Below are 115,343 nucleotides of genomic sequence, written 5' to 3'. Positions count from 1 at the left end.
GTCTGGCAGGCCGACGGCGGCACCAGCAGCGAACAGGCCTACAAGAACGTCCCCTTCTACCTCTCCTCACGCGGCTACGGCGTCTTCGTGAACCACCCCGGCCGGGTCTCCTTCGAGATCGGCTCCGAGGCCGTCGGCCAGGTCCAGTTCAGCGTCGAGGACCAGACCCTGGAGTACTACGTCGTCGCCGGCCCCACCCCCAAGGACGTCCTGCGCCGCTACACCGCCCTCACCGGCCGCCCCGCCCTCCCTCCGCCGTGGTCCTTCGGCCTCTGGCTCACCACCTCCTTCACCACCCCCTACGACGAGGCCACCGTCACCTCCTTCGTGGACGGCATGGCCGCCCGAGGCATCCCGCTCTCCGTCTTCCACTTCGACTGCTTCTGGATGCGCGAGTACCAGTGGTCCGACCTCGCCTGGGACCCGGAGACCTTCCCCGACCCGGACGGCATGCTCGCCCGCCTCAAGGCCCGGGGCCTGCGCGTCGGCCTCTGGATCAACCCCTACATCGCCCAGAAGTCCGCCCTCTTCGACGAGGCCGCGCACGCCGGGTATCTCGTGCGCAGGCCGAACGGCGACCTCTGGCAGTGGGACCTCTGGCAGCCCGGCATGGCCCTCGTCGACTTCACGAACCCCGACGCCCGCGCCTGGTTCCAGGAGAAGCTGCGCCCCCTCCTCGCCCAGGGCGTCGACTGCTTCAAGACCGACTTCGGCGAGCGGATCCCCACCGACGTCGTCTGGCACGACGGCTCGGACCCCGAGCGGATGCACAACTACTACACCCACCTCTACAACCGCACCGTCTTCGAACTCCTGGAGAAGGAGCGCGGCCCCGGCGAGGCCGTCCTCTTCGCCCGCTCCGCCACCGCCGGCGGACAGCAGTACCCCGTCCACTGGGGCGGCGACTGCTGGGCCTCCTTCGAGGCCATGGCCGAGTCGCTGCGCGGCGGACTCTCCCTCTCCCTGAGCGGCTTCGGCTTCTGGAGCCACGACATCGGCGGCTTCGAGGGCACCCCCGAACCGGAGGTCTTCACCCGCTGGCTCGCCTTCGGCCTGCTCTCCTCCCACAGCCGCCTCCACGGCAGCGACTCCTACCGGGTGCCGTGGGAGTTCGGCGAGGAGGCGGTGGCCGTCGCCCGCCGCTTCACCCACCTCAAGCACCGCCTCATGCCCTACCTGTACGCGACCGCCGTCGAGGCCCGCGCGACCGGCGTCCCCGTCATGCGCCCCATGGTCCTGGAATTCCCCGGCGACCCCGCCTGCCGCACCCTGGACCGCCAGTACATGCTCGGCCCCGACCTGCTCGTCGCCCCCGTCATGGACCCCGGCGGCGAGGTCGAGGTGTACGTCCCCGAAGGCACCTGGACCCACCTCCTCACCGGCGAGGAGGTCACGGGCCCCCGCTGGCGCCGCGAGACCCACCCTCTCGACAGCCTCCCCCTCTACGTCCGCCCCGGCGCCGTCCTCCCCCTCGCCGCCCCCTCCGACCGCCCCGACGGCCCCTGGCTCGACGGCCTGACCCTCCTCGTCGCCCCCGGCGGCGCGCCGGGCACGACGACCACCGTCACGGTGCCGGACCACCGGGGCGACCCGGCGGCCGAGTACCGCGTCACCCACGGAGGGACGGGCCCCACGGCCGACGCCACGGGGACACGCCGGCCCTTCACGGTGGAGACGCTGGGCCCCGGCGGAGTGGGGGACCGCCGCACTGGATGAGAGCGTGGTGGTGCGGAGGCCACAGCTCGCTCGGGCAGGCGTGGATCAGGAGGTGGTCGTTCCGCGAGCTCCGGATCCCGGTGGGATGCTGTGACGCGGGGGCGACGCCCCGGTCGGGGTCCCGGTCCTCGACGGGGACCCCGCTCTCCTGGTCGGCGGGCCATGTGCCGACCATGCCGGCCGCCTACGTCAAAGGGGTCCTCGCGCCCCCGACAACGGGTTCTCGCGCCTGGAAGTGCCTACGCCGACGCGGCCGATCCCCTCCGTCCACGGGGTCCTCGCACCTCGAAGTGCCTACGCCGACGCGGCCGGCCGCCTCCGACAGGAGGGGTCACTCCTCGCCCGAGAACCGCTCCCACGCCGACTGACGGGTGATGCCGAGCGTCTGGCCGATGCGGCTCCAGGTCACCCCGCGCCGCCTGAGCTCCCGCACCCACAGCCGCAGGTCCGCCTCGGCCCGGTCGATGTGGTGGGCGACGCGCGGGAGGTGGCCCAAGAGGTCCTCGTCCGTCATGGCGGCCCAGATCCGCGCGCGCTCCCCGTCGGGCGCCCCCAGCGTCTCGTCGACGATCCGCCGCGCCAGGGCCGCGCACTGGTCGCAGACGCGGAGACCCGGCTCCCCGCCCGGTTCGGCCGCCTCGGGGGCGGGCTTCCCGCAGAAGGTGCAGAGCGCGGGGCCGGGGGGTCGAGCGGCGCTGTCCATGGCGTTCCTTTCCGTCGGCCGGGCTGTCAGGGTTCTCCTGACACGGTAGGTCGTCAGGGGTGCCCTGACAATCCTCGCGACCCGCCGCCGGCAGGAAGAACGGAGCCGACAGGGAGGGCGCACCGGCGTCGGCCCGGAGAGTCCCCGCCGCCGCGCCGCAGCGGTGGCCGACCGCCGTGGGGTGGCGCGAGCACCTGTCACCCCTCCGGTGACCTCGACGTCCGCGACCGCGACGGACGCCGCAGGCGCCGGGATCCACTCGCGGAGTGCCCTGCGGCAGGGCTCGCGGGGTCCCTCAGGAGCCCAGGACTCGTCGATGGGGTCCGCCGTGAGGCGGAGGCGTGGAGTGGTGATCGTCGCCCTGCGGGCGGTGGCCCTGGCCGCAGGGTGTCCCTCGACCGATGACGGACACGGGGGAGCGGCTGACCGCTCTGCGCCGTGACCACTGCCTGGGGCCGGGGGAGTGGCGGGAGGAGCGCGTCGCCGGGGGAGCGAGGGCGCCCGGGTCTCCGGCATGCGAACGGGTCGAGCCCGCCACCCCGGGCGCCTACGCGGCGGCACGGCTCCGGGAGGGCGAGCGTGTCGGCGCGGTGCTCTCACCCTGAGGGAGGAGACCGGTTCGGCCATCAGATCGGTGACGCCGAGGCGGAGACCCGCGTCGTGAGGTACCGCGAGGACGCCGGCTTCGAGACGCCGGCCCAGGCCGGGCGGGCGTCCGTGGTCACGGTCGTTCGCCGGGGAGCGTCAACTTCGGTTCGGTGTGCGGGTGGTTGCGCATCTCGACACGGAAGTCCGCCGCCTTGGAGTAGTCGTGCCGGAGGAGGGAGCTGCGCTCCCAGACGGCCACGAGCTCGCACGTCGCGCAGCCCGGCGTGGGTACGGCCGGCGGGGTGGGGCGGTCGGGCAGCACCACGGGAGGTTCCGGGTACGTCTGCCGGGCCCCCCGCGCCGCCCCCGGGACGGGCGTCGTGAGGACGCGGATCAGCGACCGCTCCTCGTGCGTCGGTCGGCGCAGCTCCGCCGGCGGGGCGGTCCAGGCGGTGCCGCCGCCGGGCTGTTGCAGATGGACCAGCTCGCCGTCCCAGGCGGTCACCTTCCCGAGGCGGGGCCGGCCCTCGGGTGTGTCTGCCGCCATGTACGTCCCCAGGTCGGGGACGGGGGTGGGGTGGTCGCTTTCGGGCATGAGGGTTCCTCTCTGTAGCGGATTCACTACCGGGAGCCATCAGCGTGACCTACAGTCGAGAGACCTTCAACGCGCGAATCCCGGAGGGAGAGTTGTGGTCAATCGCAAAAAGCTGGAGCCGGACAACGGGCCCTTGGCCGCTTACGGAGCGCGAATGCGCAGGTTGCGCGAGGAGCGAGGCTGGACACAGGAGGTTCTGGCCGAGCGGACCAGGTACTCCAGCAAGCACATCTCCGCTGTAGAAACTGGCAACCGATCCTCAACTCTCAGATTCTCGGGAGCGCTCGACGAAGCGTTCGGGCTGACGGGCACGGATCAGTCGTTCGATCGTGAATGTCAGCAGTTGCGTCACGGGGTGCTTCTGGAGGGCTTCCCGGAGTACGTCCATCAGGAGCGCAAGGCCGTAGAGATCCGCTTGTTCGAGATCGGGATCATTCCAGGACTTCTTCAAACGCCCGAGTACGCTCAGGCGGTGGCGGCCGGATCGGTCGCGCGCGGAGCAACCGCCGCGAAGCCGGCCGCGGAGCGCGTGAAAGTCCTGGCCGAGCGCCAGCAGATCTTGGAACGAGATCAACCGCCGATGCTCTTCGTCGTGATGGACGAGAGTTGCATCCGTCAGCTGGTGGGCGGTTCTGGAGTCATGGCCGCGCAGCTGGACCGCCTCGTGGAGTTGGCGGCGCGCCCGTTCGTGGTGCTCCAGGTGGCGCCCTTCGCCATGGGCGAGAGAAGGTCGTTCAACCGGCCGGTGACCCTGGCGACCCTGCCGGACCGCTCTGTTCTGCTCTATGCGGAGTCGCAGTCCCAGGGCCACTTGGAGCGGGAGAGCGGAACGGTGACGTCCATGCTCACGGGCTACCATCAGCTTGCGGTGGAGTCGCTCTCTCAGGCAGACACCGTGGCCATGATCCAGGAAGCGCGAAAGGGCATGCTGTGACGACCGAGTTCCCCCTCTGGTTCAAGTCCTCCTACAGCGCCGACGGAGGCCAGTGTGTGGAGGTCGCCCGCAACCTGATCCCCGCTCTCGGCCTTGTCCCGGTCCGAGACTCGAAGCTCTCCGCGGGCCCGGTCCTCGCCGTCTCCGCCACCGCCTTCGCGACCTTTGTCGAATCCGTCAAGCAGTGACAGACGCCAAGCCGCCCCGCGACAGCGCCCAGCGCATCACGGACGTACGAGACCGACTCGCGCGCGAGACGGACCTCTGGGTCGCCTCCGCCGGCCCCGACGGCATGCCCTACCTCGTGCCGCTCTCCTTCTTCTGGGACGGCGCCGACGTCTGGCTCGTCACGCGGCTGTCCAACCCCACCGGGCGCAACCTCGCGGCCAACCCCCGTAGCCGCCTCGCCCTCGGGGACACCCGGGACGTCGTCCTCCTCGACGGCGAGGTCACGACGTACACCCACGACGAGGTCCCGGCCGAGGCCGCCGACGGCTTCCACGCCAAGACCGGGTGGAACGCCCGCCGGGCCGGTCCGGCCTACCGCTGGTTCCGGGTCCGGCCGACGGAGCTCCAGGCGTGGCACGAGGAGCCCGAGCTGCCGGGACGGCAGCTGATGACCGGCGGCGAGTGGGCCAGGAAGTAGCGCCGACGGGGGAGCGGGACGGGCCGTGAACCCGGTGCGGGCAGGCGACCGGGCCGCTGGAGCCTGCCTCCCAGACGGACCGGCACACCCCGAACGTAGCCATGGCCCCATCGTGAGAAGAGCTCAAGCCGAAGCTGATCTCCGCTATGCATGTGCGGAGATCAACATCCCATCAGGAGGAGAGCGCGAGGGCCGAGCCCGTCACCACAGGTCGGCCCACGCGGGCGGGGTGGGCATCGGCCCGTCCTCCCAGCGGCGTACCCCCCGGTGCGGTGCGGTGCGGTGCGGTGCGGTGCGGTGCGGTCCGGGCTGGTCCGGTCCGGGAGGCTGATGGGGCACCGCGGGCGTGCCGGCTGCCGAGCCGGGGACCGGCATCGCAGCGGCGGCCTTGAGGCGGCCGGAGATCACCGCGCCGACCGTGCGGCACAGAGGGGCGGGCAGAGGGCGGGCGATCATCTCCCACGGCAGTGGCACCGGCCACCCTGCCGCGAGGAGCCTGGACACATCAGGCCTTGGTCCCGGAGCGCGACTCCAACCCCGTTGCTAGGGTGAACTGTTGGTTTCGATCAGGGGCGGGGGACCATGACGTTCGACGACGAGTGGGCGGCACTCAAGTCCGACGCGCGAGACAGGCAGTCGGCGCGGCTGGGCCTCAACACGGCTGGGGCCCAGCCCGGTGTTCCGGCATCCGGTACCGATTCCGACCTCGTTGTGCACCGGGACGAGCTGGGCGCGGTCGGTAACGAGGCCTTCCGGATCCACGGCGAGCTGCGGAAGCGTGCTGACGTGGCGGGTGCCGGTGCCGACAAGGCCGGCGCGGGGACCACTGCGCGGGCTGCGGCGGAGTTGCAGGGCCACAACTTCAGCGCGGGTGGCGAGCTGTACACCACGCTCGAAGTCTGGACTTCGCAGGTGAAGACAGTTCTGCAGATGTTCGCGCATATCTCCAACCACCTGGACTACTCGAAGAAGTCACACGCCAACGACGACGTGGAGATCGCCGCCACGCTCAGAGGGCGGGACGGCTCCGCGGTGCCGGTGTCGGAGTTGCAGAAGTACGTGAAGTGATCAGGGGGAGCGGGACAGCATGGGGGCGTTCTCGTACACGGATCTGGTTGAAGCCGACCTGGACAAGCTGAGCTCGGCAGCCGAGGACTGGTCCTCGACGGCGGCCGGTCTAAAAAGGTTGATAACCGAGGTCTACAGCGGTCTTCTGCAGTTGTCCGACGGGGCCGATTGGGCTGGGCTGAATGCGACCGTCACCAAGGAGTTCGTCCGCAAGTCGGTCAAGGAGGTCGCGGATCTCCAGATGGAGGCGCAGAGCATCGCGTCCGTTCTCCGGGACGGGCACACCGAGCTGAAGCACCTGCAGAAGCGTGCTCGCGAGCTTTCCGCGGAAGCCCGCAAGGGTGATCCTGACCGGTCGGCGGGCCCTGATCCGGGGCTGTTGGTGTCGGATGGTCCCAACGGGACAGTGAAGGTCATCGAGGCCTTCTGCGGTGTGGAGGGCACGTCTCAGCGGACCAAGGATCTGATGCAGTGGTACGCCGATACCCTCACGGGCCTGGTGGCGCACGCGGCCGAGATCGACGCCGCCGTGACCCGGGCGCTGAAGCGAAGCCACGGCGGTGACCCGCACAACGCGGGGCACGCAACGTACACGTCGCTCGACGAGGACCAACTCCCCCGCGCCACCAAACTCGCCTCCCTCGGGGGCGATGCGAACACGGCGCAGCGGGCCGAGCTGCGACGGCTGTGGACATCGCTGAGCCCGCAGGCTCGTGCGGAGTTGTGGACCGGGCACAGGGACGGCCTTCTCGCGGCGGGACTGCTCGCTCCGACCATCAAGAAGGCCGCCCCCGACCGGGGCTCCGGGCCCCACGGTGTCGAAACTCCGGGAGCCGAGGAGCGCAGGACCCGGGAGAAGATGAACCTGATCGCCGAGGCCGCCGACTGGAAGGGCGACAACGACGCCGCGCGGCACATGGCGCACTACCTCGGGAACAGCGGGACGGACATGGAACTGCCCGTCGACAAAATGATGTCGGACGTGCCCGGCTTCAACGCGCACATCGAGGACGGCATCAGGGAGCATCAGGCGGCTTGGCGCGACGACGCTCTCGCGGAGTTCCGGCGCAATGGCGGACAACCCGTCTCGATGCCGGTGGAGACCGGAAACCGGGACTTCTCCTTCACACAGGACGTCGACAACAACTGGTTCTACGCAGTCGGGTCCACCCGGTCGAACGTGACCGGGGTGGTCACCGTCGTACCGGACGAGAACGGGCAGCCCAAGGTCGGTCTCGACTACCAGGCCAACGCCTGGGACCGCTACAACTGGGACGAGAGCAAAGGCGTGACCATCGAGCTCCCGTGGGGCAGCGAAATGAGTATTCCAGACGGTCAGATGGCCCGCCTCCACACCACGGGCATCGCCCAGGAGTTCGACATGGCGGGCAGCAGCTCCGTCAAACACTACGATCTGGGCGGACCCGCCCCGAACCAGGGATCTCTGCCACAGCCGGACCAGCCGGGCCGCGAGGGCGACCGGACGGATCCGGGTCGTGAGCAGCAGGAAGCGCGATAGAGGATCACGAATGGATACCTCCCCCCGGACCGCTGCCGACACCCGGCCCGTGCGCCGCCGTCGCGTGCCGGTCGCAGTCGTCGTCGTTGCGGTTCTCCTTGGTTGCGTCGCCACCGCGATCGGTGTGGTGTCCTGGGTCGCCGATGACGTGTCGTCGGACCTGACGGACCAGGAAATGACGTGTTGCTGGGAAGAAGGGGCCACGCCCGCCTGGATGAGCGACCAGCTCGGTATCCGCATTCCGGAAGGAGCCTCGGACCGGCGGTCGGGCTACAAGACCGGCCTGCGTCACGACACAGGCCTGCTCGCCTTCGTCCTGCCGAGCGAGGACGCGGAACGGTACACAGGCAGACTCATCCGAAGCGGCACCGAGATGATCGGGAACTTGCACCCCGAGCAGAAGGGCTACCGGCCCGCCGCCGCCTTCGGTCACCTCGGACTGCCCGAACCCGAGACGTTCGTCCAGGGCCTCCGGAAGGCCAGCCTGTGCCCGGACGACCTGGCGTCCCCGGAGGGCCGATACCTCCAGCGCTGCGTCGACCTCTTCGCCCACGAGTTCACACCCGGCACCACGCGGATCTACGTCCGGTCGACCATCGAACCGTCCCTCACGCCTCCACCCGCGAGCAGCGCTCCGTGATCCCGTTGCGCCATCGCAGAAAGGTCGGCGGAACCCCTGCCCTGTACCGCTGTCATCACCAGGAGCACGGGCACGGCGCGCGCGCCCCGGGCAGGGCGATGGGGGCACCCCGTCGTCCCCGTGCGGCAGCGTCAGCCGGTCCTCCGCCCGGCCGGCGAGACGCGGCCAGCGGCCCTCCAGTAGCCTGCCGTGTATGGCGAGCCCCGAGGCATCCAGAGTCGGGGGCTTTCGGTCACGCGCCGTCAGCCCCTGCGCCTGAGCCCCCGAGCCGGTGACAGCACCGACCCGCCGCGCGAGCGCGCGGCCGGTCGCGCGTGCCCCGGCGGCGTACGGACGGGCCGGGCACCCTGGAGGCGGCGGCGGTGACGAGACGACGTCCACCGTTCTCGCCTCACCCCGGAGCCACCTGTGCCCCAGTCGTATTCCCAGGCCCCGCCCATCCCCGGCCGGGCCCTTCCGCTTCCGCTGTACCTGCTCGCCCTGGCCGTCTTCGCCATGGGCACCTCGGAGTTCATGCTCGCCGGGCTGCTGCCGGACCTCGCCCGTGACCTCGGGGTCGGCGTCGGCGCCGCCGGCGCGCTGACCTCGGCTTTCGCCCTCGGCATGGTGATCGGCGCGCCGCTCATGGCCGTGCTCGCCCGGGGGCGGTCCGGCCGGGCCGGGCTGCTCGTGTTCGTGGGCGTCTTCCTCGCCGCGCACGTCGTCGGCGCGGTGACCGAGAGCTTCACCGTCCTCCTCCTGAGCCGGGTCGCCGCCGCCCTAGCGAACGCGGGGTTCCTCGCGCTCGCCCTGACCACCGCCACCGCCATGGTCCCGGCGGACCGCAAGGCGCGGGCGCTCGCCGTGCTGCTCGGCGGGACGACCGTCGCGACCGTCGTCGGAGTGCCCGGGGGCGCGCTGCTCGGCGCCCTCGCCGGGTGGCGGGCCGCGTTCTGGGCGGTCGCCGCGCTCTGCGTGCCCGCCGCGCTCGGCATCCTGCGAGGGGTGCCCGGCGGGCGGACCGAACGGCGCTCGCTGCGGGCCGAGTTCGGGGTGCTCCGGGCGCCCCGGCTGCTGCGGGTCCTGGCCCTGGCCGCGCTGGTGAACGCCGCCACCTTCGGCGCCTTCACCTTCCTCGCCCCGGTGGTGACCGGCCCGGCCGGGCTCGGGCCCGCGTGGGTCCCCGTCGCCCTCGTGCTGTTCGGCGCGGGTTCCTTCGCCGGGGTCACGGCGGCGGGACGGCTGGCCGACCGGCATGCCGCCCGCGTCCTCGCCGTCGGCGGGCCGCTGCTGCTCGCCGGCTGGGTCGGTCTCGCCGCGCTCGCGGACCGCCCGGGAGCCCTTCTCGCGCTCCTCCTCGTGCAGGGCGCCCTGGCGTTCGCCCTCGGGGGCACGCTGATCGCCCGCGTCCTGTACCAGGCGGCCGGCGCGCCCGCGCTCGCCGGGGCCTACGCCACGGCCGCGCTCAACGTGGGCGCGGTGGCGGGGCCGTTGCTCGCCGCGACCGTCCTGGACCGGCCGACGGGGCCGTTCCTGCTGGCCGCGGGGCTCGTCGCCGCGGCCCTGGCACTGGCGGCGGTCAGCGATGGTCGTCCCGGTGGTCCTGCGTCCCGCACCTGTTGATGAAGTCGCGGGTCCCCACGGGGCCATGGACCGGGAGGGAGCGTCCGGCCCCCCGGCCCGGGGCCCGGCGCCGGAAGGTTCGGTGCCGGGCCCCAGGGGGCGTCCGCTTCCCCGGTCCCTCAGCCGGAGAAGCCGACGTGCGCGAGGCGCACCGGCCCGCGCAGCTCGACGCGCAGGTCCGCCACGTCCCGGAGCAGGCAGGGCGCCCCCACGGTGGTGTGGGCGTACGGGCCGTCCGTGGGGCCCACCGCGACCCGGGCGGCCTCCGTGCCGTCCGCCGCGAAGAACCTCACCTCGCCCGCGCCCGCCGCCGTCACGGCCAGCTCCGTGACGCCGTCGCCGAAGTCGCACGCCCGATAGAGGAGCGTGCCCGGCAGGTCCGGATCGGCCGGGGTCACCACGTCGCCGGCCTCCCGTGAGCGGTCGGCGATCACGGTGCCGGACTGCTCGTCGTAAGTGGCGGCTTCGAGCCCCGCCTCCAGGACCGGGCGCGGGCCGGGCGTCTCGCCCGCCAGCTCCACGCGGACGGCGCGGCGGACGTCGGCGGAGGACGGGCCGGCCAGGAACTCGTACGCGCCCGGCTCGACCGTCCACCGCCCGTGCGCCACGTCCCAGTACGCGAGCTGCGACAGCGGCACCGCGAAGGCGAGCGTCACGGTCCCGCCCGGTGCCAGGTGGATGCGCTCGTGGGCGACGAGCGCGCGGTGCGGGCGCGGCACGGACGGGGCGACCACGCGCGCGTACACCTGGACGACCTCGTCCGAGGCGACCGTCCCCGTGTTGGCGACCGTGCAGGAGATCCGTACGGCCTCCGCCTCCGCCGTCGCCGTCAGCGCCTCGTACCCGAAGCTCGTGTACGTCAGGCCGTGGCCGAAGGGGAAGAGCGGGATCCGGTCGGAGTAGAGGTAGGTCTGCCGGCCGCCGATGACGTCGTAGTCGAACAGGTCCGGCAGGTCGGCGTCGGAGCCGTACCAGGTCTGCGGCAGGCGCCCGGCGGGGGACACGTCGCCGGCGAGGGCGCGGGCGAGCGCGGTGCCCGCCGCCTGTCCGCCGTGCGCGGTCCACAGCAGCGCCGGCAGCTCGGCCGCCGCGTCCCCCACCGCGTACGGGTAGGAGGAGACGAGGACGAGGACCGTGCGCGGGTTCGCCGCCCGGGCGGCCCGCCACAGGCGGTCCTGATGCGGCGGGAGCGCCAGGTCCGTGCGGTCCTCGGTCTCGCGGCCGTTGATGTGCGGGTCGTTCCCGGCGACCACGACCACCGTGCCGGCCCCTGCGGTGGCCCTCGCCACCGCCTCCTCGCCGCGCTCGACCGTCTCCACGGTGAGGATCACGGCGGATTCGCGGTCGGCGGCAACCTTCACGCCGTCGGCGGCGACAGAGACGTAGCCCCCCGTCCCGAGGTGCCGAAGGAGGAGCCCGCCATGCCCGCCGCCGTGGGACTCGAAGCGGAAGGTCTCCTGGACGACCCAGCCGCCCGGCTCGTCCGCCGAGGCGCGCAGCAGGCCGTCCTCGGCGACCGACAGATAGCGCCCGCCGGGCGCGCGCAGGGTGAGCACCCCGTCGCCCCAGTCGATCAGGTCGAGGACCGTGCCCTCGGCGTCGACGGTGAGCGGCGGCAGGTCGGTGCGGCCGGCGAGCAGCGCCGGGTCGAGGGCGATCTCCGCGCCGCGCGCGGACTCCGCGCCCCTGGCGTCGGGGACCCGCAGGGCGCGCCCCTCGGCGGTCCGCAACAGGATCCGGTCGACGCCCTCGGCGAAGTCCACCCGGTCCGCGCCGAACCGCTCCCGGATCCCGTCCAGCGGGGTGGAGCGGCGCAGCGGCGAGCCGCTGTACCAGTCGAGCTTGGCGGCGTCGGCGAGCAGGCCGACCACCGCGATCCGGCCGCCCTCGCGCAGGGGCAACAGGGGTCGGTCTCCTGCTGGTTCGTTGCGGAGCAGGACGAGCGCCGCCTCCGCGGCCTCGCGGGCCAGCTCGCGGTGGACCTCCGTGTCGTGGGCGGTCTCCCGCGCGTACGGGTCGAGCTCCGGGTCGAACTCGCCGAGCAGGAACCGCACGGTCAGCTGCCGGCGCACCGCCCGGTCCACGTCCTCCTGGCCGATGCGGCCCTGCTCCAGGGCGCGTTCGAGCCTGCCGAGGATCACGGAGCTGTCCGTGCCGTGGTCGGTGAAGGAGTCGACGCCCGCGCGGAGCGCCGCCGCGACGGCCTCCTCGTGCGTGGCGAAGTAGGCCTGCGAGTCGGCGAGGTTGCTGGGCGCGCCCGCGTCGGAGCAGACCAGCAGCTCCTGCTCCGTCCAGCCACGCAGCTCCGAACCCAGGTACGGGGAGAGGTGGTTGGGGCGGCCGTTGACCAGGTTGTACGCGGGCATGACACCGGCCACCGCGCCCGCCTCGACGGCGCCGCGGAAGGCCCGGAGGTCGTACTCGTGGAGCACGCGCGGGCGGACGGAGGCCGAGGAGGTGTCGCGGGCCGTCTCGTTGTTGTGCGCGAGCCAGTGCTTGAGCACCGGAGCCGTGCGCCAGTACGCCGGGTGGTCGCCGCGCAGGCCGCGGGTGAAGGCGACCGCGATCGCGGAGGTGAGCACCGGGTCCTCCGAGTACCCCTCCTCGCCCCGGCCCCACAGCGGATGGCGCAGCAGGTTCACCGTGGGCGCCCACACGTTGAGACCGACCCGCTCGTCCTCGGCGCGCATCGCCCGCGCCTCGCGGGAGACGGCCTCGCCGACCCGGCGCACCAGCTCCGGGTGCCAGCTCGCGCCGAGCCCGACGGCCTGCGGGAAGACGGTCGCCGGGCCCATCCAGGCGACGCCGTGCAGCGCCTCCTGGCCGGTCCGGAAGGCGCCGAGGCCCAGCCGTTCGACGGCGGGGGCGAACTGGTGGAGCAGCGTGAGGCGTTCGGCGGGGGTGAGGCGGCCGAGGAGGTCGGCGACGCGGTCGCCGACGGGGAGGGCCGGGTCACGGAAGGGCGGCCGGTCTGCGGTCACGTACGAGTCCCTTGGACGGCGGTCGCCGGACGGCGACCGGAAGTTTCGAAGCGCTTCGATGCTCAGCCGCTCCGCAGTGGCTGTCAAGGCGCCGGACCGCGTCAGTCGGTGTCACAGCCAAAGGAGTTGAAGGCGGCCGGCCGCATCGGAAGGCGTCGGGAGAAACCGGTGAACGACTCTTGCCGCACCTGGGGGCGTCACTTAACCTCACAGCAACATCGAAGCGCTTCGACTCGTCGCGGCCGAACCGCCGCGCCCGTCACCGCGCCCCCGGGGCCCCGCCCCGCCCGCACCCCGCACCTTGCTCCATCTCCGTCACCGCAGCCGGCCGGCGCTCCCCCGGACGCCGTGTGCCCTGGCGCGTGCCATGAAGGGTTGACGCAATGACGCCGAACGCCGCCTCCACGGGCTCCCCGAGAACCGAACCGAGCCGGAGGGGCTTCCTCGCCACCGGCGCCGTCGCCGCCGTCGCGGTCGCCGGCGGGGCCCCGCTGCTCACCGCCTGCGGCGGCGGTGGCGACACCGGCAGGAAGGACGGCACCACCAGCGGCAAGGACGCCGCGAAGATCCTTCCCGCCCACGTGGGCAGCAGCGTCGTCCCCGCCGACCTCCCGGCGCGCAACGGCTCCGCCGCCGGCTACACCCGCGCCATCCCCAGCGCCGAACTCAAGGCCTCCGTCCCGGAGAAGCTCGGCAAGGGCGGCGCGCTCACCGTCATGGCCCCCTTCTGGGGCACCCCGCCCGCCTCCGGCAACCCCTACTACAAGGCCATGAACGAGGCCGTCGGCGTCCAGGCCACCTGGCAGAACCAGGACGGCAACGTCTACGACCAGAAGCTCGGCGCCGTCCTCGCCTCCAGCACCGTCCCCGACCTCGTCGTCGTCCCCGGCTGGAACCTCGGCGGCAAGATCCCCAGCGCCGTCGACGCCAAGTTCGAGGACCTGGGACCGTACCTCTCCGGCGACAAGGTCAAGGCCTACCCCAACCTCGCCGCCATCCCCACCGACGCCTGGCAGCGCGGCATCTTCGGCGGCAGGCTCCGCGGCCTGCCCATGCCAGCCTCGTACGTCACCAACATCGCGCCCTTCTACCGCAAGGACCTCTTCGACGCGAAGGGCTGGCAACTCCCCAGGAGCGCTGACGAGTTCCTGGCCCTCGCCAAGGAGATCACCAGCGCGAAGGCGAAGGTGTGGGCCTGCGCCGACATGACCTGGACCGCCTACAACATGTTCGGCGTCCTCAACGGCGGCGACAAGGCGCTCGGCTGGCACCTCGTCGACGGGAAGCTGGTCAACCGCATCGAGACCCCCGAATACCTCGAAGCCCTGGAATGGACCCGCAAGCTCTTCGACGCCGGCGTCGTCCACCCCGACGAGAAGGCCCAGAACCAGGGCGACACCAGCGTCCGCTTCACCTCGGGCCAGTGCCTGATCTACAACAACGACCTCGCCCACTGGTACGGCAAGACCGCCGAGATGGCCGCCCAGAACCCGGACTTCGCCATGGCCGCCATGGACATCCCGGGCCACGCCGGCGGCACCCCCGAACTGTGGGCCACCAACCCCGCCAACATCTGGTCCTTCGTCCGCAAGGGCGCCCCGAAGGAGGTCGTCGAGGACGCCCTCGCCATCGCCAACTTCACCGCCGCGCCCTACGGCACCGAGGAACGCATGCTCACCGACTACGGCGTCGAGGGCGTCCACCACACGATCAAGGACGGTCTGCCGGTCAAGACCGACGCCGGCAACCAGGAGGTCAGCAGCTCCTGGATGTTCATCGCCAGCCCCGCCCCCTACATCGCCCACCCCGACCTGCCGGAGATCACCGAGGCGCAGGTCGGCTGGCAGCAGCGGATGGGCGCCCTCACCCGCAAGTCCTCCTTCTACGGCCTCACCGTCGCCGAGCCGAGCCGGTGGACCGGCCTCATGAACGACTTCGAACAGCTGGAGAAGGACATCGTCCGCGGCCGGAAGAAGCTCTCCGACATGCAGCAGGCCGTCTCCGAGTGGAAGAGCAAGGGCGGCGACGAACTCCGCGACTGGTACCGCGAGCTCCTCGACACCACCGGCTCCGCGGCGAGCTGACGTGACCAAGCGCGACACCACCGACCGCCGGCCGAGGATCCCCCTCGGCCGGCGGCTCCGGCGCGACCGCACCCTCCTCCTGATGACGGTGCCCGCCCTCGCCCTCGTCCTCGTCTTCCACTACCTCCCCGTCCTCGGGAACGTCGTCGCCTTCCAGGAGTACGACCCCTACCTCTCCACCAACGGCGTCACCGCCATCCTGGAATCCCCCTGGGTCGGCCTCGCCCAGTTCGACCGGGTGCTGACCGACCCCGCCTTCTGGGACGCCGTCGAGAACACCCTGGTCTTCTTCCTCCTCCAGCTGGTGCTCTTCTTCCCCGTCCCCATCGCCCTCGCCCTGCTCGTGCACAGCCTGCTGCGGCCCCGCGTCCGCGCCCTCGTCCAGGCCGTGCTCTACCTGCCGCACTTCTTCTCCTGGGTCATCGTCATCACCGTCTTCCAGCAGATCTTCGGCGGCGCAGGCATCATCGCCCAGACCCTGCGCGAACACGGCCACGAGGGCTTCGACCTGATGACCGACCCCGGCGTCTTCAAGTTCCTCGTCACCGCCGAAGGCATCTGGAAGGACGCCGGCTGGGGCGTCATCGTCTTCCTCGCCGCGCTCGCCGCCGTCGACCCGGCCCGCTACGAGGCCGCCGCCATCGACGGCGCCGACCGGTGGCGCCGCATGTGGCACGTCACGCTGCCCGCGCTCCGGCCCGTCATCGCCCTGCTCCTCGTCCTGCGCGTCGGCGACGCCCTCACCGTCGGCTTCGAGCAGCTGCTGCTCCAGCGCGACGCCGTCGGACCCGCCGCCGCCGAGGTCCTCGACACCTTCGTCTGGTGGACCGGCCTGCGCAGCCAGGACTTCAGCTACGCCGCGGCCGCCGGACTCGTCAAGGGCCTCGTCGGCCTCGTGCTCGTCCTCTCCGCGAACAAGGTCGCCCACCTCATGGGCGAACAGGGGGTGTACCGGAAATGACCCTGCGCGTCCTCGAACGGCCCGCGGCTCCGCCCGCCCGCGCCGCCCGCCCCTCCCGGTGGGCGGCGCCGGCCCGGCCCGTCTGGGAGGAGGAGCCGACCCGGGCCGGACTCACCGCCAAGGCGGTCGTCCTCGGCGGCGCCTGTCTCGCCGTCCTCTTCCCGCTCTGGATCGTCCTCGTCACCAGCGTCTCCAGCAAGAAGACGATCACCGAGGCCGGCGGACTGGTCGTCATCCCACGGGACTTCACCCTCATCGCCTACCACGAGCTGCTGAGCGGCGGTCAGGTCACCCGCGCCGTCCTCGTCAGCCTCGGCGTCACCCTCACCGGCACCCTCTTCTCGACGACCGTCTCCGTGCTCGCCGCGTACGGACTCTCCCGGCCCGGCTCACTCGGTCACCGGGCCGTCCTCTTCACCCTGATGGGCACCATGTTCTTCGGCGCCGGCCTCATCCCCACCTACCTGCTGGTGCAGACCCTCGGTCTCACCGACACCTACCTCGCGCTGATCCTCCCCAGCGCCGTCAGCGTCTTCAACATCCTCGTCCTGCGCGCCTTCTTCATGGGCATCTCGCCCGAACTCACCGACAGCGCCCGCATCGACGGCGCCGGCGACCTGCGCATCCTGTGGACGATCGTGATGCCGCTGTCCCGCGCGGTGATCGCCGTCATCACCCTCTTCTACGCGGTCGGCTACTGGAGCGCCTGGTTCAACGCCTCCCTCTACCTCAACGACCAGGACATGATGCCGCTCCAGAACGTCCTCATCCAGCTCGCCCAGAAACAGGAGATCCCCGTCGGCCTCGGCCAGGCCGTCAAGTCCGGGGACCTGTCCGGGCTCGCCGTGCAGATGGCCGTCATGGTCCTCGCCCTGCTCCCCGTCGCCGTCCTCTCGCCCTTCGTCCAGAAGCACTTCAAGAAGGGCATGCTCACCGGCGCCGTCAAGGGCTGAGCCCGCCCCCACCTCCCCCAGGAAGGCCCCATGCCCCGCCTCGACGACCTCACCCGGCCGCCCGGCCGTCCCGCCCGCATCCTCCACGGCGGCGACTGGAACCCCGAACAGTGGCCGGAGGAGACCTGGGCCGAGGACCTGCGGCTGATGCGGCGGGCCGGCGTCACCACCGTCACCCTCGGCGTCTTCTCCTGGGCCCGGCTCGAACCCGAGCCGGGCGCGCGGGAGTTCGGCTGGCTCGACCGGCTCATGGACCTCACCTGCGCGCACGGCGTCGACGTCGTCCTCGCCACCCCCACCGCCTCCCCGCCGCCCTGGCTCGGCCACCGCCACCCCGAGACCCTGCCGCGCGACGAGGACGGCCGCACCGAATGGTGGGGCTCCCGGCAGCACTTCGCCCACTCCAGCGCCGCCTACCGCCGCCACGCCGCCGCGATCACCGAAGCCCTCGCCGCCCGCTACGCCGCCCACCCCGCGCTCGTCATGTGGCACATCAACAACGAGTACTGCACCTACGACTGGGGCGACGAGGCCGCCCGCACCTTCCGCACCTGGCTCCAGGACCGGTACGGCACCCTCGACGCCCTGAACACCGCCTGGGGCACCGACTTCTGGAGCCAGCGATACGCCTCCTGGGCCGAGGTCCTGCCCCCGCGCCGCGCCCACTACCTGCGCAACCCCGCCCACCTCCTCGACTTCCGCCGCTACACCTCCGACCAGCTCCTGGAGTGCTACCGCGCCGAACGCGACATCGTCCGCAAGCACACCCCGCACCTGCCGGTCACCACCAACTTCATGCCTTTCTGGTCCGGACAGGACGGCTGGGCCTGGGCCGCCGAGGAGGACGTCGTCTCCGTCGACGTCTACCCCGACCCGGCCGACCCCCGCGCCGGCGCCCACGAGAACGCCTTCGTCGCCGACCTCACCCGCGCCCAGGCCGGCGGCGGCCCCTGGATGGTGATGGAGCAGGCCGCCGGAGCCGTCAACTGGCGTCCCGTCAACCGGCCCAAGCAGGAAGGACTCAACCGGCTCTGGACCCTCCAGGCCGTCGCCCGCGGCGCCGACGCCGTCCACTTCTTCCAGTGGCGCGCCTCCCGCCAGGGCGCCGAGAAGTTCCACTCCGCCATGCTCGGCCACAGCGGCGCCCACGGCCGCGGCTTCCGCGAGACCGTCCGCATCGGCGCCGACCTCGCCCGCCTCGGCCCCCGCGTCGCCGGCAGCCGCGTCCCCGACGCCCCCGTCGCCCTCCTCCACGACTGGGACTCCTGGTGGGCCGGCCGCCACGAAGGCGCCCTCTCCGCCCACCTCGACCAGGGCGACCTCGTCCGCACCTGGCACCGCGCCCTGTGGGAGGCCGGACTCCCCGCCACCCTCGCCCACCCCCACCACGACCTCACCGCCCACCCCCTCGTCGTCCTCCCGCACCTCTACCTCCTCGACGACCGCTCCCTCACCGCCCTGGAGCGCTACGTCACCGGCGGCGGCCACCTCGTCTGCGGCTTCTTCACCGGCGTCGCCGACCCCGACGACCGGATCCGCCCCGGCGGCACGGACGCCCGCCTCCGCGCCCTCCTCGGCATCGACCGGATCGACGAGCGGTGGCCCCTCGCCCCCGGCGAGCACACCGACTGCGGCACCTTCCGCGCCACCCTCTGGTCCGAGGAACTGGTCCCCGGCCCCGGCACCGAGACCCTGGCCTCCTACCGGGGCGGCGAACTCGACGGCCGCCCCGCCGTCCTCCGCCACGGCCGCACCCGCTACCTCTCCACCCTCCCCGAACCCGACGCGCTGCGCGCCCTCCTCACCGAAGCCGCCCGCGAGGCCGGGATCCACCCCGTCCTCGCCGGACTCCCCGACGGCGTCGAGGCCGTCCGCCGCGGCGACCTGCTCTTCCTGCTCCACCACGGGCGCGCCCCGGTCACCGTCCGCGTACCGGGCCGCCACCGCGACCTGCTCACCGGCACCACCGTCGACGACACCCTCACCCTCGACCGCTTCGGCGCCGCCGTCCTGGAGGAGCACCCATGAGCGAACCCGTCCCCGAGCCCCCGCACACCCCCGTGCACGGCACGTGGGAACCCGCGCCCGCCGCCCGCTGGGAGGACGCCTTCCTCACCGGCAACGGCCGGCACGGGGCCCTGGTGTACGGCGACCCCGCGGACGACCGGGTGATCGTCACCCACCACACCCTCGTACGCCCCCACCACCGGCCGGGCGACACCGACCCGCCCCGCCTCGCCGACCGGCTCCCCGCCCTCCAGGACGCCCTGCTCTCCGGCGACCTCACCGCCGCCGAGACCTTCACCGACGGGCGCCCGCTGCGCTGGATCCAGCCCTTCCACCCCGGCTTCCTCACCCGCGTCCGCGCCGAGCACCCCGGGCCGCGCCCCGGCACACGGCGCGAGGCCGACTTCACCACCGGCGTCGCCACCGCCACCACCGGGAGCCGCACCAGCCGGGTCTTCGCCTCCCGCGCCGACGACCTCCTCGTCCAGTACGTGACGGAGCCCGGGCCCCGCGTCCACGTCGAACTCGACCACCGGCTCGACGGCGTGCCCCCCGGCCTCGCCGTCGGCCGGGGCATCGCCACCGCCCACGGCGAGACCCTGCTCACCCTGCGCGCCCGCTACCCCGACTCCACCCTCGGCTACACCGGCACCACCCTCGTCGTCGCCGACACCGGCCGCACCACCCTCACCGACCGGGGCATCCGCGTGACAGGGGCCTCCAAGCTCCTCCTGCTCACCCGGGTCCGCCGGCACGACGGCCCCTACGACCCCGCTCAGGAGGCCGCGGTCCTGCGCGCCCACGCCGGGGAGGACGGCCCCGCCACCGCGTACGCCCGGCTGCTCCACCGGCACACCGCGCTCCACACCGCCGCGTACCACCGGGTCGCCCTCGACCTCGGCGCCGACCCCGCCGAACGGGCCCTGCCCGGCTCCGCGCTGCTCGCCCGCCCCGCCGGACCCGCCCTCCTGGAACGCCTCTTCGCCGCCGGCCGCCACCACCTGCTCTCCTCGGCCGGCCTCCACCCGCCCCGCCTCTGCGGCCTGTGGACCGGCGACTGGGACACCGCCTGGTCGGGCGGCTTCACCACCGACGCCAACCTCGCCCTCCAGACCGCCTCCGCCGTCGCCGCCGACCTTCCCGAGGTCACCGAGGCCCACCGCACCCTGATCCGGGGCCAGACGGAGCACTGGCGGGACAACGCCCGCGCCGTCTTCGGGACCCGGGGCATCGTGGCTCCCGCCCACACCGACGGCGAGAACGGCCACACCTACCACTTCGACCGCGCCTACCCCCTCCACCTGTGGACCGCCGCCGCCGACTGGCTCCTCCTCCCCCTCCTCGAAGCGGACGAGGCCGACGGCCGGCACGACCCCTGGCTCACCGGCCTCCTCGGCGAACTCGCCGACTTCTACGAGGACTTCCTCACCCGCACCGGCCCCGACGGCCGGCTCGCCGTCGTCCCCTCCTACTCCCCGGAGAACCGCCCGCGCGGCGGCGGCTGGGGCGCCGTCAACGCCACCATGGACCTCGCCGCCGCCCGTCACGCCCTCACCGCCGCGGCCGACCGCGCCCCCGCCGACCGGGCCGCCCGGCTGCGGGCCCTCGCCGACCGGCTGCCGCCCTACCGCGTCAACAGCGACGGCGCCCTCGCCGAATGGGCCTGGCCCGGACTCGGCGACCGCTACGACCACCGGCACCTCAGCCACCTCTACCCCGTCTGGCCGCTCGACGCGATCACCCCGTACGACACCCCCGACCTCGCCCGCGCCGCCGCCCGCGCCCTCGCGCTGCGCGGCAGCGAGAACGACTCCGCCCACGGCCACCTCCACCAGGGGCTCATCGCCGCCCGGCTCGGCGACGCCGCACGCACCGGCGACGCCCTCCGACGGGTCCTCGGCGGCGACTACTTCCACGCCTCCCTGATGAGCGCCCACTACCCGAAGCGGGACGTCTACAACGCCGACGCCGCCCACGCCCTGCCCGCCCTCCTGATCGAGGCGCTGGTCCGCTCCACCCCCGACCGGCTCGTGCTGCTGCCCGCGCCGCCGCCCGGACTCTGCGCCCGGGGCCGGATCACCGGTGTCCGCACCCGCTTCGGCGCCCGGATCGACCTGACCTGGGCGCCGGGGGAGTACACGGCGGTGCTGCGCCCCGACCGCGACGCCGCCGTCGAGCTGTGCGCCCCCGAGGGCCGGCGGCGGCTGACCCTGCGGGCCGGGACGGAGCGCGTACTCCTCAGCCCGGGGGCCGGCGGGCCGGAGGCGGACCCGAACTCTCCCGGACGGTCAGCGCCGGGGTGAGCAGTTCGACCCCGGCGGCGTCCGGACCCTCCGGCGCGGTCAGCCGGACGAACAACCGCTCCACCGCCCGCCGGCCCAGCTCCTGCGCCGGGATGGCCACCGAGGTGAGCGGCACCGACGCCCGCTCGGCCACCGCCTCGGGGCAGACCGCCACCACCGACACGTCCTCCGGGACCGCCCGGCCGGTCCGCCGCAGCAGGGCGAGCAGCGGCTCCACCGCCGTCTCGTTCTGCACCACGAAGGCACTGACCGCCGGGCGTTCGTCGAGGATCCGGGCGAGCACCCCGGCGACCGCGTCGTGGCTGCCGTCGCACGGCCGGTGCAGCAGCCCGACGCCCAGCAGGGCGGCGCGCTCCCGCAGCCCGCCGAGGGTCCGCTCGGCGAAGCCGGTGTGCCGGGCGTACACCCCGGGGGAGCCGCCGACGACGGCGATCTCCCGGTGCCCGAGCCCGGCCAGGTGCTCCACGCAGAGCGCCCCGGCGGCGGCGAAGTCGAGGTCCACGCAGTTCAGTCCGGCCGGGTCGGCGGGCAGTCCGACCAGCACCGCCGGCGGGGCGGACCCCCGGAGCACCGGCAGCCGTCCGTCGTCGAGCTGCACGTCCATGAGGATCACGGCCTCCGCGAGTCCGCTGCCGGTGACCCGGCGCAGAGCGGACGGCCCCTCCTCGCCGGTCAGCAGCAGGACGTCGTAGCCGTGCGCGCGGGCCGTGGTGGCGACGGCGACCGCGATCTCCAGCATGACCGGCACGTACATGTCGGTGCGCAGCGGCACCATCAGCGCGATGATCCGCGACCGGCTGCTCGCGAGCGCCCGTGCCCCGGCGTGCGGCTGGTAGCCGAGCCGCTCGATGCTGTCCCGCACCCGCCGCCGGGTGAGGTCGGAGATGGGGCGCTTGCCGCTGAGGACATAGCTCACCGTGCTGGCCGACACCCCGGCGTGCCGGGCGACCTCGGCAAGCGTGACCATCCGATCTCCCCGCGCGGCCCTGTGGTGAATCGCTTCGACGGAGCCGCCGAACAGGTGCGTCGACGGCTCAGCGAGACGGTAACGCGGGGGAGTTGACGTGTCCAGACTGTCGGCACGCAGAGATCGAAGCGCTTCGACAGAGGGCTTCGCTCCGGACGCCGACCGGCCGGCGGGGTGCGGGGTGCGGTCAGGGCGTGCGGGTCTGCCCGGCGGGCTTCCGCAGCACCTCGGTGAGGGCGGCGATGCTGTCCTTGCCGTGCCCGGCCTCGGCGGCCCGCCGCACGAGCGCGTGCAGCGGCGCGAGCCAGGCGCTGTCGACCCCGGTCTCCTCCTCCAGTGCCGCGTCGTGCGCGCTGCCGGCGAGGAAGAGGTCGACCGAGGACTCGCCCGCGCTGTAGTCGCGCCGGTCGATCTCGTCGGCGAACACCGGCAGCAGCCCCTTGACCATGTCGAGGAGCCGGCCGGTCAGGTCCACCATGCTCGCGGCCGTCCGGCCTCGCGCCTGGAGGGCGGCGGCGCCCTGGAAGAAGCCGACGAGCGCGGGCAGCAGGGTGGCGCCCACCGCCATCTCGTAGAGCGCCGCCAGGTCGGGCTCCTCGCCGAGGTGGACCGTGTCCCCGCCCAGCGCCCGCAGGGCCGGCGCGTGCGCGTCGAAGACCGCCCGCTCGCCGCCGTAGGTGAGGAGGGTGCCGGGGGAGCCGACCGCCGACGGCACGTCCAGGACGGCCCCGGCCAGGAACCCGGCCCCGTGCCCGGCCGCCCACAGGGCGGTCTCCCGGGCCTCGGCGGGCGCCCCGCTGTTGAGGGTCACCAGGGTCCGGCCGGAGAGCGCCGACCCGGCGGCGTCGAGGGCGGCCCGGGTGGCGTCGAAGGTGGTGAGGCAGGTGACGACCAGGGGGCTCGCCCTCAGGGCCTCGGCCGGGGTCGCGGCGACCGTCGCGCCGCGTTCCGCGAGCGGCCCGGCCCGCTCCGGGGTCCGGTTCCAGACGGTCGTCGGGTGACCGGCGGCGAGGAAGGCCGACGCGAGGGCGCCGCCCATCGATCCCAGGCCGATCACGGTGACGGGTGAGCGGTGCTGCTCGTGCTGCTCGGACATGCCCAACTCCCTTGCGCGCGTGATGGATCGGGGCGCGAATCCTGCTGCTCAGGGGCCCCGCGACCATCGTGCGAGACCCCGTACATTGGATCAAGTACCGACATTTCTGTCCGGTACGCACAGGGATGTACGCGCGGCGACGGAGGGGACGGGCGGGATGGACGGACGGAAGTACACCTGCGGACTGGACGCGGCCATGGCGGTCATGGGAGGCAAGTGGAAAGGGCTCGTCCTCTTCGCGCTGGGGGAACAGCCCCTGCGCTTCGGCGCGTTACGCCGTGCCGTGCCGGGGATCAGCGAGCGGATCCTCATCCTCCAGCTCAAGGAGATGGCGGCGAGCGGGCTGGTCCACCGCGAGGCGCACGAGCAGGTGCCGCCGAAGGTCGTCTACTCGCTCACTCCGTTCGGGCACTCCCTGAACTCCGCCCTCGCCCCGCTCGGCGCGTGGGGAGAGGAACACCTGGAGCAGATCGAGCGGCTGCCCTGACGGCCCCTCGCCGGGCGGCGGGACGGCTCCGCGACGGAGCCGCTCCGCGACACGCTGGGCGCCCGGCTGCCGGGGTCAGGCGGCCGGGGCCAGGCTGTCGAGGTCGGGCGGCCGGGGTCAGGCGCCCGCCCCCCGCGCCGCCCTCGGCGCCCTTGCGCAGGCGGGCGGCCGGGCCGAAGCCTCGCGGTCGTCGAGGAGGCCCTCCGGGGCGAAGGCGGCCGGGCCCCGGGGCGCGGCGTCGTGCGGGACGGCGCCGTGCCCCGGGGGCGCGGCCCGGCGCGGCGGCGCGAGGGCGTGCCGGCCGGGTGGAGCGGTGCGTCAGCGGACGCCGAGCAGGTGCTCCAGGGCCAGCTGGTCGAGGCGCTCGAAGGCCATCGAGCGCGCGGCGACCGCGTCCGCGTCGAAGGTCTCGTACGCGGTCGGGTCGGCCAGCAGCTCCGCGAGCCCCCCGGCGGCGGTCGGCACCGCCAGTTCGGGCAGCCGGGACGCGGCCAGGGCCTCCCGGACCTCCGGATCGGCGCGGAACCCGGCCGCCCGCTCCTTGAGGACCAGGTAGTTCCGCATGCAGTTCCTCGCGGACTCCCAGACACCGTCGAAGCCGTCGGTGCGCACCGGCTTGAAGTCGAAGTGGCGCGGGCCGGTGTAGCCGGCCGTCTCCAGCAGGTCCACCAGCCAGAACGCCTGCCGCAGGTCGCCCGCGCCGAACCGGAAGTCCTGGTCGTACTTGATGCCGGACTGGCCGTTGAGGTCGATGTGGAAGAGCTTGCCCGCCCACAGCGCCTGCGCGATGCCGTGCGGGAAGTTCAGGCCGGCCATCTGCTCGTGGCCTGTCTCCGGGTTCACGCCCACCAGTTCGGGCCGCTCCAGGCGCTCGATGAAGGCGAGGGCGTGGCCGATCGTGGGGAGCAGGATGTCGCCGCGCGGCTCGTTCGGCTTCGGCTCGATCGCGAAGCGGAGCCCGTACCCCTGCTCGGTGACGTACTGCCCCAGCAGGTCGAACGCCTCCTTCATCCGGTCGAGCGCCACCCGCACGTCCTTCGCCGCGCCGGACTCGGCGCCCTCGCGCCCGCCCCAGGCGACGTACACCTCCGCGCCGAGCTCGACGGCCAGGTCGATGTTGCGGATGGTCTTGCGCAGCGCGAAGCGGCGCACGTCCCGGTCGTTGGCGGTGAAGGCGCCGTCCTTGAAGACCGGGTGGGTGAAGAGGTTGGTGGTGGCCATGGGGACCTTCAGACCGGTGCGGTCGAGGGCGTCCCGGAACCGCTTCACGATGGCCTCGCGCTCCGCCTCCGGCGCGCCGAAGGGGATCAGGTCGTCGTCGTGGAAGGTGACGCCGTACGCCCCGAGGCCGGCGAGCCGCTCGACCGACTCGACCGGGTCCAGGGCGGGCCGGGTCGCGTCGCCGAAGGGGTCGCGGCCCTGCCAGCCGACGGTCCAGAGGCCGAAGGTGAAACGGTCCTCGGGGGTGGGGGAGAAACGCTCGGGCATGGTGGGTCCCTCTCTGGCGACCGGATTTGTTTTCTGAGATAACTAATACGCCACCGGTGCCCGGCGGCGCCAGACCAGGACCGAGAGAAAGAGGTGAGGGCGTGCCCGTCAGCCGCTCCGTCGTGATCGGCGTGGACAGCTCCACGCAGTCCACCAAGGCCGTCGCCGTCGACACCGCCACCGGCGGGATCCTCGGCCTCGGCCGCGCCCCGCACACCGTCACCGGCACCGGAGGCGCCCGCGAGAGCGACCCCGAGGAGTGGTGGACGGCCCTGGCCACCGCCGTCCGCACCGCGCTCCGCGCGTCCGGCGCCGCACCCGGCACCGTCACCGGCCTCGCCGTCGCCGGCCAGCAGCACGGCCTCGTGGTGCTCGGTCCCGGCCACCGCCCGCTGCGCCCCGCCCTCCTCTGGAACGACACCCGCTCCGCTCCCCAGGCCGCCGCCCTCACCGACCGCCTCGGCGGCCCCGAGGCGTGGCTCGACCGCACCGGCTCCGTCCCCGTCGCCTCCATGACCGCCGCCAAGTGGCAGTGGCTGCGCGAGCACGAGCCCCAGCACGCCGAGGCCGCCACCGCCGTCCGCCTCCCGCACGACCTGCTCACCGAACGCCTCACCGGCGAAGCCGTCACCGACCCCGGCGACGCCTCCGGCACCTGCTGGTACGACCCCGCCGACGCCGCCTACGACCCCGCTCTCCTCGACCTCCTCGGCCTCGACCCCGCCCTCCTCCCGGCCGTCGCCCCCACCGGCGCCACCCCCGCCGGCCGGCTCACGGCCGCCGCCGCCGAGGCCCTGGGCCTGCCCCGTACGGTCACCGTCGCCGCCGGCACCGGCGACAACATGGCCGCCGCCGTCGGCCTCGGCCTCGGCGCCGCCGGACTCCTCGACCACCCCGTCGTCAGCCTCGGCACCTCCGGCACCGTCTTCGCCGCCACCCGCACCCGCCCCGCCGCCGCCTCCCTCGCCGGCTTCGCCGCCACCGACGGCACCCGCCTCCCGCTCGGCTGCACCCTCAACTGCACCCTCGCAGTCGACCGGTTCGCCGCCCTCCTCGGCCTCGACCGCGAGGACGCCCTGCCCGGCGGCGGGACCGTCGTCCTCCCGTACCTGGACGGCGAACGGACCCCCGACCTCCCCGCCGCGTCCGGACTGCTCACCGGCCTCCGCCACACCACCGACCCGCGCGCCGTCCTCGGCGCCGCCTACGAGGGCGCCGCCTTCACCGTCCTCCGCGCCCTCGACGGCCTCCTCGCCGCCTGCGGCCTCGACCCCGCCGACCCGGCCGTACGCGACCGGCCGCTGCGCCTCGTCGGTGGCGGCGCCCGGGGCCGGACCTGGACCGACACCGTCCGCCGCCTCTCCGGCCGCCCCCTGGTCGTCCCCGCCGCCGACGAACTCGTCGCCCTCGGCGCCGCCGCCCTCGCCGCGGGCGCCGCCACCGGCGAGGACCCCGTCGCCGTCGCCACCGCCTGGGGCACGGGCGCGGGCACGACCCTGCCGCCCGTCGCCCGCGACGAGGAGGCCTGGCACCGGATCGAGGACGTGCTGGCCAAGGCCGCTCCGACGCTGTTGTCGTAGGCGGCCGTTACGGTGGGCCTAACACGATCCCGGGAGCGTCGCCGGGATCCGCGAAGGGCAGGTGCCGATCCATGCGTTCGACGGAGCCGACGGAAGCCCGCATCGAGGATGCGGACCACATCCTGGTCGCGCCGGAGGCGTCGCACGGCGACGACGTGGTCCGGGACTTCTTCGGCGCCGTCGTCACACCGGAGGAGGTGGCGTCCGGCACCCTCGACCTCGCGCACAGGACCGTGTACCTGTACGGCGACGCCACCGGGACCGACCCCCGCCGACTGGCGTCGGCCGACCGGGTGTTCGCCGTCCGGGAGCCGTCAGGAGGAGCGGACGGCGACGGGCCGTGGGCCTCCGTCGGCGCCGGCCGCGTGCCCGCCCGCGTCCACGGCGCCGGCGTCCACTACCGGCGCTTCTTCGATCCCGCCGACGACCACTTCGGGCGGATCCGCGCGGAGCACGCGTTCCAGTCCCTGACGGAGTCCACCAAACCGGGGACCGCCCTTCGCAGCGGCATCTACCTCACCCCCGTCACCCGGGACGGCGACGCCCTGCACTTCCGCCTGCTCCGGTGCTCCACGAACCTCTCGGGACCGACCGAGGGCTTCGGTCCGACCGACACGCGGATCGTCGACGCCCTGAACCGCGAGGCGGCGGCCGTCTTCCGGGACCACGCGCCGCTCAACCACGTCCTCGCGCAGACCTACCACAACACGCCCGCCACGGACGGGCGCAGGCAGTCCAAGGCGAAGATCTCGCCCCACGCCGACAAGACGAAGGACATGCCGGCCAACGGCATCATGGCCTTCTGCACCTTCTACGACGGGCTCGACCGACTGGAGCCCCTGGCGGAGGACGCCTTCGACCTCGGGGTGAAGGGAGTGAGCGGACTGACCCGGCTCCACTTCCGCCTCAAGGACCCGGCCGTCGCCGAACTCCACGGAACGGCCCTCCCCGCGCAGTTCACCCTCACCCTCCACCCCGGCTCCGTGTTCTTCATGCCGCTCTCCACCAACCGCCTCTACACGCACGAGATCCGGCCCTCGGCGCTGGACGCGGCCCTGATCCCGACCCGCCTGGGCTACGTCGTGCGGTGTTCGAGCACCGAAGCCGTCCACCGGGACGGCCGCACCTTCCTCAAGAGGCCCGGAGGACCGGCGGAGCTGGGGCCGCCCACGCCGGACGGCATGGACGAACTCCGCAGGCTCTACTCCGAGGAGAACAGGACCTCGTCCTTCATCGACTACGGCGACGGGTTCCTCTTCAGCATGAACACGGGAGACTATCGTGCCCCCCGCGCCTGACCTCCGGGACCGGATCCTCACCCGCGCCCTGCCCGCCGAGGAGAACCCCTTCGCCGCGCTGGCGGCCTCGGTGCGCTGGGAGGACGTCGGCAAGGGCCGGCGCGGCGCCGTGCTGACCCGGGTCGACCCGGAGGGCGGCGTGCCGCTCGTCCGCACGACCACCCGTTACGCCGCCCCGGCCCAGCGCTTCCGTCCGGAGCACGAACGGCTCGCCCACCGGATCAGGCAACTCACCGGGAGCCCCGCCGACTTCGACCACGCCCTCGCCGAGACGTACACCCACGCCTACGCCACCATGGGCGCCCACTCCGACCAGGCCCTCGACCTGGCCGACGGATCGTTCATCGCCGTCTACTCCTGCTACGAGCACCCCGAGGCGGGCCCGCCGAGAAAGCTGGTCCTCGAAGGGAAGGAACCCGGCGTCGAGGGGTTCGAGCTCCCCCTCGCGCACCACAGCGTGGTCGCCTTCTCCGTCGACACCAACCGCCTGCTCCGGCACCGGATCGTCCTGGACACGGCGGGACGGGCGACGGAGAACCGGTGGCTGGGCCTCACCTTCCGCACCTCGAAGACCACTCTCCGGTTCCACGACGGCCACGCCCACCTCCCGCAGGGCGCCCGTCTCACACCGGCCGACGAGGAGCAGCGGCGCGCGTTCTACCGGCTGCGCCGCCGCGAGAACCAGGAGACGGACTTCGCGTACCCACCGCTGACCTACACCGTCAGCGAGAGCGACCTGATGCCCCCGGTCTGACCCGCCCGCCGCCGCACCGACTGGCGACCCTCCCCGGGCCCGGGCCACCATGGTGTCGGAACGACCCGTTCGGGGGCCGCACGCCCGGGAGGCGCCGTGGCACACACCAGCGGATCAGGGGCACGCTCCGGCGGGACGGACGTGCTCGTCGTCGGCGCGGGGCCCGTCGGACTGACGGCCGCCCTGGAGCTGCGGCGCCAGGGCGTCGCCTGCCGGATCGTCGACCGGCTCCCCGAGCGCCTGCCGTACGCCAAGGCCGTCGGAGTCCAGCCCCGCACGCTGGAGGTGTGGGACCGGATGGGCGTCGTCAGGGCCGCGCTGGAGGCGGCCGTGCCGATGCGCGGGCAGTACGTGTACGTCGACGGCGCCGAGCGGGGCCGGTACGACCTGGTGCTGCCGCCGGAGGTGCCGTACGGCTTCGCCGCCCTGCCGCAGTACGAGACCGAGCGGATCCTCGAAGAGGCCCTGGCCCGCCACGGCACCCGCATCGAACGCGGCACCGCCCTCGACGCCTTCACGCAGGACCCGGACGGCGTCACCGCCCTCCTCACCGACGCCGACGGCGGCCGCGAGGAGCTGCGGACCGGCTATCTGGTGGGGTGCGACGGCGCGCACAGCACCGTCCGCAAGGGGCTCGGGCTCGCCTTCGAGGGCGGCGCGTTCCCGGAGGAGTACATGCTCGGCGACGTGGAGGTCGACTGGGACCTCCCCGAGGGCTACGGACTGCGCTCGACGCACCTCGACGGCGACGGCGCCGTCGACGACGTCCTCGTCTGCATCCCGCTGCCCGGCCGCCGCCGCTACCGGATGTCGATGCGCGTGCCGCCCGGACTCTCCGCCCGGGACGCGGACCCGGCCGACCGCGTCGCGCACGGGCTCGGCGGCGGCCCCGCCCCCGGCCTCGCCGACATCCAGGCCGTCCTCGACCGCCTCTCCCCGCAGCGCACCACGGCCTCGGCGCTCCGCTGGGCCTCGGTCTTCCGGATCAGCCACCGCATCGTCGACCGGTACGGCGAGGGCCGGGTCTTCGTCGCCGGCGACGCGGCCCACATCCACCCGCCCACCGGAGCCCAGGGCATGAACACCGGCATCCAGGACGCCTACAACCTCGCCTGGAAACTCGCCCTCGCCGTCGACGGGGCCGCCTCCGACACGCTGCTCGCCAGCTACGACGCCGAGCGCCGCCCGGTCGGCGAGGAGGTCGTCGGCCGCACCGTCCGGCACGCCACGGGCGGCGGCGTACAGACCGACCCGGAGGACCCGGAGACGCTGATGCTCCGCGAGGCGCAGCTGCTCGTCGGCTACCGGGGCAGCCCGGTCGTGGACCCGCCCGGCGACGGCCCCGGACCCCGGCCGGGGGACCGCGCCCCCGACTGCGGCGGCCTCACCGGCCCCATCGCCGCGTACCCCGTCCGCCTCTTCGACATCCTCCGCGACCGGCGCACGGTGCTCCTGCTGTACGGGACGGGGTACGGCTCCGGCGGTGTCGCCGCCCGCGACGAACTGGCCTCCACGGCCTGGCGCGCCACCGGCGGCCGCGTCGACGTCCGCGCGATCCGCCCGCCGGACGGGCCGCCCGGCGCCGGGCCGCTCTCCGCCCACCGGGACACCGAGGGCGAGTTCGCGGCCCGGTACGCGGTCGAGGGAGACCGGCCGACGGCCTTCGTCGTCCGCCCCGACGGCTGCCTGGGGGCCCGCCTCACCGACCCGGACCCGACCCGCCTGGCCGCTCACCTGGCCCGGGTCTTCGCCGCCCCCTAGAGCCCGTCTGACAATTCCCGCCGGGTCGGGCCCGCCCGGCACGCACGCTCGCCGCACGGCCGGAACGCCCGAGCAGCTCCGCTACGCGGGCGCCCCGGCCGCACGCCTCTAGGACCTGTCGCGGTCCTGCTCGTCCTTCCGGTCCTTCTTCTCGCGCGGGCTGTCGGCCGCCGCCGTGGCGACCTCCGCCGCCGCCGCGAACGTCTCCGGGACCGTGAACAGGGCTGCCACGCCACGGGCCGCCGCGCCCGTCGCCCGCACCACCGCCTCCGCCAGTTCCTCCACCATCACGGCCCCCTCGCCCCTCGGTCGAATGTTGCGCTTCACCCCTACTGACGTGCGGAGACGTCGAAAGGTTGAGCGGGCGGCGCGGTTCTCGCGGCGGTGACGAAGGCGCGGACCAGCTCGTGGTCCTTCACCCCGGGAGCCGACTCGACACCGCTGGAGACGTCGACGCCCCAGGGGCGGGCGGCGGCGATCGCCTCGGCGACGTTCCCGGGGGCGAGACCGCCCGCGAGGAGCCAGCGGCCCTCCGGCCGGGCCGCCTCCAGGAGCGAGAGGTCCCAGCGCGAGCCCGAGCCCGCCTTCGGCGAGTCGAGCAGCAGGATCTCCTCGCCGAGCGCGCCCACGCGGGTGTCGGGCCCGTCGGCGAGCGCGGTCGCCCGCCACAGGCGGGGGAAGACGGCGGCGGCGGCCTCGAACTCCGCGCGGCCGTAGCCGCGGCCGTGCAGCTGGAGCGCGTCGAAGCCCAGATCTGCCGCGATCCGGGCCGCCTCGGCGGCCGGGGTGTCGTTGACGACGAGGACCGACACCACGCCGTCCGGCACGTGCGCGACGAGTGCCGGCACCCGGCCCCGGTCGAGCCCCCGGACACTGGTCCCGCTGATGACCAGGCCGATCGCGTCCGCGCCCGCCTCGGCGGACACGTCGATGTCGGCGGTCGTGGCGAGCCCGCACACCTTGACGAACACTCTGTCGCTCCTCTGCTCCCGTCCCGGCGCCGCCGAGCCTACTGACCCGCCCGGGCGGCGTCGATCCGCCGCCCCCGCGTGCGCGGGAGGGCGGGGGACAGGAGCGGGGCGGGCGGGTGAAGGCGGGGGTCAGGGCCGGGGACCGACGGCCCGGCGGACCATTTCTGTTCGAGCGAAAAGGGCGACTAGGCTCACGCTCACCATGAACCAGCCCACGGAACCCAAGGCCGACAAGTCGGGCGTGCGCCGGCACAACCTGAGCCTCGTCCTCAGGACCGTCCACGAGGCCGGCGAGACCACCCGGGCCGCCGTCGCCGCCCGCGTCGGCCTCACCCGGCCGGCCGTCTCCTCCCTCGTGGAGCAGCTGCTCGACCTCGGGTTCCTGGTCGAGTCCGGCAAGACCTTCAGCGGCCAGGCGGGCCGCCCCGGCACCGTCCTCAAACCGGCCGGGACCGGCCCGGCGGGCCTCGGCGTCGAGATCAACGTCGCCTACGTCTCCGTCTGCCTCGTGGACCTCACCGGCACCGACCGCATCCGCCGCACCGTCCGCGTCGACAACCGCGCCGCCGCCCCCGACGTCCTCGCCCGCGCCGCCGGGATCGCCGCGGAGGCGCTCACCGAAGCCGAGGCGCTCGGCCTGGGCCCGGCCGGTGCCGCGCTCGCCCTGCCCGGCCTGGTCTCCGGCGGCACCGTCCGTCAGGCCCCCAACCTCGGCTGGCACGACACCCCCGCCGAGCGGCTCTTCGGCGACGCCCTCGCCGCGCTCCGCCCGATCGCGCCGCCGCTCGCCGTCGCCTCCGACAACGAGGCCAACATGGCGGCGCTCGCCGAGCTGCGCTTCGGCGCCGCCGACGGGCCCCGCACCTTCCTCCACCTCACCGGCGAGACCGGGGTCGGCGGCGCCGTCGTCGTCCACGGCGAGCTCCTGCGCGGCGCCCACGGCTTCGCCGGCGAGATCGGCCATCTGGTCGTGGACGCGGAGGGCCCCCGCTGCCGCTGCGGCTCGCGCGGCTGCCTGGAGCAGTACGCGGGCCAGGCCGCGCTCCTCGACGCGGCGGGCGCCGACACCGTGGACGATCTCGCCGCCCGCGCCGAGCGGGCGGAGCCCCGGGCGCTCGCGGCCCTCGGCGAGGCCGGCCGGATGCTCGGCCGGGCGCTCTCCGGCGCGGTGAACCTCCTCGACCCCGAGGCCGTCGTCCTCGGCGGCATCTACCCCCGCCTGCTGCCCTGGCTGGCCCCCGCCGTCACCGCCGAGCTCGCCGAGCGGGTCGTCTCCGGCCTCTGGCCCGCCGACGCCGCCCGGCTGCGCGCCGCCTCCCCGGCCACCGACGCGGCCCGGGGCGCCGCCGCCCTCGTCCTCCACGACGTCCTCGCCGACCCCCTCGCCCACGCCCCGGCCGTCCCCGCCCGCTGACCCCCGCCCGCCGGGCGGAAAGAGCGGGCGGGTGGAAGCGGCAGCTGGGCGGAGAGGGCAGGCGGGCGGAAAAGCGCAGGTGGGCCCGGCGAGGTTCGCACTAGGGTGCGGGGATGCCGGAGATCGTCGTTCCTCCCAAACCGCGCCCCGGAGACCGGGTCGCCGTGCTCTCGCCCGCCGCCGGGCTGCCCGAGGTGCTGCCGCTGCCCCACGAGCTCGGGCTGCGCCGTCTGTCCGAGGAGTACGGGCTCGTGCCCGTCGAGTACCCGACCACGCGCAGGCTCGGCGCGTCCGCGCGGGACCGGGCCGCCGACCTGCACGCCGCCTTCGCCGACCCCACGATCAAGGCGATCGTCGCCACCATCGGCGGCGACGACCAGATCACCGTCCTGCCGCACCTGGACGACGACCTGATCCGTGCCCATCCCAAGCCGTTCTTCGGGTTCAGCGACAACACCAACCTGCTGATGAGGCTGTGGAACCTCGGCGTGGTCGGCTTCCACGGGGCCTCGGTGATGACGCAGTTCGGACGGCCCGGCGCCGTCCACCCGGTCACCGACGCCTCCGTGCGGGCCGCGCTCCTCGGCTCGGGGCCGTACGAACTCCCGGCGCCGACCGACACCAACGACGTCGAGCGGCCCTGGGAGGACCCCCGCACCTTCGACTCCGCGCCCGTCATGGAGCCCGCCGGGCCCTGGCACTGGCACCGGGCCGAGCGGGTGGTCGAGGGCCGCAGCTGGGGTGGCTGCCTGGAGATCGTCGCCCAGCTCCTGATGGCCGGCGGGGAGATCGCCGACCCCGAGGCGTACGAGGGCGGGGTGCTGTTCCTGGAGACCTCCGAGATGCTGCCCTCCGCCGACGAGGTGTTCCGGATCCTGCGGGCCATGGGGGAACGGGGCCTGCTCGGCCGCTTCTCCGCCCTCCTCATGGGCCGGGCCCGCGCCTGGTCCTTCGACGCGCCGAACGACGCCGCCGCCCGAGCCGCCTACCGGGAGGCCCAGCGCGCCGCCGTGCTCCGCGCGCTCGACACCTACGCCCCCGGCACCCCGGCTGTGTTCGACGTGGACCTCGGCCACACCGACCCCCAGGTGGTGATCCCTTACGGCGGCACCGTCCGCGTCGACGGGCCCGCCCGGCGGATCACCGTCACCTACTGAGACGCGGCGCCCGCGAGGGCGCGCTCCCGCTACCCGGCCTCCCGCGCGCGGCGCACCAGATGGTCCCGGACCAGTGCCACGTGCGGGTGGGACGGCGGTCCTGGCCGCCGCACCAGGAAACCCGTGTTGATCGGCGGGTCCTCCGGCAGGTGCAGCGGCACGAGGGCGCCCGAGGCCAGCTCCGCCGCGCACAGGTAGCGGGGGAGGACGCTCACCCCGGCGCCGCCCGCGACCGCCGCCCGCACCGCCCGCAGGTCGGGCGCGGTCACCGCCGGCACGCCCGTCAGGCGCCTGCCGAAGACGTGGCGCCAGTAGCGGCGCAGGATCGGCAGGTCCTCGGCGTACGCGACGAGCGGCACGCCGTGCAGTGCGGCCGGTCCCTCCTCGGCGACCCGGCCGCCGATCCGCTCCGCCCACCCGGGCGAGGCGACCAGGACGAACTCCTCGTCGGAGAGCGGCAGCCAGGCGAGACTGCGGCCCCGGGGCCGTACCGTCGACACCACCAGATCGTGCCGCCCGGCCCGCAGTTCGTCGAGGAGCGGGTCGGTGAGGCCGAACGCGATCCGCAGCCGCACCCCCCGCTCCACCAGCGGCGCCAGTGTCGGCAGCGCGGTGTGCGACAGGTACTCGGCCGGGCCCGCCAGCCGCACCGGCTCCGCGGGCCCGTCCTCGCCGTCCGCCCCGTGCCACGCGCCGGCGGCGGCGCCGAGCGCGTCCAGCGGACCCATGATCCGGGCCGCCAGGTCGTCGGCGAAGGGGGTCGGCGCCACCCCGCGCGGCAGCCGCTCGAACAGCTCCCGCCCGAGCCGGCCCTCCAGGGCCCGGATCTGCGTGGTGACCGTCGGCTGCGACAGGCCGAGGACCCGGGCGCCGGCGGTGAAGGCGCCCGCCCGGTACACGGCGAGGAAGGTGCGCAGCAGGTTCAGGTCCGGCGGCCCCGCCGGTATCGCCGCTCTTCCCGGCGATCCATCGGAATTCCTATCGTCCACATGTCCGAGCCTATTGGATTCCCATGGGTCGGGGCCCCTACGGTCGAACCATCGCCGTCCGGCCGACCTCCCACCCGGAGGCGCGGGACGGCCGTCCCACCCCCGCGACTGAGAGGCCCCGCAGAACCATGTCGAAGATCCTTTTCGTGCTGACCGGCGCCGACCACTGGACCCTCGCCGACGGCACCGAGCACCCGACCGGCTTCTGGGCCGAGGAGGCCGCCGCGCCGTACGAGGCGTTCACCGCCGCCGGACACGAGGTCGTCGTCGCCACCCCCGGCGGCGTCGTCCCCACCGTCGACCGGGGCAGCCTCGCCCCCGAGGCCAACGGCGGAGCCGAGGGCGCCGCCCGGGTGGCCGCCACCCTCGACGCCTTCGCGGAGCTGCGCACGCCGCTCCGCCTGGAGGACGTCGACCTCGCCGAGTACGACGCCGTCTTCTACCCGGGCGGCCACGGCCCCATGGAGGACCTCGCCGTGAACGCCGACTCGGGGCGCCTGCTGGCCGGCGCCCTCGACTCCGGCAAGCCGCTCGCCGTCGTCTGCCACGGCCCCGCCGCGCTGCTCGCCGCCGTGCGCGAGGACGGCGGCAACGCCTTCGCCGGCTACCGCGTCGCCGCCTTCACCGACGCCGAGGAGACCCAGGCCGGTTTCGCCGACAAGGCGAAGTGGCTCCTGGAGACCCGGCTCCGGGAGGCCGGCGTCGACGTCCGGGCGGGCGAGCCGTGGGTCCCGAACGTCGTCGTCGACCGGAACCTGATCACCGGTCAGAACCCGTCCTCCTCCGCGCCCCTCGCGGCCGAGGTCCTGAAGGCGCTGGGCTGAGACCCGGTCAGGCCCCGGCCGCCGCCTCCCGGGCGATCCGGTCGAACTGGGCGCCCATGGCGGTGGCGAGGGCCTGGGCGGCGGAGAGCGGACGGACCATGACGGTGAAGTCGTCGATCAGTCCGTCCTCGTCGAAGTGGAGGAAGTCGCAGCCCTGGATCCGCTTGCCGTCGACGGTGGCGGTGAAGACGAGCGCGTGGTCGCGCCCGCCCGGGTCCGCGATCTCGCGGACGTAGGTGAAGTCCTCGAGGACGCGCAGGACCCCGCGCAGGATGGCGGCGGTCATCGGCTTGCCGGCGTACGGCTTGAAGGCGACGGGGCTGGTGAAGACGACGTCCTCGGCGAGCAGCGCCTCGACGCCGGCCTGGTCGCGGTTCTCGACGGCGGTACGGAAGGGGTGCACGGGACCTCCACGACGACTCTGGCTGTATTCAAAAAGTTGAATAGGTGTACTGGAGGGTAGGTTCCCGCGCGGGGCTTGTCCAGGGACCGGCCGGACGGCGGTGCCGGGGCGTCCGGCGGCCGGCCGTCACCCGGCGGACGACCGGCCGGGGACCTCGCCCCCGCTCGTCTCCCGGCCCCTGCCCGGAGGGCGCCGGCGCGCTCTCATCCGGCTCTCACGCGGGCCTTATCCCGGCCTCACACGGCGCCCCTACGTTCGCGCCCATGTTCTTCACCTACCTCCGGCGCGAACTGCGCCGCCGCAGAAAGGCGGCGCTCGTCGTCGCCTCCGGCCTGGCGCTCGGCATCGCGCTGGTCATCGTCGTGACCTCGGTCTCCGCCGGCATGAAGCAGGCCCAGGGGAAGGTCCTCGAATCCCTCTACGGCCTCGGCACGGACCTCACGGTGACCAAGGCCCAGGAGCGGCCCGCCGAGGGCGGGCAGCCGGCGCGGCCCCGTTTCGAGTTCCAGGGCCGGGGCGACGGTGAGGCGCAGAGCAGCGACCGGCTCATGGTCCAGGGCTTCCAGACCCTCGCCGACTCCACCGTCGCCACCGTCGCGCGGCAGTCCGGCGTCGACCGGGCGGTGGGCGGCCTCAGCCTCGTCAACCTGAAGATCGACGGCGAGTTCCGGCGTGGCGAGATCCAGCGCGGCGAAGGCCAGACGCAGGGCCAGGGGCAGGCGCAGGGGCAGACGCAGGGCCAGGGTCAGGGCCAGGGCTTCGGGCAGGGCGGGACCTCCGGCGGCCCCGGCGACACCGTCACCGGCGGCGGCGCCGCCTTCGACGTCGACTCCTTCACCCTCTACGGCACCGACGTCACCAGCCCCGACCTCGGCCCCCTCACCACCTCCACCGTCACCGAGGGCCGCACCTTCGCCGCCACCGAGACCGACGCCGCCGTCGTCGTGGTCGACAGCGCCTACGCCCAGCAGCAGGACCTCGCCGTCGGCGACGAACTCACCGTCAAGGGGGTGAAGTTCGAGGTCATCGGCATCGCCACCGCCGACAGCGGCCAGTCCACCGCCCAGGTCTACCTCCCGCTCCGCAAGGCGCAGACCCTGTCCGGCTCGGCCGGCAAGGTCACCACCGTCTACGTCAAGGCCACCGACTCGACGCGGATCGAAGCGGTCAAGGCCGCCATCCGGAAGAACGTCGCCGGGACCACCGTCACCACCTCCGCCGACCTCGCGCAGACCGTCTCCGGCTCCCTCGACACCGCCGCCGGCCTCGCCTCCAGCGTCGGCAAGTGGCTCTCGTACGCCGTCCTCCTCGCCGCCGTCCTCGTCGCCGGACTCCTCACCTCCTCCGCCGTCAGCCGCCGCGTCCGCGAGTTCGGCACCCTCAAGGCGCTCGGCTGGAAGTCCGGCCGGGTCACCCGCCAGGTCGTCGGCGAAGCCCTCGTCAACGGCGTCATCGGCGGCGCCCTCGGCATCGCCGTCGGCCTCGCCGGCGCCTACGCCGTCACCGCCGTCAGCCCCACCCTCACCGCCGAACTCGGCGCGGCCACCGCAGGGTTCGCCGGACGCGGCGGCGGCACGGGCTTCGGCGGCGGCATGGGCGGGCCCGGCGCGACCCGCACCGCCGCCGGCCGCAGCGTCGACATCGCGCTCACCGCACCCGTCAGCCTCACCACCGTCGGCCTCGCCGTCCTCCTCGCCCTCGCCGGCGGCCTCGTCGCCGGAGCCTTCGGCGCCTGGCGCGCCTCCCGGCTGCGCCCCGCCGACGCGCTGCGCCGCGTCGCCTAGGGCGTGTTTCGAAAGTCCCGCCTGCCCCGCGACGCCTGGCACGCACGCTCGCCGCGTTGTCGGGATCGTCCGAGTACGCCCGGTACGAGGACGACCCTCCGCCTTGCGATCGCACGCACCAGACGCCGCGGGGCCCGCCCTCCGGGCGGACGGCGCCACTTTCGAAACACGCCCTGGACCGTCTCCTCCGGAGGCCGGCCCGATCCGGACGACACGGCCCCGCCGCCCCGACCACCCCCGTACCGCAGGAGTCCCACCCATGTACGAACTCACCGGCGTCACCAAGCAGTACCGGCGCGGCCAGGAGAGGGTCGACGCCCTCGCCGGGATCGACCTGAAGATCGCCCAGGGCGACCGCCTCGTCATCCAGGGCCCCACCGGCGGCGGCAAGTCCACCCTGCTCCAGATGCTCGGCGGCCTCGACCGTCCCACCGCCGGCAGTGTCCTCCTCGACGGCACCGACCTCGGCAGGCTCTCCGAGGGACGGCTCACCGCCGTCCGCAGCCAGTACATCGGCTTCGTCTTCCAGAGCTTCAACCTCATCCCCACGCTCACCGCCCAGGAGAACGTGGAGACCGCGCTCGTCCCGCTCCGCGTCAAGCCCGCCGAGCGGCGCCGCAGGGCCGCCGAGGCGCTGGACTCCGTCGGCCTCGGCGAACGCCTGGGACACCTTCCCTCCGAGCTCTCCGGCGGCCAGCAGCAGCGGGTCGCGATCGCCCGCGCGCTGGTCAAGCGGCCGCAGGTGCTGCTCGCAGACGAACCCACCGGCAACCTCGACGAGACCACCCGCGACGAGATCGCCGACCTTCTCGAAGGGCTCTGGCGGGAACACGGCCTGACCTTCGTCATGGTCACCCACGACAGCGCCCTCGCCCGCCGCGCCCCGCGCCTCGCGACCATCCGCAAGGGCCGCGTCACGGTCTCGGAGAACCCGAAGGCGGTCACCGCGCGGGCCCCCGAGGAGGGTCGAGGCCCCGTCGGGGGAGCCTGAGACGCGGATCACGCCGGCGGCGCCTTGTTCGGCAATGCCGAACGGGGCGTACGGTGGCGTGATCCGATCACCGAGCGGGCAGAGGAGCCGGAACGCGCCATGTTCACCTTCACCTCCGAGGACGGCGTCCGCGTCCACGTGCACGCCTGGCACCCCGAGGGCCCCGTCCGCGGCGTCGTGCAGATCGCCCACGGCATGGGCGAGCACGGCCTGCGCTACGCCCCGCTCGCCGCGCACCTCACCGCCCGGGGATACACGGTCCTCGCCCCCGACCACCGCGGCCACGGCCTGTCCATGCACGCCGGCCCCGGGCACCTCGGGGCCGACGGCTGGAACCGCCTCGTCGGCGACCTCGCCACCCTCACCCGGACGACCCGTGACCGGCACCCCGGCGTCCCGGTCGTCCTGCTCGGCCACAGCATGGGCTCGTTCGCCGCCCAGCAGTTCCTCCTCGACCACCCGGAGCTCGTGGACGCCGTGGCGCTCTCCGGCACCACCGCCGTCGACGCCCTGCTCACCGCCCTCGCGACCGCGCCCCGGGCCGACCACGGCGCCTTCGGTATCTTCAACGCCCCCTTCGCCCCCGTCCGCACCGAGGCCGACTGGCTCAGCCGCGACGAGGCACAGGTCGACGCCTACCTCGCCGACCCGCTCTGCGGCTTCGGCCTCGACCTCCAGGGCCTCGCCCACATGGCGGACGCCGCCGGCCGGCTCGCCGCCCCCGCGGGCATCCCCGCGGGACTGCCCGTCGCCCTCTTCGTCGGCGACCGCGACCCGCTCAACGGCCGACTCGCCCACAGCGACCTGCTGGTCTCCCGCTACCGCGAGGCCGGCCTCACCGACCTCGCCTACCACCGCTACGAGGGCGCCCGGCACGAGGTCCTGAACGAGACCAACCGCGCCGAGGTCGTCGCCGACCTCACCGCCTGGATCGAGCGCGTCACGTCCTGAGCGCCCGCCGGGCCCCTCGGCCACGGCTTCGCGGGAGGCCGTTGTCAGTGGCGCCCCCTACCGTTCGGATCATGACGACGACGACCTATCTGGAGCTGTCTCAGGACGGCGGCGGTGCCCACAAGTTCTACGAAGTGACCGTCACGGGGCTGGAGGTGTCGGTCCGGTACGGCCGGATCGGCGCGGCCGGGCAGACCCAGCGCTCCTCCTTCACGACGCCGGAGAAGGCCCACGCGGCGGCGGCGAAGAAGATCGGCGAGAAGGTCCGCAAGGGCTACGCGCCCGCCGTCCCCGGACAGCGCGCCGCCCGCGCCGTCACGCGCCGCGCGGTCAGCTCCGCCCCCTCCACCGCCCGCTCCGTCGCCCCCGTCCTGTGGCGCTTCCGCACCGGCTCCGCCGCCTTCGGGATCCATGTGGACGAGGACCGGATCTGGGTGGGCAACCAGGCGGGAGACGTCTTCACCCTGGCCCACGGCGGCGAGGTGCTGGCCCGGTTCAGCCTGCCCGACGGCGTGAAGTGCCTGGTCGCGGACGACTTCTGGATCTACGCGGGCTGCGACGACGGCAAGGTCTACGACCTCTCCTCGAAGCTGCCGTTCGCCGCCTACGACATCACCTCCGACGTCGACATCTTCTGGCTCGACATCCACGAGGGCGTCCTGGACGTGGCCGACCGCTCCGGCCGGCTCACCGTCATCGACCACGAGGACGAGCACCAGTGGGCGCGCTCCGGCCGCGGCGAGCACGCCTGGATGGTGCGCGCCGACTCCCGCGCCGTCTACTACGGCGACACGCGGGGCGTCACCGCGTACGCCCACGACGGCTCCGGCGAGCTGTGGCACACCGGCACCGACGGCGCGGTGCTCTTCGGCTGGCAGGAGGACGCCGCCGTCTACGCGGGCACCGGCCGCAAGAAGGTGCAGCGACTGGCGAAGGGCGACGGCCGGGTCGAGGCGGTCTACACCTGCGACGCGGTCGTGTACTCCTGCGCCACCTCGCCCGGAGGCCGGTTCGTCTTCGCGGGCGACTCGTCCTCCTCCGTCTACTGCTTCGCCGAGGACGGCACCCGGCTGTGGAAGCTGGGCACCGGCGGCGGTTCGGCGCTCTCCATGCAGTACCGCGACGAGCGGCTGTACCTGGTCACCACCGACGGCTCGCTGGTCTGCGTGGACGCGAGCGAGGCGGCGATCGAGGCCGCCCAGCAGGGCAGCGTCCCCGTCGTCCGGGACGTCAAGCTGGCCGCCGCGCTGCCCACCTACACCCCGGCCACCGCGGTCTCCGCCGTCGCCGCCGTCGCGTCGGTGGGCGAGGTCCCGGCGGGCTCGATCGTCGTCGAGGTCGCCCCCGAGGGCGGCCGGAGCCGGGTCCGGGTGATCAGCCCCGGCTACGAGCCGTCGTGGAACGTGCAGTTCCCGCGCGCCATCCGCGAGCCCGGCGCCCGGTTTGTGGTCGAGGCCCTGCATCCGGCGGCCGGCGGCTTCTACCGGGTCCGCGGCGAGATCCGGCGCCTGCTGTGAGGGGGGACCCGGGCGACAAGGGGGCGTTCGAACCGGCGACGGGCGACGGACCGCCCCTCGCCGGGGACGCCGAGCAGCGCTCCCGGGAGGTCCGCTCCGCCCTCGACGGGCTCCGGCAGATCCGGCGGCTCACCGCCGCGCCCGGCGCCGGAACCGTCCCTGCCCTGTGGGAGCGGACCCGGCCGGTACGGGCCGTGGCGCTGGCCCTGGAGGGCGGCGGGATCGCGCCCTCCGCGGTGGACGCCTCCGGGGCGCGGACCGCGACCGGCTACCGGGTGCGGGCGGGGGAGCGGCCGGCCACCGCCGTCGTCGAGTGGCTGGGACCGCCCGGCTCCGGCGCGGCGGGCCAGGAGGCGGAGGCGCTCGCCGGCTGCGCCGGCGTCCTCGGGCGCCTCGGCTGGGAGGCACTGCTCTACAAGGGCCCGCGCGGCCGGCGCTTCCTGGAGGTCGAACCGGCGGGACCGGCCGGAACGGCCGCCGGCCCGGGCCCGTCCTGAGGGACGGGCACCGGGCCGGGCGAAGCGCGGCGCGCGGTCAGGCGATCGAGGCGGAGACGATCGCGGAGACGGCGATGTTGCAGGAGGCGGTCACCCAGACCGCCGGGTGCGGCTCCGGATCCACCAGGGTGGCGCCGAGCTTGCCGGGCGTCACCAGGTCGACCACCAGGAAGGCGACGGCCATCATCACCAGGCCGAGGAGGCCGAACGCCGCCGTGGAGGCCAGGCCCTTGCCGAAGTTGTCGTAGGTCGTCCAGATGGAGGTGAAGACGATCCCGCCGATGCCGAGCAGGGCGGAGCTGAGCAGGACGGCCGCGTTGCGGTTGCGGTCCTCCCATATCTGCCGGCCCAGCTTGCCGGGGGTCAGGATGTCCACCAGGACGATGCCGAGGATCAGCAGGACCACGCCGAGGGCGCCGTAGGCGGTGGCACGGCCGAGGCCGTTGACGATGTCGGTCATGGGAAGCCGGCTCCGGAGAATGGTGATCGCGAGCGATCGACGGTCATGGACCGGCAAAATCTAGCGCACGGAACAAGCCGGTCCGCCGTCCGCCCGGAGATCGGGCGGACGGCGGACCGGACGAGCGGGACCTCCCGGGGCGGATCAGGCGCCCGGCGGAAGGTCCTCGGCCCGCGAGCGGAGCCGGAGAGCGGTGACGATCTCGGCCGCTCCGACGGCGATCAGCCAGATCCCGCCGAGCAGCGTCAGCACCGCGACGGACTCCAGCGGGGAGACGATCAGCACCACGCCGGCGACGGCGCTGACGACGCCGAGGAGGACCTGCCAGCCGCGGGCCGGCATCGCCGGGTCCGAGGCCGCCGCCACGGTCTGGGTGATGCCGCGGAAGAGCCAGCCGATGCCGATCCACAGCGCGAGCAGCAGGATCGACTGCGTCGCGCCCCGGAAGCAGAACAGACCCAGCAGGATCGACAGGGCGCCGCTGATGAAGGCCATCACGCGCAGCGCGGTGGTGGCGTGCGTACCGAAGGCGGCGACCAGTTGCATCACACCGCTGAGGAGCAGGTAGAGACCGAAGAGCACCCCGGCCGCGAGCAGCGAGACCCCCGGCCACACCAGGACCAGCACGCCGAGGACGAGCGCCACGATCCCGGCGGTCAGCAGGGCCTGCCAGGCCGCTCCGGCGAGCATCGTCAGCGGGCCCGGCGGCACCCCGTCCCGGGCGGGCCGGTCGTGCGGGCGGTCATGCGTCTGCGTCATGGGACCGTTCTCCGTTCACGTGCCGTCGCTGCTCCTGGGTCCGCCGCCTCGTCACGCGCCGGCCACGCGCGCGTGCGCCCCGGCGTAGGAGCGGAGGAAGAGCGCCTCCGCCAGCGCCATCCGCTCGATCTCGGCGGGGTCGACGCTCTCGTTGGGGGCGTGGATGAGACACCCCGGCTCCTCCACGCCGATCAGCGCGATCTCCGCGTCAGGGAACCGGTCCGCGAGCACGTTGCACAGCGGGATCGAACCGCCCTGCCCCGACTGCACCATGTCCTCGCCGTACGCCTCGCGCAGCGCCGCCCCCAGCGCCGTGTACGCCGGCCCGTCGGTGCGCGCCCGGAAGGGCTGCCCGGCGCTCTCCGCCTCCACCTCGACCCGCGCGCCCCACGGAGCCGCCGCCACCAGATGGGCGGTGAGCGCCTCCCGCGCCTTCTCCGCGTCGGTCCCCGGCGGGACCCGCAGGCTCACCCGGGCCCGCACCTTCGCCTGCACGGCCGCGGAGGAGCCCACCACCGGCGGGCAGTCGATGCCGAGGACGGTGACCGCGGGCCGCGCCCACAGCTCGTCCGCGACCGAGCCGGTGCCGACCAGGCGCACCCCGTCCAGGACGCCCGCGTCGGCCCGGAACTGCTCGGGCGGATAGGACACCCCGTCCCACAAGCCGTCGGCCGCGAGCCCGGCGATCGCCGTGTTCCCGTGCTCGTCGCGCAGCCCGTCCAGGATCCGTACGAGCGCGGCCAGCGCGTCCGGCGCGGGGCCGCCGAACATGCCCGAGTGCATCTCGCCCCGGAGCGTGGAGACCGTCACCACCACGTTCGCCAGCCCGCGCAGGGAGGTCGTCGTGGTGGGGAGCCCCAGCGAGAAGTTGCCGGTGTCGCAGATCAGCAGGGCGTCCGCGTCGAAGAGTTCGGGCCGCAGCGGCACCAGCTGTTCGAGGCCGCCGGTGCCCTGCTCCTCCGAACCCTCCGCGACGAACTTGATGTGCACCGGGAAGCCGGCGCCCTCGCCCCCGCCGAGCGCCCGCAGCGCCGTGAGGTGCATGGCGATGTTCCCCTTGCAGTCCGCCGCGCCCCGCCCGTACCAGCGCCCGTCGCGGGCGGTCAGTTCGAACGGCGGGGTCCGCCAGGCCGCGTCGTCGAGCGGCGGCTGCACGTCGTAGTGGCAGTAGAGGAGGACGGTCGGCGCGCCCTCGGGGCCCTCGGCGTGGCCCACCACCGCGTCCGTGCCGTCCGGGGTGGTGACCCGCCGCATGTCGCTCAGCCCCGCCTCGGTGAAGGCCCGCACCAGGAAGTCGGCGGCCTTCGCGCACTCCTCGGGCGGGAACTGGCGCGGATCGGCCACCGAGCGCATCGCCACCAGCGCCGTCAGGTCCTCCTCGGCGCGCGGCATCAGGGCCCGGACCCGCTCCCGGAGCGCGGCGGTGTCGGTGGACTCGGGGCTCATGCGTACCCACTTCCCTCGGGCCGGGCCCGGGCGGCCCGGGCTCGGCGACGGCCACCCCAGTCAAGCAACGCCGGGCAAACGCCGCAAAACATGACTCAACTGGAGTATCAGGAGGGCTCCCGAGCGGCGGCCGGCGGGCCGCCCGCCGACAGTGGGGACGTACGCGTCCCCTCCCGCACCTGGAGAACGTCATGGCCGCCCACCCCAACCGACGCGACCTCGGGCTCCTCGTGCTGAGGGTCGGCACCGGGGCCGTGCTCGCCGCGCACGGCACCCAGAAGCTCTTCGGCTGGTTCGGCGGCGGCGGGATCGACGGCACCGCGCACGGGATGGAGGCGATGGGCTTCCACCCGCCGCGCCAGTCCGCCATCGCCGCGGGCCTCGGCGAGGCCGGCGGCGGCGCGCTGCTCGCCCTCGGCCTCGCCACCCCCGCCGCCGGAGCGGCCGCCGCCGGGGCCATGGCGGGTGCCGTCTCCGTGCACGCCCCGGCCGGCTTCTTCGCCCAGGCCGGCGGTTACGAGTACCCGGCCTTCCTCGGATTCACCGCCGCCGCCCTCGGCGTCACCGGCGCGGGCCGCTACTCCCTGGACCACGCCACCGGCCATGTCCTCGACCGCCCCTGGGTGGTGGCCACCGCCTTCCTCGGCTCGGCGCTCGCCGCCGCGGCCGTGGTCGGCAAGCGGGCCCAGGCCCGGGCGGAGAAGGCCGCCGCCACCGAGGCCGACCTGGCCAACGGCACCGACGGCGAGCAGGCCGACGGGACCGAGAGCACCGACGAGCCGGCCGCCGGCTGACACCCCGCGCGCTCCGCCCGCGTGGCACGCGCGCGCGTGCGGGGCGTTAGGCTCGCCGCAGAGGAAGGGACGGGCGCCGGGCAATGAAGATCGATCTCACGGACACCAACTCCAGCGCGATCAACAAGGCGATCCTGGAGGGCCGCAGGGCCGTCGGCACCCCCGCCGTCGGTGTCGTCCTCACCCTCGTGATCGTCACCGACGAGGAGAACGCCTACGACTCCGTGCGGGCGGCCAACGAGGCGTCGAAGGAACACCCTTCGCGCACCCTCGTGGTCGTCCGCCGCCGCGCCCTCTCGCCCCGCGAGCGGAACGTGACCCGGCTCGACGCCGAGGTCCGTCTCGGCACCGACGCGGGTTCCGGCGAGACGGTGCTGCTCCGCCTGCACGGCGAACTCGGCGCCCGCGCCGACTCGGTGGTGCTGCCGCTGCTGCTGCCCGACGCCCCCGTGGTCGTGTGGTGGCCGGTGGACGCCCCCGCCGTCCCCTCCAAGGACCCGCTCGGCGCCCTCGCCCAGCGGCGGATCACCGACATGTACGCGGTCGAGGACCCGCTCGGCGCGCTGGACGCCCGGGCCGCCTCGTACGCCCCCGGGGACACCGACCTCGCCTGGACCCGCCTCACGCCCTGGCGCTCCATGCTGGCCGCCGCCCTCGACCAGGCCGGGAAGGACGTCGTCTCGGCGGCGGTCGAGGCCGAGGAGGACAATCCGAGCGCCGAGCTGCTGGCCCGCTGGTTCGAGGTCCGGCTCGGCGTCCCGGTGGAGCGGATCGTCTCCGGGGGCCCGGTCGTCACCGCGGTCCGGATGGGCACCCCGCAGGGCGAGATCCGCATCGACCGTCCCGAGGGCCCGGTGGCCCGGCTCGCCATCCCCGGCCAGCCGAGCCGCGTCATGGCCCTCAAGGTCCGTACGACCGCGGAGCTGATCGCCGAGGAGCTGCGCCACCTCGACCCGGACGACGCCTACGCGGCGGCCCTGGAGGGGCGTTCCTCCTGAGCCGCCGCGCGGTGGGCCGGGCGGTCAGCCCCGGGCGTCCAGCTCGGCCACGGCGGCCGAGGCGAACGCGTGGTCCTGCTCCGGAGCCCCGCCGCCGACGCCGAGGGCGCCGACCAGGCGTCCGTCGCGGTGGACCGGGACCCCGCCCGCGATGAAGAGCAGGGGCCGGTCCAGGGCCGTGGTCAGGCTGTGGAACGGCCCGTCCGGCTTGACCAGTTCGACGAGCTCGGCGGTCGGGGCGTCGAGCTGGAGCGCCGTGTACGCCTTGCGGGTGCTGGTCTCACCGGAGATCAGCACGGAGCGGTCGTCCCGGCGGAAGGCGAGCAGGTGCCCGCCCGCGTCCAGGACGGTGACGCTCACGGTGGCCCCGGCGGCCTCGGCCGCGCGCCCCGCGGCGGCCAGCAGCGTCTCGGCGTCGGCGGTGGTCAGCGGGGTGACGGTGGTGGTGCTCATGGTGCTCTCTTCTCCTTGAGGGGCGGGGTGCGGCGGGTCAGTGGTGGACGGGGGTACGGGCGGGGGCGGCGTCCGGGGCGGGCGCCGGGGCCCGGCGCTCCAGCGCGGCGGACCAGAGGGCGAGCCCCAGGGCGGCGGCGGCGAGCGCGGCGCCGACCCAGTTCGGGGAGGTGTAGCCGAAGCCGCCGGCGATGACGAGGCCGCCGAGCCAGGCGGCGAGCGCGTTGCCGAGGTTGAAGGCGCCGATGTTGACGGCCGAGGCCAGGGTGGGCGCGCCGTGGGCCTGATCGAGGACGCGCTTCTGCAGCGGCGGCACGGTGGCGAAGCCGAGCGCCCCGACGAGGAGGACGGCGACCGCGGCGAGGGCCTTGTGGTGGGCGGCCGCGGTGAAGAGCGCGAGGACGACGGCGAGCCCGCCGAGGGTGACGTACAGCAGCGGCATCAGCGCGCGGTCGGCGTACCGGCCGCCGATCAGGTTGCCGAGGAACATGCCGGTGCCGAAGAGGACGAGCAGCCAGGTGACGGCGCCCTCGGAGTAGCCGGCGACCTCGGTCATCATCGGGGCGATGTAGGTGATCGCGGCGAAGACGCCGCCGAAGCCGAGCACGGTCATCGCCATCGCGAGCAGCACCTGCGGATTGCGGAAGGCGGTGACCTCCCGGCGCAGCCTGGCCCCTTCGGGAGCCGGCATGGCGGGCACGAGCCGGGCGATGCCGAGCAGCCCGACCACGCCGAGCGCGGCGACGACCGCGAAGGTGGTGCGCCAGCCGACGGCCTGTCCGATGAAGGTGCCGAGCGGCACGCCGACGATGTTGGCGACGGTCAGTCCGGTGAACATGGTGGCTATCGCGCCCGCCTTCCGGTCCGGCGCGACGAGCCCGGCGGCGACGACGGACCCGATCCCGAAGAAGGAGCCGTGCGCGAGCGAGGCGATCACGCGGCCGGTCAGCATCATTCCGAAGCTCGGGGCGAGCGCGGAGATCACGTTCCCGACGACGAAGAGGCTCATCAGCACCATGAGCATCCGCTTGCGGCTCACCCGGCCGCCGAGCACGGTCAGCAGCGGCGCCCCGACGACCACGCCGAGCGCGTAGCCGGTGACCAGCAGGCCCGCGGTGGGGATGGAGACGCCGTAGTCGGCGGCGATGCCGGGCAGCAGACCCATGATGACGAATTCGGTCGTGCCGATCCCGAAGGCCCCGACGGCCAGGGCGAGCAGAGCGAGCGGCATGGTTCCCCGCTTCCATAATTGCTTGAGAGGGCTTGTTACGTGCCACCACAATAATTGCAGACGCGCCATATCTGCAAACGCGGCTAATCGGTGCAGGCTGACTTGATGGGTGAGGGCGGGCCACCCCTCTGTCCGAAGTGCGCGGGCGCGCGCCCCGTGGCGCCGGGGCCGCCCGAGCCGACGTCCACGCGGCGAATCCTTTTCTCACCCCTGGTGCATACGGGTGATCTTGGGGCATTGCCGAACTTCCGCGTGTCTATGATCCACTGCTGTGACAGAGAGTGAGTACGCGGGAGCCCTGCGCGACGCCGACGCGGCGGACGTGGTCATCGTCGGAGCCGGCCCCGCCGGCCTGGTGCTCGGGAACATCCTGCTGAGCCACGGAGTCGACTGCGTCGTCCTGGAGCGCGCGGACCGGGACGCCGTGGAGAACCGGGCGCGCGCCGGGTTCCTGGTGCCGCACACCGTGCGGGTCCTGGAGCGCAACGGCCTCGACGCGGGCCTGCGGCGCCGCGGCCGGGAGCACGGCGTCTGCGAGTTCCGCACCGAGGACGGCCGCTTCCGCCTCGACTACCGCCGGCTCGGCCTCGGCGAGCCCCACACCGTCTACCCCCAGCACGATCTGGTCGCCGACCTGCTGGGCCTGTACCTCGACGCCGGGGGGCGCGTCCGCTTCGGCACGGAGGCCGTCGCCGTGTCCGACGCGGACGGCCCGACCCCCGCGGTGACCGCACGGGAGGCCGACGGGCGCCCCGCGCGCCACCGGGCCCGGTACGTCGCCGCCTGCGACGGCCGCCACGGAGTGGGCAGGCGCTCCCTCCCGCCCGGCACCGCGCGCCACCACCACGACCACGGCGTCTCCTGGCTCGGCCTGCTCGCCGAGGCGCCGCCGAGCCTGGACGCCGTGGGCTACGCGATCCACCCGCGCGGATTCGCCGGACACATGGCCCGCTCCGCCGACCTCACCCGCTACTACCTCCAGTGCGCCCCCGGCACCCGCGCCGACGCGTGGAGCGACGACCGGATCTGGGACGAACTCGCCCTGCGCATGCGCGCCTCCGCCTACGGACCGCTGGTGCGCGGCCCGATCGCGCAGCGCGCCGTGGTCGACCTGGAGTCCGACGTGATCGAACCGCTGCGCCACGGCTCGCTGTTCCTGGTGGGCGACGCCGCCGCCCTCATCAGCCCGTCCGCCGCGAAGGGCGCCAACCTCGCGGTGCTGGAGGCCGAGATCCTGGGCCGCGCCCTCGTCGACGCCCTCGTCCACGGCGACCCCGGCGGCCTCGACCGCTACTCCGAGCGCTGCCTGCCCCACATCTGGCGCGCGCAGGAGTTCTCCCGCTGGATGATCCGCCTGCTCCACGCACTCCCGGACCCCGACGGCGACCCGCTCTTCCGGGAACGCCTCCGCCAGGCGCGGATCGCCGGGCTCCGCGACTTCGCCTCCGCCCAGCACTGGTTCGCGGAGAACTACACCGGCATCTGACGCGGCATCGACTGCTGTGCCCGAGGCCCCTCGTACCCACCACCACCGCTCCTCCGACCCCTTCTCCCTCCCTCATCCCGCTCCCTTCACCCATGGACAGGGAATGCACTCCGAACCTCCCTTCACCGCGCCCGCGCACCCGACCCCGGCACCCCACGGCGCCGACGACACCGGGCGGCTCGGCGCGACCGCCCGGTTCGTCCGCGAGCAGGACACCTCCCTCCTGCTCGCCCGCGTGCTGCCCGGCCTCGACGGACCCGAGCTGCGCGCCTTCACCGACCAGTGCCGCTTCGCGCACGCCGCCGTCCTGGTCTTCCCGCCCGACGAGGCCGCGCTGCGGTCGGCACTGGCGGGCTGCGGGCTGGACTCCGATGCTCCGGCCCGGCCCAGCGTCGTCGTCCGGGACCGCCTCGCCGTACGGTACGGCCACCGCGCCGCCGATCTTGACGTAAGGATTCTCCGCCCCGCCGTCCAGGGCCCGGCCGGAGAACACCGGGCGGTCGAGGTGTTCGCGCTCACCGTGCCCCCGGGCTCCGCGCGGTCGGGCATCGCGGCCGGCGAACGCGCGCTGGACCACGAGGCCCACCTCGCCTTCGACGTCGAGCGGCCCGACCCGCTCGTGCTGCGCGGGCTGCTCGCGAGCTTCGCGCGGCACGGCGCGTCCCCCGACGGCGGCGGCTACAACCCGCACGAGGACGGCACCGTCTTCTACCTCGCCGCCCCCGACGGCACCAAGACGCCCTACCGGAGGGTCGAGCTGTACGCGCGCGGCGACCACCGCGACGTCCTGGACGAGCATCTCCGCCGGGCCCCGGCCCCGTGGTCCGCCTCCCCGCACGGCGCCGCGCAGCCGGCGGAAACGCTCCTGCGGCTCCTCACCGGCGCCTGGACCACCCAGGCCCTGGCCACCTGCGCGGAACTCGGGCTCCCGGAAGCCCTGGACCTCCACGCCGGCACGCCCGTCCCCGAACTCGCCCGCGCGGTCGGGGCACATCCGGAGAGCCTCGCGGTCCTCCTGCGGTACCTCGCCATGCTCGGCGTGGTCGCGGACGCCCCAGACGGCTTCCGGCTCACCGACGTCGGAGCGCTCCTGGCGGAGGCCGCCCCGTCCTCGATGCGACCGCTGGCCCTGATGTACGGCGGACCGTTCTACCGGTCGTTCGCCCATCTGACCCACACCGTGCGCAGCGGGGAACCCGGCTTCGAGCACCTCTACGGCGAGAACCACTTCGACCACTTCGCCCGCGACCCCGAACTCGCGGCCCTGTTCGACCGGTCCATGGTGGCGAGCGCCCCCGTCTTCGACGCCCTCCCGTCCCACCCCGTCCTCACCGCCGCGGCCACCGCCCCCGGCGGCCCCCGCACCGTCGTCGACGTGGCGGGCGGCACCGGGGCGCTGCTCGGCCGGGTGCTGACCGCCCACCCCACCCTGCGCGGCACCCTCCTGGAACGCCCCCACGTCCTCGCCGCCGCCCGCGAGCACCTGGCCGCCCTGGAGGCGGAGGGCCGCTGCGCCTTCCAGGAGGGCGACTTCGCCGACGTACCGGCCGGCGCCGGCGTCTACCTGCTCTCCCGCGTCCTGCACGACTGGGACGACGACCGCTGCCGGAGCATCCTGCGGCACTGCGCCGCCGCCATGGGCCCCGACGCGGACCTCCTCGTCGTCGAACGGCTGCTGCCCGACGACGGCTCCCCCTCGCTCGCGACCGCGTGGGACCTCCACATGAGGTGCAACACCGGAGGGAGCGAGCGCACCGCCGCGCAGTACGCCCGCCTGTTCGCCGCGTGCGGACTCGAACTCGTCGGCCACACCCCGCTCGCCCTGGGCGCGCACGCCCTCCACGTCCGCGGGGCGGCGCCGGACGTCACGGCGTGAGCCAGCGGCGCAGCAGCCTGCTGACCGCCGGCATCGCCGCGTAGGTCATCAGCACGTTGAACACGCACGCCACCACCGCGCTGCTGAGCAGGACGGGCAGCGCGGTGAGGCGGGGGACGAGGAAGAGGCTGCCGAGCACGGAGATCGGGTAGATCGCCAGCGTCGCGCTGACGGCCATCTTCCACCGGGGCGGAGCGGGGCGGGTCGAGCCCGGCTTCACGAACCAGGTCTCCATGCCGGTCAGCTTCCGCCGGGCGATCTCGGTGTGGTGGTGCCCCTCGCAGTCGGCGAACCAGGCGGCCCGCTCGGGCGACTCCTGCCACGTGCGACAGGCCTCCGCGTCGCGGAAGCGGTGCACGAGGAACCAAGGGGCGTCGCCGCCCGCGGAGCGGAAGAAGCCGTAGCCGAGATGCCCGGGAAAGGTCGCCGCGCAGTCGAGGATGCCCTTCGCCCACCGCTCGAACGCGGCCTCGTGGCCGGGCTCCACCCTGCGGGCTATCAGGAGGGTCACCTCTCCGCTGTCGGCGGGGACGGCGGCTCGCTCCAGGGCGGTGGCGGTCATGGACGCTCCTCGTGATCACGCGCGCCCGGGGCCACTGTACGCGGCGCACGCCGAGGCGCCACCCGCCCGGTCGGGCGAGTGGCGCCTGGAGCCCGTCCGACACCCCCCAGCGTCAGACGCGCTGCCAGAGGGCCGGGACGTTCGGAGGCTCCCAGCCCGACTGGGCCTGGTGGCCCTGGAGACAGCGGTAGGTGGAGCCGCCGTACGTGACCGTGGCCCCGGCCGCGTACACCGTGCCGGCCTTCCACGTGCCGCCCGGCTCCGGCTCGCCCGGGCCGGGGCCCGGGCCGGTGCCGCCGGTCTTCAGCGTCAGTCCGTAGTTCGACAGGATCGGGTTCAGCGGCTGGAAGAAGGTGGTGCCGCCGCTGGAGCAGTTGCCGGAGCCGCCCGAGGTCACGCCTTGCGCCTGGCTGCCGGAGATGTACGAGCCGCCCGAGTCGCCCGGCTCCGCGCACACCGTCGTGCGGGTCACACCGGAGATCGTGCCCTCCGGGTAGGTCACGCTCGTGTTGTGCTGCTGGATCGTGCCGCAGTGCCAGCCGGTCGTCGAGCCCGACCGGCAGACCGAGGAGCCCACCGGCTGGAGCACGGATCCGGTGACCTGCACGTTCGCGCCGCCCGCGCCCTTCACGTACGGGGTCGACGTCCAGCTGCTGTTCGCCGCGACCCACGCCATGTCGCTGCCGGGGAAGACCGACGCCTGGAAGCTGCCCTGCGCGACCTGGTTGAAGCCGCTGGTGGACTGCCCGGCGCGACCGCAGTGACCCGCCGTCGCGAAGCCCTGCGTGGTGCCCTTGGTCACCGCGAAGCCGACCGAGCAGCGTCCGCCGCCGCCCATGTAGTACGCGTCACCGCCCCGGATGTCGTACAGGGGGCGCGGCGCCTCGGCGCTCCGCACCACCCGCACCAGCTCCCTCGGCACCCCGGTCGCGGCGGCCAGGCGCGCCCCGGCGCCGGCCCGGACCTCCTCGACGACCAGGACGTTCGCCCGCACGTCCACGTACCGGACCGGCGCCTCGGCGCCCGCCGCCCGGTCCAGGGCCTCCTTCGCCCGCTCCAGGGCGGAGAGGTCGTGCCGGACCAGCCGGGCCGTCGCCCCGGCCTCCCGGATCGCGGCCAGGTCGGAGGCCCGGGTGGTGGCCACGGTCAGGGCGCCGGACTCGGCGCCCGCGACCCAGGCGCCGGCGAAGGAGCCGGCCAGCCGGTCGCGGAGCCGGGCCGCGGTGGCGCCCGCCTCGGCCTCGTTCACCAGGCGGCGCTCGGCCTGGGCCCGGGTCAGGCCCAGATCGCGGCCCATCGCGGCGAGCAGCTCGGGCCGCGCCTCGGCGGCGCCGAGCGTCCGGGCGGCGCTCTGCAAGGCGGGGGCGGTCCCGGGGGAGGGCTGCGCGGCGCCGGCGGAGCCGGTCTGCAGTCCGGCCAGCACCATCCCGGCGGCGGCCAGCGCGGTACACGCCGCGCGGGCGTGTCGTCGGAGCATGGGGAGTCTCCTCGGTTCTCGGTGGGGGATCTGCGGAGAACCGTAGGAACAGGCCCGGCCGGGCGGGAGCCTCCACCCGGCCCCTCCCCGGGCGTTATGGCCCCGGGCGGTGTCGGTGGCGGCCGGTACGGTGCGCCCATGAGCGTTCCCGAGGTCGTCCCTATCGCGTACGAGCCCGACCACCGCACCGCCACCATCGGCCGGTGGGACGGCGGCCAGTTCCTCGCCTCGGTCACCGCCGGCTTCCCGGAGGGGTGGACCCCGGTGGCCGACTGGCGGCGCCACAAGCGCTGGTTCGCCGTCCTGCACCGCTTCGACGGGGCGGGGCGCCACCTGGGGTCGAGCATCACGTCCACCGGGACGGCGGAGGACGACGAGCGGCGGGCCGTCGAGGACGCCGGCGCCCTCCTCGACGGGTGGCTGGACGCCCTGCCCGGGCGGAGGTACGAGTCGATCGCCGTCGCGCCCTTCGCCGTACGGTTCGAGGGGGTCCTGTTCGGACTGGTCGCGGAGAACCACGGCGAGGAGAACCCGGACGGGAAGGACTGGGCCGAGCTCTATCCCGACGGGCTCGGCTTCACCGATCCCTGGGACGGCACGTACGACACCTGACGAGCGGTCAGGACAGCGCGTCCGCCGTCCGGCCCGCACTGCGGGACAGCGCCTCCGCGTGCGCGTCGCGGGCGTGGGCGAGGACGGTGGCGGCGCGGGCGGCCGCGCGACCCTCGGGGTGCCAGCCGAGGAGGTGGCGCCAGAGGAGCGGGGCGCCGGTCAGGGGGCGGGTGACGATGCCCGGGGTGGCCGGGAAGGTCGCCCGGCAGAGGCCCACCGCGCGGCCCACCTGGACCAGGTGGACGCAGGACGCGGTGTCCGTCTCGTACACCCGGGCGGGGGTGAAGCCGGCGCGCACGCAGGCGGCGGCGAAGCAGTCGCCGAAGCAGCCGTCGCCGGGCACGTCCGTCCAGTCCTCGGCGGCGAGTTCGGCCAGTGCCACCTGCGGGCGGGCGGCCAGCGGATGGCCGGTCGCCAGCATCACGTACACCGGGTCGCGGGCCACCTCCGTCCAGGCGAGCCGGCCGGCCTCCGGCGGGGCGCTCTCGCCGCAGACGCCGACGAGCGCGAAGTCGAGCCGCCCGGCGACCACCCCGCGGGCGACCTCCCGCTCCGACCAGGAGGTGTACGTGGTCACCTGCGCGTCCGGCTCCGTCCGGGCGAGCCGGTCCACGAGGCCGCCGAGCAGCGGGCCGTGCGTCCCGCCCAGCCGGTGGCCGGCGGCGCCGTCCCGGGCGAACCGGACGGCCTCCTCCTGGAGTCCGCAGACGGCGGGCAGCACCACCCGGGCCCGCTCCAGCACCAGATCACCCAGCGCCGTGGCCCGCACTCCTTCCCGCCCGCGGACGAACAGGGCGCCGCCCAGGGCCCGTTCGATCCGCTTCAACTGCGCGCTGAGGGCCGGCTGCGCCAGTCCGAGGGCGGTGGCCGCACGGGTGAGGCTGCCGGCCTCCGCGATGGCCCGGACCGTCTTCAGATGCCGCAACTCCAAGTCCATGCACCCAGCTTGACGGCGTCCGCCTGACAGGTCCAGACCAAGGAAAGTCCTATCGGGCGCGAAGCCGCTCCGGCAGCCAGCGCAGTTGCGCCGCCTGCTGGAACACGCCGCCGCCCTCGTGGTCGTTGAAGTCGTAGACCTCGATCGCCTTGTCCTCGTGCGCGTACGCGTTGAACGCGGCGAACACCGTCGACGGCGGGCAGGTCTGGTCCTCCAGGGCGGTGGAGAACAGCGCCGGAGCCGTCGCGCGGGCCGCGAAGTGCACCCCGTCGAAGTAGGCGAGGGTCTCGGCGACCCGCTCCCGCCGGCCCCGGTGCGTCTTCAGGTAGTTGCCGATCTCCCGGTACGGCGTGCGGTCCGTGACCGTCGTCGCACGCGGGAAGTCGCAGAGGAACGGCACGTCGGGCGCCACCGCCGCCAGATCCCGCACCAGACCCGAGACGGCGACCGCGATGCCGCCGCCCTGGCTGATGCCCGCCACGGCGGTGCGGGCCGCGTCCGCGAGCGGATGCGAACGGGCCGCCTCCACCGCGCGCACCGCGTCCGTGTACACCCGCCGGTAGTAGTACGCCTCCGGGTCCTCGACGCCCCGCGTCATGAACCCCGGGAACGCCGGCGCGCTGCCCACCGGATCGGCGGTGTCCCCCGGCGCCCAGCCGCTGCCCTGGCCGCGCGTGTCCATCACGAAGTGCGCGAACCCGGCCGACGCCCACAGCAGATGGCTGTGCGCCAGGCCGCGCCCGCCGCCGTACCCCACGAACTCCACGACGACCGGCACCGGTTCGGTGATCCCCGCCGGGAGGACCAACCACCCCTTCACCGGCTGCCCGCCGAACCCGGCGAAGGTCACGTCGTACGTCTCCACCGTCGCGAGCCCCGTCGCCACACGTGCGAACCGCGCGTCCAGCTCGTGCTCCCGCGCCTCCCCCAGCGTCTTCGCCCAGAAGGCGTCGAAGTCCTCGGGCTCGGTCGACGCGCTGCGGTACTCGCGGAGCCGGTCGAGGGGGAGGTCGAAGAAGGGCATGCGCACCGCCTGGTCAGAAAGCCACGTCCGAGAGGTCGACCGGTCCGACCGGCCCGGCCCACCCTAGCCCGCACACCCGCCGAATTCATATACGTGAACGCCGCCGCACGGGCGTGCTCGACGTCCCTCCCCGGTGGGCAGCATGAAGGTGCGCCGCGCGAGCCTTCTTCACGGACGGGGGCGCGGAGGCCAAGGTGGGGGCCGGAACGGCGAACGGAGGGGTGCGGTGAGGGTCGGAGTGCTCAAGGAGGCACGGGACGGCGAGCGGCGGGTGGCGGCGACGCCCGCCACGGTGGAGCGGATCCGCGGGCTCGGCTACGAGGTCGTCGTCGAGCCGGACGCGGGCGCGGCGGCGGGCTTCCCCGACGACGCCTACGAAGCGGCCGGCGCGCGGATCGGCGACGCGGTGGAGGCGGACGTCGTCCTCGGGGTGAACGCCCCGGGGCCGGACCGGCTGGACCGGATGCGCCCCGGGGCCGCGGTCATCGCGCTGTTTGCCCCGGCCTCCGACCCGGCGGCGGTCGAGGAACTGGGCCGGCGCCCCCTCACCGTCCTGTCCCTGGACGCGGTGCCCCGCATCAGCCGCGCCCAGTCCATGGACGTCCTGTCCTCGATGGCGAACATCGCCGGCTACCGCGCGGTGATCGAGGCGGCCCACGCCTTCGGCCGCTTCTTCACCGGCCAGGTGACCGCCGCCGGCAAGGTCCCGCCGGCCCGGGTCCTCGTCGCCGGCGCGGGCGTCGCCGGACTCGCCGCGATCGGCACCGCCGGCTCGCTCGGCGCGATCGTCCGGGCCACCGACCCGCGCCCCGAAGTGGCCGACCAGGTCCGCTCGCTGGGCGGCGAGTACCTCGCCATCGACTCCCCGGAGACGGAGGTCTCGGCCACCGGCTACGCCAAGGAGATGGGCGACGACTACAAGGCCCGCGAGGCCGCCCTCTACGCCGCCGAGTGCCGCGAGGCCGACATCGTCATCACCACCGCCCTGATCCCCGGCCGCCCCGCGCCCCGCCTCATCACCGCGGAGACGGTCGCCGCCATGAGACCCGGCTCGGTGATCGTGGACATGGCCGCCGCCAACGGCGGCAACGTCGAGGGCACCGTGCCGGGGGAGCGGATCGTCACCGCGAACGGCGTCACCATCCTCGGCCACACCGACCTGGCGGGACGCCTGCCCGCCCAGGCCTCCCAGCTGTACGGCACCAACCTCTTCCACCTGCTCACCCTCCTCACCCCCGGCAAGGACGGCGTCCTCGTCCTGGACTGGGACGACCCCGTGCAGCGCTCGGTCACCGTCGTACGCGACGGGGAACCGTCCTGGCCCCCGCCGCCCGTCCAGGTCTCCGCCGCCCCCGCGCCCGCCGACGACACCCCGCGGCCCGTGTCCCCGGTGAAGGAGCCCATGACGGCGGGGCGCCGCTTCACCGGCGTCGCCCTCGGCGCCCTCGCGCTCCTCCTCGCCGTCGGCTTCGCCCCGGCCGCGCTCCTGCCGCACGTCACCGTCTTCGTGCTCGCGATCGTCATCGGCTACTACGTCATCGGACACGTGCACCACGCCCTGCACACCCCGCTGATGTCGGTGACCAACGCGATCTCCGGGATCATCCTGGTCGGCGCGCTCCTCCAGATCGGACACGGCGGCACCCTCGTCACCGTGCTGTCGGCCGCCGCGATCCTGCTGGCGAGCATCAACGTGTTCGGCGGCTTCGCGGTGACCCGCCGCATGCTCGCGATGTTCAACAGGAGCTGACATGTCCGCCACCCACGCCGCACAGGCCGCCTACCTCGTCGCCGCGCTGCTGTTCATCCTCGCCCTCGCCGGTCTCTCGAAGCACGAGTCGGCCCGCCTCGGCAACGCCTTCGGCATGCTCGGCATGGGCGTCGCCCTCGTCGCCACGGTCGTCCTCGCCGCCGACCGGGGCATCGCCGCCGGCGCCGCCGGGCTGCTGGCCGCCGCCATGCTCGCCGGCGCCGTCATCGGCCTGTGGCGGGCCCGGGGCGTCGAGATGACCGGCATGCCCGAGCTGATCGCGCTCCTGCACTCCTTCGTCGGGCTCGCCGCCGTCCTGGTCGGCTGGAACGGCTACCTGGAGGTCGAGCGCCGCCCCGGCGGCCCCGAGGCCGCCGCCCTCGACACGGTCGGGACCCTCGGCATCCACCACGCCGAGGTCGTCATCGGCGTGTTCATCGGCGCCGTCACCTTCACCGGCTCCGTCGTCGCCTATCTGAAGCTCGCCGGCCGGATCGACTCCAGACCGCTCATGCTCCCCGGCAAGAACGTCCTCAACGTCGGCGCGCTCGCCGTCTTCGCCGTCCTCACCGCCCGGTTCACCGTCGTGCCCTCCCTCGGGGTGCTGATCGCGGCGACGGCCGTGGCGCTGGCGCTCGGCTGGCATCTGGTCGCGTCGATCGGCGGCGGGGACATGCCCGTGGTCGTGTCGATGCTCAACAGCTACTCCGGCTGGGCGGCCGCCGCCTCGGGCTTCCTCCTCGGCAACGACCTGCTGATCGTCACCGGCGCGCTCGTCGGCTCCTCGGGCGCCTACCTCAGCTACATCATGTGCCGGGCGATGAACCGCTCCTTCCTCTCCGTCATCGCCGGCGGCTTCGGCATGGAGGCCCCGGCCGGCTCGCGGGTCGACTACGGCGAGCACCGGGAGATCACCGCCCGGGGCGCCGCCGAACTCCTCGGCGCCGCCCGCTCGGTGGTCATCACCCCCGGCTACGGCATGGCCGTGGCCCAGGCCCAGTACCCGGTGGCGGAGCTCGCCTCCAAGCTCCGCGCCCGGGGCGTCGAGGTCCGCTTCGGGATCCATCCGGTCGCCGGCCGGCTCCCCGGGCACATGAACGTCCTGCTGGCCGAGGCGAAGGTGCCGTACGACATCGTCCTGGAGATGGACGAGATCAACGGCGACTTCGCCGACACGGACGTCGTCCTGGTCATCGGCGCCAACGACACGGTCAACCCCGCGGGCGCCGAGGACCCGGGCAGCCCCCTCGCCGGCATGCCGGTCCTCACCGTCTGGGAGGCGGGTCAGGTCATCGTCTTCAAGCGCTCGATGGCCTCCGGCTACGCGGGTGTCCAGAACCCCCTCTTCTATCGCCCCAACACCACGATGCTCTTCGGCGACGCCAAGGACCGGGTGGAGGACATCGTCAGCGCCCTGTGAACACCTGGTCGGTCGTCGTGACGACGGCGCAGCGGCCCGCCGCCCACTCCAGGGCCATCCGGTGCTCGCGCTCGGAGAAGTCCGCCACGGCGTCCGCCACGACGAAGGTCCGGATGTCGCGCATCCACGCGTCGCAGGCCGTCATCAGGACGCCGATGTGCGCGTACACCCCGGTGATCACGAGCTGGTCGCGGCCCTGCTCGCGCAGCAGCTCCAGGAGGTCGGTGCGGACGAAGGCGCTGTACTTCCACTTGGTGAGGAGGATGTCGCCGGGCTCGGGCGCGACCGCGTCCGCGACGGCGACGGCGTGCGGGTCGTCCGGGACGCCGGGGCCCCAGAAGTCCTGCTGGAGGCCCCGCTGTTCGGGCGTCTGGCCGCCGGGCTGGGCGGTGTAGACGACGGGCACGCCGAGCCGGGCGGCCTCCTTGCGGAGCAGGTTCAGGTTGGCCAGGAGGGCGGTGAGCGGTTCGGCGTCTTCGTCGAACGGGGCCAGGAAGTGGTTCTGGAGGTCGTGCACGAGGAGTACGGCCCGGTCGGGGTCGACGGTCCAGTCCACGCGGTTGGCCGGCAGCTCGCCGGGGCGGGGCATCGGATAGGGCGGGACGGCGGGGAGGCTCATGACGGTCCGTTTCGGAGGGGGGTGGCGGTGGGGCGAAGGGGTCGGTCAGGCGTCCGCGCGCTCCGCGCGGAGGTCCTTCTTGGAGATCTTCCCGACGCCGGTCGTCGGGAAGGCGTCGACGAACACGATGCGGTCGGGGACCTTGTAGGCGGCGAGGCCGCGGTCCCGCACGAAGCGCTTGAGCGCGAGGGCCTTCACCTCTTCGGCGCCCTGACGGCGGATGACGTAGGCGCAGCTGCGTTCGCCGAGGTACGGGTCGAACTCGCCGACCACGTTGGCGTCGTGGACCGAGGGGTGGGCCAGGAGGTGGTTCTCGATCTCCTCGGCCGCGATCTTCTCGCCGCCCCGGTTGATCTGGTCCTTCGCGCGCCCCTCGACGACCAGATGGCCGCTCGGGGTGAGCCGGACGAGGTCGCCGGTGCGGTAGAAGCCGTCCTCGGTGAAGGCGCGGGCGTTGTGCTCCGGGGCGTTCCAGTAGCCGCGGATGGTGTACGGCCCCCGGGTCAGGAGGTGGCCGGTGGTGCCGACGGGCAGGTCGGCGTCCTCGTCGTCGACGATCCGGATCTCGTCGTCCGGTGAGATCGGCCGGCCCTGGGTGGTGACGATCGTCCCCGGGTCGTCGTCGAGGCGGGTGTAGCAGACCAGCCCCTCGGCCATGCCGAAGACCTGCTGGAGGGTGCAGCCCAGGGCCGGCCGGACCCGGCGGGCCACCTCGTCGGAGAGCCGGGCACCGCCCACGAGGAGCACGTCGAGGGTGGAGAGGTCGTACGCGGAGCCGGGGGCCGCGTCGATCCAGGCGAGCGCGAGCGGCGGCACGAGGCCGGTGAGGGTCACGCCCTCGTCCTGGATCAGCGGGAAGGCCACGTCGGGCGCGGGCTGCGGGCACATGACGACCCGCCCGCCCGCGTACAGGGTGCCCAGCGAACCGGGGGAGGAGAGCGGGAAGTTGTGGGCGGCGGGCAGCGCGCACAGGTAGACGCTGTTCTCGTCGAGCGCGCAGATCTCGGCGGAGCCGCGCAGCGAGTAGACGTAGTCGTCGTGCGTCCGGGGGATGAGCTTGGGCACGCCGGTGCTGCCGCCGGAGAGCTGGAGGAAGGCCACGGCCGACGGGTCGGGGTCGGGCAGGTCGACGGGTTCGGCGGGGACGTCGGACAGCGCCTCGAAGGGGCCGGCGTCCTCGCCGGCGACGAAGACGTGCCGCAGCTCGGGGCAGCGGGCGAGGACCGTGGCGCCGAGGGCGCGGTAGTCGAAGCCGGCGTGGGTGTCCGGGACGACGTAGGCGGCGGCCCCGGTGAAGGAGCAGAAGTAGGAGATCTCCGACTCGCGGTGCGCGGGGAGCGCGAAGACGGGCAGCGCGCCCAGCCGGAAGAGCGCGAAGACCACTTCGAGGAACTCGGCGACGTTGGGCAGCTGGACGACCACACGGTCGCCGGCACCGATGCCGCGGGCGGCGAGGCCGGCCGCGAGCCGGTCGGCGCGCAGGTCGAGTTCGGCGTAGGTCCAGGCGCGCCGGGTCCCGCCGGGTCCGGCGAGGTCGACGACGGCGATCCGGTCGGGGTGGGCCGAGGCCCGGTCGCGGAGCATCGCGCCGAAGGTGAGCCCTTCCCACCAGCCGGCCGCCCGGTACCGCTCGGCGAACTCGGCGGGCCAGGTGGGGGTGGTGTACGGGACGGCCTCGGGGCCGTCGCCGGCGGCCGGGCGGGCGGAGGTCGGTGCGGTCACAGCGAGGCTCCCACGGCGTCCAGGAAGGTGCGGAACTTGGCGGCGGTCTCGGCGGCCTCGTCCTCCGGGACGGAGGCGGCGACGACGCCGGCGCCCGCGTAGAGGCGCAGGGTCCGCTCCTCCGCCTCGGCGCAGCGGATGGTGACGACCCATTCGCCGTTGCCGTCCGCGTCGCCCCAGCCGACCATGCCGGTGAAGAAGCCGCGGTCGAAGGGCTCGGTCTCCCGGATGACCTCGCGGGCCAGCGGGGTCGGGGTGCCGCACACGGCCGGGGTGGGGTGGAGCGAGGAGGCGATCTCCAGGGCCGACACCTCGGGGTGGGCCAGGGTGCCGGTGACCGTGGTGGAGAGGTGCCACATGGTCGCGGTGCGGATCAGCGACGGCCGGGCGGGGACGTCGATGTCGGAGCAGTACGGCGCCATCGCCTGGTGCACGGCGTCGACGACGACCGCGTGCTCGTGGAGGTCCTTGGCGGACTCCAGGAGGGCCGCGGCGCGGCGTACGTCCTCGGCGAGGTCGTCGCTGCGGGGGGTGGAGCCGGCCAGCGGGTTGGAGACGAGGCGGTCGCCGTGTCTGGAGACGAGGAGTTCGGGGCTGGCGCCGAGCAGGGTGCGGCCGGGGTGGGTGGGGAGCGCGAAGGTGTAGCCGAGCGGGTCGCGGCGGGCGAGCCGGCGGACCATGGCGGCGACGTCGGGCTCGCCGGGGCCGGTGAGTTCCAGGGTGCGGGCGAGGACCACCTTGCTGAACTCGCCGTTCCACATGCGGTCGACGGCGGATCCGACACCCTTGGCGTAGACCTCGGGGGACGGATGGGCGCGGACGGTCCAGGTGCCGGCGCGGGGGCTGTCGGCGGGCAGCGCGACGAGCGGGTCGGAGGCGAGGGCGGGGCCGGTGCGGACCGTCTCGGGCACGACGAGCGCGGCGGGCGCGTCCTGGTCGAAGGGGATGGCGCCCATCACGACGGCGGCGGCGCGGCGGCCGGCGCGCGCCTCGGCGAGGGCGTCGGCCACCCGCTCGGCGATCGGGTCGGAGCCGTGCGGGACCTCGCTCAGCACGCCGTGGGCGAGCAGGGTGCGGGTGGGCGTGGCGAGGAAGCGGTCGCCGGCGCGGAAGGCGTCGAGCAGGCCGGTGGCCGCGCCGACGGCGGAGGACGTGGGCGTCGGGGCGGGTATGGGGGCGGGGACGGGGGCGGTCGCCGCCGGCTGCGCGGCGATCTGGGGGACCGTCGACACGGGTGGGCTCCTTGGTTCGGTGAGGTGGATGGGCGGCGCGGGCCCGCGCGGGGCGCGGGCCGTCAGCGCAGGGTGGCGCCGCCGTCGACGTAGAGGTCCTGCATGGTGATGTGGCGGGCCCGGTCGGAGGCGAGGAAGACGACCGCCTCGGCGATGTCCTCCGGCTGGGCGATGCGGCGCAGCGGGATGCCGGTGCGGTGGGCGGCGAGGTCCCCGTCGAGGACGCTGTCGGGGACGGACCCGCTCTCCCAGAGGGAGCGCTGCATCGGCGTGTCGGTGGAGCCGGGACAGACGGCGTTGCAGCGCACGCCCCGGGCGGCCACCTCCAGGCCCAGACACTTGGTGAAGGCCACGGCGGCCGCCTTGGAGGCGGCGTACACGCTCATGTCCGCGCGGGGTATCCCGGCGGCGTTGGAGGCGACGGTCACCACGGAGCCGGAGCCCCGGGCGGCCATGCCGGCGACGACGGCGCGGGACAGGTGGAAGACCCCGGTCGTGTTGACCGCGAAGACGTCCGCCCAGTCGCGGTCCGTCGCCTCGACGGCGGGGCCGGTCCGCAGCACACCGGCGACGTTCACCAGGACGTCGACGGGGCCGAGTTCGCGGGTGACGCGCGCGACCGTCTCCGTCACGTCGTCCGGGGAGGTGACGTCGAGCCGGTACGGGACGACCGGTCCGGAGGCCGGGTCCGCGCCGGTGTCCGCGGCGAGCCGCGCGACGCTCCGGCGCAGTTCCCGCTCCGAGCGGTCGGTCGCCGCCACGGTGGCGCCGAGCGCGGCGAGGGCGCGGACCACCGCCTCGCCGATGCCCTGGGCGGCACCGGTGACCAGCGCCACGCGGCCCGCGAACTCGCCGCCCGACACCGTGGCGTGCGACTCGTTGTCGTCCATACCGATCTCCTTTGCTTAGGTAAGGCTAACCTAAGTCTTGGTGAGTGTGTATCAGTTCCCGCGCGGCGCCGTCGCGCGCAGCGCCTCGTCCAGCAGCGGGCCGATCTCCGCCAGCGCCTCGGGGGCCATCAGCTCGTCGTGACCCCGGTCGAGGACGTGCTCGGTCAGCACGCCCGAGACGTGCGCCGGCCACACCGTGCCCGGCGCGTCCTCCGGCGCGGTCGTCCGGGAGGCGGTGAAGAACAGCACGTCACCCTCGAAGCGACGGGTCGTGCTGCGCGAGAGCAGCCGTACGCAGTGCACGTTGGTGTCCACGATCGACCGCAGCAGCTCCTCGTCGAACCCGGCCAGCAGGCCCTGGCTGTCCCGGATCGCCGCGACGGCCTCCTCCCGGGACACCCCGGCCCGGCCGGACTCCTCCGCGCCGAGACCGGCCACCGAGAGCAGGAAGCCGTTCTCCTCCCGCTCCAGCCGCTCCCGCCAGTCCGGACCGTCCAGGTACGACCAGTCGTCCCGCTCCGGCGGATAGGCGTCGAGCAGCGCCAGGAAGGCGACCTCCTCGCCCCGCTCCTGGAGCATCGCGGCGAGCGTGTGCGCCACCGTCCCGCCGAAGGAGTAGCCCGCGAAGTGGTACGGGCCCTCCGGCTGCACCTCCCGGATCGCCGCCAGGTACAGCCCGGCCAGCTCCGCCACGTCGGCCACGTCCGGCAGCTCCCCGGCCAGACCCGGCGACTGCACGCCGTACAGCGGCCGTTCCGCGTCCAGGTGGCGCAGCAGCCCCGTGTACTGCCAGCTGAACCCGGACGCCGGGTGGAAGCAGAACAGCGGCGCCTTCGCGCCCTTCTCCCGCAGCGGCAGCAGCACCCGCAGCGCGTCCCGGCGCGAGTCCGACCCGATCCGGGCCGCCACGTCCGCGACCGTCGGCGCCGACATCACCGTGGCCACCTGGACCGGCACACCCAGCTCGTCGCGGATCCGCCCCACGAGCCGCATCGCGAGCAGCGAATGCCCGCCCAGCTCGAAGAAGTTGTCCTCCACGCCGACCCGCTCCAGGCCGAGCACGTCCGCGAAGATCCCGCAGAGCAGCTCCTCCCGGGCGTCCTTCGGCCGGCGCCCGCCGCCCGCGTCCGCGAACACCGGGGCCGGCAGCGCGGCCCGGTCGACCTTGCCGTTCACCGTCAGCGGCAGCGCCGCCAGTTCGACGAACGCCGACGGCACCATGAACTCCGGCAGCGTCGCCGACAGCAGCGCGCGCAGCGCCGCCGTCTCCGCCTCCGGATCGGCCCGGACCGCGTCCGACGCGGGCACCGTGTAGGCGACGAGCCGCTTCACGCCGTTCGCCCCGGCGTGCACGACCACCGCCGCGGCGGCCACCCCCGGAGCGGCGGCGAGCGCCGACTCGATCTCGCCCAGCTCGATCCGGAAGCCCCGGATCTTCACCTGGTGGTCGGCCCGGCCCAGGTAGTCGATCTGTCCGTCCTCGCGCCAGCGCACCAGGTCGCCCGTGCGGTACATCAGCGTGCCCGGCTCGCCGAACGGGTCGGCCACGAACCGCTCCGCCGTCAGCGCCGGCCGCGCGAAGTAGCCCCGGGCGAGGCCCGCGCCCGCCAGGTACAGCTCGCCCGGCACCCCGCGCGGCACCGGCCGCAGCGCGCTGTCGAGCACATAGGCGCGGGTGTTGTGGATCGGCCGGCCCACGCAGGACGAGACACTCATCTCCACGTCGGCGCCCAGCGCGTTGATCGTGTACTCGGTGGGCCCGTACAGGTTGTAGCCCATCGTGCCCTCGGTCTCCTCCAGGAGCGTCCACAGGGAGTCGGGCACGGCCTCGCCGCCGAGCAGGACGAGCGCCGGGCGGTGCCGGTCCGCGTCCAGCAGGCCCGCGTCGACCAGCTGCTGCCCGTATGACGGGGTGACGTTGACGACGTCGATGCCGACCCGGTCGTAGTGCGCCGTCAGGGCCGCCGGGTCGAGCCGCAGCTCCTCGCCGATGACGTGCACCTCGTGCCCGTCGACCAGCCAGAAGAACTCCTCCCACGACATGTCGAACGCGAACGACACCGTGTGCGCCACCCGCATCCGCCGCCCGCCCGCCAGCTTCACCGCCGGGTCGAAGATCCGCTCCCGGTGGTTGAGCAGCATGTTCACCAGACCCGAACCCGGCACCACCACGCCCTTCGGGCGGCCGGTCGAACCCGAGGTGTAGATCAGGTACGCCGGGTGGCGGCCGTCGCGCGGCTCGGTCAGCTCCTCCTCCGCGACCGGGGCGCCGGACAGCGCCGCCAGCTCCGCGACCGTCTCCGCCGCGTCCAGGGCCAGCGGCGGCACACCGTCCACGACCGGGACCCGGCCCGCCACCGCGTCCACGGTGACCAGGCAGACCGGCAGCGCGTCCTCGACCATCGCCGCCAGCCGGTCGACCGGGTGGTCCAGGTCCAGCGGCAGATACGCCGCCCCCGCCTTCAGCACCGCGAACAGCGCCACCACGAAGTCCGCCGAACGCGGCAGCCCCAGGGCCACCGTCCGCTCCGGACCCGCCCCGCGCGCGATCAGCGCCCGCGCCAGCCGGTTGGCCCGCTCGTCCAGTTCCACGTAGGTCAGCCGCTCGTCCTCGAAGACCAGCGCCGTGGCCTCCGGCGTCCGCGCCGCCTGCCGCGCGAACAGCTCCACCAGCGGCACGTCCGGCACCTCGTGCCCGGTGTCGTCGCCCAGGACCAGCAGGGCGTCCCGCTCGGCGGCCTCCAGGGTCCGCAGCCGGCCCACCGGGGTCGCCCCGCCCGCCGCGAACTGCTCCACGAGCAGCCGCAGCCGGCCCGCGAGCCGCCCGGCCGTCTCCCGGTCGTACAGGTCGGGCCGGTACGCCAGGCTCAGCTCCAGCGACCGCTCCGGGGTGACCGCCAGCGTCAGCGGGTAGTGCGTGCCGTCGACGCTGTGCGTCCAGCCGATCTGGTGCCGCTCCACCGCCTCCTCGCGCGCCGCGTCGTCCAGCGGCGTGTTCCGGAACACGTACAGCGTGTCGAAGAGCTGCCCGATCCCCGTCCCCTGCTGGATCGGACCGAGCCCCAGGTAGTGGTGGGGCAGCAGCTCCGCGTGCTCGCCCTGCATCCGCACCAGCAGGTCCCGCAGCGTCTCCGACGGACGCAGCGTCACCCGGAACGGCAGCGTGTTCATGAACATGCCGATCATCCGGTCGACGCCCGGCACGTCCTCCGGACGGCCCGAGACCGTCGCGCCGAACACCACGTCGTCCCGCCCGGTCATCCCGGACAGCGACAGCGCCCACGCCGCCGACAGGACCGTGTTCAGGGTGACGCCGCAGCCCCGCGCGAACGACCGCAGCCGGTCGCTGGTCTCCGCGCCCAGCGCGATGTCCACCACCTCGGCCGTCACCGGCTGCCGCGTCGGATCCGCCGGCGCCACCAGCGTCGCCTGGTCGAGGCCCGACAGATGGGCGCGCCACGCGGCCCGCGCCGCCTCCCGGTCCGTGCCGGCCAGCCGGCGCAGATACTTCCGGTACGGCGTCACCGGCGGCAGCACCTCCTCGCGCCCGCCCGCCCCGTACAGCGCGAACAGCTCCTCGAAGAACAGCGACTCCGACCAGCCGTCGGTCAGGATGTGGTGCTGGGTCACACACAGCATCCAGCGGTCCTCGGCGAACTTCAGCAGCGTCACCCTCATCAGCGGCGGCGCCGACAGGTCGAACCGGGTCGCCGCGTCCGCCAGCGAGAACTCCCGCTGCGCCTCGTCCTGCCCCGCCCGGTCGAGCTCCGTCAGGTCACGGACCTCCCACGGCAGCTCCCACTCCGCCGGCACCACCTGCACCGGGCCCGGCAGGCCCTCGTGCCAGAACGCGGAGCGCAGGTTCGGGTGGCGGCGCAGCATCGCGTCGAACGCCGAGCGCAGCGCGGCCGCGTCCACGGCGTGCCGCAGCTCCACGAAGTTCTGCATCAGATAGACGTCGAGCGCCCGGTCGTCGTACTGGGCGTGGAAGTACAGGCCCTCCTGGAGCGGCGCCAGCGGCAGCACCTCCTCGGCGCCCGGGAACACCCGCTCCAGGACCGCCCGCCCGGACTCGTCCAGGACCACCAGCGGCGCGTCCGCGTCGACCGCCGCACCGGCCTCCTTCTCCTCCGGCGTCCGGGCCGCGAGCGCCAGCGCCGCGATCGTCCGCCGCTCGAACACGTCGCGCGGGGTCAGGACCAGGCCCTCCTTGCGGGCCCTGGTCACCAGCTGGATGGAGACGATGCTGTCACCGCCCAGGGCGAAGAAGTCGTCGTCCACACCCACCGACGCGAGCCCCAGAACCTCGGCGAAGACCCGGCACAGCGCCTCCTCGCGCTCACCCGAAGGCGCCCGCGACCCCTCCGAGGCGCCGAACACCGGCGCCGGCAGCGCCGCCCGGTCCAGCTTGCCGTTCACCGTGAACGGCAGCGCGTCCAGCACCACGACCGCCGCCGGCACCATGTGGTCCGGCAGCGAGACCGCCAGCTCCTCGCGGGCCGCGACCGGATCGGCCGTCCCCGTCACATAGCCGACGAGCCGCTTCACACCCGGCGTGTCCTCACGGACCACCACCGCCGCCGCGCCGACCCCGGAGACCGCCGCCAGCGCCGACTCGACCTCGCCCAGCTCGATCCGGAAGCCCCGGATCTTCACCTGGTCGTCGGCCCGGCCCAGGTACTCGATCTCCCCGTCCGCGCGCAGCCGCGCCAGATCGCCCGTGCGGTACATCCGCGACCCCGGCGCGCCGTACGGGTCCGCCACGAACCGCTCGGCCGTCAGCGCGAACCGGCCCAGATAGCCGCGCGCGATGCCGTGCCCCGCCAGGTACAGCTCGCCGGTCGCCCCGGCCGGCACCGGCCGCAGCGCCGCGTCCAGCAGATACGCGCGGGTGTTGCCGATCGGCCGGCCCACCACCGGGGAGGCCGAGGCCGCCAGGTCCGCCGCCAGCGCGTCCACCGTGTACTCGGTCGGCCCGTACAGGTTCACCGACATCACGCCGGTCGCCGCCCGCACCGCCGACCACAGCGCCTCCGGCACCGCCTCGCCGCCCAGCAGCAGCAGCGCCGGCCGGTGCGCGGCCGGGTCGAGCAGCCCCTGGTCGAGCAGGCCCAGCGCGTACGTCGGGGTGACGTCCATCGTCTCGATGCGGTGCTCCCGCACGTACGACACGACGAACTCGGCGTCCCGTCGGCCCACCTCGTCCAGGACGTGCAGCTCGTGCCCGGCGATCAGCCAGAACAACTGCTCCCACGAGGTGTCGAAGCTGAACGACGCCGTGTGCAGGGCGCGCAGCCGCCGCCCGCCGGTCGCCTCGACCACCGGGCCGAAGACGTCCCCGATGTGGTTGGCGTACAGGTTCGACAGACCGCCGTGGGTGAGGACGACGCCCTTGGGGCGCCCGGTGGAACCGGACGTGTAGATGACGTACGCCGGATGCCCGTCCACCACGGGCGGGGAGGCGAACTCCGCCGGCGCCGCCGCCAGCGCGGCGGCCGTCCCCGGCGCGTCCAGGACGAGCCGCTCCGGCCCGTCACCGGCCTCCGGCAGCAGCTCCAGGCCGCGCGCCGTGGTCACCACGCACACCGGACGCGCGTCGTCGATCATCAGACCGAGCCGCTCCGCCGGATAGTCCAGGTCCAGCGGCAGATACGCGCCGCCCGCCCGCAGCACGGCGAGGATCGCCACGACCGTCTCCGCCGAGCGCGGCACCGCCAGCGCCACCACCGACTCGGGACCCACGCCCCGCGCGGCCAGCAGCGACGCGAGCCGCGCCGACCGCGCGTCGACCTCGGCGAAGGTCAGCGACTCCCCGCCGCACACCACAGCGACCTCGCCCGGCGTACGGGCCGCACGCTCCGCGAACACGTCCGCGACCGTGCCCGACGGCACGTCCCGCACCGCCCCCGGCCAACTGCCGCGCACCCGCGCCGACTCCGCCTCGGGCAGCAGGGGCAGCGCCCCGACCTTCGTCCCCGGCTCCTCCGCGATCCGGTCCAGGACGTGCGCGAGCCGGTCGGCGATCAGCCCGGCACGCCGGTCGTCGAAGACGTCCGGGCGGTACTCCAGGCGCAGCAGCGCCCGCTCGTCCAGGGAGACAGCGAGTGTCAGCGGGTAGTGGGTGGCGTCCTCGGCCTCGACGCCGGTCACCCGGACCCCGGCGGCGACGGTCTCGCGCGCCGCCGGGTCCACCGGGTAGTTCTCGATGACCACGAGGGTGTCGAACAGCTCGCCCGCGTCGCTCTGCCTGCGGATGAGCCGCAGCCCCAGGTGGTGGTGGGCCAGGAGGGCGTTCTGCTCGTCACGGAAGCGGCGGAGCAGCCCCTCGACCGTCTCCTCGTTCCGCACCGAGAGGCGGACCGGCACGGTCGTGATGAACAGGCCGAGCATCGACTCGACGCCGGGTATCTCGTCCGGACGGCCCGACACGGTCAGCCCGAACAGCACGTCCCGACGGCCCGTCAGACCGCCGACGAGCAGGCCCCACGCGCACTGGATCAGCGTGCTCGGCGTCGTGCCCAGGCGGCGGGCCGCCGCCGTCAGCCGGGCGGTGGCCTCCTCCGACAGCTCCAGCGAGCGGACGCCCGGCCGCACCGGAGTGCGCGCCGGATCGGGCTCGGCGACGAGCGTCGCCTCCTCCACCCCGGCCAGCGCCCCGCGCCAGGCGGCCTCCGCCGCCGGCGCGTCCTGCTCCTTCAGCCACTTCAGATAGGCGCGGTACGGGCGCACCGCGGGCAGCCCGGAGGCGTCGCCGTCCGCCGCGTACAGGGCGAGCAGATCACCGACGAGCAGCGGCATCGACCAGCCGTCGACCAGGATGTGGTGGACGGTGATGACCAGCCGGTGGTCGTCGTCCGCCATCCGCGCGAGCACCAGGCGCAGCAGCGGCGGCCGGTGCAGCTGGAAGCGGCGGGCCAGCTCGGCCCTGCGCAGCCCGGCGAGCCGGTCCTCCGGCGTGGCGCCCCGCGCCCCCGCCTCCGTCAGATCGACCCGCTCCAGGCCGAAGGAGACCTCCGCCGGCACGAACTGCACCGGCTGCGGCACCCCCTCGTGCCAGAAGCCGGCCCGCAGGTTCGGGTGCCGGCGCAGCAGCGCCGCCGCCGCCCGCTCCAGGCGGCCGGCGTCGACGGGGCCCGCGAGCCCCACCGACACCTGCACGGTGTACACGTCCGCCGCCCCGTCGTCGTAGACGGAGTGGAACAGCATGCCCTGCTGAAGGGGGGACAGCGGCAGCATGTCCTCGATACGAGCCTGCGTCACTGCTGGGCCCTCCACATTTCTTCGAGCATGGTGATCTGGTTCTGGTCGAGGTCGAGCAGGTCGAGGTCGGACGGGGTGTGCCCGCCGGTGACCCCGCCCGCCGCCCAGGCGGCGAGCGCGTCGAGGGCGGCCGTCCAGCCGTCCGCGAGCTGCGCGACCGTGTCCTGGGACAGGGCGTCGCCCGCCCACAGGAAGGAGGCGGCCAGCTCCGGCCCGTCCGGGCCGTGCTCCACCTCCGCGTCCACCTGGAGGGGGTACGCGAGCGGGGCGTCCGGCTCCGGGCCGACGGCGAGCGCGTCGGACTCCGCGGCCGGTCCCCAGGCCGATTCCCGGGCGGCGGTCTGCCGGCCCAGGTAGTTCCACAGGATCTCGGGGCTGTCCTCCGGGTCGAACAGCCCGGCGGTGGCGGCGTTGGCGTACCGCAGCAGCCCGGCGCCGATCCCGCCGTCCGGGACCCCGCGGATCCGCTCCTTGATCTCCTTCAGGGCCGCCCCGGCGTCCTGCGTCCCGCCGACGACCGCACGCGCGTCGTACGAGTCGGCGGTGAGCCGCAGCGGGTACACGCCGGTGAGCCAGCCGACCGTACGGGTCAGGTCCGCGCCCGGGACGAGGTCCTGCTCCCGGCCGTGGCCCTCCAGCTCCACGGTCAGGCCGCCGGCCGGCTTCCCGTGCCGGGCCGCCCAGTCGCCCACGGCCAGCGCGAGCGCGGTGAGCAGCGTGTCGTTGACCGTGCCGTGGAACGCCTGCGGCACCGCCGTCAGGAGCGGCCCGGTGCGCTCGGCGGAGAGCCGCACGGTCAGCCGCCGCGCGCTCGCCACCGTGTCCCGCGCCGGATCCAGCGCACGCTCCGTCAGGAGCCTGCCGCCGGTCGCCGACTCGGCGAGCCACCGGCCGAGCTCGGCGGTCCGCCGCGCGCTGTGCGCCTCGGCGAGCAGCCCCGCCGTCCAGGTGCGCAGCGCCGTCGGCACGGCGTCGAGGGCGGGCGTCCGCCCCTCCGCCGCCGCCTCGCACGCGGCCCGCAGGTCCGGCAGCAGGATCTGCCACGACACCTCGTCCGCCACCAGGTGGTGGGCGACCAGCAGCAGCCTGCCCGGCTCACCGGGCCCGCCGTCGAAGCGCACGGCCCGTACCGTCCGGCCCGACTCCGGGTCCAGCTCTCCGGCCGCCCGGTCCGACTCGCGGGACACCAGCTCGCGCAGCGCCTCCGCGCCGAGCCCGGCGGCGTCCACCGTGCGCAGCACCGAACCGGCCGTCAGCGAACCGACCGGGGCGATCTCGGCGCTCCACACCCCGGGCCGCGCCACGGTCAGCACCTGCCGCAGCCCGTCGTGCCGGTCCAGGACCGCCTGGAGCGCGGTCTCCAGATCCGCCTGCCGCACCCCGGCGGGCAGCAGCACCAGTCGCGCCTGGCAGAAGCGCCGGTACGCACCGCCGCGCCCCGCGAACCAGCGCGCCACCGGCGGCAGGACCAGCGGCCCCGTCGCCTGTTCGGCCGGTCGCTCCGGGGCCGTGCCCGCCGGGGCGGCGGGCGCGGCGACGGCGGCCAGACCGGCCGGCGTCGGATGCTGGAACACCTGCCGGGCCGTCACCGTGAACCCGGCCTTGCGGGCCTGGCTGACGTACCGGATGGAGACGATGCTGTCGCCGCCCAGCTCGAAGAAGTTCTCCTCCGGACCCACCGCGGGCAGCCCCAGGACCTCGGCCATCAGCCGCGCGAGCAGCTCGGCCGGGGTCTCGGAGGCGGCCGCCGGCGTGGCCGCCGCAGGGGCGGCGCGGCGGGGCTCGGGCGGTACGGGCAGGGCGCGGCGGTCGAGCTTGCCGTTGGGGGAGAGCGGCACGGCCGGGATCTCCAGGACCACGGCCGGGACCATGTACTCCGGGAGCCGCGTCGCCGCGTGCGCCCGCAGCGCGTCCGCGTCGAGCGGTCCTTCGCCCGCCGGGACGGCGTAGGCGACGAGCCGCTGCACCCCTGGCCGGTCCTCGCGGACCAGCGTGACGGCACGGGCCACCCCGGGAGCCCCGGAGAGCACCGCGTCGATCTCGCCGAGTTCGATGCGCAGGCCGCGGAGCTTGACCTGGTCGTCGGTGCGGCCGAGGTACTGGAGTCGTCCGTCGGGGTGGCGGACGACGAGGTCGCCGGTGCGGTACATGCGGGTGCCGGCGGGTCCGTGGGGGTCGGCGACGAAGCGTTCGGCGGTGAGGTCGGGCCGGGTGAGGTAGCCGCGGGCGAGCTGGACGCCGGCGAGGTAGAGCTCGCCGGGGACGCCGACCGGGACCGGCTGGAGCCTGTGGTCCAGGACGTGGACGCGGGTGTTCCACACCGGGGAGCCGATGGAGGCCGACGCCGTGAGGGCGCCGGGGTGGGCGGTGGCGGCGGTGACGTCGACGGCGGCCTCGGTGGGGCCGTACAGGTTCTCCAGGGCGACCGCGCGCTCCCCGGCGGAGACGTGGAACCGGTCCACGAGCTCCGTCGGCAGCGCCTCGCCGCTGCACACCACGAGCCGCAGGCTCGGGCACTCCGCGACCTCCACCGCCGCGACGAACGCGGCCAGCATGGACGGGACGAAGTGCAGGACGGTGACGCGCTGTTCGCGGATCAGCTCGGCCAGGTACTCGGGGTCCTTGTGTCCGTCCGGGCGGGCGACGACGAGCGGCACGCCCTGGGCGAGCGGCCAGAACAGCTCCCACACGGAGACGTCGAAGGTGGTCGGCGTCTTCTGGAGGACCCGGTCCGCCGGTGTGAGCCCGTACGCGCCCTGCATCCACTGGAGGCGGTTCACGATGGCCTCGTGTTCGACCATGACGCCCTTGGGGCGACCGGTGGAGCCCGAGGTGAAGATGACGTACGCCGGGTGGCGGGGCAGCAGCGGCGCCCGCCGGTCCGCGTCCGTCACCGCGCCCGCGTCCGCGCCCGCCCACTCGGCCGCCACGGCGGCCGAGTCGAGCACGATCCGCTCCGCCGCGAGCCCCGCCGGGAGGTCCGGCGCCGAGGCCGTGTCCGTGAGGACCGCGACCGGCCGGGCCGTCCCGCACATGTGGGTGAGGCGGTCGGCGGGGAGCGTGAGGTCGAGCGGCAGGTAGGCGCCGCCCGCCCGGACGACGGCGTGGATCGCGATGAGCAGGTCGAGCGAGCGCGGCAGCGCGACGGCGACGACCGACTCGGGTCCCACGCCACGGCCGATCAGGAGCCGGGCGAGGCGGTTGACGCGTGCGTCGAAGTCGGTACGGGACAGCTCCTCGCCCTCGAGGACGAGCGCCGGTCCGTGGGCCTGCTCCGCTCCCGCGGCCACGAGATCCGCGAGGGTCACCGGGCCGTCCACAGCCCGCCCGGTCGCGTTCCAGCCCTCCAGAGCACGCCGCTCCTCCGCGTCCCGCAGGTCGAGCGACGCGACCGGGGCCCCCGGGTCGGCCGCCACGGCGTCCAGGAGCAGGACGAGCCGCTCCGTCAGGCGCTCGGCGCCCGGCCGGCCGAAGAGGTCGGTCGCGTACCGCAGACCGCCCTCGATCCGCCCGTCCTCCTCCGAACCGCCGAACGCGAACTCCAGGTCGACCTTGGACCCGCCGATCTCCACCGGCAGCTCACGGGCCGCGACCCCGAGGAGCGAGTCCACCTCGGTGGACACCGAGTGGTACGTCACCATCGCCTGGAACAGCGGGTTGCGGGCCTGCGAGCGGGCCGCGCCCACCGCCTCCGCCACCGCTTCGAGCGGCAGGTCGGCATGGGCGAACCCGGCGAGGCCGGTGTCCCGCACCCGGTCGACGAGCTCGGCGAAGGTCGGCTCGCCCGACAGGTCCGCGCGCAGCACGAGCGTGTTCAGGAAGAAGCCCACGAGCCCGTCGAGCTGCTCGTCGCCGCGCCCGGAGACCGGGGCGCCGAGAGGGATGTCGTCGCCGGCGCCGAGCCGGTGGAGCAGCGCCGCGACGGCCGCGTGCACCACCATGAACATCGTCGCGCCGGAGGCGCGGGCGATCCGGGCGAGCCCGGCGCCCGTCGCGGCGGAGACGTCGAACGGCACCACGTCACCGCCGTGCGTCGGCTCGACCGGACGCGGGGTGTCGGTGAACAGGCCCAGTTCCTCGGGGATTCCGGCCAGCGCCTCCCGCCAGTAGGCGGTCTGGCGCGCCGCCGTCGACTCGGACACCTCCTCGTCCCCGAGGAGTTCGCGCTGCCAGAGGGCGTAGTCGGCGTACTGGACCGGGAGTTCGGGGAACTCCGGGGCGCGGCCGGCGACGCGCGCCGCGTAGGCGGTGTCCAGGTCGGCGAGGAGCGGTCCCGTCGACCACTCGTCGGTCGCGATGTGGTGGAGCAGCACCACGAGCACGTGCACGTCTTCCGAGGCGCTGAGCAGCGTCACCCGCACCGGGATGTCCCGGGCCAGGTCGAAGACGTGCCGGGAGGCCGACTCCGCCTCGGCGGCCAGGGCCTCGGCGGGGACGCGGCGCTCCGCGAACGGCACCACGGCCTCGCCGGGCGCCAGGATCCGCTGGTACGGCTCGCCGTCGGCCTCGCCGAACACGGTCCGCAGCACCTCGTGCCGCGCCACCACGTCCCGCACCGCGGCGCGCACGGCCGCAGGGTCGACCGGTCCGTCCAGGCGCACGGCGAAGGGCACGTTGTAGGCGGTACCGGGCCCCCGCACGCTGTCGAAGAGCCACAGCCTCCGCTGCGCGTACGAGAGCGGCAGCCGCTCGGGCCGCGCCGTGACCGGGAGGAGGGGCGGCCGCCCGGAGGCGGTCCGCTCGGCGAGCCGCACGGCGAGCGCCGCGACCGTCCGCGCCTCGAACACGTCCCGTACGGAGCACTCCACGCCCAGCGCGGTCCTGACCCGGCTCGCGGCGCGGGCCGCGAGGAGGGAGTGGCCGCCGAGGTCGAAGAAGTCGTCCTCGACGCCGGCCGTCTCCAGGCCGAGGACGGCCGCGACGATCCCGAGCAGCAGGGTCTCCCGCGCGTCCTTCGGGGCACGCGACGGCCCGGAGACCGCGTCCGGGGGCGCGGGCAGGGCGCGGCGGTCGAGCTTGCCGTTGGGGGAGAGCGGCACGGCCGGGATCTCCACGAACACGCCCGGGACCATGTACTCCGGCAGGCGGGAGGCCGCGTGGGCGCGCAGCGCGTCCACGGAGACCGGCCCGTCGCCGGCGCCGACGACGTACCCCACGAGCCGCTGGACGCCGGGCCGGTCCTCGCGGACCAGGGTCACCGCCTGCGCGACACCGGGGGCGGACGCCACGACCGCGTCGATCTCGCCGAGTTCGATGCGCAGGCCGCGGAGCTTGACCTGGTCGTCGGTGCGGCCGAGGTACTGGAGTCGTCCGTCGGGGTGGCGGACGACGAGGTCGCCGGTGCGGTACATGCGGGTGCCGGCGGGTCCGTGGGGGTCGGCGACGAAGCGTTCGGCGGTGAGGTCGGGTCGGGTGAGGTAGCCGCGGGCGAGCTGGACGCCGGCGAGGTAGAGCTCGCCGGGGACGCCGACCGGGACCGGCTGGAGGTGTGTGTCGAGGACGTGGACGCGGGTGTTCCACACCGGGGAGCCGATGGAGGCCGACGCCGTGAGGGCGCCGGGGTGGGCGGTGGCGGCGGTGACGTCGACGGCGGCCTCGGTGGGGCCGTACAGGTTCTCCAGGGCGACCGCGCGCTCCCCGGCGGAGGCGTGGAACCGGTCCACCAGATCGGTGGGCAGCGCCTCGCCGCTGCACACCACGAGCCGCAGGCTCGGGCAGTCCACCACGTCCGTCGAGTCGAGGAACGCCTGCAGCATCGACGGGACGAAGTGCAGGACGGTGACGCGCTGTTCGCGGATCAGCTCGGCCAGGTACTCGGGGTCCTTGTGTCCGTCCGGGCGGGCGACGACGAGCGGCACGCCCTGGGCGAGCGGCCAGAACAGCTCCCACACGGAGACGTCGAAGGTGGTCGGGGTCTTCTGGAGGACCCGGTCGCCGGACGTCAGGCGGTACGTGTCCTCCATCCAGGCCAGACGGTTGACGATGGCCTCGTGCTCGACCATCACGCCCTTGGGGCGACCGGTGGAGCCGGAGGTGAAGATGACGTACGCCGGGTGGCGCGGGAGCAGCGGCGCCCGCCGGTCCGCGTCCGTGACGGCGCTCTCCGCCGTCCCGTCCAGCTCCGCGCGCACCTCGGGCGCGTCCAGGACCAGCGGTTCGGCCTCCAGGCCGGCCGGCAGCGCGCCGAGCGACGGAAGGTCCGTCAGGACGCACAGCGGACGCGCGGTGTCCGTCATGTGGGTGAGGCGGTCGGCGGGGAGCGTGAGGTCGAGCGGCAGGTAGGCGCCGCCCGCCCGGACGACGGCGTGGATCGCGACCAGCAGGTCGAGCGAGCGCGGCAGCGCGACGGCGACGACCGACTCGGGTCCCACGCCACGGCCGATCAGGAGCCGGGCGAGGCGGTTGACGCGTGCGTCGAAGTCGGTACGGGACAGCTCCTCGCCCTCGAAGACGAGCGCCGGCCCGTGGGCCTTCTCCGCTCCCGCGGCCACGAGATCCGCGAGGGTCACCGGACCGTCCACGGCCCGGCCGGTCGCGTTCCAGCCCTCCAGAGCACGCCGCTCCTCCGCGTCCCGCAGGTCGAGCGACGCGACCGGGGCACCCGGGTCGGCCGCCACGGCGTCCAGGAGCCGGACGAGCCGCTCCGTCAGGCGCTCGGCGCCCGCGCGCTCGAACAGGTCGGTCGCGTAGCGCACCCCGAGGGTCAGCCCGTCCCCGGCCGCGCTCCGCGTGCGCCGGAAGAGGATCTCCAGGTCGAACTTGGCCGCGCCGCCCCGCACCGGGAACTCCCCGGCGTCCGTGCCGAGCAGCCGGGAGAGGTCCGGGCCACCGCCCTCGTACGCCACCATCGTCTGGAACAGCGGGTGGCGGGCGAGCGAGCGGACCGGTGCCACGGCCTCCACGACGGCGTCGAAGGGCAGATCGGCGTGGTCGAGGACCGCGAGGCCCGCCGTGCGGGCCCGGCCGAGGAGCTCCGAGAAGGTCGGGTCACCGGACAGGTCGGTGCGCAGCACCGCCGTGTTGACGAAGAAGCCGACGAGCCCGTCGAGCGCGCTGTCACCGCGCCCCGCCACCGGAGTGCCGAGGGGGATGTCGTCGCCGGCGCCGAGCCGGTGGAGCAGGGCCGCCACGGCCGCGTGCACCACCATGAACATCGTCGCGCCGGAGTCCGCCGCCAGCCGGTCGAGGCGGGCCGCGAGCTCGGGCGGGAGTGCGGCGGTGACCGTGTCGCCCCGGTGGGTCGGGACGGCGGGGCGGGGCCGGTCGGTGGGGAGCGCCAGCTCCTCCGGGAGGCCGGCCAGGGCCTCGCGCCAGAAGGCGGACTGGCGGGAGGCGAGGGAGGCGGTGTCGGCCGCCTCGCCGAGGAGCTCGCGCTGCCACAGGGCGTGGTCCGCGTACTGGAGGGGGAGTTCGGTGAAGTCCGGGGTCCGGCCGGCGACCCGGGCCGTGTAGGCGGCGTCCAGGTCGGCCAGGAGCGGTCCGGTGGACCACTCGTCGGTCGCGATGTGGTGCAGCAGCACCACGAGCACGTGCTCGTCGGCGCCCGCCCCGAACAGGGTCACCCGCAGCGGGAGTTCGTCCTCCAGGCCCAGAGGCCGGGCGACGACCGCCTCCACGGCGTCCGCGAGGGACCCGGGGGCCACCTCCCGTACCGCGAAGGGCACGTCCGCCTCGCCGGGCGCCAGGATCCGCTGGTACGGCTCCCCGTCGGCCGCCGCGTACACGGTCCGCAGCACCTCGTGCCGGGCCACCAGGTCCCCGAACGCGGCGCGCAGGGCGTCCTCGTCCGGGCGCTCCCGCAGCCGCAGCGCCAGCGGGACCGTGTAGGTGGAGCTCGCGCCGTCCAGGTCGTACTGGAACCAGAGCCGCCGCTGGGCGTACGACAGCGGCAGCCGCTCGGGGCGTACGGCGGCCGGGGCGAGGGCGGGCCGCGCGGAGGCGGTCCGCTCCGCGAGCCGGGCGGCGAGCGCCGCGACCGTGCGTGCCTCGAAGACGTCCCGCACCGAGCAGGCGCGGCCCGTCGCCCGCACCCGTGCCACCAGGCGCGTCGCGAGCAGGGAGTGGCCGCCGAGCGCGAAGAAGTCGTCCTCGGCGCCGACCGAGGCGAGGCCCAGGGCATCGGCGAAGGCCTCCGCGAGCTGCTCCTCCGCCTCGCCGCGCGGCGCCCGGGAGGGCGCGGCGGCCGTCATGGCGGGCGCGGGCAGCGCGGCCCGGTCCAGCTTGCCGTTGACGTTCACCGGCAGCACGTCCAGAGCGACGACCGCCGCCGGGACCATGTACTCGGGCAGGCGGGCGGCGACCTCGTCGCGCACCGCGTCCGGGTCGGCGCCGCCGGTCACGTACGCGACCAGGCGCGGCACGCCGGGGACGTCCTCACGGACCAGGACCGCCGCCGAGGCGACACCCTCACAGGCCGTCAGTTCCGCCTCGACCTCACCGAGTTCGACCCGGAAGCCGCGGATCTTCACCTGGTCGTCGGCGCGGCCCAGGAACTCGATCAGACCGTCGGCGCGTCGGCGTGCCAGGTCGCCCGTGCGGTACATGCGGGAGCCGGCCGGACCGTACGGGTCCGCGACGAAGCGCTCCGAGGTGAGCACGGACCGGCCCAGGTAGCCGCGGGCGTTCTGGACGCCCGCGAGGTACAGCTCGCCGGGGACGCCGGGCGGCACCGGACGCAGCCGGGCGTCCAGGACGTGCGCCCGGGTGTTGTCGAGGGGACGGCCGACCACCGGGGTCGCGCAGTCGGTGACCCGCGCGACCAGGGCGTCCACCGTGAACTCGGTGGGGCCGTAGTAGTTCACCGTCTCCACGCCGGGGACCGCGCGCAGCTCCGTCCACAGCGCGGGCGGCACGGCCTCGCCGCCGAGCAGGAACAGCGGCGGCCGGTGCGCTCCCGTGAGCAGGCCCGCGTCGAGCAGGTGGCGGCCGTACGACGGGGTGACGTCGAGCGCGTCGATCCGCGCCTCCCGCACGTGCGCGACGACGGCGTCGGCGTCACGGCGCCCGTACTCGTCGAGGACGTGCAGCTCGTGGCCGGCGATCAGCCACAGCAGCTGCTCCCACGAGGAGTCGAAGGAGAACGAGGCCGTGTGCAGGGCCCGCACCCGCCGGCCGAGCCGGTCCGCGACGGGGCGGTACAGCTGCCGCTCGTGGTCCCGGTACAGGTTCGTCAGACCGGCGTGGTGCAGGCCGACGCCCTTGGGGCGGCCGGTGGAGCCGGAGGTGTAGATGACGTACGCCAGGTCGTCCGGGCGGGGGGCGGCGGGCGCCGGGCCGTCGGCGGCGGCGAGCCGGTCCCGTACCTCGGGATCGTCCAGGACGAGGCGGGTCGCGCCCGGGGTGTCCGGGACCCGGTCGTCCACGGCCCGGGTGGTGACGACACAGACGGGAGCGGCGTCGCCCAGCATGTACGCCAGACGCTCCTCCGGGTGGTCCAGGTCGAGCGGCAGGTAGGCGCCGCCGGCCCGCAGGACGGCGAAGGCGGCGACGACGGACTCCGCCGAGCGGGGCACGGCGAGCGCCACGACGGCGTCCGGTCCCGCGCCCTCCGCGGCGAGCAGCAGGGCGAGCCGGCCGACCCGCTCGTCCAGCTCGGCGAAGCTGAGCCGCAGGTCGCCGCAGACCAGGGCGGTGGCGTCCGGGGTGTCCCGGACGCGCTCGGCCAGGATCTCCACGACGCCGGCGGCGGGGTGGGCGACGGCGGTGTCGTTCCACCGCTCCAGGAGCCCCCGCTCCTCCTCGGAGCGCAGCTCGTACGCGGAGACCGGGGTGTCCGGGGCCGCGACGGCCTGCTCCAGGAGGCGCAGCAGCCGGCCGGCGAGCGCGTCGGCCGTCGCCGCGTCGAAGAGGGCCGACGAGGAGAAGACCTCCAGGTCGAGCTCGTCGCCGTGGGCGCTGTCGGAGAAGGTGATGTCGAGGTCGAACTTGGTGACGCCCGGGTCGGTCCGGTCCACGGTGGCGTCCAGGCCGAACAGGGCGCGCACGTCCTGGGTGACGGTGCTGTGCGACACCATGGTCTGGAAGAGCGGGTGCCGGGTGAGGGAGCGCTCCGGGTTGACCGCCTCCACGACCGCGTCGAACGGCAGGTCGGCGTGGTCGAGCGCGGCCAGGTCGGTGGCGCGCACCCGCTCCAGGAGGGCCGCGAAGGTCGGGTCGCCGGACAGGTCGGCGCGGAGCACCACGGTGTTCACGAAGAAGCCGACGAGGCCGTCGAGGGCCGGGTCGGAGCGGCCGGCGACCGGGCTGCCGAGCGGGATGTCGTCGCCGGCGCCGAGCCGGTGGAGCAGGGTGGCGACGGCCGCGTGGACGACCATGAAGACGCTGGTGCCGGAGTCGCGCGCCAGCCGGCGGATGCCGGAGGCGAGGGCGGCGGGCACCGCGTGGTGCGTCATGCGGCCCGCGTTGTCGGGTTCGGCGGGGCGGGGCCGGTCGGTGGGCGCGGTGGCCTCGGCCGGCAGGCCGGCGAGTGCCTGACGCCAGTGGGCGGCCTGCCGGGCGGCCGGGGACTCCGGGTCGGCCGGGTCGCCGAGGGCCGCGCTCTGCCAGAGCGCGAAGTCGGCGTACTGCACCGGCAGCGGGGCGAACTCGGCTGCCTCGCCGCCGAGTCGGGCCGCGTAGGCGTGTTCGAGGTCGTGGAGGAAGGGGCCCATCGACCACTCGTCGCTCGCGATGTGGTGCAGCAGCACGACCAGGGCGTCGGCGCCGCGCTCGCCGTCGCGGACCAGGGTGACCCGCACCGGCGCCTCGGCCGACAGGTCGAAGAGATGAGCGAGGGACGCCGCCACCGCCGCGTCCACCCGGTCCGGGGCGGTCTCCGCCAGACGGAGCCGCACCCCGGCGTCGGCCGGGTCGAGGATCCGCTGGTACGGCACTCCGTCGCGCTCGGCGAAGACGGTGCGCAGCGCCTCGTGCCGGGCCACCACGTCCCCGAGGGCCGCGTCCAGGGCGGCCGGGTCGAGGAGCGTGCCGAAGCGGGCGACGAACGGGATGTTGTAGGTGGCGCTGGGGCCTTCGAGCTGGTGCAGGAACCAGAGCCGGTGCTGGGCGTCGGAGAGCGGCAGGAGGTCGGGCCGCTCCCCGGCGGTGAGCGCGGGGCGGGGGCCGGTCGCGGTGCGGGCGGCGAGCCGCTCGGCGAGGGCGGCGGGCGTGCGGGCCTCGAAGACGTCCCGCACGCCGCAGTCGGCGCCGAGCGCGGCGCGCAGCCGGGCCGCCACCCGGGCGGCGAGCAGCGAGTGGCCGCCGAGGTCGAAGAAGTCGTCGCCGGGACCGACCGAGGCCAGCTCCAGGACGTCGGCGTAGGCGCCGGCGACGATCTCCTCGCGGGCGTCGCGCGGTGTCCGGCCGGTGGTCGTGGCGAGGCCGGCCAGGTCGGGGGCGGGCAGGGCGCGCCGGTCCACCTTGCCGTTGGCGGTGAGCGGGAAGGCGTCCAGGACGACGACGGCGGACGGCACCATGTGCGCGGGCAGTCGCTCGCCGACCGCCGTGCGCAGCCCGGCCGGTTCGGGGGCGGAGCCGCCCGCGCCGGTCACGTAGCCGACCAGGAGCGGGGAGCCGGGGATGTCCTCGCGGACCAGGACCACCGCCCGGTCCACTTCCGGACGGTCCGTCAGGGCGGTCTCGATCTCGCCGAGTTCGATGCGGAAGCCGCGGACCTTCACCTGGTCGTCGGCGCGCCCGAGGAAGTCGATGACGCCGTCGGGGCGGCGGCGCACGAGGTCTCCGGTGCGGTACATGCGGGAGCCGGCGGGGCCGTACGGGTCGGCGACGAACCGCTCGGAGGTGAGCGCCGGGCGGCCGAGGTAGCCGCGCGCCAGCTGGTCGCCGGACAGGTACAGCTCGCCGGGGCGGCCGTGCGGGACGGGGCGGAGCGCGGAGTCGAGGACGTGGGCGCGGGTGTTCCAGAACGGCAGGCCGATGTCCGGGGTGCCGGTGTGGCCGGGGGAGAGGACGGAGGAGGTGGCCCAGACGGTCACCTCGGTCGGCCCGTAGACATTGGTGACGGAGGCGGCCGTGCGGGCGAGGCGTTCGGCGAGGGCGGCGGGCAGCGCCTCGCCGCCGACGAGGACCCTGGTGCGGGCGAGGGCGCGCGGGGCGCCCTCCTCCAGGAGGGCGTGCCACAGCGACGGCGTCGCCTGCATCACGGCCGGGCGGTGGGCCTCGACGAGGGCGGCGAGTGCCGCGGGGTCGCGGACGGTGTCGCGGTCGGCGAGGACGACCGCCGCGCCGCTGATCAGCGGCACGTGCAGCTCCAGGGCCGCGATGTCGAAGGAGACGGTGGTGACGGCGACGAGTCCGTCGCCGGGCTCCATGGCCAGCTCGTGGGCCTGCATGCGCAGGAAGTTGGCGAGTGCGGAGTGGGGGATCACCACGCCCTTGGGGCGCCCGGTGGAGCCGGAGGTGTGGATGACGTACGCCGGGTGGGCGCCGTCCGGGGCCGGGAGGGGCGCGGCGGGAGCGTCGGCGAGGTCGGCGAGGGCGGACAGGGCGTCGGGGGAGTCCAGGACGAGGGTCTCGGTGCCGGGCACGTCGGGGGCGTCGGCGGCGGCGGCCAGGGTGGTGAGGACGCACACCGGGCGGGCGTCGCGGACCATGAACTCCAGCCGCTCGGCCGGGTATTCGAGGTCGAGCGGCAGATAGGCGCCGCCGGCCCTGAGGACGGCGAGCAGGGCCACGACGAGTTCGGCGCCGCGCGGCAGGGCGATGCCGACGAACCGCTCGGGGCCGACACCGCGCGCGGCCAGCAGGCGGGCCAGCCGGTCGACCCGGGCGTCGAGTTCCGCGTACGTGAGCTCTTCGGTGCCCGCGACGAGGGCGACGGCCTCGGGGTGCTCCCGTACGCGGGCGGCGAAGGCGTCGACGACGGTGCCGGGCGGGAGGTCGCGGGTGGTCGCGGCGGCCCGCTCGGCGAGCGCGCGCAGGGTGGCGGCGTCGAGGAGGTCGGGGCGGCCCACGGGGGTGTCGTGGGCGCTGCCGGCGGCCTCGGTGAGGAAGCGGACGAACTCGGCGCAGCGGGCCTCCAGGCCCTCGGCGTCGTAGGCGCGCGGGTTGGCGTCGAGCTCGAAGGAGATCCGGCCCGCCGCGGCGTCGTGACGGACGGCCAGCGTGAGGTCGTCGACGGGGCCGGCGGCCACATTGTGCACGGTGCCGGGGGCGCCGGCGAAGTCGAGGGCGTTGTCGAAGGCCTTGACGTTGACCATCGGGCCGAGCGGGCCCCGGTCGCGGCCGACGAGGCCGAGGTCGCGGCGGATGTCCTCGGCGCGGTAGCGCTGGTGGCGGCGCAGGTCGCGGACGCCGGCGGCGACCTCGGAGACCAGTCCGGCCAGCGGGAGGTCGGGGCGGACCGCGACCCGCAGCGGCAGCACGTTGACGACCATCGCCGGGACGGACAGGGCGGCGGAGCCGAGGCGGGCCATCGCGGGCAGCGAGAGCAGGACGTCCCGGTTGCCGGTCGAGCGGTGCAGGAAGGCGGCGAAGGCGGCGGTCACGGCGTCCGCCCAGGTGGCCTTCGCGGTCCGGGCCAGGGCGAGCACCCCGGCGGTGGCCTCGGGGGAGAGCGAGGCCTCGGCGCGCAGGAAGCCGGGGGCGGCGGGGAAGGAGGCGCCGGCCAGCGGCTCCTGGTCGCCGAGGTCGGCGAGCCGGCCGAGCCAGTGGTCTCGGTCGGCGGCGTACCGCTCCTCGTCGCGGTACGCGGCCTCCTCCTCGACGACGGCGGAGAGCGGACCGAACGGCGACGGGGCGGGGGCCTCGCCGCACGCGAGCGCCGTGTGGACCTCGGCGACGCGGCGGGAGAGCAGGGAGAAGCCGTAGGCGTCGAGCGCGATGTGGTGGACGCGCTGGTACCAGAGCGTGCGGTCCGGGGCGACCCGGTGGAGGACGAAGGAGAACAGCGGGGCGGTGGCCGGGTCGGCGGGGGTGGCCATGTCGGCGCGCATCAGGGCGAGCGCGGCGCCCTCCGGGTCCGGGGCGCCCAGGTGGTCCACGACCGTGACGACGGGGCCGCTCGGGGGCCCGTCGGCGAGGATCTGGACCGGCTGTCCCTGCTCGTCCTCCTCGAAGCGGACGGTGAGGGCCTCGCACTCCCCGACGACCCGGCGCAGCGCCGTGGCGAAGAGGTCCGTGTCGAGCGCCCCGGCGACGGCGACGTACTGGCCGACGTTGTAGACCGGGGAGTCGGGGTCGAGCCGCTGGCCGTACCAGACTCCGGTCTGGGCCCCGGTCAGGGCGAGGCGTCGCTGGGCACGCTCGGTCATGGATCTTGCTCCAGGGTTCACCCGCGGCGGCCGGGGGCCGGGCGCGGGACGGGACGGAGAGAGAGGGGGCGGGGAGGGAGGGGCGGCGACGGCGGCACCCCGTGGGGCCGGGTCAGCCGCCGGCCGGGCCTTCGGAGTCGCTCCGCCCGGCGGTGGCGGGCGTCTTCACCAGGCCGTCGTCCTCGGGCGGACCGTCGTCCTCGGGCTCCTCCTCGGGGAGGGTCGCGTGCCGCAGTCCGGGGACCGTGAGGGCGACGACCACGGCTGCCGCCGTGCACACCACGCCGTTCACGACGGCGGCGCCGGCCGGGCTGAACCACTTGGCCACCAGGGCGACTTCGACGTCGCCCGCGATGCCGCCGGTGGTGCCCTGGGCGGTGAGGACGCTGACCATGCGGCCGCGCAGCCGGTCGGGGGTGTTGTGCTGGACGAGGGCGTACTCGAGGATCTCGTACACCGTGCCGGCGGCACCGCCGACGGCGAGCATCGCGAAGGCGAGGGCGGGGCTGCCGCTGAGGCCGAATCCGAGGATGGCCAGACCGCCGACGAAGGCGGCGGTGAGCAGCAGGCGTCCGGGACGGGTGACCCGGGCGATCCAGCCGCTGGTGGCGGAGACGAGGATCGCGCCCACGGCCGGGGCGGTGTACAGCAGGCCGAGCATCATCTCGCCGCCGCCGAACCGCTTGTCCACGAGTTCGGGGAAGACGACGACGGGCATGCTGAAGAGCGCGTTGATCCCGCCGAGGGCGAGCAGGCCGCCGACGACGCGGTTGCGCACGGCGAACCGGAAGGCGGCGAGCGGCGAGCCGGAGTCCTCGGCGCCGTCCTCGTCCTCGTCGTCCTTGACCGGGGGCAGCGGGCGCAGCCTGAGGAGCAGCAGGGTGGTGACGCCGGTGGTGGCGGCGGTGAAGGCGTACACCGGTCCGGGGCCGCCGGTCAGGGCGAGCACCACACCGCCGAGGAAGGGGGCGGCGATCGAGCCGAGTTCGCCGGTGAGCGAGATCAGGGCGCCGGCGGCGGGCAGTTGGTCGGGCCGTACCAGGGTCGGGGCGACGGCCATCAGGGCGGTGACGCTGACCCCGGTGGCGAGTCCGTCGAGGGCGACGAACAGGTAGACCGTCCACAGCTGCGGGTCGGACAGGAAGGCGTTGACCGCGAGTCCGGCGAAGGCGAGGGCGGCGGAGGAGCGGCCCCACAGGATCAGCTTCCGCCGGTCCATGCGGTCGGCCGCCCAGCCGCCCCAGAGGGAGCCGAGCAGGACGGTGACGCTCATGATCATGCTGGAGACGGCGACGCCGAAGGTGGAGCCCGTCAGGTCGTAGACCTGCTTGGCCAGTGCCACCATGGCCATGCCGAGACCGAAGAGGGACACGATCCGGGCGATGAAGATCGCCCGGAAGTCGCGGCTGGCCCGCAGCGGGCTGATGTCGATGAGGAGGTCACCGGCTCGCACGGGACGCTCCCGACGGCTGGGCGAGGAGGGCGGCCCACTCCGTGAGGGTGGGGCGCTCGGCGAGTTCGACGAACCCGACCACGGCGCCGTCGGCGCGCCACGTCTCGACCAGGGCCATCAGCCGGATCGAGTCGAGGCCCTGGTCGAGCAGGCTCTCGTCCGGGTCGACCTCCTCGGCGTCGACGTAGAGCACGTCGGCGACGTCACGCGTGAGCCGCTCCAGGGCGAAGGTCTGCTGTCCGGCCGTGTCGGCCATGGGTGGGTCCTCGTCTTCCCGATCCGATGGATGAAGGTTGGTTAGGTAAGGCTTACCTAAGTAGCTATCGTGCAGTCAAACGCGAGCCGCGAACTCACGGCGATCCGTCAGTTGTCAGAGAGCGAGAAGAAGTTGAACACTGCACTGTCCCGCCCGGAGCGGCCCCCGCTGCCCCTCGTCGAGGTCAGGGCGGCCGGACCCGGGGACGCCGGCGCGGTCCACCGGCTGTCGCGGCCGTTCGTGCGCGAGGGGTCCCTGCGCGAACGGACGCTCGACGAACTGGCCCGCCGCGCGGCGGACTTCCTGGTCGTGGAAGCCGGCGCCGAAGGCCTGGTGGGCTGCGTGGGACTCCGGGCCCGCGCGGACGCGCGGGGCCGGACGGCGGTCGTGCTCTACAACTTCTGTGTGGCGCCCGGACATCAGGGGCGGGGGATCGGCTCCGCACTGCTCGACGCCGTGCTCCGCGAGGCGGGAGCGCGGGGTGCGGCCCGGGTCTTCGCGGCGACCGTCGGCAGCGGACTGCTGTTCCTGCGGCACGGATTCGCCGCCGGGCGCGAGGAGGAGGCGCCGCCCGCGTGGCGGGCCGCCCTCGACCCCGCGCGCGGCTCCCGGATCCTCACCCGCGTCCTGAGGTGACGCGGCCCCGGCCGGTCCGCTCCCGTCCGGCGCGGCCCGGCACCCGGGAGCGGGCGGCCGGGCCGCGCGGGACGGAAGTCCGGCTCAGGAGCGGGCGGCGAGGCTCGCCGGACGCAGGTCCGTCCAGTGCTCCTCGGTGTACGCGGCACAGCCCTGTCGGGAGTCCTCGCCGTGCGCCACGGTCCAGCCGTCCGGGACCTCGGCGAAGGCCGGCCAGAGCGAGTGCTGGTTCTCGGCGTTGACGAGCACGTAGTAGCGCGCGTCGTCGTCCTCGAAGGGGTTGGTCGCGGTCATGGGTCTCTCCTCGCGCCGGGGCGGCCCGCCTGCCGCGCCCTGCGGGGCGGTGCTCGGGGGCCGTGGGGGGTGGGGTCGGATGGGGGCGCCCAGGAGCTGGGCGTTTAGGTAAGGCTTACCTAAAATCACCTAGGGTGCGGTGGCTGTCAAGTCACTCCCGGGTGGCCGACTTTCGCGCGGAGGGGACGCCCGGAACCGGCCGGGAAGGCCTGGAGGGGCACCCTTCGTGCTCCTTGATCCAGACGCCCGGGGTGCGCCCGAAGTGTCGCCTGAACGCCAGGATGTAGCCGTTCGTGCTCGTGAAACCGACCTTGGCGGCCACCGCGCCGACCTGGTGCCCGCGGCTGAGCAGCGCGAGCGAGTGGTTGAGGCGGACCCGGGTCCGCCACTCGGAGAAGGCGATCCCGGTCTCGGTGCGGAAGGCCCGGCGCAGGCTGGTCGCGGACACGTAGAGGCTCTCGGCCCATTCCGTCGCGGTGCGCTGGTCGTCGGGGCTGCGCAGCAGGCTCCCCGCGACGGTCCGGGCCGCCTCGCTGGTCGGGCGGGGAAGCGGAAGCCGGGCGTCGCCGTGGCTCCTGGCGCAGGTCAGCGCCGCGAACATGGCGTCGTCGTCGACCCCCGTGCCGCCGCCGCGGGTGCGGGCGAGCAGATGGCGCAGGGCGGCCTCGTCGAGCCGGACCAGGGTGGCCCGGGCGAACGGCAGGCGGTGTCGCGCGGGGGTGAACGACTCGGTCAGGACCAGGGATCCGGAATCGAAGACGGCGCTGTGCGGAGTGCCGGCCGGGAGCCACAGGGCCAGCGGGGAGGCCAGCTCGTGCGGGCCGTCCGGCGTGGTCACGGTGATCCGCCCCAGCGGTGCGTACAGCAGCTGGTGGTAGTCGTGCGCATGCGTCGGATGGCCGGTCGCCGTGATGACGACCTCGTCCGTCGTGCCCGCCGTGCGGTCGGTCATGCGGGCCACCCCCCGGTGTCTGAGAGGCGGTCGGCCCGCGACCCCTCGGTGTGATCGGTCGGCCTCCGAGTTGGATCCCCGGAGGTTAGGCAAGGGTAACCTAAGTAGCCGTACGAGCAGTGAGAGCAAGGACGGCACATGACGCAACCGCCCCCAACGGTGGTGAAAGCCCCGGCGCAGGACATACCGCCGGGCGACCCCCCGGCCCGCACCCGGACCTCGCGGGGCACGATCGTGTCCGTCCTCGCCGTCGCCGCGGTCCTCGCGACCCTCGTCGCGAGCATCGGGCTCGGCGCCCGGGACATCTCCCCCCTGGAGGTCGTCCGCATCCTGCTCAACCCCGGTGAACAGGCCTTCGACACGCACGTCCTGTGGACCGAGCGCATCCCCCGCACCTTCCTCGGCCTCGCGGTCGGCGCGGCGCTCGGCGCCGCCGGTCTCGTCATGCAGGCCCTCACCGCCAACCCCCTCGCCGACCCCGGCATCCTCGGCGTCGAACAGGGCGCCTCGATGTTCGTCGTCCTCGGCATCATGCTCCTCGGCGTCACCGACACCGGCGACTACTTCTGGCTCGCCCTCCTGGGCGCATCCGTCACCGCCACCCTTGTCTACCTCATCGGGACCCGCACCGACGCGGGGAGTTCGGCCGTCGGCCTCGTCCTCGCCGGAGTCGCCCTCGCCGCGGTGATGTCCTCCCTCATCACGCTCCTCGTCGTCCGCGACAAGGAGGCCTTCTTCCACCTGCGCTTCTGGTCGGTCGGTCAGCTCACCGGCCGCGCCGAGGTCCTGAGCCAGCTCCTGCCCTTCGTCCTCGTCGGACTCCTCCTCGCGCTGCCCCTCGGCCGCACCCTCAACATCCTCGGCCTCGGCGACGACACCGCGCGCGCCCTCGGCGTCCGGGTCGAACGCGCCCGCCTCACCGCCGCCGCGGTCGCCGTCCTGCTCTGCGCCGCCGCCACCGCCGCCGTCGGCCCCGTCGCCTTCGTCGGACTGGTCGCCGCCCACTGCGCCCGGCTCCTCGTCGGCCCGGACCACCGCTGGTCGCTGCCGATCTCCATGGCCACCGGCGCCGTCCTGCTGACCGGCGCCGACACCGCCGGCCGACTCGTCCTCGACCACGGGGAGGTCCAGGTGGGCCTCATGACGGCCATCATCGGCACGCCCTTCTTCGTCTGGCTGGCCCGCCGCCGCGACCTGGTGCGGATGTGATGACCTCACTCGACCTCCGGCCCCCGAAGCCGGACTCCCCGACCACGCACGCCGTCGTCGCGCGCCTGCGCGCCGACCGCCGCGCCCGCAACCGCCGGGCCACGGTGACCGCCTCCGTGCTCACCGCCGCCCTCCTCGGACTCCTCACCGCCTCCGTACTGCTCGGCGGCATCGGCCGGCTCGACCCGGCCGACGTCCTCCCCGCGGCCTTCGGACTGCGGGACGGCCTCGCCGACTACATGATCTTCCAGCTGCGGATGCCGAGGGCGCTCTCCGCCCTCCTCGCCGGAGCCCTCTTCGGCCTGGCCGGCTCGCTCTACCAGCGGCTGATCCGCAACCCGCTCGCCACCCCCGACATCGTCGGCATCTCCGCCGGAGCCGGAGCCGGCGCCGCGACCGCGCTGCTCTACGCGCCCGCCGCCTTCACCCTCGGCGTCCCCGTCGCCGCCGTCATCGGCTCGTTCGTGCTCGTCGCCGCCGTCCAGGCGCTCAGCTGGCGCGGCGGGGTCGACACGTACCGGCTCGTCCTCGTCGGCATCGGACTCAGCGCGGTCTGCACCGCCTACACCAACTACCTCTTCCTCGTGGCGGACCAGCAGAGCCTCGCCATCGCCCTGCGCTGGACGGTCGGCACCACCAACGACGCGGACTGGGACGGTGTCACCACCCTCGCCGTCGGCTTCGCCGCCTGCGCGCTCGCCGCCCTCCTCCTCGCCCGGCCCCTCGCCACCCTCACCCTGGGCGACGGCTTCGCCGCCGGCCTCGGCACCCGGGTCACCGCCTCCCGCGTCGGCGTCCTGCTCGTCGGCGCCGCCGCCGCGGCCCTCGCCACCAGCGTCGTCGGGCCCATCGGCTTCGTCTCCCTCGTCAGCGGCCCCATCGCCGTCCGCCTGGTCGGGACCGAGCGCTCCACGCTCCTCGCCCCGGCGATCGGCGCCGTCACCGTCCTCGGCGCCGACGTCCTCGCCCAGCACGCACCGGTGATCAGCCCGGTGCCCACCGGTGTCCTCACCGCGCTGCTCGGCGCCCCCTACTTCGTCTGGCTGATCCTCCGACGCAGGCAGGGAGCCTCGTGACCCACACCGTGACCCCGCAGACCGAGAGCCCGGAAGCCACCGCGACCCACCAGCTCGAAGCCCGCGGCATCAGCGCCGGGTACGGCAAGTCACCCGTCATCGAGGACCTGGACCTCCGGATCGAGAAGGGCCGGATCACCGCACTCGTCGGCCCCAACGCCTGCGGCAAGTCCACCCTCCTCAAGTCCATCGCCCGCCTCCTGCCCCTCGCCGCCGGATCGGTCCTCCTCGAAGGCTCCGACATCCACCGCCTGCCCACCCGCGAGGTGGCGCGCCGGCTCGGCGTCCTCCCGCAGTCCCCGGTCGCCCCGGAGTCCATCACCGTCGGCGACCTCGTCTGGCGCGGCCGCCATCCGCACCGCCAGTTCGGCCGCCGCCGCGACGCGCGCGAGGACGTGATCATCGCCGAGGCGCTGAAGGCGACCGGAACCGCCGAACTCGTCGACCGCCCGGTCGACCAGCTCTCCGGCGGCCAGCGCCAGCGCGTGTGGATCGCCCTCGCCCTCGCCCAGGACACCCCCACCCTGCTGCTCGACGAACCCACCACCTACCTGGACGTCGCGCACCAGATCGAGGTCATGGACCTCCTCGCAGACCTCAACGAACAGACGGGCAAGACCATCGTGCTCGTCTCCCACGACCTCAACCAGGCAGCCCTGTACGCCTCGACGATCGTCGCCCTGCGCGACGGACGCGTCATCCGGCAGGGCCCGCCCGAAGAGGTCCTCGACGAGAGCACCGTGGCCGAGGTCTTCGGTCTCCGCTGCCTCGTCGTACCCCACCCCCTCACCGCACGGCCGCAGATCTTCCCCCTCGGCCGCCGTCACCACCCGCAGGAGAACTGACCATGAACCGCCCCGCCAGAGCGCTCGCCCGGCGTTCCACCGCCCGCACCCTCCTCGCCGCCGCCGCGTGCGGCGCCCTCCTCGTCGGCTGCGGCGGCAAGGACGAGGCGAAGACCGACGGCGCGAAGCCCACCGGTGCCGCGAGCGGCGCCGCCGCCGAGGCCTCCTACCCCCTCACCCTCCCCAACGCCTGGGGCAAGACGGAGATCGAGAAGAAGCCGCTGAAGGTCGCCACCGTCTCCGACGGCGACACCGACATCGCCCTCGCCCTCGGCCTCGTCCCGGTCATCACCCCGGACGCCGAGGACGGCGGCCCCGTCCCCGAGTACAAGCAGCGCGCCATCGACAAGCTCGGCGCCGGCAAGCTCAAGACGTACGACGACACCGACGGCACCGACTACGAGGCCATCGCCGCCGAGGCCCCGGACGTCATCCTCGGCATGAACACCTGGGCGATGGACGCCGACTACGCCAAGCTCGCGCCGATCGCCCCGGTCGTCACCTTCACCGACAAGGCGCACTCCGACACCCTCACCTGGCAGGAGCGCCTGAAGACCGCCGCCAAGGCGCTCGGCATGAGCGCCGAGGCCGAGAAGGTCATCGCCGCCAACGAGAAGGCCACCGCCGACGCGGCCGCCGCGCACCCCGAGTTCAGGGGCAAGACGTACACCTACGCGGTCGTCCACCCCGAGCAGATCACCTTCATGTCCTACGCCGACCAGGACCCGGGCGTCTTCGAGCAGCTCGGCTTCAAGAAGACGGACAAGGCCAAGACCTACACGGCCGACAAGAACGCCGTCAGCCTGGAGAAGCTGGACGAACTGGAGGCCGACGTCCTCCTCATGACGTACCCCTTCGGTGACAACGGCCTGCTCAGCGCCAAGGAGCTGGAGAGCAACAAGCTCTTCCAGTCCCTCCAGGTCGTCAAGGGCAAGCACTACGCGGTCATCCCCTCGGAGAACACCCTCTCCTCCGCCGTCGCCTACCCGGACGCCCTCAGCGCGCCCTGGATCGTCGAGAAGCTGACGCCGATCCTCGCCGGGGCCGTCGCCGGCAAGTGACCTCCGCTCCCTCCGGGGAGCACCACCGCCACCCTCACGGGCCGGGCGGGCCGGGCGCACCGCGCCACCGGCCCGCCCGGCCCGCAGGTCCGTCCCGCGGCGCCCGCCCGGCGCCGCGCACGAAGGAGCAGCACCCATGCCCACCCGCAGCCCCCGCTCGGTCGTCACCTTCCCCATCGTGCTGCGCGAGCTGACCGTCCTGCGCGCCGAGAACATCACCCCCGGGATGCGCCGCCTCACCCTCGGCGGGCCGCAGCTCGACGCCTTCACCAAGGACGGCCTGGAACTGCCCGCCCTGCGCACCGAGGGCTTCGACGACCACGTGAAGTTCTTCTTCGCCGACGAGACCGGGCGCCTCGTCCTGCCCCGGCAGCAGGTGAGCAGCCTCGACTGGTCGGACGGGCGGCCCGTCGCCAAGGACTACACCCCGGTCCGCCACGACCCCGACCGGGGCGAGATCGACTTCGACTTCGTCCGCCACGACGGCGGTGTCGCCTCCACCTGGGCCGAGAACGCCGTCCCGGGCGACAGCGCCTGGATCGCGGGACCGAAGATGTCCCACAGCCACCCCGAGGGCGCCGACTGGATCCTCGTCGTCGGCGACGAGACCGCCCTGCCCGCCATCGGCCGCTGGCTCGCCGAGATGCCCGCGGGCACCAAGGCCCGCGTCTTCATCGAGGTCGGCGACGACAGCCACCGCCAGGAGCTGCCCACCGAGGCCGACGCCGAGATCGTCTGGCTCTCCCGGAAGGGCGCCCCGGCCGGCACCACCGACCTCCTGGAGCAGGCCCTCCGCACCGCGGAGTGGCTGCCCGGCATCGTCTTCGCCTGGGTCGCCGGCGAGGCCGTCACCCTCAAGGGCATCCGCCGCCACCTGGCGACGGAGCGTCAGGTCCCGCGCGAGCAGACCCACATCACCGGGTACTGGCGCCGCACCGCGCCCGCCGTCGCCGCGACCCCGGCCGAGGACCTGCCCGCCGGCGCCGACACCGTCCCGGCGGTGGAGGACGACGAGGACGACGCGCACGAGCGCCTCCACCAGCTGACCGACCTGGCACCCCCGTACGCCATCCGGACCGCCGTCACCCTCGGCGTCTTCGACCTGGTCGACCAGGGCGTGCGGCACGCCGCCGAACTGGCCCGCCGGGCCGAGGCCGACCCGGCCACCCTCCGGGCCCTCCTCGACTACCTCGTGGGGATCGAACTGCTCGCCACCGACGGCGAGGGCCACTACAGCCTCACCCCGATCAGCGAGGAGCTGGTCGAGGACGACCACTCGGCGGAGGAGTACCACCTGGAGGGCGCCCAGGCCGCGCTCGACGCCTCCCTCTCCGGTCTGCTGCACACCGTCCGCACCGGCCGGGCCGGCTACCGCACCCTCGCGGGCCGCACCCTGACCGAGGAACTGGCCCGGGAGTCCCGGATCGCCGACACGGCGCGCGCCGCCGTCGAGGACGAGGCCCGCTGGATCGCCCCCGGTGTGCTGCGCGCCCACGACTGGTCGGCCGTCACCGAGCTGACCGCCACCGGCCACGGGGTCGCCACCGTCGTCGAGATCCTGGTCAAGGAGCACCCGGACCTGCGGGCGCGGATCGTCGCGATGCCCTCGGTGCTCCGGGTGCTGCGCGAGGCGATCCTCGACGCGGAGCTGCTGCCCCGGATCGACCTGGTCGCCGGCTCCGGGGCCGTACCGGCGGGCACGCGCACCCTGCTGATGTCACGTCAGCTGGAGTGGCAGGCCGACGAGGACGCGGTGCACACCCTCTCCGAGGCGGCCGCCGCCCTCGCGCCGGACGGCACCCTGCTCCTGGTCGAGCAGATCGCGACCGGCGACCCCGAGGACATGGAGGAGGCCCTGAACCACCTGCGCCTCAAGTGCGCGTTCGGCTCCGGGGTGCGCGACGCGGAGGCGATCGCGGCGCTGGCCGCCCGCGCGGGGCTCGTCGTGCGCTCCCGCGCCGACGTGGGCTGGGACCACCGCCTCTGGACGCTGGTCCGCGCCGGCTCCTGAGCACGGGGACGGGGGCCGGACCGGCATACCGCCGGTCGGGCCACCGCCGGTCAGACCCGCGCCGGTCCGGCCACCGCCGGTAAGGCCCGTGCCGGCTCCTGAGCACGGGGGAGGGGCCGGACCGGCACACCGCCGGTCCGGCCCCTCGGCCCCTGTCCGCCCACCTCTCGGTTCCTTCCGTCCGGCCCCTCGGTCTCCCGAGGGGCCGGATCCTCCGTCACACCCGTCCCGGGCCGAAGTACTCCTCGGCGTGGGACTCGCCGTCCCCCTCGGCCCGTACCCGGCCCAGCACGAGACCGGGCCGTCCGGCGCCGCCGTGGTCCGCGCCGGTGACGACGACCACGCCCTCGTCCCCGGTCCGGAGGATGAGGCCCGGCTCACCGGAGTAGAGGCTCCGCGAGACCGTCGCCGCGAGGACGTCGAGCCGTCGGCCGGCGTGGTGGGTGAAGGCGGTCGGGCTCAGCGGGCGCCGGGACTCGACGAAGCGGGCGATGTCCCGCGCGGAGTGGGTCCAGTCGATGCGGCCGTCCTCGTCGGAGCCGCCGGCCAGGATCTCCACGTCCCTCGGCGGGTCGTGGACCACGCCCGCCGGGCTCGGTTCGAGGTGCCGGTGGACCCGGCGGAGCAGGGAGGCGAGCTGCGTCCGCTCCTCCTCGTTCAGCGGGGCGAGGACCTCGTCGTCCGTCGAGGCGATCTCGGCGTTGAGACGGGCCAGCCAGGCCCGGCCCTCGGGGGTCAGGCGGACGAGGACCCGGCGCCGGTTGGCCGGGTCCCGGGCGCAGTCGACGTGACCGGTCCGCACGAGGTCGTTGACGATCTTCACGAGGTCGCTGGAGTTCATGTCGAGCCGCGCGGCGAGGACGGTCTTCATCTGAGGGCCCAGATCGGCGACGAGCGACATCACCGTCAGATGCCATAACCGCAGGTTGTGGGCGGCGAGCCGCTCGGTGAGCCGGCGGCGGGCGGCCTTGCCGAGCGCGTAGAGGAGGTACGCGTTGAGGTGCAGGACGCTGGGTGGCGTCATGCTCAGGCGAGGCGGGCCCGAGGGCCCGGTGACGGGCCGTTCCGAGGCGGGTGCCGCGTCCGCCGCGGGGGCGTGGTGCGCGGCGGACGGGGCGTGGTGTGCGGTGCCGGGCAGGGCCAGGCCCTGGAGCGACAGGTCGGTGCCGGCCAGGGCCCGGAAGACCTGGGCCCAGTCGGTCGTCGGCAGACTGGATATGCCGACGACGGCGAATGCGGCTCCGGACGCGTCGTGCGCGATGCCGGAGACGGCTGGTTGTTCCATGAGCTCCCCTTGCTCACCGTGCGAGTGAGGTGTGTCTAACCTACTCAAGTGGTCATAAAAACCCGTCGCCCCTCAGGACCGTCTGAGGGGCGACGGGGGTGCGGGGCCCGGGGGCCCCTGTCCTCAGGGGCGGCCGGTGAGGTAGCCGCCCATGGAGGTGAAGTACTCGGTGGCGGGCAGTTCGCGCCCGTCCTCCGTCCGGACCCGCGTGACGGCGAGTCCGTGGTTGCGTCCGGTGTAGGCGTCGGATCCGGCGACGATCACGACGCCGGCGCCCTCGCGGTAGAAGATCCGGCCCGGGGTGCCGCCGTAGCGGCCCTCCGACACGACGGCGGAGAGGATCTCCAGGCGCTTGCCCCGGTGGAAGGTGAAGGCGCTGGGGTACGGCGCGGACTGCGCGCGGACCAGGCGCTCCAGGGCGTCGGCCGGCCAGCCCCAGTCGATGCGGATGTCCTCCTCCGCCCGCTTGTGGAAGAAGCTGGCCTGCGAGCGGTCCTGCCGGGTGAACTCGGTCTCCCCGGCGGCGATCCGGGCGAGTGCGCCGATCGTCACCGGGGCGATGAGGTCGACCGTCTTGTGGAACAGGTCGGTGGTCGTGTCGGTCGGCTCCACGGTGACCGCGCGCTGGTCCACGATGTCGCCCGCGTCGAGCACCTCGTCCATCATGTGGGCCGTGACGCCCACTTCGGACTCGCCGTTGATGAGCGCCCAGATGAGCGGCGAGAAGCCGGCGTACTTGGGCAGCAGCGAGTCGTGGACGTTGAGCGTGCCGTGGCGCGGCAGCCCGTAGATGTGCGGCGGGATCCAGGTGCGCCAGTTGTTGGCCACGATGATGTCCGGGTCCGCCGCCTTGAGGAGGTCGAACAGTTCGTCGTCGTCCGGCCGGTTGCGGATCGCGACGGGCACGCCGTGCTCCTCGGCGAGGTCGGCGACGGAGTCGCTCCAGATCTTCTCGTAGGCGTGCTCGCTCTTGGGGTGTGTCACCACCATCACGACGTCGTGCTCGGACTCCAGGAGGGCCTTGAGGGTGCGGTGACCCCACGTCTGGTAACCGAACATGACGACCCGCATAAGGGCTTCCTCCTCGGTGAAACGACTGGTCGCACCAAGTAAAGCAAGGCTTACCTAAGGTGCGCAAGTTCCGCTTCTTTTAAGCCAGTTGACCTGGCCTGATCGTTGCGTGTCCCATTTGTCCTGTCGACAGCCCTGCGCAGGTCAGGTTAGCTTTACCTAAGTTGCGGCTGGCTTGTGGATGACACCGAGCCGCTGTCGCGAACCTTTCGCCCCACGCCTCACAGGCGGCAGTTCCGCACGATGGGAGTGACATGTCTCAGGGCCTTCCTGGCGACGCACCTCTGGTCCACGACCTCATAGGCATCGGCTTCGGGCCGTCCAATGTGGCCATGGCGATAGCGCTCAGCGAGCACAACGCCCGCGTCGGAAGGCAGGAGGCCGTCACCGCGCACTTCTTCGAGCGGCAGGCCGGCTTCGGCTGGCACCGCGGCATGCTGATCGACGACGCCACCATGCAGGTCTCCTTCCTCAAGGACCTGGTGACGCTGAGGAACCCGACCAGCGAGTACAGCTTCCTGTGCTACCTGCAGAGCAGGGGCCGGCTGATCGACTTCGTCAACCACAAGAACCTCTTCCCCCTCCGCGTCGAGTTCCACGACTACTTCGAGTGGGCGGCGGCCAAGGTCGACGACATGGTCTCCTACGGCCACGAGGTCGTCGCCATCGAACCCGTCGTACGGGACGGCGTCATCGAGTACCTCGACGTGACCGCCAGGACCGGCGGCGAGACCGTGGTCCACCGGGCCCGGAACCTCGTGATCGGCACGGGACTCCGCCCGCTCATGCCCGAGGGCGTCGAGCGCACGGACCGCGTCTGGCACAACTCCGAGCTGCTCACCAAGGTCGACACCCTGGAGGGCACGAACCCCGAGCGCTTCGTGGTCGTCGGCGCCGGCCAGAGCGCGGCCGAGAACGTGGCCTACCTCCACCGCCGCTTCCCCGAGGCCGAGGTGTGCGCCGTCTTCTCCCGCTACGGCTACAGCCCCGCGGACGACAGCGCCTTCGCCAACCGCATCTTCGACCCGGCCGCCGTCGACGAGTACTTCACGGCGCCCGGCGACGTGAAGCGGAAGCTGATGGACTACCACGGCAACACCAACTACTCGGTCGTCGACATCGACCTGATCGACGAGCTCTACCGCCAGGCGTACCAGGAGAAGGTCCTCGGCACCGAACGCCTCCGCTTCATCAACGTCTCCCGGCTCACCGGCGTCGAGGACGACGGGAAGAAGGTCCGTGCCGCCGTCACCTCCCTGGTGACCGGGGAGGAGAGCCACCTCGACGCCGACGTCGTCGTGTACGCCACCGGCTACAGCCCCGCCGACCCCGTCGGCCTGCTCGGCCCGGTCGCCGAGCACTGCCGGCGCGACGAGGAGGGCCGCGTCCGCGTCGAGCGCGACTACCGGCTGACGACCGCCCCCGAACTCCGCTGCGGCATCTACCTCCAGGGCGGCACCGAGCACACCCACGGCATCACGTCGGCCCTGCTCTCCAACACCGCGATCAGGGTCGGCGAGATCCTCGACTCCGTCCTCGACCGGGGGCGCACGCCCGCGCCGGGCGAGTCCCGGGCGGTCGTCGACGGCATCGGCTCGGCCCGCTAGACCACCCCGCTCAGGGGTGACGCCCCGCCCCCCGCACCCGCCCCGCCGGCAGGCCGCCCCCCCCCACACACCGCCCTGCCCGCCGGGCGACTCCGTCGCACCCGGTGGGCGGGGCACGCACCGTGAGAACCCTCGAAAGGAACATCTGTGTTCACTGGTACGCGTCGCGCTCCGGCGCGGTTCGTCGGGCAACTGCCGCGTGTGGCTGTCGTCGTGGTCGCCGGGCTGGCTCTGTCGGCCTGTGGTGGCGGCTCGGAGAAGGAGGAGGCGAAGCCCGGGGCCGTGACGTCCGGCAGCGGGGCGCCGTCGGTCTTCCCGGTGACGGTGGAGCACAAGTACGGCAGCACGACGATCGACAAGGAGCCGAAGCGGGTCGTCACGCTGGGTCTGTCGGACCAGGACGCGGTGCTGGCGCTCGGGGTCAAGCCGGTCGGCGCGGTGGACTGGTTCAAGGAGGCCCCGTACGGCAAGTGGCCGTGGGCGAAGGACAAGTGGGGTGCGGACAAGCCGCAGATCGTCGGCGAGCGTGACGAGTACAACGTCGAGAAGATCGCGGCGCTGAAGCCGGACGTCGTCGTGGCCCAGTACTCGGGGATGAAGAAGGAGCAGTACGACACGCTGTCGAAGTTCACCAAGGTCGTCGCGCAGCCCAAGGGTGTGCCGGACTACGGGGCTTCGTGGCAGGTGATGACCCGGCAGATCGGCAAGTCCCTCGGGAAGGCGGGGGAGACCGAGAAGCTGATCGAGGGCATCGACGCGCGGTTCGAGGCGGTGCGCGGGAAGCATCCGGAGTGGGCGGGCAGGACCCTGGCCGTCGCGGACAGCTTCGAGGCGGGCAAGTACTCGGCGTTCACGAGGACCGACCCCAAGTCGATCTTCTTCCAGGAGCTCGGGTTCAAGCTGAAGCCGGAGATCGACACCCTCGCCAAGCCCGGCTGGAACGTGGCGGAGCTCAGCGCGGAGAAGCTGAACGTCCTCGACGTCGACCGGCTCGTCTGGGTCACCTCCAGCACCGACGCCAACACCCGCATCAAGGCCGAACCCCTCTACAAGAAGCTCAAGGTCAACCAGGACGAGCGCGACCTGTTCGTGCCCTACCAGGACCCCGACATCGGCGCCGCGTTCTCCTTCAACACCGTCCTGTCCATCCCCTACGCGATCGACGAGATCGAACCGCTGCTCACCGCGATCAAGTAACACCTCCACCGCCGAGGCGGGGCGGGGGAGGCGCCGGCGCCCGGCACCTCGTGCCGGCGCCGGAAGGCCTCCCCCGCGGCCTGTCCTCCGTACCGCCCATCGCCGCAGCACCCCAGGGAAAGGCCACCACGCACGATGTTTGACGTCGAGTCGGACCCGACGCCCGTACCCGGAACGCCGCTGACAGGCGGGCAGACCGGCATCTGGCTGGCCCAGCAGATCGAGCCGGGTACCTCCGCCTACAACATCGTCTTCGCCCTGGACCTGCGCGGCGACATCGACCTGGACCGCCTCGGCACGGCCGTGCGGCGGACCGTCGCCGAAGCCGGCTGCCTCCATGTGCGCGTCGCGGCGGGGGAGGACGGCACACCCCGCCAGACGCCCGTCCCCGTCGCCTTCGACGTGCCGGTCGTCGACCTCCGCGGAGCCGCCGACCCGGAGGAGGCCGCCGCCGCGTGGATCACCGCCGACCGCGACCGGCCCGTCGACCTGGAGGCCGACGGGCCGCTCTTCGCCCAGGCCCTGCTCCGGCTCGCCGACGACCGCGTCTGGTGGCACCAGCGCTACCACCACATCCTCGTGGACGGCATGGGCGTCGCGATCGTCTCCCGACGCGCGGGCGAGCTCTACACCCTGGGCGAGGAGGCCCCCGCCGCCCCCGACTGGTCCCTGACCCGCCTGGTGGACGCCGACCGCGCCCACCGGACCTCCGGACGCTACGCGGTCGAGCGCGCCTGGTGGCGGGAGCGCATGGCCGGCCGCACCGAGCCCGCCCGCCTGGTCGAGCGGGCTCCCTCGCTCACCACCCGGCGGCTGCGGCGCACCGTGGAACTCTCCGCCGACCAGACCGCACGGCTCCACCGGACCGCGGCACACGCGGGCACCCGCGCCACCCGCGTCCTGCTCGCGGCCGTCGCCGCCTACCTCCACCGGACGACCGGGGAGCAGGACCTCGTCCTCGGCCTGCCCGTCGCCGCACGCCAGGACGAGGTCACGGCCACCGTCCCCGGCATGGTCTCCAACATCGTCCCGCTGCGCCTGACCGTCCGGCCCGCCACCACCGCGTCCGCCCTCGTGGCCCACGTCCGCGACGCCGTCGCCGAGACCGTCGCGCACGGCCGCTACCGCGCCGAGGACCTGGCGAAGGACCTCGGACTCGTCGACGGCGTCGCCGAGCTCGTCGGCCCCACCGTCAACATCCTGCCCCGCTCCGAGGACCTGCTCTTCGGCGGCCTCGCGGCCCGGCTCAGGCCGGAGTGGCTCGGCGCGGTCAGCGACCTCGCCTTCAGCTTCGGCGAGATCCCGGGCGGGAGCGGGACCTCCGTCCACCTGGACGCCGACGCCGCCGTCTGCGACGAGGAGACCCTGCGCGCGCACGAACGCCGCTTCCTCGCCCTGCTGCACGCCTTCACCGAGGACCCGGACCGCCCGGTCGGCCGGCTGGACCTGGTGTCGCAGGACGAGCGCGCGCTGCTGCTCGACACGTTCGGCGCGGCACCGGTCGAGACGGCCGAGCTGTCCTGGCCCGCCGCGTTCGAGGCGCAGGTGCGCCGCTCACCGGACGCCGTCGCCCTCGTCTGCGAGGAGCGGGAGCTGACGTACGCGGAACTCGACGCCGCCGCGAACCGGCTCGCCCGCCACCTCGTGGACCTCGGCACCCGGGCCGAGGACGTCGTCGCCGTCGCCCTGCCGCGCTCCCCGGAACTCGTCGTCGCCCTGCTCGCCGTGATGAAGGCCGGCGCCGCCTACCTGCCGCTGGACGCCGACCACCCCCGGGACCGCATCGCCTACATGCTGGCCGACGCCGGGGCCCGTACCGTCGTCACCGCGCGCGAGCTCGCCGCCGAACTCCCCGAACTGCCGGACGTCACCCACCTGCTGCTCGACGCCCCCGCCACCGTCGACGCCCTCGCGCGCCTCGACGCCACCCGCCCCGGCGTGCCGGTCGCCCTGGACCAGGCGGCGTACGTCATCTACACCTCCGGCTCCACCGGCCGCCCCAAGGGCGTCGTCGTCCCGCACGACGGCGTCGGCAGCCTCATCGCCACCGCCACCGAGCGCATCGGGATCACCGCCGGCAGCCGCGTCGTCCAGTTCGCCTCCGTCGGCTTCGACGTGACCGTCTGGGACCTCGTCATGTCCCTGTGCGTCGGCGGCCGGATCATCGTCGTCCCCGCCGAACGCCGGGTCGCCGGGCCCGCCCTCACCGAGTACATCGCGCGGCACCGGGCCACCCACATGATCCTGCCCCCCTCGCTGGTCTCCGCGCTGCCCCCGGAGTGCGAACTCCCCGACGGCGCCGTCCTGATCGTGGGGACCGAGGCCGTGCCCGGCGAGCTGATCGCCCGCTGGTCCGGCCGGGTCGAGGTGGTCGTCGCGTACGGACTCACCGAGGCGAGCGTCAACTCCACCCTCTGGCCCGCCGAGCCCGACCGGCCCGGAGCCGCCCCGATCGGCCGCCCCGACCCCAACACCCGCGCCTACGTCCTCGACACCGCCCTGCGGCCCGTCCCCGTCGGCACCGAGGGCGAGCTGTACGTCGCCGGGCGCGGCCTCGCCCGCGGCTACCTCGGCCGGCACGGACTCACGGCGGAACGATTCGTCGCCGACCCGTACGGCGCACCCGGCAGCCGCATGTACCGCACCGGCGACCGCGTGCGCTGGGGCGCCGACGGCAACCTGGAGTTCCTCGGCCGGGCCGACGGCCAGATCAAGATCCGCGGCCACCGGATCGAACCCGGCGAGGTCGAGAGCGCCTTCATGGCCTGCCCGGGCATCGCCCAGGCCGCCGTCCTCGCCCGCGAGGACCACCGGGGCGTCAAGCGCCTCGTCGCCTATCTGGTCGGCGACGAGGGGACGGACACCGAGACCGCCGTCTCCGCCGCCCGCGCCCGGATCGCCGACACCCTGCCCGACTCCATGACGCCGTCCGCGGTCGTCGTCCTCGACGGCCCGCTGCCGCTCACCCCCAACGGCAAGCTCGACCGCCGCGCCCTGCCCGAGCCCCGGTGGACCGCCGTGAGCGGCACGGACGGGCCGGTGGGGCCGGTCGAGACCGTGCTCGCCGACCTCTTCGCCGAGGTCCTCGGCCTGCCCTCGGTCGGCGTCCACGACAGCTTCTTCGAGCTCGGCGGCGACAGCATCGTCGCCATCCAGCTCGTGAACCGGGCCCGCGAGGCGGGACTCGCCCTCACCCCCCGGGCGGTCTTCCGGCACCGCACGGTCGCCGCCCTCGCACGCGTCGCCGACGAGGCCGCGCCGGCCCCCGCCGCCGTCGAGCTGGACGAGACGGCCCTGCCCGTCTCCCCGCTCCAGGAGGGCTTCTACTTCCACGCCGCCTTCGACGAGTCGGCCGCCGACCTCTACGTCGTGCAGGAACTCCTCGACCTCGCGGGCCCCGTCGACCCCGACCGGCTGCGCCGGGCCCTCCAGCTGATGCTCGACCGGCACCCGCTGCTCCGCGCCTCCTACCGCCAGCTGCCCGGCGGCCAGGTCGTCCAGCGGCTCGCCGACCACGTCACGCTGCCGTGGCGACAGGCCGACACCACCGCCACCCCCCTCGCCGACCTGCTCGCCGCCGACCGGGCCGACCCCTTCGACCTGGCCCGGCCGCCGCTGATGCGGGCGACCCTGATCCGCGACGGCGGGCACCACCGCCTCCTGCTCACGCTGCACCACATCGTCGCCGACGGCTGGTCCGTCGCCCTCCTCCTGCGCGAACTGGCCACCGCCTACGAGGGCGGCGCGCTCCCCGAGCCCGCCGACCCCCGCCCCTACCTCGCCTGGCTCGCCGCCCGCGACCGGGACGCCGCCCGCGACGCCTGGCGCGGCGCCCTGGCCGGCCTGGACGGGCCCACCCGCCTCGCCGCGCCCGCCGGCGCCACGGACCCCGACCGGCTCCCCGCCAGGCCCGAACACGTCGACACCCGGCTGCCCGAGGGCTTCACCGCCGAACTGAACGCCTTCGCCCGCGCCCGAGGCGTCACCCTCGGCACCGTCCTGAACGGCGCCTGGGCGCTGCTCCTCGGCGCCCTCACCGGCCGCCGGGACGTCGTCTTCGGCACCACCGTCTCCGGCCGGACGACCGAGGTCCCCGGCGTCGACGCGGCCGTCGGCCTGTTCATCAACACCGTCCCGGTCCGCGTGACCCTGCGCCCCGACGAGCCCCTGGGCACCCTCCTGGGCCGGGTGCAGGACGAGCACGCCGCCCTCCTCGACCACCACCACCTCGGCCTCGCCGACATCCAGCGGCTCGCCGGCGGCGGAGAACTCTTCGACACGCTCGTGGTCGTCGAGAACTTCCCGGCCGGCGATCCCGCGCCCGGGCGGGAACCGGGAGCGCTGCGCGTCACCGGCACCGAGGTCCTCGACGCCGTGCACTACCCGCTCGCCCTCGTCGTGGAACCGGGCGACGGGCTGCTCCTGCGGTTCAAGCACGACGCCGCCCGGCTCGACGGGCTCGCCGTGGCCGTCCTCGCCACCCGCTTCACCGCGCTGCTGCGCACCCTGGTGGCGGAGCCCGGACGCCCGGTCGCCCGGACGGACGTCCTCTCCGACCGCGAGCGCGGCCACCTCGCCGCGTCGAACGCCACCGCGCACCCCGTCCCCGACGCCACCCTCGTCTCCCTGATCGCCGAGCGGACCGCCCGCACCCCCGACCACCCGGCCGTCGTCTTCGACGACACCACCCTCACGTACGCCGAACTCGACCGGAGCGCCGAGGCGCTGGCCGGGCGGCTGCGCGCCCGCGGCGCCGGACCGGAGACGTACGTGGCCGTCGCCGTGCCGCGCTCGGCCGAGCTGATGGTCGCCCTCCTCGGCGTCCTCAAGGCGGGCGCCGCCTATCTGCCCGTCGACCTGGACTACCCGGCCGACCGCGTCGCCCTCATGCTCGCCGACTCCGGCGCGCGCACCGTGGTGACCACCGCCGGAGCGGCCGGCCGGCTGCCCCGCGCGGACGGACTCGACCTCCTCGTCCTCGACCCGTCCGACCCCGCCGACGAGGTCCGCCCCGAGGAGGCCCGCCCCGGCGGTGCGGCGCCCGGCGGTGCGGCGCCCGGCGGTGCGGCGTCCGACGGGTCCGGCGCGGTCGCAGGCCCCGACCACCCCGCGTACCTCATCTACACCTCCGGCTCCACCGGCCGCCCCAAGGGTGTCGCCGTCACCCACCGCGCCATCGTCAACCGGCTCGCCTGGATGCAGGACGCCTACGGACTCACCGCCGACGACCGGGTGCTCCAGAAGACCCCGTCCAGCTTCGACGTGTCGGTCTGGGAGTTCTTCTGGGCCCTGACCGCCGGCGCCACCGTCGTCCTCGCCCGCCCCGACGGCCACCGCGACCCCGCCTACCTCGCCGAGCTGATCCACGCGCGACGGATCACGACGCTGCACTTCGTCCCCTCCATGCTGGCCGCCTTCACCCAGGTCATGGAGAGCGGCGCGGACCGGCCCGACTGGGCGGGGAGCCTGCGGCGGGTCTTCTGCAGCGGCGAGGCGCTCACCGGCGCCCAGGCCGGCCGCTGGCGGGCGCTCACCTCGGACTCCGCCCGGGGACCCGTGCCGCTGCACAACCTCTACGGCCCCACCGAGGCCGCCGTGGACGTCACCTCCTTCCCGTACGAGGGCGGCACCGAGCTCGCCGTCCCCATCGGACGGCCCGTCTGGAACACCCGCCTGCACGTCCTCGACCCCTTCCTGCGCCCGGTGCCCGACGGCGTCCCCGGCGAGCTGTACCTCGCCGGCGTCCAGCTGGCCCGCGGCTACCACGGCCGGGCCGCGCTCACCGCCGAGCGGTTCGTCGCCGACCCGTCCGGCGCGCCCGGCACCCGCATGTACCGCACCGGCGACCTGGTGCGCCGCCGCGCCGACGGGGCCGTCGAGTACCTCGGCCGCACCGACCGCCAGGTCAAGATCCGCGGCAACCGCGTCGAACCCGGCGAGATCGAGGCCGCGCTGGCCGGCCTGCCGGGCGTCGCCCGCGCCGCCGTCATCGTCCGCGACGACACCCTCCTCGGCTACGCCGTCCCCGCCCCCGGCGCCGCCCCGGACGGACCGGCCCTGCTCGCCGGCCTCGCCGAGGCACTGCCCGCCGCCCTGGTGCCCGGCGCCGTGACGGTCCTGGACGAACTGCCGCTCACCCCCAGCGGAAAGCTCGACCAGAACGCTCTGCCGTCGCCCGAGCTCGCCCCCAGGGCCGGCGGCCGCGCGCCCCGCGACGAGCGGGAGAGCGCGCTCTGCCGGATCTTCACCGAGGTCCTCGGCATCGGGTCCATCGGCGCCGACGACGACTTCTTCATGCTCGGCGGCGACAGCCTCACCTCCATCGCCGTCGCCACCCGGGCCCGTGAAAGGGGACTCACCATCAGCCCGCGCGATGTCTTCGAGCACCGCACGCCCGCCGCGCTCGCCGCGACGGCCGCGCACGTGCCGGACGAGCCCGCCCCCGTACCGGCCGCCGAGGCGTCGGCCGCCGTACCGGCCGCCGACGTGACCGTCTCCGCCGCCGACGCCGGCCAGGCGGCCGCCGCCCTCCAGGCGATGCTCGCGGCCCAGACCCTGTCCGGCGCGGCGGTCGACCCGGCCCTCAAGGCGCTCCTCGAACAGCTGACCGCGGCCTCCCCGGCCGAGCCCCCGGCCCCCGCCCCGCTGGGCGGCCTCGTCCTCACTCCGGAGGAGACCGCCCGCGTCGAGGCCGCCGCCGGACTCCCCGTCGCCGACGTGTGGCCGCTCTCCCCGCTCCAGGAGGGCATGTACTTCCACGCCACCTACGACTCCGGCGACGCCCTCGACGTCTACCTCTCCCAGGAGACCCTCGACCTCGACCACGAGCTGGACGCCGACCGGCTGCGCGCCGCCTGCCGCGCCCTGCTCGCCCGCAACACCAGCCTGCGCGCCGGCTTCACCAGCGACGGCCTGCCCCGCCCCGCGCAGTTCATCGCCGACGGCGCCGAGATCCCGCTCACCGTCACCGACCTGACCGGACTCACCCCCGAGCGGCGCGCCGACCGGGTGGCCGAGCTCCTCGCCGCCGACCGCCGGCAGCGCTTCGACCTGTCCGCGCCGCCGCTCTGCCGCCTCCAGCTGATCCGCCTGGGCGACGGCCGCGACCGGCTCGTCGTCACCCACCACCTCATCCTCTGGGACGGCTGGTCCGCCTGGCTGTTCCTGGAGGAGCTGTTCACCCTGTACGAGCGCGCCGGCGACACCGCCGGACTGCCCGCCCCGGGCTCGTACCGCGACTACCTGGCCTGGCTCGACCGGCAGGACACCACCCGCGCCCTGGCCGCCTGGCGCGACAACCTCGCCGGCTTCGACGAGCCGACGCTCGTCGCCCCCACCGGCCGCGACGCCGGACCGGTCATCCCGGCCGACCACCACGCCGTCCTGTCCCGGGACTCCAGCGACCGGCTCCGCGCCCTCGCCCGCCGCCACGGCCTCACCCTCAACACGGTGCTCAACACCGCCTGGGCCCTCGTCCTCTCCGCGCTGACCGGACGCGGCGACGTCGCCTTCGGCACCGCGGTCGCCGGACGCCCCGCGGACGTGCCGAACGCGGCCGGGATCATCGGCATGTTCCTCAACACCGTCCCCGCCCGGATCGCCTTCGCCCCGGACGAGCCCCTGCTCGACCTGCTGCGCCGCGCCCAGACCGAGCGCGCCGCCGTCATGCCGTACGAGTACGTCGGCCTCGGCACGCTCCAGCAGGAGACCGGCCACCGCCGCCTCTTCGACACCCTCTTCGTGCTCCGCTCCGCCGACGGCGAGGACCGGGCCGCCGAGCTGCGGCGCCGCCACGGCATCACCGGGGTGTCGAACGTGGACGGCACCCACTTCCCCCTCACCCTGATCGTCACCCCCGAGACCCGGCTGCGGGTCACCCTCGCCGCACGACCCGACCTCTTCGACGCGGAGGCGTCCGCAGGCGTCCTGAGCCGGTTCACGACCGTCCTGGAGCGCCTCGCCACCCTCCTCGACGCCCCCGACGCCGCCACGGCCCGGACCGTCGGCGTGGACCTGCTGCTCCCCTCGGAGCGCGCCGCCCTGACCGCCGGACACTCCGGCAGCCGCGGCCCCGTGCCGAACGAGACCATCGCCGACATGCTGACCGCCCAGGTCGCCCGTACCCCGGACGAGGTCGCCCTGGTCTTCGGCGCACAGGCCCTCACGTACGCCGAGCTGGACGCGCGCGTCAACCGGATCGCCCGGCTGCTGCTCGCCCGCGGCGCGGGGCCGGAGAAGGCCGTGGCGCTCGCGCTGCCCCGCTCCCTCGACATGGTCGCGGCCCTCTTCGCGGTCCTGCGCACCGGCGCCGCCTACCTGCCGCTCGACCTGGACCACCCGGCCGACCGGCTGCGCATGATGGTCGAGGACACCCGGCCCCTCTGCCTCGTCTCCACCGCGTCCGTCGCCCCCACCCTGCGCGGACCCGAAGGCCCCGCCGCTCCCGAACTCCTCCTGGACGACGAGGCCGTGGTCGCCGAGCTGGCCGCCCTGCCCGGCGACGAGGTCACCGACGCCGAACGGCCCGCCTTCGCGCACGACCTCGAAGGCCGCCTGGAACACCCCGCGTACGTCATCTACACCTCGGGCTCCACCGGCCGTCCCAAGGGCGTCGTCACCCCCTACCGGGGCCTGACGAACATGCAGCTCAACCACCAGAAGGAGATCTTCGACCCGGCGATCGCCTCGGCCGGCGGCCGGCGCCTGCGCATCGCGCACACCGTCTCCTTCGCCTTCGACATGTCCTGGGAGGAGCTGCTCTGGCTCGTCGAGGGCCACGAGGTGCACGTCTGCGACGAAGACCTCCGCCGGGACGCCGAGGCCCTGGTCGCGTACTGCGACGCCCACCGCGTCGACGTCGTCAACGTGACCCCCACCTACGCCCAGCTCCTCATCGAGGAGGGCCTGCTCGACCAGGACGAGGCGAAGGGCACCCACCGGCCCGCCCTGGTCCTGCTCGGCGGCGAGGCCGTCCCCGACACCGTCTGGGACCGGCTGCGCCGCACCGAGGGCACCTACGGCTACAACCTGTACGGGCCGACCGAGTACACCATCAACACGCTCGGCGGCTCGACCGCGGACAGCGCCACCTCCACGGTCGGCGTGCCGATCCGCAACACCCGCGGCCACGTGCTGGACGCCATGCTCCGGCCCGTCCCGCCGGGCACCCCCGGCGAGCTGTACATCGCGGGAACCGGCCTCGCCCGCGGCTACCACGACCGGCCCGGCCTGACCGCCGAGCGGTTCGTCGCCGACCCCTTCGGCGAGCCCGGCGAGCGCATGTACCGCACCGGCGACCTCGTGCGGCAGCGCCCCGACGGGCTGCTCGACTTCCTCGGCCGCACCGACGACCAGGTCAAGATCCGCGGCTACCGCGTCGAACTCGGCGAGATCGCGGGCGCGCTCTCCGCCCACCCGGAGGTCGCGCACGCCGCCGTCGTCGTCGACGAGTCCACCGGCGTCAAGCGCCTCGCGGGCTACGTGGTCCCCGAGTCCGGCACCGGCCCCGAAAGCGACCCCGGAACCGCGTCCGGCACCGGCGCCGGAACCGACTCCGCGACCGCGTCCGACACCGGCCCCGGCACCGTCTCCCGGACCGAGTCCGGAAGCGGCTCCGCGACCGGCACCGGCGGGGACCTGCTCCAGCGGCTCCGCGACCACCTCAAGGCCGCCCTGCCGGACTACATGGTCCCGTCCGCCCTCGTCACCGTCACCACCCTGCCCCTCACCGTCAACGGCAAGCTCGACGTCCGGGCCCTGCCCGCCCCCGACTTCGCCGGCAGCGCCGTCAGCCGCCCGCCGCGCACCCCGCGCGAGGAGACGCTCTGCGGCCTCTTCGCCGAGATCCTGGGCCTGCCCGAGGGCAGCGTCGGCATCGACAGCGACTTCTTCGAACTCGGCGGCCACTCCCTCCTCGCCACCCGGCTCGTCAGCCGCGCCCGGACCGCGCTCGACGCGGAACTCGCCATCCGCGACCTGTTCGAGGCGCCCACCGTCGCCGAACTCGTCGACCGCGCCGACCGCTCCGACGCGGCGGTCCGCCCCGCCCTCACGGCCGGCGAGCGCCCCGACGAACTCCCGCTGTCCCACGCCCAGCAGCGCCTCTGGATGATCCAGCAGATCGAGTGCACCTCCGCCGCCTACAACTTCCCGCTGGTCATGCGGGCCCGCGGCACCCTCGACCTCGACGCCTGGCAGGCCGCCCTCACCGACGTCACGGCCCGCCACGAACCGCTGCGCACCCTCTTCCGCACCACCCCCGACGGCCGCGCCGTGCAGCGGGTGCTCCCCGCCGACGAGGCCCGCCCCGCGGTCGACACGGTCCGCGCCACGGAGGACGAGCTGCCCGGCCTGCTCGCCGCCGCCGTCGGCCGCCCCTTCGACCTCGCCGCCGAACTCCCGCTGCGGGCCACCGTCGTGGAACTCGCGCCCGAGGACCACGTCCTCGTCGTGCTGCTGCACCACATCACCACCGACGAGTGGTCGGACCGCCCCTTCCTGCGCGACCTCGCCACCGCCTACGCGGCACGCGCCCGGGGCGTCGCCCCCGTGTGGGAGCCGCTGCCCGTGCAGTACGCCGACTACGCGCTCTGGCAGCAGCGGCTCCTCGGCGACCCGGAGGCCGCCGACAGCCTCGCCGCCCGCCAGCTCGACCACTGGCGGACGGCGCTGGCCGGCGCCCCCGAGGAGCTGGAGCTGCCCACCGACCGGCCCCGGCCCGCCCGCCCGGCGTTCACCGGCGCCCAGCTGGACCTCGCCTTCGACGCCGGGACCCACGACGGCCTGCGGCGCCTCGCCCGGGAGACCGGCGCCAGCATGTTCATGGTGGTGCACGCCGCCGTCGCCGCCCTGCTGCACCGCATGGGCGCCGGCACCGACATCCCGCTCGGCTCGCCCATCGCCGGGCGGACCGACGCGGCCCTCGACGACCTCGTCGGCTTCTTCGTCAACACCCTGGTGCTGCGCACCGACCTCAGCGGCGACCCCGGCTTCACCGAACTGCTGGCCCGGGTCCGCGCCACCGACCTCGCCGCCTTCTCCCACGCGGACGTGCCCTTCGAGTCCGTCGTCGAGGCCCTCAACCCCACCCGCTCCCTCGCCCGCAACCCGCTCTTCCAGGTCATGGTCGGCTACCACGCCCGCACCGGCGAAGAGCTCGCCCTGCCCGGCCTCGCCGTGGAGTACGTGCCCTTCCGGACCGGCTCGGCCAAGTTCGACCTGGTGTTCAGCTTCACCGAGCACACTCCGGCCGACGGTTCCGCCGGCTCCCTGACCTGCCGCCTGGAGTACGCCACCGAGCTCTTCGACCGGGAGACCGCCGAGGAGCTCGGAGCCCGGCTCCGCCGGCTCGTCGCCGCCGTCGTCGCCGCGCCCGAACAGCCCCTGTCGGCGGCGCGGATCCTCACCGGCGACGAACGGCGGCTCGTCCTGGAGGGCTTCAACGGCGCACCGCGCGAGGTCGACGAGGAGTCGTTCCCCGGCCTGTTCGCCCGCCGCCTCGCCGAACGCCCCGACGCCGTCGCCGTCGTCGACCGCGCCCGCTCCGTCACCTACGCCCAGCTCGACGCCCGCTCAGACCGCCTCGCCCGGCTGCTCGCCGCCCGGGGCGTCGGCGCCGAGAGCGTCGTCGGCGTGGCCGTGCCCCGGTCCGTGGACATGGTCGCCACCGTGCTGGCCGCGCTCAAGCTGGGCGCCGCCTTCCTGCCCCTCGACCTCGCCCACCCCGCCGACCGCCTCGCCTACATGATCGAGGACTCGCGGGCCGCCCTCGTGGTCGCCACCGAGCCCGTGGCGGGGAAGATCCCCGAGGCACCGGGCGTCCCGCTCGTCCTCCTCGACGCACCCGGCACCGCCGCCGAGCTCGACGCGCTCCCCGACCGGCCCCTGGAGCACGGCCGGGTCGCCCTCGACCAGGCCGCGTACGTGATCTACACCTCCGGCTCCACCGGCCGCCCCAAGGGCGTGGTCGTGCCCCACGAGGGCATCTCCAGCCTGGTCGCCACCGCCGTCGACCGCATGGGGCTGCGCCCCGACAGCCGCGTGCTCCAGTTCGCCTCCATCGGCTTCGACGTCTTCGCGTTCGAACTGGCGATGGCGCTCTGCCACGGCGGCCGGCTCGTCCTGATCACCGACGAGGCACGGGTCGCCGGCCCCGCGCTCACCGACTTCCTCGCGGACCACCGGATCACCCACATGATCCTGCCGCCGTCGCTCGTCTCGGCCCTGCCGCCCGGCTGCGCCCTCCCCGAGGGCTCCACCGTCCTCGTCGGCACCGAGACCGTCCCGCCGGACCTCTTCGAGCGGTTCGGCGCCACCGCCGACCTGATCTGCGCCTACGGCCTCACCGAGGCGACCGTCAACTCCACGCTGTGGCCCGCCCGCGAGCACGGCGGCACCCCCGCTGGACGGGTCCCGATCGGCCGCCCCGACCCCAACACCCGCGCCTACGTCCTCGACGGGAACCTGCGCCCCGTGCCCCCCGGCGTGGTGGGCGAGCTGTACGTCGCCGGACGCGGCCTCGCCCGCGGCTACCTCGGCAGGCCGGGGCTGACCTCCGAGCGGTTCGTCGCCGACCCGTACGGAGCACCCGGCAGCCGCATGTACCGCACCGGCGACCGGGCCCGCTGGCGCCGCGACGGCAACCTCGACTTCCTCGGCCGGGTCGACACCCAGGTCAAGATCCGGGGCTTCCGCATCGAGCTCGGCGAGATCGAGGCCGCCCTCGCCGGACACCCCGCGGTCGCCCAGGCCGCCGTCCTGCCGGACCGCGACGGCGACATCGTCCGCCTCATCGGCTACGCCGTCCCGGACGCGGAGTCCCTGGACCCGCAGGAGCTGCGCGCCCACGTCGCCGCGCTGCTGCCCGAGTACATGGTCCCCGCGCTCGTCGTGCCGCTCGACGGCCCGCTGCCGCTCACCCCCAACGGCAAGCTGGACCGCAAGGCCCTGCCCGCGCCCGACTGGTCGGCCATGACCGGCGACGTCCGCCCGGCCACCGAGTCCCAGGCCCGCCTCGCCGGACTGTTCCGCGAGATCCTCCGGCTCGACTCCGTCGGCGTGCACGACGACTTCTTCGCACTCGGCGGCCACTCCATGGCCGCGATGCGGCTCCTCGGCCGCATCCGCACCGAGTTCGGCGTCGAGCTCGGCATCCGGGACGTCTTCGACGCGCTGACCGTCGCCCGCCTCGCGGCCAAGCTCGACGGCGCGGCGGCCGCCCGCCCGCCGCTGCGCCCCGCCGCGCACGGCGACGAGCCGCTGCCGCTCGCCCCCGGCCAGCGCTCCCGGTGGCAGGCGTACCGGAGCCGGCCCGGCTTCGACCACGCCCTCGTCCTGCGCGCCCCGGACGGCTTCGACGAAGCGGCGCTCGCCGCCGCCCTCGACGACGTCACCGGCCGCCACGCGCCGCTGCGCACCGCCTTCGAGGAGCGCGACGGCACCGTCCGCCAGCGCCCCGTCCCGGCCCCGGTCCTCACCACCGAGGACTGCGCCGACCCGGAGGCCCGCCTGCGCGAGCTGGCCGCCGAGGCGCCCGACCTGACGCGGGAGGCGCCGCTGCGCGCCCGCCTGCTGACCGGACCCGACGGCGGCCAGGCGCTGCTGCTCGCCCTGCACTACCTCGCCGTCGACGAATGGTCCGTCGTCCCGCTCCTGCGCGACCTCACCACGGCCTGCGCGGCACGCGCCCGGGGCCTCGCCCCGGCCTGGGCGCCGCTGCCCGTCTCGTACGCGGACTACACCCGCTGGGCCCACGAGATCCTGGGCGACCCCGCGGACCCCGACAGCCGCGGCGGGCGCCAGCTCGCCCACTGGCGGGAGACGCTCAGGGACGTCCCCGCCCGGCTGACCCTCCCGGCCGGAGGCGCCGGCACGGCCGCCGCGGACCCGGCGCTCCGGCCCGCGGAGCACGTCGGGTTCGTGCTCGACGCGGAACTGCACGCGGCCGTGGACGACCTGGCCCGGGCCACCGGCACCAGCATGTTCATGGTGCTCCACTCGGCCCTCGCCGCCCTGCTCACCGCGCACGGCGCGGGCACCGACCTGCCCATCGGCACGATGGTCGCCGGCCGGTCCGACGACCAGCTCGCCGACCTCGTCGGCAGCTTCCTGAACACGGTCGTGCTGCGCACCGACACCGCGGGCGACCCGACCTTCACCGAGCTGCTGACCCGGGTCCGCGAGACCACCCTCGGCGCTCTCGACCGGCAGGACGTCCCCTACGACGAGGTCGCCCGCGCCACGGGACTGCCCGTCGAGGGACCGCAGGTCATGGTCGTCCACCACGAACAGGCCGACCTGGCCCCGCTGGAGGGCGGCGTGGGGACGCTGGACGTGGTGCCGACCGGCTGGTCCCGCGCCGAGCTCACCCTCGGCTTCCACGAACCGCGCGGCGAAGGCCCCGTGCACTGCGCCCTGATCCACGCCACCGACCTGCTCGGCCCCGCCGAGGCCCGGCGACTCGCCGACGAACTCCTGCGGCTGCTGCGCACCGCGGCAGCCCGTCCGGAACAGCCGCTGTCCGCGCTGTTCACCGCACCGTCCCCGAGGAGTGACCACGCATGACCACCAACCCGTTCGAGGATCCGCAGGGCACCTTCCTGGTCCTGGTGAACGACGAGAACCAGCACTCGGTCTGGCCGTCCTTCGCCGAGGTCCCGGCCGGCTGGCGCACGGTCGCGGGACCGGACTCCCGCGAGGCCTGCCTCGGGTACGTGGAGGAGCACTGGACCGACCTGCGCCCCGCGAGCCTGGCCGCCGGCCAGGACTGACCGCCCGGCGCGCGCACCGACGGCCGCGGGCCCCGGGGGGGGGCCACCCCGGGGCGCGGCCCGGGGGGGGGGGGGGGGGGCGCGCCCGCCGGGCGGGGGGCCCACCCCCCCCCCCCCCGCGCCGCCCCCCCCCCCC

At 74.5% G+C, this 115,343-nt stretch carries 75 protein-coding genes (1 of these 75 running past the window's edge); 44 read left to right on the top strand and 31 right to left on the bottom strand.

Going from position 1 to position 115,343, the window contains the following annotated elements; translation table 11 throughout:
* On the top strand, nt 1–1,716 hold the 3' portion of the coding sequence (gene yicI, locus ACF1BN_RS00375) for an alpha-xylosidase (protein ID WP_392329346.1). Its footprint begins 540 nt before the window's first position; 1,716 of the gene's 2,256 nt are visible here — the last part of the coding sequence; the start codon falls outside the window, past its left edge; the stop codon is at nt 1,714–1,716.
* A gap of 331 nt (nt 1,717–2,047) precedes the next feature.
* Here yicI and ACF1BN_RS00370 read toward each other — a convergent pair whose 3' ends face one another.
* Entirely contained in the window at nt 2,048–2,419 is a 372-nt protein-coding gene (locus tag ACF1BN_RS00370) for a hypothetical protein (RefSeq protein WP_392329345.1), read from the bottom strand.
* A gap of 401 nt (nt 2,420–2,820) precedes the next feature.
* Between ACF1BN_RS00370 and ACF1BN_RS00365 the strand changes: the two genes are divergently transcribed.
* On the top strand, nt 2,821–3,024 hold the full coding sequence (locus ACF1BN_RS00365) for a hypothetical protein (RefSeq protein WP_392329344.1): 204 nt from the start codon (nt 2,821–2,823) through the stop codon (nt 3,022–3,024).
* Nucleotides 3,025–3,140: 116 nt separating this feature from the next.
* Here the strand turns inward: ACF1BN_RS00365 and ACF1BN_RS00360 are convergent, their stop codons facing one another.
* Nucleotides 3,141–3,602 carry a hypothetical protein gene (locus tag ACF1BN_RS00360; protein ID WP_392329343.1) on the bottom strand — a complete coding sequence of 154 codons (462 nt, stop codon included), beginning with the start codon at nt 3,600–3,602 and terminating at the stop codon, nt 3,141–3,143.
* Nucleotides 3,603–3,756: 154 nt separating this feature from the next.
* Here ACF1BN_RS00360 and ACF1BN_RS00355 point away from each other — a divergent pair, with 154 nt between their 5' ends.
* From ACF1BN_RS00355 to ACF1BN_RS00325, 7 genes are all read left to right on the top strand, one after another.
* Complete coding sequence (locus ACF1BN_RS00355; RefSeq protein ID WP_392329342.1) at nt 3,757–4,536, top strand: helix-turn-helix transcriptional regulator; 780 nt, start codon at nt 3,757–3,759, stop codon at nt 4,534–4,536.
* Nucleotides 4,533–4,724: a DUF397 domain-containing protein gene (locus ACF1BN_RS00350; RefSeq protein ID WP_392329341.1), complete on the top strand. Its 192-nt coding sequence runs from the start codon at nt 4,533–4,535 to the stop codon at nt 4,722–4,724. The genes ACF1BN_RS00355 and ACF1BN_RS00350 overlap by 4 nt, the downstream gene beginning before the upstream one ends.
* Nucleotides 4,721–5,182 (top strand): pyridoxamine 5'-phosphate oxidase family protein, encoded by a 462-nt coding sequence (locus ACF1BN_RS00345; protein WP_392329340.1) that lies wholly within the window; start codon nt 4,721–4,723, stop codon nt 5,180–5,182. The genes ACF1BN_RS00350 and ACF1BN_RS00345 overlap by 4 nt, the downstream gene beginning before the upstream one ends.
* A gap of 582 nt (nt 5,183–5,764) precedes the next feature.
* Nucleotides 5,765–6,250 (top strand): hypothetical protein, encoded by a 486-nt coding sequence (locus ACF1BN_RS00340; protein WP_392329339.1) that lies wholly within the window; start codon nt 5,765–5,767, stop codon nt 6,248–6,250.
* 19 nt (nt 6,251–6,269) lie between these two features.
* Nucleotides 6,270–7,769 carry a hypothetical protein gene (locus tag ACF1BN_RS00335; RefSeq protein ID WP_392329338.1) on the top strand — a complete coding sequence of 500 codons (1,500 nt, stop codon included), beginning with the start codon at nt 6,270–6,272 and terminating at the stop codon, nt 7,767–7,769.
* On the top strand, nt 7,747–8,409 hold the full coding sequence (locus tag ACF1BN_RS00330; RefSeq protein ID WP_392329337.1) for a hypothetical protein: 663 nt from the start codon (nt 7,747–7,749) through the stop codon (nt 8,407–8,409). The genes ACF1BN_RS00335 and ACF1BN_RS00330 overlap by 23 nt, the downstream gene beginning before the upstream one ends.
* Nucleotides 8,410–8,847: 438 nt before the next feature.
* Nucleotides 8,848–10,011, top strand: coding sequence for a Cmx/CmrA family chloramphenicol efflux MFS transporter (locus tag ACF1BN_RS00325; protein WP_392329957.1), 1,164 nt, complete (start codon nt 8,848–8,850; stop codon nt 10,009–10,011).
* A 119-nt stretch (nt 10,012–10,130) separates the two neighbouring features.
* Here ACF1BN_RS00325 and ACF1BN_RS00320 read toward each other — a convergent pair whose 3' ends face one another.
* On the bottom strand, nt 10,131–12,992 hold the full coding sequence (locus ACF1BN_RS00320) for a glycoside hydrolase family 3 C-terminal domain-containing protein (protein WP_392329336.1): 2,862 nt from the start codon (nt 12,990–12,992) through the stop codon (nt 10,131–10,133).
* A gap of 383 nt (nt 12,993–13,375) precedes the next feature.
* On the opposite strand from ACF1BN_RS00320, the gene ACF1BN_RS00315 reads away from it, so the two are divergent.
* The 5 genes from ACF1BN_RS00315 to ACF1BN_RS00295 are packed head-to-tail and all read left to right on the top strand — an operon-like array spanning nt 13,376 to nt 21,300.
* Nucleotides 13,376–15,076 carry an extracellular solute-binding protein gene (locus ACF1BN_RS00315; RefSeq protein ID WP_392329335.1) on the top strand — a complete coding sequence of 567 codons (1,701 nt, stop codon included), beginning with the start codon at nt 13,376–13,378 and terminating at the stop codon, nt 15,074–15,076.
* 1 nt (nt 15,077) lies between these two features.
* Entirely contained in the window at nt 15,078–16,037 is a 960-nt protein-coding gene (locus tag ACF1BN_RS00310) for an ABC transporter permease (RefSeq protein WP_392329334.1), read from the top strand.
* On the top strand, nt 16,034–16,990 hold the full coding sequence (locus ACF1BN_RS00305) for a carbohydrate ABC transporter permease (RefSeq protein WP_392329333.1): 957 nt from the start codon (nt 16,034–16,036) through the stop codon (nt 16,988–16,990). Before ACF1BN_RS00310 ends, ACF1BN_RS00305 begins: the two co-directional genes overlap by 4 nt.
* Nucleotides 16,991–17,020: 30 nt before the next feature.
* Nucleotides 17,021–19,018, top strand: coding sequence for a beta-galactosidase (locus ACF1BN_RS00300; protein WP_392329332.1), 1,998 nt, complete (start codon nt 17,021–17,023; stop codon nt 19,016–19,018).
* Nucleotides 19,015–21,300, top strand: a complete 2,286-nt coding sequence (locus tag ACF1BN_RS00295; RefSeq protein ID WP_392329331.1) for a glycoside hydrolase N-terminal domain-containing protein — start codon at nt 19,015–19,017, stop codon at nt 21,298–21,300. Before ACF1BN_RS00300 ends, ACF1BN_RS00295 begins: the two co-directional genes overlap by 4 nt.
* Here the strand turns inward: ACF1BN_RS00295 and ACF1BN_RS00290 are convergent.
* Nucleotides 21,236–22,267, bottom strand: a complete 1,032-nt coding sequence (locus tag ACF1BN_RS00290; protein ID WP_392329330.1) for a LacI family DNA-binding transcriptional regulator — start codon at nt 22,265–22,267, stop codon at nt 21,236–21,238. The two genes, ACF1BN_RS00295 and ACF1BN_RS00290, sit on opposite strands and share 65 nt — an antisense overlap.
* A 187-nt stretch (nt 22,268–22,454) precedes the next feature.
* Nucleotides 22,455–23,363, bottom strand: coding sequence for an NAD(P)-dependent oxidoreductase (locus ACF1BN_RS00285; RefSeq protein WP_392329329.1), 909 nt, complete (start codon nt 23,361–23,363; stop codon nt 22,455–22,457).
* A 157-nt stretch (nt 23,364–23,520) separates the two neighbouring features.
* Between ACF1BN_RS00285 and ACF1BN_RS00280 the strand changes: the two genes are divergently transcribed.
* Nucleotides 23,521–23,850 carry a winged helix-turn-helix transcriptional regulator gene (locus ACF1BN_RS00280; RefSeq protein WP_392329328.1) on the top strand — a complete coding sequence of 110 codons (330 nt, stop codon included), beginning with the start codon at nt 23,521–23,523 and terminating at the stop codon, nt 23,848–23,850.
* Between the two features lie 318 nt (nt 23,851–24,168).
* Here the strand turns inward: ACF1BN_RS00280 and xylA are convergent, their stop codons facing one another.
* Nucleotides 24,169–25,338 carry a xylose isomerase gene (gene xylA / locus ACF1BN_RS00275; RefSeq protein ID WP_392329327.1) on the bottom strand — a complete coding sequence of 390 codons (1,170 nt, stop codon included), beginning with the start codon at nt 25,336–25,338 and terminating at the stop codon, nt 24,169–24,171.
* 101 nt (nt 25,339–25,439) lie between these two features.
* Here xylA and xylB point away from each other — a divergent pair, with 101 nt between their 5' ends.
* The 4 genes from xylB (at nt 25,440) to ACF1BN_RS00255 (ending at nt 30,731) form a co-directional block, all read left to right on the top strand.
* The gene (gene xylB / locus ACF1BN_RS00270; protein WP_392329326.1) at nt 25,440–26,918 is read left to right on the top strand and encodes a xylulokinase; all 1,479 of its coding nucleotides are present in this window, start codon (nt 25,440–25,442) and stop codon (nt 26,916–26,918) included.
* Nucleotides 26,919–26,989: 71 nt separating this feature from the next.
* Nucleotides 26,990–28,216 carry a hypothetical protein gene (locus tag ACF1BN_RS00265; RefSeq protein WP_392329325.1) on the top strand — a complete coding sequence of 409 codons (1,227 nt, stop codon included), beginning with the start codon at nt 26,990–26,992 and terminating at the stop codon, nt 28,214–28,216.
* Nucleotides 28,200–28,970: a hypothetical protein gene (locus ACF1BN_RS00260; RefSeq protein WP_392329324.1), complete on the top strand. Its 771-nt coding sequence runs from the start codon at nt 28,200–28,202 to the stop codon at nt 28,968–28,970. Before ACF1BN_RS00265 ends, ACF1BN_RS00260 begins: the two co-directional genes overlap by 17 nt.
* Nucleotides 28,971–29,066: 96 nt before the next feature.
* A complete protein-coding gene (locus ACF1BN_RS00255) occupies nt 29,067–30,731 on the top strand; it encodes an FAD-dependent monooxygenase (RefSeq protein WP_392329323.1) in 1,665 nt (554 codons plus the stop codon).
* 108 nt (nt 30,732–30,839) lie between these two features.
* On the opposite strand, the gene ACF1BN_RS00250 is transcribed toward ACF1BN_RS00255, so the two are convergent.
* Both ACF1BN_RS00250 and ACF1BN_RS00245 read right to left on the bottom strand, forming a co-directional pair.
* On the bottom strand, nt 30,840–31,019 hold the full coding sequence (locus ACF1BN_RS00250) for a hypothetical protein (protein ID WP_392329322.1): 180 nt from the start codon (nt 31,017–31,019) through the stop codon (nt 30,840–30,842).
* Nucleotides 31,020–31,060: 41 nt separating this feature from the next.
* Nucleotides 31,061–31,702, bottom strand: a complete 642-nt coding sequence (locus ACF1BN_RS00245; RefSeq protein ID WP_392329321.1) for a phosphoribosylanthranilate isomerase — start codon at nt 31,700–31,702, stop codon at nt 31,061–31,063.
* Between the two features lie 202 nt (nt 31,703–31,904).
* On the opposite strand from ACF1BN_RS00245, the gene ACF1BN_RS00240 reads away from it, so the two are divergent.
* Both ACF1BN_RS00240 and ACF1BN_RS00235 read left to right on the top strand, forming a co-directional pair.
* On the top strand, nt 31,905–33,116 hold the full coding sequence (locus ACF1BN_RS00240; protein WP_392329320.1) for an ROK family protein: 1,212 nt from the start codon (nt 31,905–31,907) through the stop codon (nt 33,114–33,116).
* 113 nt (nt 33,117–33,229) lie between these two features.
* Nucleotides 33,230–34,273: a S66 peptidase family protein gene (locus tag ACF1BN_RS00235; protein ID WP_392329319.1), complete on the top strand. Its 1,044-nt coding sequence runs from the start codon at nt 33,230–33,232 to the stop codon at nt 34,271–34,273.
* A 29-nt stretch (nt 34,274–34,302) separates the two neighbouring features.
* On the opposite strand, the gene ACF1BN_RS00230 is transcribed toward ACF1BN_RS00235, so the two are convergent.
* Nucleotides 34,303–35,262 carry a LysR family transcriptional regulator gene (locus ACF1BN_RS00230; protein WP_392329318.1) on the bottom strand — a complete coding sequence of 320 codons (960 nt, stop codon included), beginning with the start codon at nt 35,260–35,262 and terminating at the stop codon, nt 34,303–34,305.
* 128 nt (nt 35,263–35,390) lie between these two features.
* On the opposite strand from ACF1BN_RS00230, the gene ACF1BN_RS00225 reads away from it, so the two are divergent.
* Nucleotides 35,391–36,086, top strand: coding sequence for a type 1 glutamine amidotransferase domain-containing protein (locus tag ACF1BN_RS00225; RefSeq protein WP_392329317.1), 696 nt, complete (start codon nt 35,391–35,393; stop codon nt 36,084–36,086).
* Between the two features lie 7 nt (nt 36,087–36,093).
* Here the strand turns inward: ACF1BN_RS00225 and ACF1BN_RS00220 are convergent, their stop codons facing one another.
* On the bottom strand, nt 36,094–36,489 hold the full coding sequence (locus ACF1BN_RS00220) for a nuclear transport factor 2 family protein (RefSeq protein WP_392329316.1): 396 nt from the start codon (nt 36,487–36,489) through the stop codon (nt 36,094–36,096).
* Nucleotides 36,490–36,752: 263 nt separating this feature from the next.
* Between ACF1BN_RS00220 and ACF1BN_RS00215 the strand changes: the two genes are divergently transcribed.
* The 5 genes from ACF1BN_RS00215 (at nt 36,753) to ACF1BN_RS00195 (ending at nt 42,229) form a co-directional block, all read left to right on the top strand.
* A complete protein-coding gene (locus ACF1BN_RS00215; protein WP_392329315.1) occupies nt 36,753–38,273 on the top strand; it encodes an ABC transporter permease in 1,521 nt (506 codons plus the stop codon).
* A gap of 259 nt (nt 38,274–38,532) precedes the next feature.
* Nucleotides 38,533–39,264: an ABC transporter ATP-binding protein gene (locus ACF1BN_RS00210; protein ID WP_392329314.1), complete on the top strand. Its 732-nt coding sequence runs from the start codon at nt 38,533–38,535 to the stop codon at nt 39,262–39,264.
* 99 nt (nt 39,265–39,363) lie between these two features.
* Entirely contained in the window at nt 39,364–40,215 is an 852-nt protein-coding gene (locus ACF1BN_RS00205; protein WP_392329313.1) for an alpha/beta hydrolase, read from the top strand.
* A gap of 71 nt (nt 40,216–40,286) precedes the next feature.
* Nucleotides 40,287–41,732: a WGR domain-containing protein gene (locus tag ACF1BN_RS00200; RefSeq protein ID WP_392329312.1), complete on the top strand. Its 1,446-nt coding sequence runs from the start codon at nt 40,287–40,289 to the stop codon at nt 41,730–41,732.
* Nucleotides 41,729–42,229: a hypothetical protein gene (locus ACF1BN_RS00195; protein WP_392329311.1), complete on the top strand. Its 501-nt coding sequence runs from the start codon at nt 41,729–41,731 to the stop codon at nt 42,227–42,229. Before ACF1BN_RS00200 ends, ACF1BN_RS00195 begins: the two co-directional genes overlap by 4 nt.
* A 37-nt stretch (nt 42,230–42,266) precedes the next feature.
* Here ACF1BN_RS00195 and ACF1BN_RS00190 read toward each other — a convergent pair whose 3' ends face one another.
* The 3 genes from ACF1BN_RS00190 to ACF1BN_RS00180 all read right to left on the bottom strand — a co-directional run bounded on the left by ACF1BN_RS00190 (nt 42,267) and on the right by ACF1BN_RS00180 (nt 44,894).
* Entirely contained in the window at nt 42,267–42,689 is a 423-nt protein-coding gene (locus ACF1BN_RS00190) for a DUF350 domain-containing protein (RefSeq protein ID WP_189851624.1), read from the bottom strand.
* A gap of 144 nt (nt 42,690–42,833) precedes the next feature.
* On the bottom strand, nt 42,834–43,448 hold the full coding sequence (locus ACF1BN_RS00185; RefSeq protein WP_392329310.1) for an HdeD family acid-resistance protein: 615 nt from the start codon (nt 43,446–43,448) through the stop codon (nt 42,834–42,836).
* A 51-nt stretch (nt 43,449–43,499) separates the two neighbouring features.
* Nucleotides 43,500–44,894, bottom strand: a complete 1,395-nt coding sequence (locus tag ACF1BN_RS00180; RefSeq protein ID WP_392329309.1) for a dipeptidase — start codon at nt 44,892–44,894, stop codon at nt 43,500–43,502.
* 191 nt (nt 44,895–45,085) lie between these two features.
* Here ACF1BN_RS00180 and ACF1BN_RS00175 point away from each other — a divergent pair, with 191 nt between their 5' ends.
* Entirely contained in the window at nt 45,086–45,688 is a 603-nt protein-coding gene (locus tag ACF1BN_RS00175; protein WP_392329308.1) for a DoxX family protein, read from the top strand.
* 83 nt (nt 45,689–45,771) lie between these two features.
* Complete coding sequence (opcA, locus tag ACF1BN_RS00170; RefSeq protein ID WP_392329307.1) at nt 45,772–46,686, top strand: glucose-6-phosphate dehydrogenase assembly protein OpcA; 915 nt, start codon at nt 45,772–45,774, stop codon at nt 46,684–46,686.
* A 24-nt stretch (nt 46,687–46,710) separates the two neighbouring features.
* On the opposite strand, the gene ACF1BN_RS00165 is transcribed toward opcA, so the two are convergent.
* The gene (locus ACF1BN_RS00165; protein ID WP_392329306.1) at nt 46,711–47,139 is read right to left on the bottom strand and encodes a heme-binding protein; all 429 of its coding nucleotides are present in this window, start codon (nt 47,137–47,139) and stop codon (nt 46,711–46,713) included.
* A gap of 37 nt (nt 47,140–47,176) precedes the next feature.
* Nucleotides 47,177–48,370, bottom strand: coding sequence for an MFS transporter (locus tag ACF1BN_RS00160; protein ID WP_392329305.1), 1,194 nt, complete (start codon nt 48,368–48,370; stop codon nt 47,177–47,179).
* Nucleotides 48,371–48,641: 271 nt separating this feature from the next.
* On the opposite strand from ACF1BN_RS00160, the gene ACF1BN_RS00155 reads away from it, so the two are divergent.
* Entirely contained in the window at nt 48,642–49,856 is a 1,215-nt protein-coding gene (locus ACF1BN_RS00155; protein WP_392329304.1) for a 4-hydroxybenzoate 3-monooxygenase, read from the top strand.
* Between the two features lie 103 nt (nt 49,857–49,959).
* Nucleotides 49,960–51,732, top strand: a complete 1,773-nt coding sequence (locus ACF1BN_RS00150; protein WP_392329303.1) for a methyltransferase — start codon at nt 49,960–49,962, stop codon at nt 51,730–51,732.
* On the opposite strand, the gene ACF1BN_RS00145 is transcribed toward ACF1BN_RS00150, so the two are convergent.
* Nucleotides 51,722–52,294 carry an antibiotic biosynthesis monooxygenase gene (locus tag ACF1BN_RS00145; protein ID WP_392329302.1) on the bottom strand — a complete coding sequence of 191 codons (573 nt, stop codon included), beginning with the start codon at nt 52,292–52,294 and terminating at the stop codon, nt 51,722–51,724. The genes ACF1BN_RS00150 and ACF1BN_RS00145 overlap by 11 nt on opposite strands.
* 112 nt (nt 52,295–52,406) lie before the next feature.
* Nucleotides 52,407–53,771: a carbohydrate-binding protein gene (locus tag ACF1BN_RS00140; protein ID WP_392329301.1), complete on the bottom strand. Its 1,365-nt coding sequence runs from the start codon at nt 53,769–53,771 to the stop codon at nt 52,407–52,409.
* A 138-nt stretch (nt 53,772–53,909) separates the two neighbouring features.
* Between ACF1BN_RS00140 and ACF1BN_RS00135 the strand changes: the two genes are divergently transcribed.
* A complete protein-coding gene (locus tag ACF1BN_RS00135; RefSeq protein ID WP_392329300.1) occupies nt 53,910–54,383 on the top strand; it encodes a hypothetical protein in 474 nt (157 codons plus the stop codon).
* 7 nt (nt 54,384–54,390) lie between these two features.
* Here ACF1BN_RS00135 and ACF1BN_RS00130 read toward each other — a convergent pair whose 3' ends face one another.
* Both ACF1BN_RS00130 and ACF1BN_RS00125 read right to left on the bottom strand, forming a co-directional pair.
* Nucleotides 54,391–55,320 carry a LysR family transcriptional regulator gene (locus tag ACF1BN_RS00130; protein WP_392329299.1) on the bottom strand — a complete coding sequence of 310 codons (930 nt, stop codon included), beginning with the start codon at nt 55,318–55,320 and terminating at the stop codon, nt 54,391–54,393.
* A 49-nt stretch (nt 55,321–55,369) separates the two neighbouring features.
* Entirely contained in the window at nt 55,370–56,344 is a 975-nt protein-coding gene (locus ACF1BN_RS00125; RefSeq protein WP_392329298.1) for an acetylxylan esterase, read from the bottom strand.
* A 226-nt stretch (nt 56,345–56,570) separates the two neighbouring features.
* Between ACF1BN_RS00125 and ACF1BN_RS00120 the strand changes: the two genes are divergently transcribed.
* A complete protein-coding gene (locus ACF1BN_RS00120) occupies nt 56,571–58,094 on the top strand; it encodes a Re/Si-specific NAD(P)(+) transhydrogenase subunit alpha (RefSeq protein WP_392329297.1) in 1,524 nt (507 codons plus the stop codon).
* A 1-nt stretch (nt 58,095) separates the two neighbouring features.
* Nucleotides 58,096–59,514: a Re/Si-specific NAD(P)(+) transhydrogenase subunit beta gene (gene pntB, locus ACF1BN_RS00115; protein ID WP_392329296.1), complete on the top strand. Its 1,419-nt coding sequence runs from the start codon at nt 58,096–58,098 to the stop codon at nt 59,512–59,514.
* Here the strand turns inward: pntB and ACF1BN_RS00110 are convergent.
* The 8 genes from ACF1BN_RS00110 to ACF1BN_RS00075 all read right to left on the bottom strand — a co-directional run bounded on the left by ACF1BN_RS00110 (nt 59,501) and on the right by ACF1BN_RS00075 (nt 87,195).
* Complete coding sequence (locus ACF1BN_RS00110) at nt 59,501–60,133, bottom strand: isochorismatase family protein (protein WP_392329295.1); 633 nt, start codon at nt 60,131–60,133, stop codon at nt 59,501–59,503. The genes pntB and ACF1BN_RS00110 overlap by 14 nt on opposite strands.
* A gap of 45 nt (nt 60,134–60,178) precedes the next feature.
* Nucleotides 60,179–61,855: a (2,3-dihydroxybenzoyl)adenylate synthase gene (locus ACF1BN_RS00105; RefSeq protein ID WP_392329294.1), complete on the bottom strand. Its 1,677-nt coding sequence runs from the start codon at nt 61,853–61,855 to the stop codon at nt 60,179–60,181.
* Complete coding sequence (dhbC, locus tag ACF1BN_RS00100) at nt 61,852–63,087, bottom strand: isochorismate synthase DhbC (RefSeq protein WP_392329293.1); 1,236 nt, start codon at nt 63,085–63,087, stop codon at nt 61,852–61,854. The genes ACF1BN_RS00105 and dhbC overlap by 4 nt, the downstream gene beginning before the upstream one ends.
* A gap of 62 nt (nt 63,088–63,149) precedes the next feature.
* The gene (locus ACF1BN_RS00095; protein WP_392329292.1) at nt 63,150–63,977 is read right to left on the bottom strand and encodes a 2,3-dihydro-2,3-dihydroxybenzoate dehydrogenase; all 828 of its coding nucleotides are present in this window, start codon (nt 63,975–63,977) and stop codon (nt 63,150–63,152) included.
* Between the two features lie 51 nt (nt 63,978–64,028).
* Complete coding sequence (locus ACF1BN_RS00090; RefSeq protein WP_392329956.1) at nt 64,029–71,213, bottom strand: amino acid adenylation domain-containing protein; 7,185 nt, start codon at nt 71,211–71,213, stop codon at nt 64,029–64,031.
* A gap of 20 nt (nt 71,214–71,233) precedes the next feature.
* Complete coding sequence (locus tag ACF1BN_RS00085) at nt 71,234–85,486, bottom strand: amino acid adenylation domain-containing protein (RefSeq protein ID WP_392329291.1); 14,253 nt, start codon at nt 85,484–85,486, stop codon at nt 71,234–71,236.
* A gap of 112 nt (nt 85,487–85,598) precedes the next feature.
* Nucleotides 85,599–86,939 (bottom strand): enterobactin transporter EntS, encoded by a 1,341-nt coding sequence (entS, locus tag ACF1BN_RS00080; protein WP_392329290.1) that lies wholly within the window; start codon nt 86,937–86,939, stop codon nt 85,599–85,601.
* Nucleotides 86,926–87,195: a phosphopantetheine-binding protein gene (locus ACF1BN_RS00075; RefSeq protein ID WP_392329289.1), complete on the bottom strand. Its 270-nt coding sequence runs from the start codon at nt 87,193–87,195 to the stop codon at nt 86,926–86,928. Before ACF1BN_RS00075 ends, entS begins: the two co-directional genes overlap by 14 nt.
* Before the next feature lie 132 nt (nt 87,196–87,327).
* Between ACF1BN_RS00075 and ACF1BN_RS00070 the strand changes: the two genes are divergently transcribed.
* Nucleotides 87,328–87,831 (top strand): GNAT family N-acetyltransferase, encoded by a 504-nt coding sequence (locus ACF1BN_RS00070; protein ID WP_392329288.1) that lies wholly within the window; start codon nt 87,328–87,330, stop codon nt 87,829–87,831.
* 84 nt (nt 87,832–87,915) lie between these two features.
* Here ACF1BN_RS00070 and ACF1BN_RS00065 read toward each other — a convergent pair whose 3' ends face one another.
* Nucleotides 87,916–88,125, bottom strand: a complete 210-nt coding sequence (locus ACF1BN_RS00065) for an MbtH family protein (protein WP_392329287.1) — start codon at nt 88,123–88,125, stop codon at nt 87,916–87,918.
* A 151-nt stretch (nt 88,126–88,276) separates the two neighbouring features.
* On the bottom strand, nt 88,277–89,077 hold the full coding sequence (locus ACF1BN_RS00060) for an AraC family transcriptional regulator (RefSeq protein ID WP_392329286.1): 801 nt from the start codon (nt 89,075–89,077) through the stop codon (nt 88,277–88,279).
* A 138-nt stretch (nt 89,078–89,215) separates the two neighbouring features.
* Here ACF1BN_RS00060 and ACF1BN_RS00055 point away from each other — a divergent pair, with 138 nt between their 5' ends.
* The 5 genes from ACF1BN_RS00055 (at nt 89,216) to ACF1BN_RS00035 (ending at nt 95,279) form a co-directional block, all read left to right on the top strand.
* Complete coding sequence (locus ACF1BN_RS00055) at nt 89,216–90,286, top strand: FecCD family ABC transporter permease (RefSeq protein ID WP_392329285.1); 1,071 nt, start codon at nt 89,216–89,218, stop codon at nt 90,284–90,286.
* Nucleotides 90,286–91,362, top strand: coding sequence for a FecCD family ABC transporter permease (locus tag ACF1BN_RS00050; protein WP_392329284.1), 1,077 nt, complete (start codon nt 90,286–90,288; stop codon nt 91,360–91,362). The genes ACF1BN_RS00055 and ACF1BN_RS00050 overlap by 1 nt, the downstream gene beginning before the upstream one ends.
* Nucleotides 91,359–92,207 carry an ABC transporter ATP-binding protein gene (locus ACF1BN_RS00045; protein WP_392329283.1) on the top strand — a complete coding sequence of 283 codons (849 nt, stop codon included), beginning with the start codon at nt 91,359–91,361 and terminating at the stop codon, nt 92,205–92,207. The genes ACF1BN_RS00050 and ACF1BN_RS00045 overlap by 4 nt, the downstream gene beginning before the upstream one ends.
* A 2-nt stretch (nt 92,208–92,209) precedes the next feature.
* Nucleotides 92,210–93,268, top strand: coding sequence for an ABC transporter substrate-binding protein (locus tag ACF1BN_RS00040; RefSeq protein WP_392329282.1), 1,059 nt, complete (start codon nt 92,210–92,212; stop codon nt 93,266–93,268).
* A gap of 136 nt (nt 93,269–93,404) precedes the next feature.
* A complete protein-coding gene (locus ACF1BN_RS00035; RefSeq protein ID WP_392329281.1) occupies nt 93,405–95,279 on the top strand; it encodes an SIP domain-containing protein in 1,875 nt (624 codons plus the stop codon).
* A gap of 217 nt (nt 95,280–95,496) precedes the next feature.
* On the opposite strand, the gene ACF1BN_RS00030 is transcribed toward ACF1BN_RS00035, so the two are convergent.
* Nucleotides 95,497–96,564, bottom strand: a complete 1,068-nt coding sequence (locus ACF1BN_RS00030) for a winged helix DNA-binding protein (protein WP_392329280.1) — start codon at nt 96,562–96,564, stop codon at nt 95,497–95,499.
* A 123-nt stretch (nt 96,565–96,687) separates the two neighbouring features.
* Complete coding sequence (locus ACF1BN_RS00025; protein ID WP_392329279.1) at nt 96,688–97,635, bottom strand: methionyl-tRNA formyltransferase; 948 nt, start codon at nt 97,633–97,635, stop codon at nt 96,688–96,690.
* Nucleotides 97,636–97,889: 254 nt separating this feature from the next.
* Here ACF1BN_RS00025 and ACF1BN_RS00020 point away from each other — a divergent pair, with 254 nt between their 5' ends.
* The 4 genes from ACF1BN_RS00020 to ACF1BN_RS00005 all read left to right on the top strand — a co-directional run bounded on the left by ACF1BN_RS00020 (nt 97,890) and on the right by ACF1BN_RS00005 (nt 115,207).
* Entirely contained in the window at nt 97,890–99,242 is a 1,353-nt protein-coding gene (locus ACF1BN_RS00020; RefSeq protein ID WP_392329278.1) for a lysine N(6)-hydroxylase/L-ornithine N(5)-oxygenase family protein, read from the top strand.
* A gap of 201 nt (nt 99,243–99,443) precedes the next feature.
* Complete coding sequence (locus ACF1BN_RS00015) at nt 99,444–100,439, top strand: iron-siderophore ABC transporter substrate-binding protein (protein ID WP_392329277.1); 996 nt, start codon at nt 99,444–99,446, stop codon at nt 100,437–100,439.
* A gap of 135 nt (nt 100,440–100,574) precedes the next feature.
* Entirely contained in the window at nt 100,575–115,001 is a 14,427-nt protein-coding gene (locus ACF1BN_RS00010) for an amino acid adenylation domain-containing protein (RefSeq protein ID WP_392329276.1), read from the top strand.
* Entirely contained in the window at nt 114,998–115,207 is a 210-nt protein-coding gene (locus ACF1BN_RS00005) for an MbtH family protein (RefSeq protein WP_392329275.1), read from the top strand. The genes ACF1BN_RS00010 and ACF1BN_RS00005 overlap by 4 nt, the downstream gene beginning before the upstream one ends.
* Nucleotides 115,208–115,343 lie beyond the last annotated feature (136 nt).

Source organism: Streptomyces sp. NPDC014861 (genome assembly GCF_043081625.1).
In the GTDB taxonomy this organism is placed as follows: Bacteria; Actinomycetota; Actinomycetes; order Streptomycetales; family Streptomycetaceae; genus Streptomyces.
This window is presented reverse-complemented; position numbering and strand designations above follow the sequence as displayed.

What these genes read in the sequence shown, in the direction of transcription:
- ACF1BN_RS00370 (WP_392329345.1), bottom strand. Translation starts at nt 2,419, where the DNA reads ATGGACAGCGCCGCTCGACCCCCCGGCCCCGCGCTCTGCACCTTCTGC.
- opcA (WP_392329307.1), top strand. Translation starts at nt 45,772, where the DNA reads ATGAAGATCGATCTCACGGACACCAACTCCAGCGCGATCAACAAGGCG.
- ACF1BN_RS00085 (WP_392329291.1), bottom strand. Translation starts at nt 85,486, where the DNA reads ATGACCGAGCGTGCCCAGCGACGCCTCGCCCTGACCGGGGCCCAGACC.
- ACF1BN_RS00265 (WP_392329325.1), top strand. Translation starts at nt 26,990, where the DNA reads ATGCGTTCGACGGAGCCGACGGAAGCCCGCATCGAGGATGCGGACCAC.
- ACF1BN_RS00125 (WP_392329298.1), bottom strand. Translation starts at nt 56,344, where the DNA reads ATGCCCTTCTTCGACCTCCCCCTCGACCGGCTCCGCGAGTACCGCAGC.
- ACF1BN_RS00295 (WP_392329331.1), top strand. Translation starts at nt 19,015, where the DNA reads ATGAGCGAACCCGTCCCCGAGCCCCCGCACACCCCCGTGCACGGCACG.
- ACF1BN_RS00305 (WP_392329333.1), top strand. Translation starts at nt 16,034, where the DNA reads ATGACCCTGCGCGTCCTCGAACGGCCCGCGGCTCCGCCCGCCCGCGCC.
- ACF1BN_RS00285 (WP_392329329.1), bottom strand. Translation starts at nt 23,363, where the DNA reads ATGTCCGAGCAGCACGAGCAGCACCGCTCACCCGTCACCGTGATCGGC.
- ACF1BN_RS00150 (WP_392329303.1), top strand. Translation starts at nt 49,960, where the DNA reads ATGCACTCCGAACCTCCCTTCACCGCGCCCGCGCACCCGACCCCGGCA.
- ACF1BN_RS00035 (WP_392329281.1), top strand. Translation starts at nt 93,405, where the DNA reads ATGCCCACCCGCAGCCCCCGCTCGGTCGTCACCTTCCCCATCGTGCTG.
- ACF1BN_RS00135 (WP_392329300.1), top strand. Translation starts at nt 53,910, where the DNA reads ATGAGCGTTCCCGAGGTCGTCCCTATCGCGTACGAGCCCGACCACCGC.
- ACF1BN_RS00340 (WP_392329339.1), top strand. Translation starts at nt 5,765, where the DNA reads ATGACGTTCGACGACGAGTGGGCGGCACTCAAGTCCGACGCGCGAGAC.
- ACF1BN_RS00075 (WP_392329289.1), bottom strand. Translation starts at nt 87,195, where the DNA reads ATGGCCGACACGGCCGGACAGCAGACCTTCGCCCTGGAGCGGCTCACG.
- ACF1BN_RS00010 (WP_392329276.1), top strand. Translation starts at nt 100,575, where the DNA reads ATGTTTGACGTCGAGTCGGACCCGACGCCCGTACCCGGAACGCCGCTG.
- ACF1BN_RS00240 (WP_392329320.1), top strand. Translation starts at nt 31,905, where the DNA reads ATGAACCAGCCCACGGAACCCAAGGCCGACAAGTCGGGCGTGCGCCGG.
- ACF1BN_RS00030 (WP_392329280.1), bottom strand. Translation starts at nt 96,564, where the DNA reads ATGGAACAACCAGCCGTCTCCGGCATCGCGCACGACGCGTCCGGAGCC.
- ACF1BN_RS00235 (WP_392329319.1), top strand. Translation starts at nt 33,230, where the DNA reads ATGCCGGAGATCGTCGTTCCTCCCAAACCGCGCCCCGGAGACCGGGTC.
- ACF1BN_RS00050 (WP_392329284.1), top strand. Translation starts at nt 90,286, where the DNA reads ATGACCTCACTCGACCTCCGGCCCCCGAAGCCGGACTCCCCGACCACG.
- ACF1BN_RS00180 (WP_392329309.1), bottom strand. Translation starts at nt 44,894, where the DNA reads ATGAGCCCCGAGTCCACCGACACCGCCGCGCTCCGGGAGCGGGTCCGG.
- ACF1BN_RS00250 (WP_392329322.1), bottom strand. Translation starts at nt 31,019, where the DNA reads ATGGTGGAGGAACTGGCGGAGGCGGTGGTGCGGGCGACGGGCGCGGCG.
- ACF1BN_RS00190 (WP_189851624.1), bottom strand. Translation starts at nt 42,689, where the DNA reads ATGACCGACATCGTCAACGGCCTCGGCCGTGCCACCGCCTACGGCGCC.
- ACF1BN_RS00165 (WP_392329306.1), bottom strand. Translation starts at nt 47,139, where the DNA reads ATGAGCACCACCACCGTCACCCCGCTGACCACCGCCGACGCCGAGACG.
- ACF1BN_RS00210 (WP_392329314.1), top strand. Translation starts at nt 38,533, where the DNA reads ATGTACGAACTCACCGGCGTCACCAAGCAGTACCGGCGCGGCCAGGAG.
- ACF1BN_RS00225 (WP_392329317.1), top strand. Translation starts at nt 35,391, where the DNA reads ATGTCGAAGATCCTTTTCGTGCTGACCGGCGCCGACCACTGGACCCTC.
- ACF1BN_RS00360 (WP_392329343.1), bottom strand. Translation starts at nt 3,602, where the DNA reads ATGCCCGAAAGCGACCACCCCACCCCCGTCCCCGACCTGGGGACGTAC.
- ACF1BN_RS00335 (WP_392329338.1), top strand. Translation starts at nt 6,270, where the DNA reads ATGGGGGCGTTCTCGTACACGGATCTGGTTGAAGCCGACCTGGACAAG.
- ACF1BN_RS00090 (WP_392329956.1), bottom strand. Translation starts at nt 71,213, where the DNA reads ATGCTGCCGCTGTCCCCCCTTCAGCAGGGCATGCTGTTCCACTCCGTC.
- ACF1BN_RS00355 (WP_392329342.1), top strand. Translation starts at nt 3,757, where the DNA reads ATGCGCAGGTTGCGCGAGGAGCGAGGCTGGACACAGGAGGTTCTGGCC.
- ACF1BN_RS00020 (WP_392329278.1), top strand. Translation starts at nt 97,890, where the DNA reads ATGTCTCAGGGCCTTCCTGGCGACGCACCTCTGGTCCACGACCTCATA.
- ACF1BN_RS00040 (WP_392329282.1), top strand. Translation starts at nt 92,210, where the DNA reads ATGAACCGCCCCGCCAGAGCGCTCGCCCGGCGTTCCACCGCCCGCACC.
- ACF1BN_RS00025 (WP_392329279.1), bottom strand. Translation starts at nt 97,635, where the DNA reads ATGCGGGTCGTCATGTTCGGTTACCAGACGTGGGGTCACCGCACCCTC.
- ACF1BN_RS00200 (WP_392329312.1), top strand. Translation starts at nt 40,287, where the DNA reads ATGACGACGACGACCTATCTGGAGCTGTCTCAGGACGGCGGCGGTGCC.
- ACF1BN_RS00055 (WP_392329285.1), top strand. Translation starts at nt 89,216, where the DNA reads ATGACGCAACCGCCCCCAACGGTGGTGAAAGCCCCGGCGCAGGACATA.
- ACF1BN_RS00160 (WP_392329305.1), bottom strand. Translation starts at nt 48,370, where the DNA reads ATGCCGCTCGCTCTGCTCGCCCTGGCCGTCGGGGCCTTCGGGATCGGC.
- ACF1BN_RS00095 (WP_392329292.1), bottom strand. Translation starts at nt 63,977, where the DNA reads ATGGACGACAACGAGTCGCACGCCACGGTGTCGGGCGGCGAGTTCGCG.
- ACF1BN_RS00140 (WP_392329301.1), bottom strand. Translation starts at nt 53,771, where the DNA reads ATGCTCCGACGACACGCCCGCGCGGCGTGTACCGCGCTGGCCGCCGCC.
- ACF1BN_RS00290 (WP_392329330.1), bottom strand. Translation starts at nt 22,267, where the DNA reads ATGGTCACGCTTGCCGAGGTCGCCCGGCACGCCGGGGTGTCGGCCAGC.
- ACF1BN_RS00145 (WP_392329302.1), bottom strand. Translation starts at nt 52,294, where the DNA reads ATGACCGCCACCGCCCTGGAGCGAGCCGCCGTCCCCGCCGACAGCGGA.
- ACF1BN_RS00175 (WP_392329308.1), top strand. Translation starts at nt 45,086, where the DNA reads ATGGCCGCCCACCCCAACCGACGCGACCTCGGGCTCCTCGTGCTGAGG.
- ACF1BN_RS00060 (WP_392329286.1), bottom strand. Translation starts at nt 89,077, where the DNA reads ATGACCGACCGCACGGCGGGCACGACGGACGAGGTCGTCATCACGGCG.
- ACF1BN_RS00300 (WP_392329332.1), top strand. Translation starts at nt 17,021, where the DNA reads ATGCCCCGCCTCGACGACCTCACCCGGCCGCCCGGCCGTCCCGCCCGC.
- ACF1BN_RS00005 (WP_392329275.1), top strand. Translation starts at nt 114,998, where the DNA reads ATGACCACCAACCCGTTCGAGGATCCGCAGGGCACCTTCCTGGTCCTG.
- ACF1BN_RS00315 (WP_392329335.1), top strand. Translation starts at nt 13,376, where the DNA reads ATGACGCCGAACGCCGCCTCCACGGGCTCCCCGAGAACCGAACCGAGC.
- ACF1BN_RS00110 (WP_392329295.1), bottom strand. Translation starts at nt 60,133, where the DNA reads ATGAGCCTCCCCGCCGTCCCGCCCTATCCGATGCCCCGCCCCGGCGAG.
- xylA (WP_392329327.1), bottom strand. Translation starts at nt 25,338, where the DNA reads ATGCCCGAGCGTTTCTCCCCCACCCCCGAGGACCGTTTCACCTTCGGC.
- ACF1BN_RS00065 (WP_392329287.1), bottom strand. Translation starts at nt 88,125, where the DNA reads ATGACCGCGACCAACCCCTTCGAGGACGACGACGCGCGCTACTACGTG.
- ACF1BN_RS00205 (WP_392329313.1), top strand. Translation starts at nt 39,364, where the DNA reads ATGTTCACCTTCACCTCCGAGGACGGCGTCCGCGTCCACGTGCACGCC.
- ACF1BN_RS00130 (WP_392329299.1), bottom strand. Translation starts at nt 55,320, where the DNA reads ATGGACTTGGAGTTGCGGCATCTGAAGACGGTCCGGGCCATCGCGGAG.
- ACF1BN_RS00215 (WP_392329315.1), top strand. Translation starts at nt 36,753, where the DNA reads ATGTTCTTCACCTACCTCCGGCGCGAACTGCGCCGCCGCAGAAAGGCG.
- pntB (WP_392329296.1), top strand. Translation starts at nt 58,096, where the DNA reads ATGTCCGCCACCCACGCCGCACAGGCCGCCTACCTCGTCGCCGCGCTG.
- ACF1BN_RS00365 (WP_392329344.1), top strand. Translation starts at nt 2,821, where the DNA reads ATGACGGACACGGGGGAGCGGCTGACCGCTCTGCGCCGTGACCACTGC.
- ACF1BN_RS00185 (WP_392329310.1), bottom strand. Translation starts at nt 43,448, where the DNA reads ATGACGCAGACGCATGACCGCCCGCACGACCGGCCCGCCCGGGACGGG.
- ACF1BN_RS00280 (WP_392329328.1), top strand. Translation starts at nt 23,521, where the DNA reads ATGGACGGACGGAAGTACACCTGCGGACTGGACGCGGCCATGGCGGTC.